We start from the raw sequence: 113,009 nt of genomic DNA on the forward strand, positions 1-113,009 counted from the left end.
AGCACCATCTCGGCGGTCACGTCGGCCTTCGGCAGCTTGTCGAGGGCCGCGAGGAACTCCCGCTTGGCCTGCATGGGTGTCGTGTCTGGACTGATGCGGAGGTCCACCATGAGCGTGCAGGCGGCCGGGGTCACGGCTGCCATGCGCGGCCAGCCGCCGCGTACCGACGACACGATGCCCTGCGGTGCGACCGTGCCGGCGGTGTGGCGGTCGGCGTACTCGACGAACCACTCCTCCAGGTGCTGGGCGACCTCTCCTGCGCGGGCGATGGCGTTGTCGTACGGGAGCCGGTGGCGCGAGCCGACGTAGGTGTGGGTGCCGCGGACGGTGACCTCGAACCAGACGAGGCCGACCTCGTCCCAGGAGATGGTCCAGCCGGGCTTGGCGATGACCGCGTAGTCGGCCCACACGCCCTGCTCCAGCAGGAACGAACAACCCACTCCCTGACCGGTGTTGTACCGGACGCCGACCGGACGCGCGTTGGTGGGCATACCGCCCGCGCCGAACGCGGCGACCAGATCGCCGGTGAGCGGGATCCCGGCCCGGGCGATCGCCTCGGCGGCCATCATCACGCAGGCGGCGTGCCCCTTCGGGTTGGACGCCCCGAGTCCGGTCACCAACTCCCCGTCGACGACGGCCTTCGGGCGCATGTCGTCCCTCAACTCCGGCCCGATCCAGGGGAGATCCTCGCTCTCCTCACCCACGGTCAGGGTGTCGATCGGGGCGTAGAGCATGAGGTCGGGGCCGGTTCCGTCGCCCTCGACGCGTGCCCAGACATTGGCCTGGCGGTCGTCGAGCGGCTGCACCTGGGCCCGGCATCCGGCGTGCGAAAGAGTGGCGGCGATGTGTTGAGCAAGGGGCCCTTCGTCGCCGGTCGGGCTCGGGATGTCGACGAGTCCGACGACGAGTTCGCGCAGCCGATCGGGGGTGACGTGCCGCCAGGCTTCGGTGACCCAGGCGCTTCGTCGGCCGTCCAGCCCGGCCAGGCCAGCCGGTTGACCGCCGGTCACTGGTTGATCCTGTGGACCTGGGTCATGGTGGTGCGCTCGAAGCGCTTCTTGGCCGGCGGGAGCGCGAGGGCGAGCGCGGCTCCGGCCAGCAGGGTGAGCAGGGTGCGGCCCATGGTCAGCCCTTCTTTCCGTTGACGGGTCCGGCGGCGTCGACCGCGGCGAGCTTCTTGGCGTACTCCTCCTCGCTGAGGTTCCGCCAGGCGGTCAGCGAGATGTCGGGGCGATAGAGCTTCTCCGGGGGCGCGTCGGTGACGTCGACCATCCAGGCGTCCTGGCCGGAGAACTGTCCGTGGAACAGCCAGCGGATGGCGCCCAGGTACTTGGTGTAGAAGCCGAGGGTCTTCCAGCCCTCGGTGAAGTTGACCATCACGCCGACGTAGCGGTGGTGGTCGGCGTCGACGGGGACGTAGAACTCGTAGTGGATGAAGTTGGGGTAGGCGATGCGCAGCACGCCCGGCATGGACAGGGACGCGAAGCCCGGAAACTCCTGGGCCTCGATGACCGGGTCGACCTTGTCCGCCTTGCCGGTGTTGCCGAGGTTGAAGGTCTCCTTGGGCGGTTGTTGCTTCCACCAGCGCTTGTTGGACCAACGGCCCACGCCCGGAAAGTCGGCCTCCCAGTGGACCTCGTCCTGCACCCGGAAGATCCAGCGCCCCTGGGGGACGATCCTGGTGATGTTCCAGGTGGGCATCGCCTTGAACAGCCGCCACAGCGCGGTGCGGTGCAGGTACTTGGCGTGGCCCTCGTCGAAGCCGTTCTCGCAGGCGAACCGCCAGTTGCCGCCGCGGGGTTCGATGCGACCGCCCATGACGAAGCCGTTGGAGACGAGTTCTTCGGGAAGCTGCTCGTCGATCGGGTGCGGTTCCTCGTCGGCGACGGGGATGTACACCCACACCATGCCGAGGCGTTCCTCGACCGGGTACGTCTTCACCTCGACCTTGCCGGTCAGCCGGCAGTCGGGGCCGTCGGTGATGACCGCGCAGAGCTTGCCGGTGGGCAGGTCGAACGTCCAGCCGTGGTACGGACAGCTGACCGTGCCGGGGAACTGCTGGTTGCCCTCGGACAGCGGCACACCGCGGTGCGGGCAGCGGTTGTGCAGCGCGTACGCCTTGCCTCCGTCCCGGATCAGCGTGATCTTCTCGCCGCAGAGCGTGAAGGGGAGCGGTTTGCCGGTGATGTGGCTGGACCAGGTGACCGGATACCAGTAGCCGCGGAAGCCGGCCGCCGCCGCGTCGTAGTGGGGCCACGTCGACCAGTCCTGCCGGCCGGGCTGCCGACCTGGCTGCCCGGCCGGTCTGCGGCTGCTTCGGTCGGTGCCCTTGGAGGCGAGCGAGTCCTCACCCGTCGTCATCGTGCGTGACCTCCTGCTGCCGTCGGAACATGGCTTCGAGCATCGGGGGGCGCACGGGATCCGCCTACGGACCCGTTCCGCTGAGCAGACCGCGATCCATGCCCGCCGCCGTGCCGCGTTCTACGGTTTGTCAATCCCCGGGCCGCACCCGATGACCAACCCACCGAGGCACTCATGGAGACACAGGCCGCGCTGCGCGGATGGTTCACCGAACAGACGAAGGGATCGTGATGACGAAGGCCATCGAGGCCGACCGGCCGCCGTCCGGCACGTCAGCCGTCAACGGAAGCCGCGGCGCGGCCGTGTCCGTCGACAAAGTGGACATCCGGTTCGGCTCCTTCCACGCCGTACGCGGCATCTCACTGGACATCGCCGCCGGTGAATTCCTCTGTCTGCTCGGTCCGAGCGGCTGCGGCAAGTCCACTCTGCTGTCCGCGCTGGCCGGCTTCGTACGGCCGCACCAGGGCGGCCTCACCGTCGACGGCGTCACGATCGGCGGCCCCGATCCCGACCTCGGCATGGTCTTCCAGAGCAGCGAGGCGCTCTTCGACTGGCTGACGGTCCGTCAGAACGTGGCGTTCGGTCCTCGGATGCGCGGCAAGTCCCGTGCCGAGCAGGCCAAGTTGGCCGACGAGTACCTCGCCCTGGTCGGGCTGCGGCACTGCGCCGACCGGTTCCCGGACCAACTGTCCGGCGGGATGCGCCAGCGGGTGCAGATCGCCCGCGTGCTGGCGAACGAACCGCGGGTCGTGCTGATGGACGAACCGTTCGGCGCGCTCGACGCACAGACCCGGCAGGTGCTGCAGGAGGAGATGGGCCGTATCTGGCGGGCATCGGGCTGCACCGTCGTCTTCGTCACCCACGACATCGACGAGGCGATCCTGCTGGCCGACCGCGTCGCCGTGATGACGGCGGGACCGGCGGCCTCGATCAAGTCCGTCTACCCCGTCGACCTGCCCAGGCCGCGCGACGAGACCGACCCCGCGGCCCTCGAACTGCGCCGCGCCCTGCGGGACGACATCGGCGAAGAGGTACGCAAGGCCCTGCGCGACCAGGGCCTCGACCCGGAGGTGGACGCATGACGGTCGTCACGGCGAAACCCGTCGCCGAGCCGCGAGTCGAGCGGCGTGCGTTGCGGGACGCCGCGCGAGGACTGCGCGGGATCCTCGTGTCCGTGGTGTCCGTCCTCGTCGGCATCGGCATCTGGCAGCTGCTGGCGATGCAGTACGGTGCCTCCTTGGTCGCCTCCCCGAGCGCGACCCTGGACGCGGCGGGCGAACTCGCGGGCGACGGAACGCTCACCAACTCGATCATCGCCTCCAGCCGCCGCATCCTGATCGGCTGGGGACTCGGTCTCCTGGTGGGCGTACCGGTCGGCCTGCTCATCGGGCAGATCAAGCTCGTACGCCAACTCCTCGACCCGTACATCGAGTTCTTCCGCTTCATCCCGCCGGTCGCGTTCGTGACGCTGGCGGTGGTGTGGCTGGGCATCGGTGAGTCGTCGAAGGTCGTGCTGATCTTCTACACGGCGGTCTTCATCGTCACGCTGAACACGAGCGCCGGCGTGATGGCCGTGAGCGAGTCGAAGCTGCGCGCGGCGGCGAGTCTGGGCGCGAGCCGTCGGCAGATCCTGCAGGGCATCGTGCTGCCGTCGACGGTGCCGTACATCGTCACCGGTGCGCGCCTCGCCATGGGCAACAGCTTCCTGACCATCGTCTCCGCCGAGATCGTCGCCGCCCAGGTCGGGCTCGGCTCGCTGATCTGGACGTCCCGCAACTACGGCCGCATCGACTGGGTCTTCGTCGGGATCATCACCTTGGGCATCCTGGGGTTCGTCTTCGACCGCGTGCTGCGGATCGTCGCCTCCCGGGTCCTGCGTCGATACGGAGTGAAGCTGTGAGTGGCGAGACCTCGCGTGCCCTTGTCCTGGAAGAGTTCGGTACCCTGCCCCGGTTGGTGCAGCGGCCGGTGCCCGTACGGGAGCCCGGCCAGACCCTCGTACGCGTACGGGCGGCGCAGGTGGGCCACCTCGATCTGAACGTCGTGGACGGCAAGTTCGGCATCCTGCCGGATCTGCCCGCGGTGCCGGGCACCACGGCGTGCGGGGTGGTTCTGGCCTCGGACACGCACGCCGAGGGCAGCCTGGTCAGGGTCAATGGCAAGGGTCTTGGGCTGCGTCGGGACGGGTGCTGGGCCGAGCACGCGGTCGTGCCCGACGCCGCCGCGGTCCCCGTGCCCGATGGCACGGATCCCGCGCTGGCGTGCAGTTTCTTCTCACCGGCGGGCACGGCCTGGGCCGCGGTGCACTCGGTCGCGGCGATACGGCCCGGCGAGCGGGTCATGGTGACCGGCGCGGCGGGCGCGGTCGGCGCGCTGACCGTCCAGGTCGCCGCGCGTGCCGGAGCCGAGGTGATCGGGGTGGTGGGCCGCCCGGCCAAGCTCGGCCATGTGCCGGCGCCCGGGAAGCCGGTCCTGGCGGCCGAGTTGTCGCCTGAGGCGGTGGGCGGGCAGGTGGACGCGCTCATCGACACCGTCGGCGGGCCGGTGCTGCGGGACGCGCTCGGGCTCGTCCGTCCACGCGGGCGCGTCGCACTGGTCGGCTACACCGCCGGACGCGAATTCACCGTGGACCTCGCGGACTTCCTGCTCGCCGACGTGGCACTGCTGCCCGTCAATCTGATGTCACGGGGCAGGGAGGTCGCCGCGGACGCCGAGCGGATGCTGGGCGAACTGGCGTCAGGGGAGCTGACGTTGCCGATCGAACGGTACGGGCTTGATGGGCTGGCGGAGGCCGTGGAGAGGCTGCGTACCGGGGAGGCGGTGGGGAAGGTGGCGCTGGATTTGTCCTGACACCGATCAGGCAGGACTGTCCCACAGCACGTGCAGGGTGGGGGGCTTACGGAAGACCAGACCGTGCGCAGTGGCGGGGCGGTCCGGGTCGAGGCGCAGGGCGGGGAGGCGTTCGAGCAGACGCTGGAGGGCGATGCGGGTCTCCAGGCGGGCGAGGTGCGCGGCAAGGCAGTAGTGCGGGCCGTGTGCGAAGGCCAGTTGGAGCCGCGCGTTCTCGCGTCGGACGTCGAACCGGTCGGGGTCGGCGAAGACGGCAGGGTCGCGGTTGGCACCCGTCAGAGAGACGGTGACCAGGTCACCCCGGCGGATCGCGGCCGGGCCGAGGACGATGTCAGCGGTGGCGTAGCGGTCCACGACCGCCGCACCGGGTTCCAGGCGCAGCGATTCCTCTATCGCGCCGTCCAGCAGGTCGGCGTCGGCCCGGACCAGTGCGAGTTGGTCCGGATGTCGCAGCAGGTGCAGCAGCGCGTTGGTGATCATCGCCTCGGTGGTCTCGATACCTCCGAACATCAGCACCGCGGCATTGGACGCCACCTCGGGCAGCGCCAACTGCCCGGCGGCGGAGACAAGGAGCGAAGAACCTCCGCGGCCGGCGACGGTTGCTTCCACGGCGGCCCGTAGTCGCGCGTACGCCGCGGCACCGGCGGGCTCCGCCTCATGTCCGGCGGTGATGGCCGAGACCGACCGCACTATGGAGTCGTACCAGGAGAGCACCGTGACCGGGGTGGTGCCGACGAGCCCGAGTGCCTCGGTCACGACGGCGACCGCGAGCGGGCCCGCGAAGGCACGTCGCAGTTCGACGGCGCCCGTCGGCTGCAGTGTGGTGATGATCCGGTCGGTCTCCCGCTCGATGAACGAAGCGAACCCGTCACGCACCGTCCGAGGACGGAAAGCAGAGGTGAAGGGCTCACGGTGGCGGGTGTGCTGGTCACCGTCCAGGGACAGCATGCTCGGCCCGACGACCTGTGCGGTGGAGAACCGAGGGTCGTCGACGGTGAATGTCTCGGCATCCCGCATCACGCTCAACGCGAGGTCGCGACGCGTCACCAACCAGCCGTCCAGCTCCGGCAGCCAGGACACGGGCTCATGCGCACGCAGCAACGCCAGTCGCGGGTGCGGATCCCGCGCGAGTTCGGCGAGCGTGGTCGCGGCACCGAGCGGGAAGGAGTCGACGCGGTTCATCGCGAACCTCGGTCGTACAGCGGGAAACCGATCACAGCCAAGGCTAACAACGTCTCTTCGGGCAAGGCGGGTTGGGCTTCGCGGTTCCAGGGCGCGCTACGTGGAGTAAACGTGTCGCCTCCCGCGTTGTGACACCTGTTGCGACGACGACAGCGGGGTGGACTGCGGTCCACCGCTGGGAGGGGACGGAAGCCGATGAGCCTTCGTCAGTACGAGTACGCCCTGGCCGTTGCCGAGGAGGGCTCGGTGACGGCGGCGGCGGAGCTGCTGCACGTCGCTCAACCGTCGGTGTCCCAGCAGATCCGCGGCCTGGAGCGGGAACTCGGCGTGGAACTGTTCGCCCGCACGCCGACCGGGCTGGTGCCCACCGTGGTCGGCCGCGCGTTCCTGCGGGAGGCGGAGGTCGCGGTGAGGGCATCGCGGCGGGCGAGGGCGACGGCGCGGGCCGGTGCCGACGAGCTGGTGGGTGAGCTGGTGGTCGCGGTGCAGATGGGCTTCGGCACACGGCAGCTGCCAGGTGCGCTGGGCGCGCTGCGTCGCCGTTTCCCGCGGCTGGAGGTCACCGTCTTCGAGGAGCCCAGCTCCGCCGAGCTGGAGCGGCTGTGTCGCCGGGGCGTGCTGAACCTCGCGTTGATGGCGGCGTGCGAGCGGAGCCCCGCCAACGCCCACCACCTCGGCGACGAGGAGTTCGTCGTGGTGCTGGGCGCCGGGCACCCGCAGCTCGCCGCGGACCGGGTCGAGCTGCGCGAACTGGACGGGGAGCCGTGGGTGAGGTTCGACCGCGACAGCGCGCTCGACGGCGTACTGCTGAACGTGCTGCGGGACAACGATCTGACCCCGACCACGGCCGCCCGCGTGTCCCAGACGGCGACGGCCGTGCGCTGGGCCGCCCACGGGCTGGGAGTGACACTCGTCCCGGCCTCCGCGGTGCCCCACGGTCACGAGCACCTCGTCCGCCCGGTGTCCCCGGTTGTCCCCCAGCCCGTCATCGCCGTGCTCCGGCAGGGTGCGGGCCCGGCGGAGACGGCCCTGCTCGAATTCCTGCGTCAGGAGAACTGGTCCGGGTCCGCTTTCTTCTCACCGGTGTCCTGACGGCCGGGAAGGAGGCGGGCGCCACTGAATTCTTTTTGTCGAAACCGGCATTCTAGAATTCAGCCGGTGTCACCCCATGGGGAATTCTCCGCCGTCCACGATGAAATTCCTTCCGGTCAGCCAGCTCGCCCTGTCGGAGACGAGGTACAGCACCGCGTGGGCGATGTCGTCGGGCTGACCCTCGCGACCCAGCGGCGGGGTGTCGTTGGCGTTGGTCTCGCCCGGCGCCGCGTTCAGGCGTGCCCACTGCTCCCGCGTTGCTTCGCCGCCGGGGGTGGCCGTTCTGCCAGGGGACACGGTGTTGACCCGGATTCCGAACGGGGCCAGTTCCAGGGCCAGTCCCCGGCTGTAGTTCTCCAGTGCCGCCTTCGCCGCCGTGTAGTGCAGGAACGGTCCCATCGGAGTGAGAACCGCGGCCGACGAGACGTGCAGGATCATCCCCGAACGCCGTTCCCGCATCCCCGGTACCAGCAGCGAATCCAGCCGCACCGACGCCAGGTAGTTCCAGTCCAGCGCGGCCTGCCACTCCTCGTCGGGGATGGCCGAAGTGTCCTTGTACGGTTGCGCCCCACCCGTGTTGTGGACCAGGACGTCCACTCCGCCGAGCACCTCCTGCGCGGCCGCGGCGAGCGTCTCCGCGCCGGCCCGTGTCCGCACGTCGGCCGCCACGAAGGCGGCCCCCTCCGGCACCGTGCTCGTCGCCGACCTGGCGGTCGTGAGCACCTCGGCGCCCGCGTCCAGGAGTTGACGCACGACGGCCGCTCCTATTCCGCGAGAACCACCCGTGACCAGGGCCCGCTTTCCCTTGAGTTCTCGCGTTTCCGATCCGTTTTCGATCGTGGTCATGCCACCGGTCCTCTCGATCGCGTAATTGTCCGCTCGACGGAAAAGGGTCGACGTGCGCAGAGCGCGAATCTTCGGAGAAATCGCGGTGAGCACTTCGTCGAGCTGTTTCACGGTACGTACGGAAAAGAACGAGAGGCAAAGACGAAATGTCAGCACGTGCTATAGGGAACTCCTATGGCGCCCCGGCCCCTGCGCCCGTGACCGACACAGGAAGCGGATCGAGGCGACCCCGTCCACCACGTCATGGAAGATGCTGGTGTCAGGCGAGCACGACCACGGCATGGCCCCGGCAGCAGATGGTGCCGGGATCTTCGCCGTCCGGGGCTCCACACCGCTCCACGAGGTCGAGCGTGACCTCACCGCGTGCGGGATCGACCTCTCGTACCGTGCCGGTGACCACGAGCCGGTCCCCCGCGTGCGCGGGCGCCCGGTTCTGCCAGGCGACCTCGCGTACCCGCCCGGTTTCGCCGGCGAAACCAGCCGCGGCCCGGTGGAAGAGGCAGCCGTGCAACTGGGCCATGACGACCGGGCCGGCCAGCCCTTCGGACTGGGCGAAGGCGGTGTCGTAGTGGATGCGATGGGTGTTGCGCGTGACGGCGCCGAAACGCAGCAGGACGACCGAGTCGGGCGTGAACTCCACGGGCGGCACCGGCTGCCCGGCGATGACCTGACGCTAGCCAGGGCCGCCCCATGCCACCACGGAACCGGCCCGCTCAGCGGACCATTCCGCTTGGGCCGAGCTCCCCTCGCCGGACACCATGCGGGGCATGGAGCTCATGGACATTCAGCCGCCTCCGCCGGGCACCTACGCGGAGGCGGACGGCGTCACGTATCACTACATCGAGTTGGGTGAGGGAAGCCCCACCGTCTTTCTGCACGGTGGCGGCCCGGGGTGCACGGGCTGGTCGGACTTCGGACAGGTGGCACCGCTGTTCGCCGCGGACCGCCGGTGCTTCCTCGTCGACATCCTGCAGTACGGGAAGTCCGCGAAGCCGGTCATCAAGGGCCCCATGTGGGACTACCACGCCGCCAAGACCGTGGCACTGCTCGACTCGCTGGGCGTGGAACGCGCCGACTTCATCTGCAACTCGTGGGGCGGGACCATCGCCCTCAACCTGGCCGCCAAGTACCCCGAGCGGGTGCGCTCCCTCGTCGTCACCGGCAGCATGCCGGTCTTCTACGGGCCCCTCGCGCCGCTTCCCGAGGGCGCCCGCCGCGGTCGCAACGCCCGGGATGTGTACTACGGCGGCGACGGCCCCTCGCCGGAGAAGATGCGCGAGCTGATGGCCCGCCTGGAGTGGTACGACGCGGACGCCGTCCCCGAGGGCACGGTGAGGCTGCGCCACGAACAGAGCCTCGACCCCGAGGAGATGGCGCTCGCCGCCGCCTCGGACAACCCGCGCGGCGACTGGCAGGACCTCACCGGAGAACTGGGCCGGATCGAGGCGCCGTCACTCTTCATGTGGGGCATGTACGACGCGTTCCTGACCCCGGACTACCCGCTGATGCTTGCCCGGATGGTGCCCCGGGGCAACCTCCACGTGATGAGCCGGACGTCGCATCACCTCCAGGAGGAGCGACCGTACGACTACTACACCGTCGTCACCGGTTTCCTGAACCAGCAGCACGACTGACTCCCCACCGACACTCACCGGAGGAAACGTGAGCGAGGCGGCTCCGCGCGTCGTCGAACTGTCCAGTCCCTTCGCCCGTTTCGCGGGCAGGCTCCTGGTGGGCCTCGGTCACGAGGTGGTGCTGGTCGAACCGCCGGGAGGCGATGCGACCCGGCACGAACTCGACGGCGCCGCCTTCGCGCACTGGCACGCCGGGAAGCGCTCGGTGACGCTCGATACGGGCACGCCCGAAGGTGCTGCTGAGCTGCGCCGGCTCCTTGAGGGCGCGGACGCGCTGCTCGACGGGAGCACCGCGGGTGCCGAGCCGGTCGCCGCCGGTCTCGGCCATCTCGTACATGTACGGGTCACCCCGTTCGGCTGCGTCGGCCCGCGCAGCTACTGGCAGGGCACCGATCTGGTGGTGGCCGCGCTCGGCGGCATGCTGGCGCAGGTCGGCGATCCGGACGGTCCGCCGCTGCGGCTGCCGGAGAACCAGGCGGAGCAACTCGCGGGTGTCAACGCGGCGATCGGCGTCCTGCTCGGCCTGCGGGCGCGGCGTAAGGGCCCGGGGCAGCTCATCGATGTGTCCGCGCAGGCGTGCGTGGCCGCCGCACTGGAGGCGGGCGCCCTCGCCTACCTGCACGAGGACCGGGTCCCGTCGCGTCCCGGGCGGGTGCATCCGCTGGTCCCGCACGGGTTGTTCCGGGCCGCGGACGGTCATCTGGGCGGAGGGCTCGGCGGCAGCCCCCGCATGTGGGACGCGCTGCTCGCCTGGCTGCGCGAGGAGGGCGCGGAGGCCGATCTGGCGGAGCCCCGGTGGCAGGATCCCGTCGAGCGCAAGAAGCACCAGGAGCATGTGTTCAAGGTCGTGCAGGACTTCGTGGGTACGTGGCCGAAGGCCGAGTTCGCGGAGCGGGCGCAGGCCAGGAAACTGCCGTGGGCCGCCGTCGACCTGCCCGACGAACTGCCGGACAACCCGCAGCTCGCCGCGCGCGGCTTCTTCACCCAGGTGCGGACGGAGCAGGGAGACCGGACCGACCTCGGCTTCCCCTTCGCGTTCCCCGAAGGCCGCCGCGTCACGTCGCTCACCGTGCCCCTGCCCGGTGCCGACCAAGCGCTGCTCGACGCACCTCGTCCGCCGCGCCCGGCCGACGGTGGCTCCCCCGGCCTTCCCGCGCTGGACGGCGTACGCGTCCTGGACCTGACCTGGGTGCTCGCGGGCCCGTACTGCACAAAGATCCTGGCCGACCACGGCGCCGACGTCATCAAGGTCGAATCCGTCCGGCGCCCCGATCCGACCCGCTTCGCGCCCTTCATGCACCTCTCCCGGAACGACCGCACGGACCCGAACACGAACGGCTACTTCAACGAGGTCAACCGGAACAAGCGCAGCATCGCCCTCGACACGCGGACCGAGGAGGGCGTCGCGGTGCTCCGCGAACTCATCGCCTCCTGCGACGTCCTCGTGGAGAACTTCAGCGCCACCGTCATGACCGGGCTCGGCCTCGGCTACGAGGCGCTGCGCGAGATCAACCCGGGCCTCGTCTACGTGAGCATGTCGGGCATGGGCCACACCGGCCCGCGGTCCGGCTGGGTGTCGTACGCGGACACCGTCTCGGCCAGTGGCGGGCTGACCGGGCTCACCGGCTGGGGCCCGGACGACGTGGTGGGCGTGATCTACGGACACGGCGACATCGTCGCGGGACTTCAGGCCGCACTGGCCACGGTCGCCGCGCTGGAGCACCGCGCGGAGACGGGCCGCGGACAGCACGTCGACCTCTCCCAACTCGAGGCGATCGCCGCCCACATGGGAACGAGCCTCCTCACGTCGGCACGGTCGCCGATGGGCAACGCACACCCGCGGTGGAGCCCTCAGGGTGTGTACCGGTGCCTGGGCGCCGACCGCTGGCTGGCCGTCAGCGTCCGCTCGGACGAGGAGTGGACGGCTCTCTGCCATGCGATCGGGCATCCTGAACTGGCCGATGATGAACGGCTGTTGAGCGCTGAGGGCCGCAGGCTGGAGAGCGCGCTGATCGATGGCGTACTCGCCGACTGGGCACGAGGGATGCCCGCCGATGCCGCTGCCGAGCTGTTGCAGGAGCGCGGGATTCCGGCTGGTGCGGTGCAGGACGGTCGTGAACTTGTCGAGCACGACCCTCAGTTGAGGGCCCGTGGCTTCTACGTCCGTCTTGAGCACCCGGCTGCGGGCGCCTTCCTCCACGAGGGTGTGCCCATCCGCCTCACCGGCACACCGGGCGGCATACGCAAGCCGGCGCCCCTGCTCGGTGCCGACACCGACGAGGTGCTGAGCGAGGTGGCAGGCATCGGTCCCGAGCGGCTTCGACGACTTCACGAGGCCGGAGTTCTGCGGTGAGTGGCATCGCGGATGCGCTGACCGTGCCGCAACTCGTCGACGCGGCGGCCGAAAGGTACGGCGACCGGACCTTCCTGCGTATGGGCGACACGACGCGGACGTACACGGAGACCCGCGAGGCGGCCGCCACCATGGCCGGGGCACTCGCGGCACGGGGCTGCGGACCGGGCGACCGGGTCTCGGCCCTGTTGCCCAACCGGATCGAACTCGTCGACCTGATCCTGGGCTGCGCCTGGCTCGGCGCGGTCGTGGTGCCGTTGAACACCGCTCTGCGCGGCCGGTCGCTGCGGCATGTGCTGCACGAAGCTCAGCCGCGATTTCTGTACGCCGAGGCCGAGTTGGCGGAACGTGCCGTCGAGGCGGGCCATCAGGGCACGGTGTGGGTGGCGGGCGAGGAGGACGCCCCTGTGCCCGGCACGACCGGAGCGCTCCCGCCCGCACCGGTACGTCCGCAGGACACCACCGCCATTCTCTTCACCTCGGGCACCACGGGCGCGTCGCGCGGTGTCCGCTGTCCGCAGGCCCAGTTCGTGTGGTGGGGCCGCAACGTCGCGGACTCCCTGCGTCTCACCTCCGACGACGTGCTCTTCACCTGTCTGCCGCTGTTCCACACCAACGCCCTCAACACGCTCGCACACGCCATGACGGTGGGCGCGAGCTGCGTCGTCGGCGGGCGGTTCTCCGCCACGCGGTACTGGGCGCAGGTCGCCGAGTCCGGTGCGACCGCGGTGTACCTGCTCGGTGCGATGGTGCCCATGCTGCTGGCGCAGCCGCCGGGCCCTCAGGACCGGGCGCACCGGGCGTGGCGCGGGCTGTCGCCGGCGACCCCGGCCGCCGCGTGGGAGCCGTTCCGCGAGCGCTTCGGCATCCGTCTCGTCGACGGGTTCGGCTCCACCGAGACGAACCTCGTCATCGGCTCCACACCCAAGGAGGCCCGCCCCGGCTGCCTCGGCACCGTACGCGCGGGCTTCTCCGCCCGGGTGGTCGACGAAGGCCTCGCTCCTGTTGCGGACGGGACGCCCGGTGAACTCGTCGTCCGCAGCCACCGGGAGCACGCCTTCTCGACCGGCTATGCAGGCGACGCGGTGGAGCCCTCCGACTCCTGGCGCCGGACCGGCGACCGCGTGATCCGCGAGCCGGACGGCTGGTTCCGTTTCGTCGACCGGATCAAGGACGTCATCCGGCGCCGCGGCGAGAACATCTCCTCGTCCGAGGTGGAGTCGGCGGTCCGCACCCATCCGGCGGTCGCCGAGGCCGCCGCGTTCCCGGTCTCCTCCGAACTGGCCGAGGACGAGGTGATGGTCGCGATCGTCGTCCGCTCGGGCACGGTGCTGGACCTGGAGGACCTGACCCGGCACTGCGCGCTGGAGCTGCCCGCGTTCGCCGTGCCCCGCTACATCGAGACGGTCCCGTCCCTGCCACTGACCGAGACCGGCAAGGTCCGCAAAGCGGCCCTGCGGGAACGTGGCGTCACCGCCGGCACCTGGGACCGGGCACGCACCGCAGGACGCGCCGCCCAGGCCTGACGTCGACGGCCATCTGCTGGGAGTTCAGCCGCCGGTCAGGCCAAGGCATCCGTCAGTGCGACCGGTTGTCCGGTGCGCAGCGACTCGTAGGCGGCCAGCACGATCCGGAGGGTGCGCAGGCCCGTCTCGCCGTCGGGAGACGGCCGCCGTCCGGTGCGTACGGTGTCGAGGAACTCCTCGAGCATGGCGGCGTCCAGGTCGGTCCCGCCCGCCTCCCAGCGGTCGCGACCGGTGGCGGAGTCGAACCCGCCGAGCAGCGGGGGAAAGGCGTCGAACTCCACGATCGCCTTTTCTCCGACGCAGGTCATGGCGAGCCCGCCCCACGTCGGGTGGTCCGGCGGATGGCTCCAACTGGCGTCCACGGCGGCGACCAACCCTCCGGGGTAGCGGATGGTGACCAGGCCCGCGGTCTCGACGGCCGGTGCGGGACCGTCGTCGTCCAGGATGCCGTTCGCCTGGGCGTACACCTCCACCGCCTGCTCGCCGTCCAGCAACGCGTCCACGAGGTCGGCGATATGGACGGTGTGGTCGGCCAGCGCTCCGCCGCCGGCCAGTTCCGGGTCGGCGAACCAGGGGCGCGAACGGGCCGGGTTGGAGCCGTTGTTGGCTCCGTGGACGCTGATCAGCCCGCCGAGTTGGCCGTCGGCCAGCGCGCGGCGCAGGGCGGTGAACGCGGGGCTGAACCGTACAGGATAGGCGGTCATCAGTCCGACCCCGGCGCGCTCACAGGCGTCGATCATGGCTCGTGCGTCCGCCTCCGTCGTCGCGAGGGGCTTCTCGCAGAGCACATGTGCCCCGGTCGCGGCGGCCCGCTCGACCAGGTGCCGGTGCCGGGCGTTCTCGCTGGTGACCACCACGGCGTCGGGACGGAGGGCGAACACCTCGTCCCAGGTGTCGGCGTAGGCGGCACCCAGGCTTTCGGCGAGTTGACGGCCCCGGGTGGGATCGCCCGGCGGGGCGTCGGGGTCCGCGGTGATCAGTTCGATGCCGTCGCGGTCGCGCAGCAGCCCGATGTAGGTCGCGGCGTGCACATGGGCGAAGGACAGTACGGCGACTCTCACTGGTCAATTCCCCCTGTGGGTACGGTGGTTGGCTGTGGGACGAGCGGGGCCAGCGGGGCGAGTTCAACGGTCCGTCCGGTACGCGCGGACTGAGCCGCGGCCTCGGCGATGCGGACGGCCGCCACGCCGTCCCGGCCGCTCACCCGTGGTTCCGGACCACCCGCGAACGCCTCGGCAAACTCGCGGATCTGGGTGAAGTACGGCGACTCCCCGAAGTCTCCGACGGGTATGCCGGCCGCCGGGCCGCCGGTCGCGCGACCGGTGATCCGCAGGTCGAGGTGGGCCTGCGAGTCGTGCTGGACGGTACCGCCGGTGCCCGACACATGGAACGTGGTGCGGAACGGCGTTGCCGGCGGCCCCCACACCCCTACGACCTGTGTGATGGCGCCTCCCGCGTGGGTGAGTACGGCGGTACCGGTGGCGACCGCCCCTTCCGGGGCCGGGGCGGTGAGATGCCCTTGGTGCCGGGCGTGGACCCGTACGACCTCGCCGAAGAGCCAGCGGGCGACGTCCATGTCGTGGATCATCTGGTCCGTCAGAATCCCGCCGGAGCGGGCCGGGTCGGCGAACCAGCCGCTCCAGGTGGGATAGCGGCCGGTGCGGGTGAACCGGGCGACCGCCACCCGGCCCAGGCCGCCTCCGGCGACCAGGTCGCGAAGCCGGGCGTAGGCGGGGAAGAAGCGCACGACATGTCCCGGGTACAGCCTCACCCCGGCCTCCTCCGCCGCGTCGGCCATCTCCCCCGCCTCGGCCGCGCTGAGCGCCAGCGGCTTCTCGCACAGGACATGGGCCCCGGCCGCGACGGCGGCCAGCGTGATCTCCCGGTGGGTGTCGGTCGGCGTGCACACATCCACCACGGCGGCCCCGGCGATCGCCTCACGCAGGGAGTTCACGGATGTCGCGCCGAACTCGCCGGCCAGGGCGGGGGCGCGGCCGTCGGGTGCGTACAGGCGCACCCGCGCGCCGAGGGCGGCCCACGCGGGCAGATGCGTGCGGGCGATGCCGCCCGCACCGATCAGCGCGACTTCGAGTTCTGCCATTGAATTCTCCGACCTCCTGTGGGTTCAGGCCTTGTGTGGTCAGCCCTTTAGGGCGCCGCTGAGTACGCCACTGATGAAGTGCCGCTGGAAGAACAGGTAGACGAGCACCACCGGGGCGATCACAATCAGGGTGGCCGCGGCGAGCAGCGGCACGTCGACGCCGAACTGCCCGGTGAAGAAACCCAGTCCGGCCGGGGCCGTACGGCGGGCCGGGTCCTGGATCAGGATGAGCGGGAGCAGGAACTGGTTCCAGCTCCAGACGAAGTACAGAACGCCCAACGTGGTCACCGCCGGGCGGGAGTTGGGCAGCAGGATCCGCCAGAGCGTCGCCCACGACGAGGCGCCGTCCAGCCGCGCGGCTTCCATCAGGCTGCGTGGCATGGTCGCGAAGTGGGCGCGCATCCAGAAGACCCCGAACGGCATGAACGCGGCGATCTCCGCAAGTGCCAGCCCCGGCACGGTGTTGGTCAGCCCGATGGCGCGCAGGTCGTAGTAGAGCGGGATGATGGTGCCCTCGGTGGGGATGGACAGGCCGAGCAGCAGATACGCGTAGAGCCTTCCCCGGCCGGGAACGTCCAGGGTCGCGAGCGCGTACCCGGCGAGGGTCGCGCACACCACCGCGGCCGGCACCACGCACAGCGCGATGACCACGCTCGACCGCAGCAGTGTGCCGAAGCCGGCCGCGGACCAGGCGCGTGAGAAGTTCTCGAAGTGCAGGCCGTCCGGCAGGGCGAAGCCGGTCAGCGGTGCGCCCGCGGGCTGGAGTGATGCCAGCAGCAGGGAGGCGAACGGTATGAGCACGGCGGCCATGAACAGCGCGAGCACGACGGGTGCCGCCAGCCGCCCGGTGACCGCTCTGGCCGACGAGGTCGGTGAGGTCGACGAGGTCACGGCGCCTCCCTGGACAGCCGGTTGATCACCAGGACGGCGAGGGAGATGACCACCGTCAGCACGATCGCCAGCGCACTGGCGACACCGACCGCGCCGCCCCCGAAGGCCAGGCGGTAGATGAGGATTCCGGGGACGACGGTGCTGTTGCCCGGGCCTCCTCCGGTGGTGATGTAGATGAGGTCGAAGCTGGACAGGGCGGCGATCACGGTGATGGACAGCGCGACCGCGAACTCCGGCCGCAGCAGCGGAACGGTGATCGCCGTGAATTCGCGTACGGGGCCTGCCCCGTCCATCCGTGCCGCCTCGTAGATCTCGGGGTCGATGCGCTGGGTCCCGGACAGGAACAGCACCATGCACAGGCCGGAGACGACCCAGCTGCCGATCAATCCGACGGCCGGCAGGGCCCAGGTGAAGCTGCCCAGCCAGGCGTCGGTGAGGCCGTCCAGGCCGATCGCCCTCAGCGCCTGGTTGAGGGTGCCGTCCTCGGCGTACACCCAGCGCCAGAGGATGCCGACCGCGACCAGCGGGATGACCTGGGGCAGGAACAGCACCGTGCGGACCAGGGTGGTGCCCCGGCGCCCGGCACGCCGGGACACGATCGCCGCCGAGACCAGCCCCAGACAGATGGGCAGGACGGAGAAGAACAGGATCAGCGCACCGGCATGCCAGGCGGCGGCGCGCAGTTGCGGGTCGGTGACGATACGGCCGTAGTTGTCGAGGCCGACGAAGGACGGGAGGGTCACCCCGTCCCAGTCGAACAGTGAGAGGTAAGCGGTGTGCAGCAGCGGTAGTACGGCGAAGAGCGTGTAGGGCAGCAGAGCCGGCAGCAGGTACAGCAACGCCACGGCCCGGCGTCGGCGGCGGCCGGACCGCGCCGGGCGGGGGTGCCTGCGCACGGTGCCGCCCGCCGCGCGCTCCACCCGGCTCTGGGCTCCGGGGGCAGGGGCGGGGCCGGTCAGTCGGTCGGCAGTGGTCATTTGTGGTAGTTCTCGAAGTCCGTCTGGAGACCGGCCAGGAACTTCTCGGCGGTGACCTTGTCTCCGGCGAGCAGCTGCAGCTGGGTGGTGAGGGTGTCGCCCATCGTCGGGCTGGAGGAGTTCTGGATGAACGGCTGCAGACCGGCGTCCTTGACGACCGTCTGCCAGCCCTGCTGGACATCGCCCAGCAGCCCGCTCTGGCTCGGCATGGCGCCCGCGTCGGGAGCCATGAAGCCCGCCTTGGCGGTGATGGCGGCGGCCTCCGCACTGGCGGTGAAGTCGAGGAAGGCGGCGGCCGCGGCAGCGTTCTTCGACTTGCTGGACACGCAGTAGTACACCCCGGCGCCGGTGGTGCGTACCTTCCCGCCGGAGGTGACGGGCGGCATGTTGAAGTAGCCGGCCCCCTCCCCCAGCCCCTCGGCCACCGCCGCCGCGGCCCAGTTGCCGCTGATCCGGAAGACGCCCTCGCCCTTGGCGAACGCGGCGGTGGCGTCGTTGTCGCTGACGCCGTTGACCTTGGGGGTGACATACCCCTCGTCCACCCACCGCTTGAGCGTCTCGGCCGCCTTCTCGGCCTCCGGCAGCACGATGGTGGCGCTCTGGTGGCCATAGGCCCACGCCTCGCGGTCCTTCGGCGTCAGATAGGCCGAGAGCAGCACGTTGAAGGGGTGGTTGAGGCCGCCGTCGAGGTTGCCGGCGACCAGTGCGGTCTCACCGGCCGCCTTGGCCTTGGCGAACAGGGCCTCCAGCTCGTCCAGGGTGGCCGGAGGGACGGTCAGGCCCAGCTTCTGCGCCTTGGCCTTGTTGTAGTAGACGCCTTCGAACGACAGGCCCGCGCCCACCCCGTACAGGTCGCCGGTGCCGACGGTCTTGCCGTCCGGGGTGAGGGTGATCTGGTCCAGACCGGGGAACTTCTCCGCCCAGCCGTACGCCTTGCCGTACTCGCCGACCTTGAGCAGCAGCCGTCCCGGGACGAGGTTCTGCATGCCGGAGGTGAACTGGGCGATGTCGGGGGCGCTGTCGGCCGACATGGTGGTGTTGATGCTCTTGAGGTAGTCGTCCCAGCCGGTGTAGTTGCGCTTGACGGTGATGTTCGGGTGCTTCTTGCGGAAGGCCGCGATGAGGCCCGGGGTCATGGTGGTGTCGTCGGCGTCGGCGACCACCAGCGTGATCTTCTCGTCGGCCGGTATCGCCGTGGAGACGGGGCCGGAACTGCTCTTCTCCGACGACGATGCGCCTGGGGTCAGATCGCTGCACGCGGTGAGCGCCGCGGCGCCGACGGCGCCGGTGGCCGTGAGGAACGTACGTCTGGACAGGGACGACGGGCTGGGGCTCATGGGGTCTCCTGGGCGTGACGGGACAGGGAGAGCTGACGGCAAGGCCGAGCGGCGGTGGAGACGTGATGCATGAGGCCGCGATGGTGTGCGGCGGAGGCGGCGCGAGGAGGGTGGGAAGACGCCGTGGACGGGCCGGGATCGCGGTGGGTCCCGCAAGCGCCGGGTTTCGACAGCTCTATGAGCTCGATTGGTGAGCTCGACTAGTTCGATAACGCAGTTGCGTTTTATAATCGGAGCGAGCCTGGCGTGCGTCAAGGACTCATGGCTGGATTGTTATCGTCAGGGCGGTCCGTACCGGTCCCCGCCGGGCCGCTCCACAGGAGGTTGATCATTGGCCACGTCCAGGGACCGCTCCCCGTCCACGGCCCCCGCCGCGCGGGCGCTGTGGCCGCTCGGCGGGCTGCCGGAGCCGCACTCCCCCGGGCGCGAACTGCCCGCGGTGGTGGGCGTCGCGGACCTGCGTGCCACGAACGCCGCGGCCATCCTCGCCGCCGTCCGCTCGACCGACCCGCACCCCCGGCTCTCCACCCTGGCCGAGGCAACCAAGCTCTCCCGTCCCACCGTTGAGGCGATCGTCGAGGAACTCATGGACTGCGGCCTCATCGAGGTCGCCCCGGCCGTCTCCGCCCGTGGCCAGCGTTCGCCCGGCCGCCCGGCCCGCCGGTTCCGCTTCTGCCCGCACGCGGGCTTCGTCATCGGCGTGGATGTACGGGCACGCTCGGTGAGCGCCTGCCTGGCCGACCTCGACGGCCGGCCGGTGGCCGTCGAACGCAAGGCGGTACGCGCCGACTTGGGCGGCCGGGCCCGCGCCCGCGCCGTGACCGGGGTGGTGCAGCGCGCGATCGACCGCTCCGGAGCCGACGCCCGGCGGGTGTGGGCCGCGACGGTGGGCACCCCCGGCCTGGTGGACCGGAGCAACACCCGTATCCGGCAGGCCGACAACCTCAAGGGCTGGGCCGAGGCGGACATCGTCACCACCCTCCGCGACACCTTCGGCTGCCCGGTCGCCGTGGAGAACGACGCCAACCTCGCCGCGCTCGGCGAGCAGTGGCGCGGGGTCGGCGGCGCAGCCGACGAGATGGTCTTCGTCCTGCTCGGTGAACGCCTCGGCGCCGGTGTCATCACCGGGGGGCGCCTGCTGCGCGGACACCGCGGTGCGGCCGGCGAGATCGGCTTCATCCGCTTCCCCGGCAGCCCTTCGTCGCAACCCGGCCTCGAACCCCTGGTCCCGGACGCCGTTGCCCCGGATCCCGCGGACCCTGCGCGTCGCACCGGTACCGACATCGTCCATGGCGCCGCATCAGGGGATCCCGAAGCAGTCGCGGCCATCACGTCGTACGGGCGGAGGCTGGCCGCCGGGATCGCTCCCGTGCTGCTGGCGCTCGACCCGGCGCTGGTCGTGCTCGGCACCAGCCTCTTCCCTGTCCCCGGCCTGCTTCCGGCGGGGGAACTCCTCCTGAACGCCGCCGAGGATGAAGCCCGCAGCCTCCTCGTCGACCTGCCGCAGTGGCGGCTGTCCGCCCTGGGCGACGAGGCCGTGATCACCGGCGCGGTCCGCTTCGCCCTCTCCTCCGTCGAAGAGGTACTACGCACCCGGCCCACCAGCCTTCCGGCTCAGGACGCGCTCGGCCGGCCCACGGGCCTGGAGACAGGGGCAGAAGCCCCCTAGTGACCTGAGCTGGCGCATCCCCGTTTCCACCTGCACTTCACTCCGACGGGATCGTCCTGGCTGAACCTGGTGGAGCGGTGGTTCGCCGAGCTGACCGCCAAGAAGCTCCGGCGGGGCATCCACCGCTCCGTCCAGGCCCTCGAACGCGACATCCGGGGCTGCCCGTTCAGCGTCCTTCGACGGTCACGCAACAGCGCCCGGAGGCTCGGCGCGACCGACAAGCCATCAGGTCATCTGTCCCGGACTCTTGACTCCGTTGACCACAGTCGCGATTCTCATGACATCTGCTTGTGCGAGTCATGACAACCATGCGCGTGACCTCGTCGCGCCCATGACCGTCTGTCTGGCTCATCGACGGCGCCATCCGCCGACCGGAGACGTGAGTGATGACCATGACTCGACAGCAACACCGCAGGCGTACCCCCATCACGGTTCTCTCGCTGCTCTTCATCGTGATGACCATGACGCTCGGCCCCACGTCCAGTTCCGCGGCCGAGACGGACTGGTGGACCCCGGTCGCGCGGCCCGCGCCGGACTCCCAGATCAATGTCACGGGCGAGCCCTTCAAGGGAACCGACTCCCAGGGGGAGGTACGGGGCCTCGTCGACGCGCACAACCACCTGATGTCCAACGAAGCGTTCGGCGGCCGGCTCATCTGCGGCAAGCCCTTCTCCGCGGCGGGCGTCGCGGACGCGCTCAAGGACTGTCCCGAGCACTATCCCGACGGCTCGCTCGCGATCTTCGACTACATCACCCACGGCGGTGACGGCAAGCACGACCCGGTCGGCTGGCCGACGTTCAAGGACTGGCCGGCGTACGACTCGATGACCCATCAGGCGAACTACTACGCCTGGATCGAGCGCGCCTGGCGCGGCGGTCAGCGGGTCCTCGTCAACGACCTCGTCACCAACGGCATGATCTGCTCGGTCTACCCCTTCAAGGACCGCAGTTGCGACGAGATGACCTCGATCCGGCTACAGGCGAAGCTGACGTACGACATGCAGGACCACATCGACAAGATGTACGGCGGCACCGGCAAGGGCTGGTTCCGGATCGTCACCGACAGCGCGCAGGCCCGCGAGGTCATCAAGCAGGGCAAGCTCGCCGTCATCCTGGGCGTCGAGACCTCCGAGCCGTTCGGCTGCAAGCAGGTCCTCGACATCGCGCAGTGCGACAAGGAGGACATCGACAAGGGCCTCGACGAGCTGTACGACCTGGGCGTGCGCAGCATGTTCCTGTGCCACAAGTTCGACAACGCGCTGTGCGGGGTCCGCTTCGACGAGCACGGGCTCGGTACGGCCATCAACGTCGGCCAGTTCCTGTCGACGGGCACCTTCTGGCAGACGGAGAAGTGCACCGGCCCGCAGAAGGACAACCCGATCGGCGAGGCGCCGTCCGAGGCCGAGGAGGACCTGCCGGCGGGCACCGAGGTCCCGGAGTACGACGAGGACGCACAGTGCAACGTCCGCGGTCTCACCGATCTCGGCGAGTACGCCGCGCGCGGCATGATGAAACGCAAGATGATGCTCGAGATCGACCACATGAGCGTCAAGGCCACCGGCCGGGTGCTCGACATCTTCGAGGCCGAGCAGTACCCGGGTGTCCTGTCCTCGCACAGCTGGATGGACCTCAACTGGACCGAGCGGGTCTACTCCCTCGGCGGCTTCGTCGCCCAGTACATGCACGGCTCCGAGGAGTTCAGCGCGGAGGCGAAGCGCACGGACGCGCTGCGTGAGAAGTACGGCGTGGGCTACGGCTACGGCACCGACTTCAACGGCATCGGAGAGCACCCCGCCCCGCGCGGCGCGGGCACCTCGAACCCGGTCACGTACCCCTTCAAGAGCGTCGACGGCGGCTCCGTCATCGCCAGACAGACCACCGGCGAACGCACTTGGGACTACAACACCGACGGCGCCGCCCACGCCGGCATGATCCCGGACTGGATCGAGGACATCCGGCGGGTCGGCGGCCAGGACGTCGTGGACGACCTCCTGCGGGGCGCCGAGTCCTATCTCGGCACCTGGGGAGCGTCCGAGGACCACAAGGCCGGGGTCAACCTCGCCTCGGGCTCGACCGCCTCGGCCAGTTCCTCGGAGTCGAACCCGTTCACGAGTTACGCACCCTCCAGGGCCGTGGACGGCAAGCCGGACACCCGCTGGGCGAGCGACTGGAGCGGCGACCAGTGGCTCCGGCTCGACCTCGGGTCCGCGAGCCTCGTCAAGCGCGTCACCCTCGACTGGGAGCGTGCCTACGGGAAGGCGTACCGCATCCAGCTCTCCACCGACGGCACGAACTGGCAGTCCGTATGGTCCACCACCACCGGCGACGGCGGCCTGGACACGGCCCGGTTCAGCGGCGTGCCGGCCCGCTATGTGCGCGTCCAGGGGCTCGAGCGGGGCACCGAATGGGGATACTCCCTCCGCGAAGTCGGCGTCTACAGCAAGTGACGGCACCGAGTCGGTGTCCAGGGCCGCGGCCGGCCGGATCAGCTCGCCTGATCCGGCCGGCCGCGGGCCGCCTTCCCCGGCGGAACACAAGAGCCGAGACACGAGAGCCGAGACACGAGAGCAAAGGGAATCCACATGGCACGGATGCCGTCGGCCGAGCGGCGCCGACAGCTCACCGAGGCGGCGATCCGTGCGATGACCCGAGACGGTGTCCCCCGGACGACGACCAGGTCCATCGCCGCCGAGGCAGGCGTGTCACTGAGCGTCTTCCACTACTGCTTCGACTCCAAGCAGGCCTTGATCGAGTCCGTCATCGAGACGATCACCGGTCATTACGTCACGGTGGTGAAGGAAGCGATCCGGCCGAAGGCCACCCTGCGTGAGACCATCGGGGCCGGTTTCCAGGCCTACTGGGACCATGTGTCCGCCAATCCGGGCGAGCACATGCTCACGTATGAACTGACTCAGTACGCCCTGCGCCAACCCGGGTTCGAGCATCTGGCACGACGGCAGTACGAGCTGTACTCCGACACCTACGCCGAACTCATCGAACAGCTCCGGCACAGCATGAACTTCGAACTCCGCGTACCCGTCCCCGTGTTGGCCCGCTATCTGGCCGCCATGACCGACGGCCTGACTCTGAACTTCCTCGTCCTCGGCGATGACGCGGCCTGGGCGGACATTCTCGACACGATCACCGACCACGTCGCCGGTCTCGTCCGGGACGAGGCACCCGCGGCGACCTGAACGCAAGGCTCCGCCCCTGGCTGGTAGAGCCGCGGAGCCGATCGGGGGGCGGGCACCCCTGATCCTCCCCTGATCAGGCGTAGTACCAGTTGTTGCAGCCGACCACCGGCTGCTCGCCGCCTCTCTCAGCCCTTCACCGCGCCGGACGTGAGGCCTTGGACGATGTGACGGCTGGCGAAGGCGAACAGCAGCATCGTGGGCAGGATGGTGAGGACCGCCGCCGCGGACATGGAGCCCCAGTCGATGTTGAAGCTGGAGATGAATCCGTTCAGGGCCGTGGGGACCGTCTTTTTGGTGTCGCTGTTCATCAGCGTCACGGACAGGAAGAGTTCGTTCCAGCAGTTGACGAAGTTGAAGATGAACGCGGCCACGATCCCGGGACGCATCACCGGCAGCAGCACCCGGAACAGCGCCCCGAACCGGGACAGGCCGTCGATCATGGCGGCCTCCTCCAGCGCGTCCGGGATGTTCTCGAAGAAGCCGCGGAGCATCACCGTGCAGAACGGGATGCAGACGGCGATGTAGACGAGGATCAGCCCGAGCCGGTTGTCGACCAGCTTGAGGTCGGTCATCAGCAGGTACAGCGGTCCCAGCGCGATGAAGGTCGGGATCATCTGGGTGACCAGGGCGGCCATCAGCAGCGCGGACTTGGTACGGAACTCGAAGCGTGCCAGTACGTACGCCGACAGCATCGAGATCGCCGTGGCGACCGCACCCGCGACGGTCGCCACGATGAGGCTGTTGGTGAGGTAGACGCCGAAGTCGGCCTTGCCGAACAGCCCGCTGTAGTTCTCCAGCGAGAAGCGCTCGGGCCAGTAGGCGATCGGGAAGGTGAAGATGTCGCCGGGTGCCTTCAGCGACGTGATGGTGATCCAGTAGAGCGGGAAGACGGTGAAGACCAGCCACAGCCCCAGGAAGGTGAACTTGGTGGCCCGGCCGGCCGTGGACTCCTTGCCGATCACGGCTTCACCTCTCGCTTCTCGCGCGTGGCCAGAAGGAAGAAGACCGCGAACACCAGCAGCGTGGCGACCACGATGAGGCCGAGCGCGGAGGCCCTGCCGTAGTCGCCCTGCTGGGTGATCTTGATCATCCAGGTGGTCACGATGTGCGTCTCGTTGTTGGGTCCGCCGCCGGTCATTCCGAAGATCAGGTCGGGGAAGTTGAAGATCCAGATGACCCGCAGCAGCACGGTCAGCGCGAGGGTGACCCTGATGTACGGGATCGTGATCTGGAACAGCGTGCGCACCTTGCCGGCTCCGTCGAGCGCCGCCGCCTCGTACAGCTCCTCGGGGACGGACTGCAGGGCGGCCAGGATCATGATCGTGAAGAAGGTGACCCCGTACCAGACGTTGGCGACCACGACGGCGAACATCGCGGTCTTCGGGTCGGCCAGCCAGGCGACCGGCTCGTCGATCAGCCCGGCCTTCTGGAGCAGGTCGTTGACGACACCGAACTCGCTGTTGAACAGCCAGCGGAACAGGATGCCGATGAGGAATCCGGAGATCGCCCAGGGGAAGAAGACCAGCGCCTGGTAGAGGCCGCGGAAGCGGAACTTCCGGCGCAGCCACAGGGCGAGGGCGAAGCCGATCACCAACTGGGGCACGATCGAACCGAACACCCAGACGGCGGTGTTGGTAAGGACGGTGCCCCAGGCGGGGTCGGCGAAGACGTCACGGAAGTTCTTCAGGCCCACCCAGGAGGTGTCGCTCAGGTCCGTCAGATTCCAGTTGCGGAAGGCCATCTGACTGCCGGCGATCATCGGGTAGTACGTGAAGACCGCCACGAAGATCGCGGCCGGGGCCATGAAGGCGGCGATGAGCAGCCCGCGCCGGGAGGTGAACTCCGGCTTGCGGCGGCCCTGTTCGGTGCCTCGGGCGGGCGGGTCTCCCCCCTTCCGGTTCCGGGAGGAGCCCGCCGACGCCGTTTTCATCGTTTCCGTCGCACTTGTACTCGTACTCGAACTCGTCGTTTCGGACGCGGACGGCATTTTGCCTAGCCCTCCTGCTGCCACTTCTCGGTCCAGTACGCGTCCCAGCCGGCCAGCAGCGCCTTGGGCTTCAGCTTGCCGAGCACCATCTTCTGCACATCGGCGTCGGCCTTCTGCTGCCACTCGGTCCACCATGCGACGCCGCGCGGCTGGCTGACGTTGAGGTACTTCTCCGGCTGCTCCGTCATGGTGACGTAACTGGACCAGGGGCCGGTCTTGTAGAACGGGTCCTCGGTGGCCGACTTGAGGATCGGCACCAGGCTGTTCTTCTTGGTGAAGGTCGTCGACGCCTCGCCCTCGGAGAGGAACTCGACCAGCTTGACGGCCTCGGCCTTGTTCTTGCTGCCGTCCGCGACGCCCCATCCCGCGGTGGCCAGCGGCTGGACGGTCTTGCCGCTGGGGCCTGCCACCAGCGGGGCGGTGTCCCACTGGTCCTTCGCGATCGCCTTGGACTCCGAGACGGTGGCGATCACTTCGGGATCCTGGAGCAGGAAGGCCGTGGAGCCGTTGGAGAAGCCCTCGACCATCTCGGGATAGCCCCAGGACACGGACGACTTCGGGGACGCCTGCTTGAAGAGCTTGAGGTAGGTCTCCATGGCGTCGAGGGCTTCGGGCACGGAGAAGATCGTGCTGCCGTCCTTCAGCTTGAAGCCGTTGGCGGGGTCGATCTCGTCGGCGACGTACGCCTCGATGACGGCGGTGGCGTTGCCGTTGGCGTTGGCCCCGCCGCGGAAGGCGTACCCGTAGCGGCGCTTCGCCGGGTCGTGGATGGCGGAGGCCTGCGTCAGCAGCTCATCCCAGGTGGCCGGCGGCGCACTGAAGCCGGCCTCCTTGATCAGGTCGGTGCGGTAGAAGACGCTCAGGCCGTAGAAGCCGTACGGGACGAAGTAGGTCTCGCCGTCGGCGTCCTGGGAGGCCTTGACGGCGTTCTCCGTCATGGCATCCCAGCCCTTCCAGCCGGTGAGGTCCTTCTTCATGTCGTAGAGCCAGCCGTTGTTCGACCACGGGCCCACGGTGGTGTCCCGCACCTCGAGGGTGTCCACGCCACTGCCGGACTGGAGCATCTGCTGGATCTTCTGGTCGGCCTGCTCGGTGGGCGGCGAGACCAGATTGACCTTGATCTTGGGGTTCTGCTGTTCGAAGTCCGCTATGAGGTCCTTCAGCAGATCCGTGCGGGCGGGGTTCGTCAGGCTCTCGACCATGTTGAGGGTGACCGTTCCGCCACCACCACCGCCGCTCATGGCGGAGCAGCCGGTCAGTACCATCGTGGCGGCTGTGCCGAGGGCGAGAGCTGCCGTCCTTCTTCTCATCGTGCCGACCTCTTCCTGGGATACGGCCGCGCTGGCAGCGGCATCGGGGACGGGGGTTGGAGGGGTCGCGCCGCCTACGACGCGCCGGGCTGTTCGCGGGCCGCGCGGGCCCACTCGCAAAGGACGGGGACGCAGCCCTCGGCGAAGTACTCGTAGTCGGCGGCGGTGTTGTAGACGTGCGCGGACAGCCGCAGATAACCGGTGCCGCCGAAGCTGGTGAAGGCCGTCTCCACGCCCAGGTCCCGGGCGGCCCGGTCGCGCAGCGCGTCGGCCTCGACGCGGCTGGTGCCCAGCCCCGTCGGCAGCCGCACCAGCCGCATTCCGGGCACCGGCATGCCCACGTCGACGGCGCTGGGTTCGCCGGTGAGCTCGGCGAAGGCGGCGCCGACGACGCGCTCGGCGTAGCCGACCAGGTCGTCCATGTACTGGCGGGCGGTCCCCCAGCCCCAGGTGCGCTCGATGAGGTCCAGCGCCGTCGGCGCCGCCAGATAGCTGGTGAGGTCCACCGTGCCCTGCTGGTCGAAGCGGTCGGGATACGGATCGGCGGCGCCCCACGAGTCGATCAGGGGGTAGAGCTGCTCGCGCCGCGGGCCGCGGGCGACCAGCGCGGCGGTGCCGCGCGGTGCGCAGCCCCACTTGTGCAGGTTTCCGGCCCAGAAGTCGCACGTCACACCGTCGAGGGGGGCGGCGATCAGACCGGGGGCGTGGGCGCCGTCGACGAGCAGCGGGATGTCGCGCCGCCGGGCCTCCGCGCCGATCCGCTCCACCGGCATCCGGCGTGCGGTCGCCGAGGTGATGTGGTCGAGGACGATGAGATCTGTGGCCTCGCCGATCTCGGCGGCCACGGCCTCGTACGCCTGCTCCTCGTCCGCGTCCAGCGGCACCCGGGCGGTGCGGACCCGGCCGCCCCAGCGGCGTGCCAACCGTTCGGCGCCCATGGTCACAGCCCCGTAGCCGTGATCGGTGACGACGATCTCGCCACCGCGGCGGCGGGAGAGGCCGGCGAACACGACGCTGGTACCGGCACTCGCGTTCGGCACCAAGGCGAGGTCGTCCAGGGCGACCCGCAGGAAGGCGGCGAGTTCGACCCGGGTGGCGGCGATCCGCTGCGGCAGCGCCGGGAACCACACCACCGGGGAGCGGTCCATTTCCGCACGCAGCTGGTTCTGCCGCTCCTGCGCCACCGAGGGGACCGCCCCGAACGAGCCATGGTTCAGGTGCTTCATCGCGGGGTCCAGCGACCACGCCCGGGCGGCGGGCCGGCCGTCGGCCAGCAGGAGGGGGCGCGGGGCGGTGGTGACCTCGGTCTCGCTCACATCACTCCATATCTGCCCGGCCCGAGTGCCCGAGACATCAGACAGTGTCTGAATTTTTTCCAGAGACATATGATGACTCGGCATCCTGGCATGGCCTTTTCACGCCTGCAAGGCTCATGCAAGGGAAAGTCATCAGATGAATCCTGGCCGATACATACAAGACATCTGATGACTCGAGATGACTCGGTACAGTGCACGGGGGCTTCGGCGATGCCGCCGGTCCGTCAGGGAGGAGTCGAATGTCCGCAGTCGACAAGGCGTTCCACGGCCTACGACACATGATCGCGACGGGACGTCTCGGTGCGGGCGAGCGCATTCCGCCCGAGGCCGAGCTCGGCGAGGAACTCGGCGTCTCGCGGGGATCGTTGCGTGAGGCCGTGCGGATGCTCGCGGCCCTGGGAGTGGTCGAGCCGCGGCACGGCTCGGGTACCTACGTCTCCCAGCTCAGGCCGGAGGACATCATCGGCAGCCTCTCGCTGACCCTCGAACTCCTCCCGCTGCCCGGCCTGTTGGAGGTGTACGAGATCCGGCGGGTCCTGGAGGCTCATGTCGCGGCCAAGGCCGCCGCGCGCCGAACCCCCGAGACCGTGCGGACGCTCTTCTCACTCATCGAGGCCATGGAGGCCACCGACGACCCCGCCGAGGCCTCGGAGCTCGACCACCGCTTCCACGCGGAGATCGCCCGGGCCGCCGAAAACCCCACCCTCGCCTCCCTGCTCGCGGTCTTCCGCGCCCGCTCCCGCAAGTACCAGGTCTTCACCCTCCCCGAGGGCCCCGAGCTGCGGCGCAAGAGCGACGCGGACCACCGCGTACTGGCCACCGCGATCGCCGACCGCGACCCTGGCTCCGCCGCGGGCGCGGCCGAGGCACACGTCACCCAGACGGAGCGGTGGCTGCGTGCCTTCATGCCTCCGGTGGAGGAGGGCGCCCAGGGCCGGGAGAAGAGCGGCGAGGCTGACGGCGCCCTGAGCTGATGGCACTCGGCCGTCGGCAGGCGGTACCCCGCGGCGCCCGTCACGGGGCGGGCCGGCCGGCCCGAGGGAATCGACGCGACAACCAATTGGGGTCCTGGTCGTCAAACTCCCTCATTCCAAGCAGCTCTCACCCTCTCGGGGTGGCCCTCCGATCCCGTCCCCGGATCGGCCGCCCGACGCCAGTGCTCCGCCACATGCCGGCCGGTCGCGAACCAGACGTCCCCCTGTGCGCGGACGTGGTCCAGCAGTTCCTCGAGCATCAGTACCCGTCCCGGCTTGCCGATGGACTGCGGGTCGAGGGCCAGGACCCAGCACAGGCCGTAGTCGCGGTAGGCGTCGAAGGAGTCCTTCCAGTCGTTCAGGACATCCTGGTAGGCGGCGATGCGGGACTCGGCGGGAGGGAAGGCGACCGGGGCGCCGTTGAAGAGGAAGTAGGGGTGATCGGCGTACTCCCACTGCCAGGGCAACTCCACGACGGGCGTGGGCCGTCCGGCGGACCACAGCAGGTGGGGGCGGTCGTCGCCGTGCGTGGACGAGGACCAGCCGAAGCCCAGTTCGTCGAGGAGCGCGGTGTGACCGTCGCCCATCGGGCCCGGGGCGGCACGCAACCCGGTCGGCCGGGCGCCGGTCACCGTCGTCAGCAGGTCGGCGGTGCGGGACCAGGTCTCCCGGATGTCCGGGGTGGGCGTTCCGCCGGGGACGGGGGGCGCGGCCGCGGCGATCTCGTGTCCCGCCGCCGCGACTTGGCGGACCGCATCGGCGTGGCGCAGCGCGGTGTGCTCGGGAACGAACCAGGTGGCTGGGAGCCCGTACGCGTCCAGAAGGTCCAGGAGGCGCGGGACGCCGCGGGTTGTGGCGTACGTCCCCAGCGAGAGGGTCTTGGGCCGGTGCCGGGCGGAGGGGTGCTGCCTGAGCCAGAACATTTCGGCGTCCAGGTTGAAGGTGAGCACCACCGCGCACCTGGCACCTCCCGGCCACTGCGGGCGCGGCTGCCTGCGCCGCCGGATGCCGCTGTCACCGCCGAGCGGAGGCATGGCCGTATCAGAGATGCTCATATCGCCCTCCCCGAAGCGGTCTCGCCGTGCGACCGCCACCAGTCGGCGATCTCGGCACCCGTGGCGAACCAGACGTCACCAGGTCGGCTCATGTGGTCCAGCAGTCGCTCCAGGGCACGCACCCGTTGGGGTTTGCCGATGACCTGCGGGTGCAGCATCAGGACGTAACACAGGCCCCATCGGTGGTAGCCGTCGAACTCGCGGCGCCAGTTGTCGAAGGTGGTGAGCGTGGACGCGATCCGGTCCAGGCCGCGCGGCTCCGGCGGGGACTCGTTGTAGACGAACTGCTGGTAGTCGTCCAGCTCCCAGTGCGCCGGGATCTCGATCAGGTCCAGGGCGTGGCCGTCGGCCTGCCAGCGGTAGGGCCGGTCGTCGCCGCGCATGGAACTGGAGTAGGAGAAGCCCAGCTCCGCGAGGACGGTGGGGGTGTCGGCTGCGATGTCGCCGCTGGGGCTGCGGAAGCCCACCGCGCGTACTCCGGTGGTACGTTCCAGCAGGTCCTGGCTCCGCTGGATGATGTCGCGCTGTGCCGCCCGGGAGTGGTCGAAGAAGGTCTCGTGCATCCAGCCGTGATGGCCGATCTCATGGCCGGACGCGGCGATGTCCTTCACCACGGCGGGCCATTGTTCGACGATCTTGCCCGGCACGAAGAAGGTGGCGGGCAGTGAGCGGTCCTCCAGCAGGTCCAGCAGGCGCGGGGTGCCTCGCCAGGGGCCGTACGCGCCGATGGAGAAGCCCCTTGCGTCGTCCCACTGCCCGGTGGCGCGGTCGAGCCACAGGGTGGGGCCGTCCAGGTCGAAGCTGAGCATGACGGCGCAGCGTGCCCCGCCCGGCCAGTGGGGCGGCGGTTGTCGGTGCATGGGCGGTTCCGGTTCGCGTGCGTTCGGATGCGGGGTGGGCTTCAGCTCTTGCGTGGCCGTGGCTCGGTGGGATCCAGCAACTGGCCGCGCAGGACGGTGAGTTGGTGGGAGGTCTCGACGGCGCGGTGCTCGTCCAGTGAGGCGAGGGCCAGGACGAGGGTGTCCATGACGACGGTGCCGGTCAGGGACTCGGCGGTGATGCCGGTGGGGGTGTGGGGGGCGCTGATCACCACGTCGGCGCGTGCGGCGAGCGGGCTGGTGGGTTCGTCGGTCACGAGCAGGACGCTCGCGCCGACCGCCCGTGCCCGCTCGGTGAGGACGGTGAACTCCCGTAGCAGTCTTCCGGGTTGGAGGATCACCACGGCGTCGCCACGGCCGAGGTCCAGCAGTTCGTCGGCCATGGTGAAGCCGGTGGCGCCGACGAAGCGGGCCCGGCGGCCGGCCCGGCGCAGCTTCAACACCAGGTGGCGGGCGGCGAGTTCGGAGGCGCCGACGCCGTACGCGACCACTTCGCGCGCGTCGGCCAGGATCTGGACCGCCTGCTTGAGTACGTCCGTCTCCAGCAGCCTGCGGCACTGTTCGAGACGCTCCGCTGCCTCGTCGAAGACGCGGTCCTTGATCTGCTCCAGGTCGTGGCCGACATGGGCGATGCGCTGCTTGAGCCGCTCCTCGGGAGCGGTCGCGGAGGTGAAGTCGGCGGCGAGTTCCCGCTTGAGCGCGGGCAGTCCGGTGTAGCCGAGGCGCTGCAGGGCGCGTACGACCGTGGCGTTGCTGGTTCCGCTCGCCGTGCCCAGTTCCTGCGCGCTGGCGAAGAGCAGGTGCTCCGGCGGAGTGCTCGCCAGGTACTGGGCCACCACGCGCTCTGATGCAGACAACTCCCCCCACAGGTCGCGAATCGTGGCGTGGAGTCGTGTCGCTCCGGTTACGTCTTCTGTTTCGCTCATTACAGCTATTGACTTCCTCGTAGCGTCCATTACTAACCTGGTGCCATCATTCCAGAAGCTCCGGATCCTGAAACGCACATTACAGGCCGCTGTGGCTCCGGGCCTTGGATCACATGCGTCGCAGAGCACAGTCCCAGAGCGTCAGTCGCAGAACACAGGAGAGGCATGACAGCCAGCGCCATCCCGATCGTCGAGATCTCCGGTACGCCCGTCGAGCGCGGCCGTCAGTACGGCGAAGCCGTGCGCGGCAGACTCGGCGCCGCGCTCGCCTACTACCAGGAAGCCTTCGGCCAGTCGTCGGGGCTCACCTGGGAGCAGGTCACCGCGCGGGCCGAGCGCTGGCTGGAGCCGGTGCGCGCGTACGCCCCCGATCTCGTCGAGGAGATGAGCGGGATCGCCGAGGGCGCCGGGGTCGGGCTGCTGGACGTGCTCGCGCTGAACGCCCGGGGCGAGATCATCTACGACGAGACCTTCGCCAGGATGCGCGGCCGGGACGACTCCACGGAGGACGCCGTGGAGGAGAAGGGAACGGCCGACGGCTGCACCTCCTTCGCCGTCATGGGCGAGGCCAGCGGCGACGGGCACGTGTACTGCGGACAGAACTGGGACTGGCGGGCGGGCACCGCGGACACCCTCGTGATGCTGCGGATCGTCCAGCCCCCGCGCCCCACGGTGATCATGCAGGTCGAGGCGGGCCAGATCGGCCGCCAGGGTGCCAACTCCGCGGGCATCGCCCTCAACGCCAACGGTCTCGGCGGCCGTTTCGACGACGCCGTGGGCCTCCCCCAGACCGTGATCCGCCGCCGCGTCCTGGACAGCGAGTCGATCAGCGAGGCGGTCGAGGTGCTGTGCCGCACCCGCGGCCATATCGCCAGCAACGCCCTGCTGACCTGCCGCGAAGGCTTCGCCATCGACCTGGAGACCACCCCCGGCGCGCACGGCTGGCTGTATCCGGCCGACGGCCTGCTCGTACACGGCAACCACTACCAGGCCGGCGTGCCCGTCCAGCTCGCCGCCAACTACCGCCCCGCGTCCTCCGATTCACTCATCCGCGTACCCCGCGCCGAGGCCGGACTGCGCCAGCTGCGTACGGCCACCGCGCCCGACGACTCCCGCAAGCTGATCCGCCAGGCCATGTCCGACCACCTCGGTCACCCCGAGGGCCTGTGCACCCACCCCGATCCGCGGCAGGCGGAGGTCAAGCGGTGGACGACGCTGCTGTCCTCCTGCGTGGACCTGACCACCGGTGACTACTACGTGACCCCGGGCACCCCCTGCGACCACGAGTACCAACACCTGCCCTGGAACCTCTACGACGGCCCGCACGCCCCGAACTGACGCGCCCTCGGCCCGCGACGCAAACGCCCCCCACCGCGCTGACGCCTCCTCACCTCTCGAACCACCAGGAAGAGCCTGCTATGAGAACCAAGCTCTGTACCACCGCAGCCGGCCTCGCGGGAGCACTGCTGTTCACCGCGGGGTGCTCCGGGGCCTCCACCGGGTCGGGTGGCGCGACCGCCGACGCCGCCGAGCTCAAGCTCACCAACACCACCGCCAAGGCGTCCGGCGAGGCCGCCTCCGTGAACTGGCTGGTGGAGCAGGAGCCCGGTTCCCTGGACCTGGACCGGCAGGGCAACACCAGCGGACGGACCGTGCTGGCCAACGTCTGCGAGCGGCTGCTCCAGCTCCAGCCCGACCTCACCACCGAGCCGCAGCTCGCGGCGAAGGCCGAGTACACCGACGACAGGACGCTCGTCCTCACCCTCCGCGACGGCGTCACCTTCCACGACGGCTCCCCCATGACGGCCGACGACGTGGTGTGGAGCCTGAAGCGGCACGCGCAGCCGGAAATGTCGGAGTCGGACGAGTACGAGGACGTCGACGAGATCACCAAGACCGGCGCTTCCGAGGTCACCGTCACCTTCAAGGAGCCGAGTGCCCTGTTCATGAAGGCGCTGGCGGGCGACGCCGGGATCATCATGGACCGCGAGACGGTGGAGAAGCAGGGCGACGACTACGGCACCCCTGGCCGGCCGGACGCCTGCACGGGGCCGTACCGGCTGAAGAGCTGGGATTCCGGATCGTCGATCAACATCGAGCGTTACGCGGACTACTGGGACGACAGCAGCCCGGCGCTGACGAAGAACGTCGTCTTCCGCTGGGCGACCGGCAGCGCGCTGGTCAACGCCGTCTCCACCGGCGCGGCGGACGGCGCGTATCTGACCGCCACGGGCCCGGCCGCCGTACTGGCCGAGAAGAAGGGCGTACGCGCCTACTACGGGCAGAGCACCACCGCCTGGTCGCTCAGCCCCACCGACAGCGGCGCGCTGAAGGACACCCGGCTGCGCAAGGCGCTGTCGCTGGCGCTGGATCGTGAGGGCATCGCCAAGTCCGGGTTCAGCGGGCTCGCCACGCCCTGGGCGACGCCCGTCGGGCCCGGCGCGTGGGGCTACGAGAAGGCCACGTTCCAGAAGGCTCAGACGGACCTGGAGAAGTCGACCGCCTACACGGCGTCGCCGTCGTCCGACGACATCGACGAGGCCAAGAAGCTGGTCGAGGAGGCCGGGGCGCCCGCGCAGCCGATCGTCGTGGCCAGTGACGGCGGTGAGAGCCAGACGGTCATCACCAACGCGGTGCGCGGCGCGGCCCAGAAGATCGGTCTCGAAGTGAATGTGAAGACGGTGCCGCCGAGTCAGTACGACGAGTTCTTCGCCGACCCGAAGGCGCGGGAGGGCTTCGATCTGATCGCGGTCGACTGGTACATCTCCAAGGCCGACCCGGTGGGCTTCTACGACAACGCCATGTCCGGCAACGCCAACAACTGGCTCGGATACTCGGACAGCGGCTACGACGCCCTCGTCAAGAAGGCCCAGCAGACGATCGACGACAAGGAGCGGGCGAAGCTCGTCATCGAGGCGCAGTCGAAGTTCGCCGACGCCGCCGTGTGGATTCCGCTGGTGCAGGTGCCGTCGGTGCTGGTGCTCGGCGAGAAGTACACCGGCCCGCCCGCGTCCATGGTGTCGCTGTACTACCCCTGGGCCGCCGACCTCGGAACGAAGGGCTGAAGCCATGCTGCGCGGACTGCCGCGGCGCATCGCCGGCCTGCTCGCGACGCTGCTCGCCGCCTCGTTCGTCATCTTCTCCGCCGTCTACGCGGCACCGGGCGACCCCGCCGTCCTCCTCTCCGGCAGCAGGCAGGAGCTCACTCCTGAGAAGCTCGCTGCGGTCCGCGCCGAGTACCACCTCGACGAGCCGCTCGTCGTCCAGTACGGGCGGTGGCTTTGGGAGAGCGCGCAGGGCGACCTGGGCCGGTCGTTCCAGTACCGCGACCAGGTGGCTGACCTGATCGGGGCGCGACTGCCGACCACCCTCGAACTCGTCGCCTACGCCACGGTGTTCTTCGTGGTCCTGGGCATCGGGTCCGGGGTGCTGGCGGCGCTGCGCCGCGGCTGGATGGACTCGGCCGTCGTCGGGGGCACCACGCTCGCCGCGTCCATCCCCTCGTTCGTCGCCGCGATCGCGCTGGTGTCGCTGTTCGGGGTGCAGCTCGGCTGGTTCCCGGTGACCGGCCAGGGCGAGGGATTCGCCGGCCGGCTGCACCATCTGACACTCCCGGCGTTCGCGCTGGCGCTCGGCGCACTAGCGGTGATCAGCCGGGTGACCCGGCAGGCGATGGCCGAGGCGTACGCCTCCGATCATGTGGAGGCCGCCCGCGCCGCCGGTCTGACGGAGCGTGAGATCGTCGTACGGCATGTGCTGCGCAACGCGCTCGGCCCGATCGTCACCATGTGCGGTCTCGTCATGGCAGGCATGCTCGCCGGGACGGTGGTCGTCGAGACCGCCTTCGGCCTCAGCGGCGTCGGCTCGCTGCTGGTGAGCGCGATCACCACGCACGACTTCCCCGTCACGCAGGCGGTGCTGCTGCTGATGGTCATCGGCTATGTCGTCGTCACGACACTGGTCGACCTCGTACATCCGCTGATCGACCCCCGGGTCTCGCTCGGAGGGAGGACCGCATGACGACTCTGACAGCCGGGGCACTGCTCCCGGTCAAGGCGCGGGCCCGGCGGCCGGTACCGGTGATGGTGGCGGGCGGCTTCCTCGCCCTGGTCGTGGTGGCGGCCGTCTTCGCGCCCCTGCTCTCACCGTACGCGCCCGACGCCGTCGACCTGTCCGCCTCACTCGCCGGGACGAGCCCCGAGCACCTGCTGGGCACCGACGCCTCAGGACAGGACCTGCTCTCCCGCGTGCTGTACGGAGCCCGGTCGAGCCTGCTCGCTCCCCTGGCGCTGCTCGCGCTGGCCGCACTGCTCGGCATCACCATGGGCACGGTCGCGGCCTGGTACGGCGGCTGGGTGGACACCCTGCTCTCGCGCGTGACCGACGTGATGTACGCCTTCCCGGGCCTGCTGTTCGTCGTCCTGGTGATCGCGGTGTTCGGCGACGGCCTCACCACCTCCGTCGTCGCCATGGGGCTCGCGTACGCGCCCACCATCGCCCGGTACACACGCAGTCTCGCCCTGTCCGAGCGGTCCAAGCCCTACATCGACGCCTATCGGGTCCAGGGCATGGGCGGGGCGCGGATCTGCGTACGTCATCTCGTGCCCAATCTGTCCGGTGCGCTCGTCGGCTATCTCGTGGTGCTGTTCGGCGAGGGACTGATGAGCCTGGCCACGCTCAGCTATCTGGGCTTCGGCGCCGGATCGCCCAGTATCGACTGGGGATTGATGGTGCAGGAGGGCCAGGACGCGGTGGTGCAGGGAGCGCTGCTGCCGGCTCTCGTACCGGGCACGGCCATCGCCGCCGTGGTGGTGGCCTTCAACATCGTCGGGGTCTGGGTCTCGGACCGGCTGGGCCAAGGAAGGTAACCGTCCATGCTGCTGGACATCGAGAATCTCACCCTCCGGCTGCCCTCCGGGGCCGCTGCCCGACCCCTGCTCGCCGAGGTGTCGCTGACCGTCGGCCGGGACGAAGTGGTCGGCCTGGTCGGCGAGTCGGGCTCCGGGAAGTCGACCACGGCACGGGCCGTGCTGGGCATGCTGCCCGAGAGGGCGTCGGTCTCTGGCGCCGTGCGGGTGGACGGCGAGGACGTACTCGCCATGGAACCCGGCCGCCTGCGCGCCCACCGGTCCCGTACCGTCTCCATGGTCTTCCAGGACCCCCGCTCGGCGATGAACCCGGTCCGCCGGATCGGCGACTTCCTCACCGAACCGCTCGTACGCGTCCTGGGGCTGCCCAAGCGCAAGGCGGCAGCGAAGGCCGTGGAACTGCTGGCCGCCGTGGGGCTGCCCGATCCGGAGCGCCGGATGCGGCAGCGCCCGCACGAGCTGTCCGGCGGCATGCTGCAACGGGTCGTGATCGCCGCCGCGCTCGCCACGGACCCCGGCCTCCTGCTCGCCGACGAGGCGACGAGCGCGCTGGACGCGACCACCCAGGCGGAGGTGCTGGCCCTGCTGCGCGGCATCCAGGAGGAGCGGCGACAGGCCGGCAGCGGCCTCGGCACGCTGTTCATCACCCACGATCTGCCGCTCGCCGCCGCCTACTGCGACCGCGTGTACGTGATGTACGCGGGCCGCGTGGTGGAACACCAGCCCGCCCGCGGCCTGTTCGCCGACCCACGGCATCCCTACACCCGCGGCCTGCTGGACTGCTCGCCCGCACTGGGCGACGAGCGCGAACTGCGCCCCATCCCCGGCCGCCCGCCGTCACTGTCCGACACCTTCACCGGCTGCCCGTTCGCCCCGCGCTGCCCGCGCGCCGAGGAGGAGTGCGAGAGCTGGACGCCGGTGACGGTTCCGTTCGGCGACGACAGCGGATCGGCGGACGGCGGATCCGTGGACGGCGGATCCGCCGCCTGCCGCCGTCTGGAACTCGTAGCGAGGAGCAACGCATGACCAAGGCCGAACCCGCACTCGTCGTACAGGGCCTGTGCAAGAGCTATCCGCTCCCGGGCGGCGGCCGTACGACGGCCGTGGACGATGTCTCGTTCTCCGTGGCGGCCGGCGGCTCGCTGGGCGTCGTCGGCGAGTCCGGCTCCGGAAAGACCACGGTGGCCCGGATGCTGGTGGGCCTGGTACGGCCGGACGCGGGAACGATCGCTGTGAACGGGCGGGAACGGACGCCCGGGGAACGCGGCGGAAAGCTGCCCGGCCTGAGGCGGCCGGGCGGGGGCAGAGCGGCACGTCTGCGCCGCGCCCGCGAGATCCAGATCGTCTTCCAGGATCCGTATGTCTCCCTGGACCCCCGCCTGACGGCGCGTCAGTGTCTGCACGGCGCATTGCGGCTGCACGGCCGGTACGAGGGTGGGGCCGCCGCGACGCGGGTCGGCGAACTGCTCGATCAGGTGGGCCTGGGCAAGCGGGAGGCCGATGCCCGGCCACGTGGGCTGTCGGGCGGGCAGCGTCAGCGGCTGGCCATCGCCCGTGCGCTGGCCGTGGATCCTCAGGTGCTGGTTCTGGACGAGGCGGTGGCGGCGCTGGACGTGTCCATCCAGGCGCAGATCCTCCAGCTTCTCGCCGATATCCGCCGGGAGACAGGGGTGGCCCTGGTCTTCGTCAGCCACGACCTGGCCGTCGTACGGCACATCACCGACGACACGCTGGTGATGCGACGCGGCCGCACGGTCGAGACCGGCCCGACGGCCCGCGTCCTGGACGCCCCGGCGGACCCGTACACCCGGCTCCTGCTCTCCTCCGTGCCACGTGAGGGCTGGGACCCGGCCGAGACGGTACGGCTGCGCGGCGAACTCGCCGGAGCGACGCTGGCGGACTGATTGTCCCGTCGAATGCATCGAACGCGCCATCAGGGGCGTGGAAGTGGGCGCGGAAGTGGCGCAATCGACCGTTGCGGCCCTGGCGCCCGAGGAAGAATCTGGAGGATGCGGGAGCGCTCCCATACCGGAATTCACCGTCTCGGAAAGAAGGAGACCCGTGTCTGATTGTCATGATCGCATCAAGCTGACCCGGCCTCGGGTGACACTCGCCCTGAGCCTGCTCACCGCGGCCCTGCTCTGCCTGATCCCCTGGAGCGGCACCGCCGCCGCCCACGGTTCCGTCATCGACCCCGCGTCCCGCAACTACGGCTGCTGGGACCGCTGGGGAGACGACTTCCAGAACCCCGACATGGCACAGGAAGACCCGATGTGCTGGCAGGCCTGGCAGGACGATCCGAACGCCATGTGGAACTGGAACGGCCTGTACCGTAACGGCTCCGCCGGCGGCTTCCAGGCGCACGTCCCCGACGGGCAGCTGTGCAGCGGCGGCCAGGCCGAAGGCGGCCGTTACAACTCCCTCGACACGGTGGGCGCCTGGCAGACGACGGACATCGCCGGCGACTTCACCATCGAGCTGTACGACCAGGCCAGTCATGGCGCGGACTATTTCCTGGTCTACGTCACCCGCCAGGGCTTCGACCCGACCACCCAGCCACTGACCTGGAACGACCTCCAACTGGTCGCCCGGACCGGCGAGTACGCACCGAGCCAGAACTACTCGATCGACGTGAGCACGTCGGGCCTGACCGGCCGCCACGTCGTGTACACGATCTGGCAGGCCTCGCACATGGACCAGACGTACTTCCTGTGCAGCGACGTGAACTTCCGCTGACACGCTGACACACCGCCGTCCCGCCGGACGCACCGCGTCCGGCGGGACACCAGCCCTGCGCGAGCTTCGCCGGACAAGCGCATAAGCTCGGCAGATGGCCAAGTACTTCGACGTGCACCCCGACAATCCCCAGCAGCGCACCATCGGCCAGGTGGCCGAGAGCATCCGCTCAGGTGCCCTGGTCGTCTACCCGACGGACTCCTGTTTCGCGCTGGGCTGCCAGCTGGGCAGCCGTGACGGCATCGACCGGATCCGGTCCATCCGGCAACTCGACGACCGGCACCACTTCACGCTCGTATGCCAGAACTTCGCGCAGCTCGGCCAGTTCGTGCACATCGACAAGGACGTGTTCCGCGCCATCAAGGCCTCCACGCCCGGCAGTTACACCTTCATCCTCCCCGCGACGAAGGACGTGCCGCGCAGGATGCTGCACCCGAAGAAGAAGACGGTCGGAGTCCGCATCCCCGATCACACCGTCGCCCAGGCCCTGCTCGCCGAGCTGGGTGAGCCGCTGCTCTCCAGCACCTTGCTGCTGCCGGACGAGGAGGAGCCCATGACCGTGGGCTGGGAGATCAAGGAGCGCCTCGACCACGTCGTGGACGCGGTGGTCGACTCCGGGGACTGCGGCACCGAACCGACCACCGTCATCGACTTCTCGGGCGGCGAGGCCGAGATCGTACGCAAGGGAGCGGGCGACACCGCGCGCTTCGAGTGACGCGTCCGACGACGGCCGCGCGGGAGTTCCACGAAGAATGACGGCACGAGGGATGCGCGGGTCGAGCTGGGACGTGCGGCGGCGCGGGCCGGCTTCCGGACCGTGTCCGCCGTGACCACGCCGGGTGCGCCCGTCACGACGGCTGCGTTCTTCGTGACCGAGGCGGGCGATCCGGGACTCGAGCCCGCGTGAAGCCGATGCCGGAGCGTACGAGTGCGGCCCGTAATCCCGCTCCCTGTTCGGCTGAAGAGGCGCGGAGCTGGACATCTTTTGCGCCGGTTGCGGCAAAACCTACGGATTCGATGCCCTTTCACCGTCGAACCCGAGGAGACACCCTGATGGTCCTTCGATCCGCCGGAGCAGTCTGTGCCGCCCTGACCGTGTTCGGCGCGCTCGTGCTGACGGGGCCGCCCGCGGCCGTGGCGGCCGAGCCCCCCGTACCGACGACCGCGACGTCCGCCGCCGAGACGCTGGGCGCGCACAAGCCGTCGGCCGAAGTGCTGCGCGCGCTGCGGCGCGATCTGGGCCTGACCGAGACGCAGGCCAGGACGCGGCTGGTGAACGAGGCGGAGGCCGGCACGCGCGCCGGCCGTCTCCAGAACGCTCTGGGCGAGCGCTTCGCGGGCGCCTGGCTGCACGGCTCGACTTCCGCCGGCCTCACTGTCGCCACCACCGACGTCGCGGACGTCCCCGTCATCGAGGCCGGCGGCGCCAAAGCCGCGGTCGCCAAGGTCGCTCTGGAGGACCTCAGGGCCGCCAAGGTGAGGCTGGACGCCGCCGCGGCCCGTACCAAGAAGCCGCTCGACACACCGGTCCGGTACGTCGACATCCAGGCAAACCAGGTGACGGTGCAGGCGACCAACCGATCCGCCGCGAACGCGCTCGTCGCGGCTGCCGGGGTCGACCGGAAGCTCGTGGGCGTCAAGGTGTCGGCGGACCGGCCTCGTGCGCTGCACGACATCCGGGGCGGCGACGCGTTTCACAACATCGAGGAGCGGGCCCGCTGTTCCGTCGGGTTCTCCGTCACCATGGACGAGCAGCGGGGCTTCGCCACCGCGGGCCACTGCGGGAGACCGGGCGACAGGACCACCGGCTACAACGGGGTCGGCCAGGGAAGCTTCCGAGCCTCCACGTTCCCCGGCCGTGACATGGCCTGGGTGCGCGTCAACAACGACTGGACCGCGACTCCCGACGTCAAGGCCGACGGAGGAAGGAACGTCCAGGTCACCGGCTCGGCACAGGCTCTGGTGGGCGCCGCGATCTGCCGGTCCGGCTCCACCAGCGGCTGGCACTGCGGACGGATCGAGCAGCACGACACGAGCGTCAGCTATGCCGAGGGCACCGTCGACGGCGTGACCGAGACGACAGTGTGCGCCGAGGCGGGCGACTCCGGCGGCTCCTTCGTCTCGGGCACCCAGGCGCAGGGTGTCCTCTCGGGCGGCTCCGGCGACTGCACGAGCGGCGGGACGACCTACTACCAGCCGATCAACCCGCTGCTCGCCACGTACAGACTCGTCCTCACGACCAGCACGAGCGCCACGGGCACTCCCGGCGGCGTCCCGGCCGAGCCGGCGGGTACCTGGGCCGCGGGCCAAGTCTACGGCGTCGGGAGCGAGGCGACCTACGGCGGCGTCACCTACAAGTGCCTTCAGGCACATCAGGCGCAGACGGCGTGGCAGCCCGCGAGCACTCCGGCTCTGTGGCAACGAATCTGACGAACCTGACAGTTGATCAGGTCTGTGCGGCGCGAGGCTCCGGACCCCGGCTCTCGCGCCGCGCCCGGTCCTACCCCCGCCGGGAGCCGCGTGCGACGCCCCTCGCCCACAGCACGAGGGGGATCTGGAGGGGCAGGCGGCCGAAGGCCGCGGTCTTGATGGCGGTGGGGCGGTGTCGCCAGTCGAGGGCCATCTGCACATTGGCCGGGAACACCCCGACGAAGAACGCCGCCGTCGCGTGGGCTGCTGCGCGGCGTGTGCGGGGATGCGCGAGTCCGGCCGCCAGGGCGAGTTCGGCGGCGCCGCTGACGTAGGTCCATGTCCGGGGAGAGCCCGGCAGCATGCGGGGGATGGTCGCGTCGTACGGCTTCGGCGCGACGAAGTGCGTCACGCCGGCGGTGGCGAGGAGACCGGCGAGCATGAGCGGGGAGCGTCGGGAAGGGGCCATCGTGCCTCCGTAGTCGTGGATACGGCGTAACGCTACGGGAGGGCAGGCGCTGCCGCGCAACGCCTGTGGCGCCAAATCCCTTGTCCTGTCAGGTGGTTGAGTCCCGACACCGCGCCTCCGCCGACCCGGGAAGTCGAGTCGGCGGAGGTCGCCGCGGCCCTTGTTGTCCGTCGTCGGCTGGGAACTAGGCGACGACGCCGGACTTCGCGATCTTGATCGGCACCCTGGTCGCGCCGGAGCGGGACCCCTGGGCCTCGACGGCCTTGACGACGTCCATGCCCTCGACGACCTCGCCGAAGACGACGTGCTTGCCGTCCAGCCAGTCCGTGATGATCGTCGTGATGAAGAACTGCGAGCCGTTGGAGTTCGGACCGGCGTTGGCCATGGACAGCAGTCCCGGCTTGGTGTGCTTCAGCTGGAAGTTCTCGTCGGCGAACTTCTCGCCGTAGATGCTCTTGCCGCCGGTGCCGTCGCCGCGGGTGAAGTCGCCGCCCTGGAGCATGAAGTCGGGGATGACCCGGTGGAAGCCGGAGCCCTCGTATCCGTAGCCGTGCTCGCCCGTGGCCAGCTCACGGAAGTTGCGCGCGGTCTTGGGGACCACGTCGTCGTACAGCTTGAAGACGATCCGACCGGCGGGCTGGTCGTTGATGGTGATGTCGAAGTACACGTTGCTCATGGCTTCATCCAAACACCTTCACCCCCCGCCGCACACTTCGGGCCCCGTTCCCGGGGCCCGGCCGTGTCGCGTCAGGAGGTGCCGAGGGCCGTACGGAGGGTGCTGACGGCCTGGGCGATGGCGGCCCCCGCCGCGTGGGTCTCGCGCAGGGCGTTGAGCATCACGAAGTCGTGGATGATGCCCTGGTAGCGGACCGCGGTGACCGGGACGCCGGCCTTGCGGAGCTTGCCCGCGTAGGCCTCGCCCTCGTCGCGCAGGACGTCGGCCTCGGCGGTGATGACCAACGCCGGGGGCAGATCGGCGAGTTGCTCGGTGGTGGCGCGCAGCGGGGAGGCCGTGATCTCGGCACGCTGGGCTTCGTCGGTCGTGTACTGGTCCCAGAACCACTGCATGCCGTCGCGGCGCAGGAAGTAGCCCTCGGCGAACTGACGGTAGGAGCCGGTGTCGAAGGCGGCATCGGTGACCGGGTAGAAGAGGACCTGCTGGACCAGGGGCACGTCACCGCGCTCCTTGGCCATCAGAGTCAGCGCGGCGGCCATGTTGCCGCCCACCGAGTCGCCGGCGACCGCGATGCGGGTGGCGTCGAGGGAGTGGTCGGCGCCGTCGCTGACGATCCACTGGGCGACGGTGTAGTTCTGCTCGATGGCGACGGGGTAGCGGGCCTCGGGCGAGAGGTCGTACTCGGGGAAGACCACCGCTGCGCCGGTGCCGACGGCGAGTTCGCGCACCAGGCGGTCGTGGGTGTGGGCGTTGCCGAAGACCCAGCCGGCGCCGTGGATGTACACGATCACCGGGAGGACGCCCCCCGCTCCCGCGGGTCGCACGATGCGTACGCGGACCTGGCCGGTGGGACCGCCCGGCACGACGACCCACTCCTCGTCGACGGCGGGCTTGGTGACGTCGCCGGACTGCACCTCGTCGACGAGCTTGCGGCCGTCGGCCGGGCCGAGGTCGAACAGGTACGGCGGGTTCGCGGTCGCCTCGGCGAAGGACAGGGCGGCGGGCTCCAGGACCGGGCGGGGGCCGGCGTTCTCGGTCATGGCGGTCTCCTCGGATCGAATGCCGCGCACACTCCGGAGGCGGTTTGCGCTGGGGAGCGGCGGCACAACATGAGAGTAGCGCGCTATTTAGTCGTGCACAACTTATTAGCTCTCGATACAATCGAGGGGACGTGAAAGATAGGGTGGACGTCCTCGTGCAGAGCGCAGGTACCTCATGCAGGGCACAGGACCGGAACAAGGGAGCGAGACCATGACCGCAACCGGGGCAGAACCGAGGCAGGAGGGCTCCCTGCTCCTGGACGACCAGCTCTGCTTCGCCCTCTACGCGGCCTCACGGGCGGTCACGGCGCGCTACCGTCCCCTGCTGGACGAGCTCGGGCTCACCTACCCGCAGTACCTCGTCATGCTCGTGCTGTGGGAGCGTGACGCCGGACACGCGGTCTCCGTACGCGACCTGGGGACCGCGCTCCAGCTGGAATCCAGCACCCTCTCCCCCCTCCTCAAGCGCCTGGAGGCGCACGACCTGATCCGCCGCGAGCGCCGTGCGGAGGACGAGCGTTCCGTCGCCATTCGTCTCACCGAGACCGGCGTGCGCCTTCGCGAACGGGCCCACGCCGTGCCCGTGGCCATCGGTGACGCCATGGGCCTGACCCGCGAACAGGACGCCATGGCCAAGCAGTTGCTCCGCCTGCTCACCGCGAACGTCTCCGAGGACTGACATCCACAGGGGCATCCTCGCCGGTCCCTCAAATGGCGGCCCCCGGTTGACAGGCAGACGATGTAGTGGAGGCCCGCGAGAGTGCTGGGCATGGCCGCGATGGAGGGAAGCACGATGATCGAGGTCAAGACGGTCGAAAAGCCGGATGAGCGACGCGATTTCCCCAGGGGCCACCTCGAAGCCGTCCACCTCACCGGGCTGGACTTCGCCGTGGCAACCTTCGAGCCCGGCTGGCGCTGGTCCGAGTCCGTGGCTCCGATCGCGGGGACCGAGAGCTGCCAGGTCCATCACAACGGCTATGTCGTCCAGGGACGGATGCGCGTCCGCATGGACGACGGCGCCGAGAGCGAGGTCGGACCCGGCGATGTCTTCGTGGTCCCGCCCGGGCATGACGCCTGGGTCGTGGGTGACGAAGCAGTGATCGCGTACGACTTCGCGGGCGGCATGGCCCAGGAGTACGCGAAGGCCAAGGAGGGATAGCCGGGCGTCGGTCCCGGTCGGATACGCAATCAGTTACGTCAGTCGCGTACGGGCCTGGTCGTCGCGTTGCGCAGGCGGATGCCGCTGAATCCCAGTGTGCTGGTGATCACGGCGTCCCAGAAATCCCAGAGGTTGTCGAGTACGCGCAGCTGGATTCCGGCGTCCCGGTGGAGCTGGAGCAGGTCGCCGACCGGCTCGGGTGGGCCGAGCGGTTCGACGGGCTCGCTCGCGACGAAAGCGTGCGGTGCCGGTTCGCCGAACGGCCGGAAGGCGTCGGCGGAGAACCGGTAGGCGAACAGTCGGCCGTTCAGGAACCGTTCCACCCAGCCGTACTCGATCGCATGGACGCGCTCGCCGCCGCCCGGACCGAGGATGCGTTCCCGGTCGGACGGCGATGTGCTCGGCACGGTCCAGGCCATGGCCCGCGGGCACTGCCGGGGAAACCAGTAGTCCGGCGCTCGGTCATGGTCGACGGCCCATACGTAGGCCTCCGTCTGCTGGGCGGTGGCGGCGACGTGCGGTCGGAACTCGGTGATCGTGGGGTCTTCCGAGAAGTGCAGTACCTCGCCGGGTCGTGGGCGCATGTACTGGTTCTACCGCAGCACCCCACCGCCCAGGGGCGGTCGCGCGTCACTCGTTGGGGCGGGCCGCGCTGATGTCGCCGAGCGCGGACTCGGGGTCACGTTCCATGGCGAGGTCGCCCAGGGCGACGATCCCCACGGGGTGCTTGCCCTCGACGACCGGGAGCCGGCGCAGCGAGTGTTCGCGCATCAACTGCACGGCGCGACCCACCTCGTCGTCAGGGGTGACGGTGACGAGTTCCGGGCTGCAGGCGGACTGCACGGTCGTGTCGGCGGGGTTCTTGTCCTCGGCGAGTACGCGCACCACGAGGTCCCGGTCGGTGACCAGTCCGCGCAGTTCGTCGCCCTCGGCGACCAGCACCGCGCCTATGTTCTCGTCACGCATCCGGTGCGCGACCTCGCTGACCGCGGTGCGCGTGCCCACCGCGACGGGGGCACTCGTCATGATCTCGCGGACTTTCTGAGCCATCGCTGTCCTCCGGTGAACGGGCGGCGACATCCCCAGCCGCCGCTGGACCGACCAAGTACCCGCAGGATCCGTCTCCAAGCACGCTCCCGTGCCAGGTCATCCGGACCGTGTCATCGGCCGGTGGGCTCATCGGAACGGGCGCGCCAACCGTGCCACCGTCGTACGGAGATGACGATCACCGGTCCGTCGGGGGGCCGTTGACGATACTGGGCGTACTTCTGGCGCAGCAGCTCCACCGCGGTGGCGTACTCGTCCCGCGCGTCTCTTTCCGGAGCGCCCGGCGGCACGACCCGGGCGGTGCCGTCCGCCCGTACCCACCACAGCCGGTCCCAGTCGTCGTCGTACTCGTCCACCAGCAGACACACCTCCGGGCGGACGGCGATGTTGTCCAGCCGCTTCACACGGCCCGGCCGCTTCGGCTTCCAGTCGATGGCGGTGACGATCTCGTCGCCGCGCTGGGCGAACACGAGCGGTACCAGATACGGACGCCCCTCGGCGTCCGAGGTCGCCAGGCGTGCCACCGGGGCCTCGGCGAACCGCCGCCGCGCCTCAGCCTCGTCCATGACCGGCATGAGGAGCCTCCGTCCGCCTTTGTTCGGCTCGGTGTCCGTCCATGGTCGCGCGGCTTCTGGTTCTGGCCGAGCCGGGGGTACCTCCGACGCCGGGGCGGGGCGGCCTTACGGTTGGGGTGACGTACCGACCTGAGGAGATGCACCGCTCGTGCACGACGCACCGATCTACGACCAACTGATCTCCGAACGCGGCGACATTCCGCTCCAGGTCCGCAGCGAGGCCCGCCGGCTCCAGAGCGAACTCGGCTGGATCGCCGACGGGGGCCCCTCGCCCGCCGGCCGGCCGCCCCTCTCCCCCACTGCTCCCGCCCCCGTCCCCGCTCCCGACTCCCGTGCCCAGCAGCCCGGTTCACAGCCAGGTTCGCAGGGCTGGTTCGCCTGACGGGAATGACCGGAATGCGGCACCAGCACCTGAGCACGACGCCGGATTCAGACGCGCAGCCACTCCGTCACCACGACCTCCTCGTCGGTCCGCAGCCGTAGGGCGAACGGGCCGGTGAGGAGCAGATCGCAGAGGAAGCGGCCCATCTCGTCGGCCGTGACCGTACCGGTCGCCGTCGACTGCACGGTGCCCAGGATCTCGATCCGGGCGGGCTGCGGCGGCAGCACCTGGCCCGTCAGCCCCTCGGCGGTCACCTCTATGTCGACGGTGAGGTCCCCCGTGCTGAAGGTCAGCATCCTGGGCACGTCCGCACCCCGGACCGGGATGGCGTCGACGAGCGAGTCGAACGTCAACTCGGCGAGCCGCGCGTCTAAATCGCGAAGCGCATGCAGGGCATAGGCCTCGACGGCGAGGTGCCGCAGCTCGGCGGGCACCGGGTCCAGAATGGCGGCGGCCTGGCGCAACGCCTCCTCGAGGGCGTCGTCCTGAGCGGCCTCGTCGAAGCCGTCGTTGCCAACGTCGTCGTTCACCGCACCCCCCGGGCGACCAGACGCGCACGCAGCCGACGCAGGCAGCGCTGACGCAGGGGTCCGATGCTGCCCACGGCGATACCCAGCGCGCCGGACACCTCCTGGTAGCTGGGCGGCGGGGAGGCCATCAGCACGCGGAGCAACTCCCGGCAGCGGTCGCCCAGTTCCTCGAACTCCTGCCACATCCGGCGAATGCGTTCCGCCTCCGCGGCGGCCTCCTCGGATTCGATCAGCGACTCCTCGGGCGTACGGTCCTCGCTGATCCCGTCGAGTACCTGGGGATCGTCCGTGGGAGTCAGCCGTCTGGTGCTCTTGATGACCTTCAGGCACTCGTGACGCGCGGTGCTCGCGAGCCAGGAGCCGGCCTTGTGCGGTTCGCGGATCCGGTCGAGGTGCTGGGCGAAGCGGAACCAGGCGGTCTGGTACACCTCGTGCGCGTCGGCGTCGGAGAGCCGGTGCGCGCGTACGACGGACCACACCAGCGGGCTCAGCCCGTCCACCAGCGCTTTCCAGGCCGCCGCGTCCCCGTCGGCGGCGGACTGGACGAGCGCACCGACAGCGTCACGGTCCACGGCCCCACCCCTCGTGTACGGCAAGTCATCGTACGCCGCGGAGTGAGGGATTCCGACCGTGATCCGGGACAAGAGCACCGTGCCCGAGCAGGAGGTCATGCCGTCGCGGAGGGCGTGGCGACCGGGACGGGGGCCCAGGTCGGCGGGCGCAGCGCGGGCACAACGACGCCACGTACCTCCGCGTGGTCGCGGTTCGCCGACAGCAGCTGCCGCCGAGCGGCCCGGGGATCGCTCTCCTTGTGCGCCGTCATATGGGCGGCGATCATCGCGGCGGTCACCGGGGTCGCGAACGAGGTTCCGCTCCACTGCGCGAGCCCCTCGAACATCACCTGCTCCGGCTTGGCGGGCTTGGGCTGCTGCTCCTCGCTCAACACGCCGATGTGCTGGGGGTGTTGGCAGGTGCAGACGTAGGCGAAGCCGTGCCGGCAGGCGTCGTACGTGGAGTGCTGGTACACGTACGGAACGGGGACGTCGAAACCGGTGAGCGAACTGGTCAGCCGCTCCCCCGGCGCATAGATCTTCACCCAGGGGCCGTGATTGCTGAAGCAGGCGCCGAACTCGCCGTCGCCGCGCAGCGCTCCGACCGACAGCACCACGTCCTCGTAGCCGGGGACGTCGGCGTAGGCGGCGGGCCAGAAGGGGGTGGCGCTGGCGTTGTTGCCGGCCGCCGCGACCAGCAACGTACGGGGCTGGTCGCGCAGTTCCTCCATGAAGCGCTCCAGGCCGAGCAGGCCGTCGGTGCCGCCGTTCGACGTGCCGGCGGAGAGGCTGATGAGGTCGGGCCAGCCGTCCTGGTCGACGGCCTCGAAGAGCTTGTCGCCGAACTCGGACTCCAGGATGGCGCCGACGTCGCCGAGGGTCCCCCGTACGGTGATGTCGGTGTTGGGGGCGACCGCCGCGACGAGGCCCGCGATGAACGTGCCGTGGCCGACGTACTGCTTGAGGAAGCCCTGGTCGTCGGTCTCGGCGAGCGCGCCGTCGCCCTGAACGTGCGCCAGCAGCGGGTACGACCGGTAGTCGTGCATGAGTCCGGTGTCGATGACCAGGACGCCGACGGCGGTCTCGGGGACGTACGCCGTTTCCGCCGGCGCCGGGTTGGCAGTGACGGTGGGCCGGCCGGGCACGGGTTCGTCGCCGGGGCAGGCGTTGACCGCGATCGTCACGACGTGGTTGCGGCTCACCAGGCGGCGTTCGGCCCGGCCCTCCACCTCGCGCATGGCCCGCAGCGCCCCCGCGACGGTACGGTCGCCCGATCCCGATCGGATGCCTGCCGCCGGGTCGCCCACCTGGATACGGGTGATGCCCGACCGGTTCGTCTCCGGTCCTGCCCTGCGGACGCTGTCCGTGCTGAGGCCCGGGATGTCGGCGGACCGTGCCCGCAGGGTGTCCTCGACGATCCGTGCGTCCTCGCCGTCACGGGCCAGGACGACGCCCTGCTCGTAGAAGAACTCGGCGGAGTCGTCCGGCCCCATCGCCAGGGGGACGTCCGGCATCGCGCGCCGGACCTGGTCGAACTGCTCCTGGAATCGCTGTGGTGCCATGGCGTGTCCCTCCCCTTCGGCCGACGGGTCGTCAATCAGAGCCGGATGACAGCTGATTGATACAGCGGCGCTGGTTGACCGATTCGGCAGCGGTGACGGCCGATTCGGCGTCACACCTGTCTGCCGCACTGCCCGCGGCCCTAGCATCCTTTGAGTGACAGGCGGAAGCGACACGATTTTCGAGCTGCTCCCGATGGTGTTCGCCCGCCCGGGCGAGGCGCTGGCGCGGGCGGAGGCGGTGCTCGACGGCGATCCTTCGCCGCTGCACGCCTCTGTCGCCCACCATGTGATCGGTATGTGGCAGCGGGACTTCGGTGATCTGCGGGTCGCGCTGCGGCATCTGCGGCGCGCCCGTGATCTCGCGGCACGGTCGGGTTCGGCCGACCGGGAGGCGGACGTCCTCGGCACGCTGGGGGTGGCGCTGGTCCACGCCGGTCGTACGCGGCAGGGTCTTGCCGCGCTCGAGCGGGGCGTCGCGCGGGGCACGGGGCACACCCGCGCCCGTGTCCTGTACCGGCGGGCGTACGTGTGGTGGGTGCTGGGGCACCATCGTGAGGCGCTGGACGATGTGCGCCGGGCGACGCCCGTGCTGAGGCAGGCGGGCGATGTGATCTGGACGGCGCGCGCCCTGACGCTGCGTGCCACCGTGCATCTGGCGCTCGGCGCGGTGGAGCGGGCCGAGGCCGACTTCACGGCGGCTCAGCGGCTGTGGGACACCACCGGCCAGGAGCACGACAAGGCCGATGTCGTGGAGAGCCGGGCGCTGGCCGCCTTCCGCTCTGGCGATATCCCCGCAGCGCTGCGCCTGTTCGACGAGGCCGAGGAGCGGTACGCGAAGCTGGGCACCCCGGTGTTCGTGTTCTACATCCGTCGTTGCGAGGTCCTGATGGCTGCCGGTCTCGCGCCCGAGGCGCTGGCCGAGGCCGACGCGGCGATCGCTGTGCTCGACCGCATCGGCGGCCAGACCACCCGCAAGGCGGAGTTGCTGCTGGCCGCCGCCCGTGCCGCCCGCCTCGCGGGCGATCCGGACACCGCGACCGCGCGGGCGGCCGATGCCGTACGCCTCTTCGCGGGCCAGCAGCGCGCCTGGTGGGAGACGCATGCCCAACTGGTGCTGCTCGAGGCGCGGTTGGCAGCCGGGCGTACATCGGGGCGGCTGGTCGCCGATGCCGCGGCCGTGGCCGGGCGGCTGACGGAATGCGGCTCGCCGGCCGCGCCCGAGGCGTCGCTGCTCGCGGGGCGAATCGCGCTGCGCCTGGGCCGGCGGGCCGAGGCCGAGCGGCATCTGGACGTGGCCGCGCGCAGCCGACGGAGCGGGCCGCCGCTGGCGCGGATGACGGGCTGGGCCGCGCAGGCGCTGCGGGCCGAGGCGGCCGGTTCCAGCCGGGGTGTACTGGAGGCCTGCCGGCGTGGACTCGATGTGCTCGACGACCACCGGATGACGCTCGGTGCCTCCGAGTTGCGCGCCCGGGCGACCGCGCAGGGCGCGGAGCTCGCCGCGCTGGCTCAGCGGGCCAGCCTGGTCTCCGGCGGGCCGCGGCGGTTACTGGTGTGGAGCGAACGCTGGCGGGCCACGGTGCTCTCGGCTCCGCCCACCCGGCCGCCCGCCGATCCGGCCCTGTCGCGGAATCTCACCGCCTTCCGGGAGATCGCCGCCCGGGCGGAGGCGGCCCGCGTCGACGGGCGGCCGGTGCCGGCGCTGGAACGTGAACAGCGGCGTCTTGAGCGGGAGATACGGTCCTGGACGCTGCGTATGCGCGGTGCGGTGCCGGGCGACGGGCATCGGTTCGATCCCGGCAGGCTGCTGGAGCGGCTGGGCGGGGGGCGGCTGGTCGAGATCGCCGAGCTCGGCGGGCGGGTACAGGTGCTGCTCTGTGGCGAGGGCCGCGTACGGCGGTTTGAGGGCGGGCCGCTCACGGACGCGCTGGCCGAGGTAGAGCATGTGCAGGCCGGCCTTCGACGCCTTGCCCATCCCGGGGCGGAGGGCAGGCTCCCGGTGCTCGAGGCCGCGGGGCGGCGGCTGGAGGAGCTGTTGCTGGGCCCGGCCGTCTCCCACCTGGGCCCGGGCCCGCTCGTGGTGGTGCCGCCGGCCAGGCTGCACCGCGTGCCGTGGGCGCTGCTGCCCTCGCTGCGCGAGCGTGTGGTGAGCGTCTCGCCGTCGGCGAGCAGCTGGCTGCGGGCTGTTGAGACCGAGCCGCCGCCGGACGGAGGGCATGTACTGGTTCGCGGCCCCGGCCTGGCGACCGGCGGCGCGGAGGTGCCCGAACTCGCCGACCGCTACGGCACAGCGACCGTACTGGAAGGTGACGAGGCCCGGGTGCCCCGCGTACTGGACTCGCTCGACGGCGCCGTGCTCGCCCATATCGCCGCGCACGGTACGTTCCGCGCGGACAGCCCCCTCTTCTCCTCCCTGCGGATGGCCGACGGCCCGCTGATCGTGCACGACTTCGAACGCCTCAACCGCAGCCCGTATCGCATCATCCTGTCCAGCTGCGACACCGGCCGCCTCGCGTCGGTCGGGGCCGATGAGGTACTCGGCCTGGTCTCGGCCCTGCTTCCGCTGGGCACAGCGGGCGTCGTGGCGAGCAGCGTTCCCGTCAACGACGCCACGGTGGTGCCGTTGATGCTTGCCCTGCACAAGGGGCTGAGTTCCGGTCTGTCCCTGGCCGAGTCCCTCCGGGACGCGCGTGCGGCGCTGCCGGGGGATGCGGTGCATCAGGGGACGGGGTGGGCGTTTACGGCGTTCGGCGCCGCTTGAGCCTCCGGCGGTTGGGCGGGGCGCCTACGGAGGTGGTGGGTTCGGTGCATTGGCGAGTGCGGGCCGTCTGTGGCTGGTCGCGCCCACGCGGCGGAGCCGCACATTGATACAGCCCCGCGCCCCTGAAAAGCCTGCGACTGCCCATACCCCGAAGAGCACACGTCCCGCGCGAGCCCGCACCCCCGACTCCCCGCGGCTTCCCTCCGGCGGGAGGGGGCGTGGGCCGGTGCGTCGTATGCCCGTCGCGTAGCTTCGGTCTCGGAGAACCAGGACCTTGTACCAGGCCAGGGCCGTATGCCCTGTCGGCGACGGGCTGACGCACCGGCCCACGGCCCCGACCCACGCACGGACCTAAGGGGCGCGGGGAACTGCGCGAGCAACCACCCACCAACCCGCAGTCGCCAACGAACCGAACCCACCCACCCGGTAGGCGCCCTGCTCAACCGCCGGAGGCAGCCGTCACGCCGACCAGGCGTCCGCTCCCTCCGGGTCGTGTACGAGCCGGGGCAGGGAGCCGCGGTCGGTCGCGCCGAGTCGGGTGTAGGCGCTGTGGAGGTGGTTGCCGACGGTGCGGATCGACAAGGTCAGCCGGTCCGCGATCTCGCGGTTGCTCAGGCCGGCGGCGGCGAGGGTGACGACCTGCCGCTGGCGGACGGTGAGTTCGCCCAGGACCAGGCCGGAGAGTGCCGGGGTGCGGGCTCCCTGGCAGCGCCGGGCCAGGGTGACGGCGCGCGTACGCGACATGCGGGCGGCACGCGGGTCGCGGTGCGCCGACGCGGCCTGCGTATGTGCTTCGGCTGCGAAGAGCAGGAAGCCGCGCTGTTCCAGGCGTTCGGCGGCTCGGTCCAGGGCCGGGCCGTCACCCCGGGTGAGTGCGTCCGCGTGCTGGGCCAGCAGGGCGGCGGGTTCGCCGGGAAGCCGGGCCAACCTGTCTGTGACCAGGGCGGGTTCGCCGAGGCGCACCGCGTTGTACAGGGCGTAGGCGTCGTCCCCCGTGATCGACTCCAGTACTCCGGCGGTGTCACCTCGGGCAGCCATCAGCCAGGTGTTCGCCCCGCCTGGCGACGGATCTGCCGCGAGCATCTCGAGAGCGGCCGTCGTGTTACCTGACTGGGCGTCGGCCAGGGCCAGTTCGGCACGGCAGCCCAGGTCCTCCGGAGCCGCCCGCAGGCCTTCGCGCGCCCATACCATGGCCTCGCGCAGCTCTCCGCGCAGCCGTGCGTACCGGGCACGCACCGCCGCGTACCCGGCCGGGACCGAGCTGTCCGGGCCCGCGCCCTCTCCGGTCAACCAGTCCCCGATCGGCGTCGGCACGTCCCGTACGTCTGCCTGCTCGATCCGCTGCGCCAAAGTGGCGGCCTCCGCGTCGAGGGCCGGGCCGCACCGGGACGGCGTACGGGCCAGCCGCCTGGCCCGCAGTTGTCCGGCCTCGGAGCGGAGCACCGGGCCATGGAGAGGGTGTGCGAGGCGGACCGAGGAGTGGCCGTCGATGGCCACCAGTCCCTGCGCTTCGAGGAGTTCGAGGATCCGTAGGTCCAGCTCGGCGACATCGAGGGGCAAGGGTTCGCTGAACGCGAGCCTTTCGAGGACCGCCCGTTCGTCCGGGTGGGGCCGGTCCAGGGCCTTCGCGGTACGTTCGCGCAGGGTCGCGGTCACCGGCACCGGACCCCGCCAGGCCCACGCGTCGGACCCCCGGGTCGGCAGTCCGCGCTCGCGCAGCGCGCCGAGCAAGGCGCGCAGCAGCCGCAGGTCCCCCTGGCACAGCCGGTGCAGCCGGTTCACGGTGAGCGGCTCCGCCGCACCGCCGGCGCCCGCGGCCACGAGCTGTGTCAGGTCCTCACGCGGCAGCGGCTCCAGGCCGAGGCGCGGCAGCAGCTCTCCGGTCCACAGCCGGGAGACCGCGCCGGGGACCGGCTCGCCGTCCGTCACGACGACGAGCAGGCGAGTACGTCCGTGCACGGCCAGCTGGTGGACCAGCGCGGCCGAGGCATCGTCCAGCAGATGTGCGTCGTCCACGAGCAACAGCCGTACGTCCGCCAGCAGTTGGACGGCGCGGTGCAGGGAGGCCGTCTCCGGCAGCAGGTGCGCGAACGCCGCGAAGGGCAGCTGCCGGGTCTGCGGTGTCCCCGTCACCTTCGCGCAGCCGGTGTCGCGGACGGCCTGAGTGACGAGCCGGGTCTTGCCGCAGCCCGCGGGGCCCGTCACCACGATGCCGTGCCGTCCGGCGGACAGCGAGCTGCGGATCAGGTCCAGTTCGCCTTCGCGTCCGGTGAACGGCCAGGGCAGTTCCAGGGTCTTCGCGTCCCGTTCGTAAGTCATCACGTACAAGAAGAGCCGGGCTACTCATCCCTGATACAGGGTGACTTGAGTACCCCTCGACTCAGGCGCCCGGCAGGTGGCAGGCGGCATCCTGTGCGCAGACCGCAGGCCATGTTCCGGCACCCGGGGGAGCGGTCGAGGACGTCGCCTTCATGGGGGAGGGCGACGTCCTCGACCACGCCCGGAGGCTCCGACGCGAAGCCGCACGCCACAGCGTGTCAGCGGATCAGCCGGTCGAAACGGAAGGGCGCAAGTGCCTCGGGCCGCCGACCGGTGCGGATGTACTCGGCGAGCTGGTGCCCGGTGGCCGGGCCGAGCGTGACGCCGAGCATGCCGTGGCCGGTGGCCGCGAAGGCGTTGTGGTGGCCGGGTACGCGGTCGATCACCGGGAGCCCGTCGGGAAGGAACGGCCGCCCGCCGACCCAGGGGTCGCGGATCAGGCCGACCAGGTCGTCCGGGTCGTCGAACCAACGGCCCAGGTAGTGCCGGCTGGCGAGGGCGACGGCGACGATACGGCGCCAGTCGAGCCGGTTGTTGTTGCCGCTCAGCTCCATCGTGCCGCCGATCCGCGTGGTGCCGCCGATCGGTGAGGCGACGGCCCTGCGCTCGCCGAAGTACAGCGTGTGCCGGGGCGCCCGGTCCAGCTCCACCGAGAAGCTGTAGCCCTTGCCCGCCTGGAGCGGCAGCGGCTGTCCCAGTGAGCGCAGCAGGTGCGGCGAGTGCATCCCGGCCGCGACGACGACGGCCGCACAGGGAATCTCGCCCTGGGTGGTCCGCAGCGCGGCGATGCGCCCCGCGCTCGACCGGAACCCGGTGGCCTCCGCGTTCTCGTGGACCTTCACCCCCGCGTCGGCCAGCGCCTCCCCCAGCCCCTGGGCGAACGCCTCCGGATCGACCACGCCCTCCCCCTCGACGAGGTAGGCCGCGCGCACCCCGGGCGACAGCGCGTCGTCCAGCAGATGTGCCTCGGGGCCGGTGGTGACGTCGTCGGGCATCGGGTAACGGCCGTCCGCCATCTGCCGCTGGATCGCGAGATGGTGGCGGGCCTCGGTCGGCGACAGGAAGGCGTGCACCATGCCGGGGCGGGTCAGCGTCGTGGCGACACCGTTCTCGCGCAGGCCGTCGAAGAGGTCGAAGGTGTCGCGGTTCAGCTCGGCGATCGCCGCGTAACCGCGCCGGAAGGCGGCCGGTGTGCTGCTGCGCCAGAACCGCCACAGCCACCGTACGAACGCCGGATCCGGCAGGGGCCGCAGATAGAGCGGCGAGTCCGGCTGGCCCAGCGAGCGGAGGGCGTAGCGCACCACTCCGGGCGCCGGGACGGGCGTGGAATGGCTGAGGCAGACCCATCCCGCGTTGCCCCGGGAGGCCCCGGAGCCCAGCCCGCGCCGCTCGACGACCTCCACCGGAAGACCGGCCGCGGCCAGGTAGTACGCCGTGCACAGTCCCACGACGCCGCCCCCGACGACCACGACGGGGCCCTCGCCGAGCGAGCCCGCCGCACCGGATGCACCGGTCATGACGTGGGTCCGTACGAGGCGAGGAACTCCCGGGTCCGAGCCCCGGCGGGGTGGTCGATGACGTCCTCGGGCCTGCCCTCCTCCACGATCCGGCCGCCGTCGACGAAGACGACGTGGTCGGACACCTCGCGGGCGAACGGCAGTTCATGGGTGACCAGCAGCATCGTCATTCCGTCCGCGGCGAGTTCCCGCATCACGCTCAGTACCTCCCGGGTGGCCTCGGGGTCCAGGGAGGAGGTGGGTTCGTCGAAGAGCAGCACCTCGGGCTTGAGGGCGAGGGCCCTCGCGATGGCGACGCGCTGCTGCTCACCGCCGGAGAGCTGCTCGGGCTGGGCGAGTCCGCGGTGGGCCACCCCGACGCGGCGCAGCAGCGTGACGGCCCGCTCCAGCGCCTCCTGTTCGGGGACGCCCGCCTTGCGCTGCGCCAGAACGACGTTCTCGACGGCGGTGAGATGCGGGAACAGGTTGAACCGCTGGAAGACCATGCCGACCGTACGACGCAGCCGGGGCAGGTCGCGGCAGACCATCCGGCCGCCGTTGTGCACCACTTCACCGGCGACCTCGACCGTGCCGCTGTCCGGCCGTTCCAGCAGGTTGACGCAGCGCATCAGGGTCGTCTTGCCGCCGCCGCTCTGTCCGATGACGCTGACGATCCGGCCGCGGTCGACCTCCAGGTTCACGTTGTCGAGGACGAGACGGCCGTCGAAGGACTTGCTGAGGCCCTGGATTCGTACGACGGCGTCGGTGGTGGCGGCCGGTGCGACGGTCTTCTCTGTGGTGACGGGCTCGGTCATACCGCCGCCTTCTTCCGGTCGGTCTTGCGGTCGGTGCCGGCCGAGAGGTCGGCCGCGAGCAGTGCGCGTGCGGCCCGCATCCGGCGCCGTCGCCACGGGGACAGGGGGACGCCCGCGCGTACCTTTCGCTCCAGCAGCAGGAGGAGCTGGGAGAGCGGGTAGCAGAGGGCGAAGTAGATGGCCGAGATGACCAGGTACACCTCCAGCGCGCGGAAGGTCGACGAGGTGATCAGTCGCCCCTCTGACATCAGCTCGGCGGCGGAGATGGTGACCAGCAGTGATGTGGACTTCAGCAGGTCGACGAGGAAGGTGTTCGTGCCGGGCAGTGCCTGCCGCACGGCCTGCGGCAGGATCACCTGGCCGAAGATGCCTGCCCTGCCCAGTCCCAGAGCCTCCCCCGCCTCCGTCTGTCCGGCGTGCACCCCGCTGATCGCGGAGCGGAAGATCTCGGACAGGTAGGCGGCGTAGAAGACGATGAGACTGACGCAGCCGGCCGTGAACACGTCCAGCTTGAGCCCGGTCGAGGCCAGTCCGAAGTAGGCCAGGAAGATGATGGCCAGGAGCGGAATGTTCTTGAAGACCTCGGTGTAGACGGCGGCGACGGCGCGCGCGGCCCACACCTTGCTCAGCCTGAGCAGGGCCACGGCCAGGCCGAGGAGTACGGCGCCGACGAAGCTCACGACGGTGTAGGAGATGGTGCGCCAGAGTGCGTCGACGAGGTCGGACTGGTAGTCGGACCAAGGGACTTGGAAGAGACCGGACATGTCAGCCCCTCACTTCGCGATGGACGGGGGCGTCCAGTCGGCGGGCCGGTCCACGCCTTGGCGCGCGGGGGCGACAGCGGCGTCGGGCGTGAGGAACTGCTCCGGGTCACCGCCGTACTTCTCGACGAGCTTGGCCATCTCGCCGTTCTCGTACATGGCGTCGATCTGCTCGGAGATCGCCTTCTCCAGCTTGGTGGCCTTCTTGGGGAGGTAGAAGCCGGTCTGGTACGGCTGGAAGTACTCGTACGCGGGCTTCGCCTTCACCTGCTCGGCGGTCGGCGGCGTCATGTACTGGGTCTCGATCTTCAACTCCGGGCGTTCCTTCTGCGCCGCGATGATGATCAGCGGGTCGAGGAAGCCGACGTCGACGCGGCCCGCGCCGAGGTCGTCGAAGACGCCGTTGGCGTCGGGGTAGGCGTGCAGCTTGGCGTCGGGCACGGCCTGGATCGACTTGACCCAGACATAGCCCTCGACGGTGCCCAGTTCCAGGCCCTTCAGGTCGTCGACCGTCTTGTACGTCTTGCCGTTCCTGACGGCCATCGCCGGGGGCGAGTAGTACGGCGGATCGGTGAACAGCCCCTGCTTCTGCCGCTCCTCGGACCAGGCGACACCGCCGATGGTGATGTCCACGCGGCGGGACTGCACTCCGGCGAGCATGCCGGCGAAGTCCGTGACCTCGGGCTCGACCTTCAACCCCAGCTTGTCCGCCGCGTAGTTGAGGATGTCGCCGTCCAGCCCGACGATCTTGTCGCCCTGGACACTGGTGTACGGGGCGTACGGCTGGACGGCCACCTTGAGCACGCCCGGCGTGAGGGTGCCGAGCCCGGCGGCCTTCGCGGACACGTTGGTCGGTTCGTCGTCGCTGTCCGAGCCGCAGGCGGCGGTGGCCGAAAGCAGGAGTGTCGCGGACAAAGCGGCGACAAGTGAGCGCACACGGGTCATCGGCGTGGCCTTCCGTTTTGGCACTGAAGGAGTCCGCCGTTCACCTCGCTGTGCCCCGGCGGGGGATGTGACAGAGCCCATACGCTATGGACCGGCTCGCGGTACGTCACCGGTCACTTCGTCTGAACTTATGGCCGAAATCGCTCGATGCACTGTACGGTGCGTCCAATCCGGGCAGCGGCCTGGCGGCGGGAGGAGCCTTGATGCTGAGCCCGTCTCTCGCGCAGGAGATCGCCGGGGACACCTCCGCGGTCATCGGCTTCAACGTGCTGATCACGGATGCGGAGGGCACGGTCATCGGCAGCGGCGACAGCAGCCGGGTCGGCACTTTTCACGAGGCGTCCGTCGAGGTGATCCGTACGAAGGAGCCCGCCACGCACAACACCTCGCAGGCTCTCCAACTGCGGGGAGTACGCCCCGGAGTCACCCTGCCGCTGGTCACGGACGGGCAGGCGGTGGGCACGGTCGGGATCACGGGCACGCCCGCCCAGGTACGCCGCTTCGGACTCCTGGTGAAGCGCCAGACGGAGATTCTGCTGCGGGAGTCGGTGATGCTGCGCTCCCGGCTGCTCGCCGAGCGGGCGGCCGAGAAACTGCTCGCCGACATCGCCTCGTACGACCCTCATGTCGTGGAAGGCGAGTTCCTGCTGTTCCGGGCCGCCGAGCTGGGTTTCGACCTGCGGCTTCGGCGGGTGGCGGTGGCGTTCGAAGTGACCGTGCCCGATGCGGGCGCCCGCCGTCAGGGGGCGCCGACCCGGGACATGGCGCTGATCCGCTCGGAACTGCTCCGCACGGTGCGCGAGGTCTTCGCCGATCCCCAGGACATCGTCGCCACCACGGCGCCCGGCTGGATCGGCGTACTGCACCGGCTACCGGCCAGACGTCCGGTGACGTCGCTGGTCGGCGACTGCCGCCGGGTCACCGACGTCATCGCCGCCCAGGACGGCCTCGCCGCCCGCGCCGGCATCGGCGAACCCGCCTCCTCGGTCGGCGACCTGCACGACTCCTACCAGGACGCCTGCGACGCGCTCCGCCTCGGCGCCCGGGTGACGGGAGGCTCCCCCGTCCACCTGATCACCGACCTCCGCGTCCACCAGGTCCTGGCGGCGGTGGGCCAGCCCGCCCGCAACCGCCTGCTGGCACTCACCGCCGCGGACCTGCGCACCCAGCCGGACTGGCCGGTACTCCGCGACACGATCACCGCCTGGTGCGAGAGCGGCTTCAACCTCGTACGGGCCTCCGCGGCCCTGCACATCCACCGCAACACCGTCGTCTACCGCATGAACAAGATCGAGCAGATCACCGGCCGTCCGCTGCGTGAGCACCGGACCACCATGGCTCTGTATCTGGCCTGTCTGGCCGACCAGTTGGGTAGCGGCGTACCCCGTGCCGGCGATTCCTAGGCCCGCAGCTCCGCGAGGCGCTCGAGGTCGTCCTGGACCGACTCCCGCTCCTGAGCGCTGAGTTGAACCGCGGCAGCCTCAGCGAGTGCGGATGTCGCAGTCTCTCCGTCACCCAGGCGCCCGGCGACATCCGCACGCAGTACGAGGAGGCGCAGCAGCTGCACGGGCGTGGGGCGCTCGTCCTCGAGACACAGCACCCGGTCGATGACCTTCGCGGCGGCAGCCGGATCCTCCTTCGAGTCCGCGAGGAGTGACGCGTGATGCAGGGCCCGCGCGAAGGTCTCCTTGGGCGCGGGCCGGTGGTGCTGGTCCTCACTTGTCGGCTGCCCGATCCGGATGCAGTTGCCGCCCGGATCGGTCACCAGGAACTGCCGCATGCCGTACGACATGTCCTTCAGCGCCCCGATGCGCGGCAGCCCGCGGGTCGGGATCTTCCCGTACGCCTCCTTGAGTCCGGTCCGGAAGGACTCATGCAGCCCGTCGACGTCATCGGTCAGTACGTAGCACGTGCTGTACGACTCGGTCGGCTCGTAGCGCTTCAGGCCGAAGAACTGCAGCTCGATGTCGCCACGCTCGACGACCGCGTACGGATTGGGGCTCGTCTGTTGGAAGGTCACCTCGAACCCGAGGGCGGTGTAGAAGTCGAGAACGGGCTGGATGGTCCGGCACGGCAGGATCGGAATGGTCTTCTCAGCCATACCCACCACTCTAGTCAAAGTTGAATAGGAGTGGGGAGATTATCTCGGTGCATTGATGACGCAGTTGACCGCGGAGGCGACGTCTTCAGCGACATGGGTGGGCCGGTACGAGTCCTGGGTCCACGGTCGGCCGCCCGGCACCCACACGCTGCGCAGACCGAGCGCGTTCGCGCCCGCGATGTCGGCGTGCGGTGAATCTCCGATCATCCAAGCGCCGACGAGGGATCCTTCGACGCCGGCCGCTGCCGCTCTGAAGATCTCCGGCCCGGGCTTTTTGTACCCGACTTCCTCGGAGACGGCCCAGCCGTGGACGAGTTGGTCGAGTCCGGTGTTGCGGATCTTCGCTTCTTGCTGCCTGGTACGGCCGTTTGTGACGATGACACAGGTCCAGCCGTCGGCCAGCGCCATACCCAGGGCCTCGCGTGAGGACTCCGTCAGCACGACGCGGTCGGCCGCGCCGTTGTCGAGCAGGGCGCGGATGGCGGTGCTGGGTGCCAAGGTCCCGTACCGGTCGGTCATGGCCGCCGCGACGTCCTGACGGGCGGTATAGCCGCTGGCGTCGAGGGTCATCACCCACGTGAGATCGGAATCAGGCAGGTCGTGATCGGCCAGGAACGCCTGGACAGCGAGACGGAAGGCCGCATCGCGGTCGACCAGAGTGTTGTCGAGGTCGAACATCAGCAGCGGCATGATCGGCAGTAGATCACGAGAGCGCCCGTCATTCATGATCTCCGGCCGGTCGGCTCCCCTGATCCTTCTGGACCAGGGCCGACGCGACGAGGCCGCGGCGGTGCTGCGCTCGATCCCGGACTCGCCGCGCGATCTGCTCCTCGAAGCACTGTGGTGCCTGATCGGGTGAGCAGCCGTCACGGTCCGCGACCGGGGCATGATGCACGTGCCCATGCTGAACTTACGCCCGCAGCACTAGGGTCTGTTGGGAAGTGCTGGTCATAGCTACTCGTTGAGGACTACGACCAGCATGGTCGTCTCGTAGCGGATGGCGAGCTTGTCGCGTCTCGGTCCGTCACGGATCGCCGCCGCTCGTGACGGCGCCGCTGGTGATCGCGCGACGGATGTCGCCCGTGGGTCAGATCTGGTTCTCGCCGCCGTCGACGTACAGGTTGGCTCCGAGGAGGAAGCTGCTCTGCTCGGAAGCGAGGAAAGCCACCACGTCGGCGACCTCGTTCGGGTGTCCGATCCGGCCCAGTGGGACAGCTGCGGCGAACTGTGACTTGGTGAGGGGCGTGTCTCCCGCGGCCACGGCGTCGAGTCCAGGAGTGTCGATGGTGCCCGGGGAGATCGCGTTGACCCGGATACCGCGGTCCTTGAGCTCGTTGGCCCAGGTCCGGGCGAAGGACCGTATCGCTGCCTTGGAGGCCGCATACGTGCCGAACGCCGCGACACCGTCATCGGCGCGCACCGAGGAGTTCAGGATCACCGACGCGCCGTCGTTGAGCAGCGGCAGCGCCTTCTGCACCGTGAACAACGTGCCCCGGACGTTGACGCCGAAAGTCTCCTCGAAGTGGTCCTCGGTGACCTGCTGCAGCGTCGCGAACGACGCGGTGCCGGCATTGGCGAACAACACGTCCAGGCCCCGGCCCCGGGCGCGGACCGTGTCGTAGAGCCGGTCCAGGTCGGCCAGGTCGGAGATATCACCCATCACCGCGGTGGCCCCTGCCGGGCCGATGGTCTCGACGGCCGCGTCCAGCACGTCCTTGCGCCGACCTGTGATGAACACGTGCGCGCCCTCGGCCGCCAGCCGAACGGCGGTGGCCAGGCCGATCCCGGTGCCGCCGCCGGTGACGACGGCAGTCTTGCCTTCCAGCTGTCCCATAACGATGACCTCCACAAAATTCAGTACCGATCGATACCGAAAAGGACCGTAGCACATCTGCACCGACCGGTACGGAAGAGGTATGATCGACCGCATGGAGACGCGACGGAAGGCACCGATCGGCCGACCGAGAGGCTTCGACACCGACCAAGCCCTTGAACAGGCCATGCGGGTCTTCTGGGAACAGGGCTACGAAGGCGCCAGCCTCACCGACCTGACCAGCGCCATGGGCATCACCCGCACCAGCATGTACGCGGCCTTCGGCAACAAGGAGGACCTGTTCCGCAAGGCCCTGGAGCGCTACACCGAAGGCCCCGCCTCGTACGGAGCGCGTGCCTTGCAGGAACCGACCGCCCGGCAGGTGGCCACCGCGTTCCTGAACGGCTCCGTCCGGGCCACCACCCGCCCCGGCTGCCCCACCGGATGCCTCGGCGTCCAGGGATCCCTCGCCGCCGGCGACCCGGGACGCAACGCCCGCGACGACCTCATCGCCTGGCGCAACGAGCACACCTCCCTCCTCCGCGACCGGTTCAAGCAAGCCGTCGACGAAGGCGACCTGCCCCCCGGCACCGATCCCGAACTACTCGCCCGCTACCTCATGACCGTGGCCAACGGCATCGCCGTCCAGGCCGCCAGCGGCACCACCCGCGACGACCTCCAGCAGGTGGCCGACATGGCCCTGCGAAGTTGGCCACCTGCCTGACGGCCCTGACGACCGAGTGCGCCGTCGATCAGCTGCCGCCGCGTCCACACCGGCGGACGGCCCGGTCCTGCGCCTCCGGAGCTAGTGCACACTCGCGGCAGGCCGCACCACGATCTCGTTCACGTCGACCTCGGCGGGTCGGCTGATGGCGAAGGCAATGGCGTCCGCGATCGCGGAGGCGGGGATGGCCACCGCGCGGTAGGCCTTCATGTCGTCACGGGCCCGCGGGTCGGAGATGGAGTCGGCGAGTTCGGACTCGGTGACGCCCGGGGAGACGACGCTGACCCGGATGTCACCGGGCGACTCCTGGCGCAGCCCTTCGGAGATCGCGCGTACGGCGAACTTGGTGGCGCAGTACACCGCGGCGGTGGGCACCACCTCGTACGCGCCGACCGACGCGACGTTCACGAACTGCCCGCCGCCCTGCTCCCGCATCACCGGCAGCGCAGCGGCGATGCCGTGGAGCACGCCACGGACGTTCACGTCGATCATCCGGTCCCACTCGTCGACCTTCAGTGCCGCGAGCGGGGAGAGCGGCATCACCCCGGCGTTGTTGACCATCACGTCCACCCGGCCCCAGCGATCGCGGGCGGCGGACACGAAGGCGCGTACATCGGCGGCGTCCGTGACATCCAGGGGCCGGTACGCCGCGCTGCCGCCCTCGGTGGTGATCTTCGAGACCAGCTCCTCCAGCCGGTCGGTGCGCCGCGCACCCAGGAGGAGACGGTGACCGTCGGCGGCCAGCCGCAGGGCCGTCGCCTCACCGATGCCGCTGCTCGCGCCGGTGACCAGTACCACCTTGGCCGTGTTCGTCATGCCTGCTTCTTCGTTCGTCATGCCTGCTTCTCCTGCCGGTGGAGGACGAGGTGCTCGTGGTAGAGCACGCCGTCGCGGATGTCGCCCGTCGCGGTGAACCCGGTGTCGTCGACGTAGTCCAGGTGACTGCCGGTCACCGTGTACCGGCCGGTGTACGCGCTGCGCCGGTCGCCGCGGGCTTCGTCGTAGCGGCCGTCGGGGCGCAGCTCCTGGCGTATGTAGCCGTCTGCGGTCACCCACATTCCGACCACGTCGACGTTGTCGTCGTCGGCGGTCCTGGCCATGGGGAACTCCTCTCGTCCGTCGTGCGGTTCTGCCCTGCGCCACCGAGTCTGGGCAGGTCGGAGACCGTCAACCAGGACGTGTGCTGCCTGGGTGCGGCACACCCAGGCAGCGCGCCGATCGGCCGCCTAGCCTGAGGTCATGGCTATGGCTGACAACCACTTGGGAGACTTCCTTCGCGCGCGGCGGGCGGGCCTGCGGCCGGAGGACGTCGGCATGACGAGCTACGGGGTCCGACGCGTCGCCGGGCTACGCCGTGAGGAGGTCGCCGTTCTCGCCGGGGTGAACGCCGACTACTACACCCGCCTGGAACAGGGCCGCGAACGCCACCCCTCCCCCCAAGTGCTGGATGCCCTCAGCCGCGCGCTGCGCCTCGATGCGGACGCCCGCACCCACCTGTTCCGGCTGGCCGGGACCATTCCGAGCGACCAGCCGTCCGTCCACGCCCCTGACAGGGTCGGTCCGGCGCTGCGCCAGCTGATGGACGGATACCCCAACACCCCGGCGTTCGTGATCAACCCGACGCTGGACATCATCGCCGCCAACGCCCTGACCGATGCCCTGTACTCCCCCTTCGAACCGGCGGACAACCTGGCCCGGATGGCGTTCCTCGATCCCGCCCATCGCACCTTCTACCCGGACTGGAACGGGACGGCCCAGGCCACCGTGGCCAATCTGCGTCAAGCAGCAGGACTCGACCCGGACAATCCCCGGCTACGCGAGCTCGTCCGCACCCTCACCGAGCACAGCGCGGACTTCACCCGCCTGTGGAACGCCCACACCGTGCGCGGCAAGACGCAGGACGCCAAGCGTTTCCTCCACCCGGACGTCGGTCAACTCGCCCTCACGTACCAGGCTTTCGACGTACGCGACGCTCCCGGCCAGCAACTCGTCATCTACCACGCCGAGCCAGGCAGCCCCAGCGCCCACGCCCTGGGCCTCCTCGGCTCCCTCCACGCCACCCGGCACCAGGCGGAGCACCGTCCCCACAGCTAGGCGCGGCGGCGCTGATGAGCTGTCATGGCCGAGTTACGGCGCGGTCTTCTGCCGAAGGCACGACCGTGTAGAAGAGCCGCTTCCAGGCCCCGGACCTGGTCAGGGCCAGTCCCAGGGGCTCCAGAACAGAATGGAGCCTGTCGAGCCGGGCGCGCAGGGCCGCACGGTTCAGGGGCTGTTCGGCGGTGCCGAGCAGTTGGCTCAGATCGTGGCAGCACCACGGTCGCCGGTCGCTGAGCAGCAGACGCAGGAGCAGTCTTTGCGAGCCGTGGTGGGGAAGCATCGAGGCGGGCGGGGAACACTGCTCGTGCGGCACGGGCCCGGCCGAGGCCAGCGAGCGCCGCTCCGTGGCCAGCCGTACGGCCAGTTCCTCGACCGGCATGTTTCGCGTCAGGACGTTGTCGGCTCCGGCGTCGAGGAGGTCGGCGGCATCGGTGCCTTCGGGCACGAGCGCTATGACGGGCGCCAGTCGGCGCAGCAGTCCGACGCGACGCTCGAGGCCTGGGCTCCACCGCTCGTCCGGTACGTCGAGAATCGCGAGCGACCGCGGCTGCGTCAGCAGCTCTTCGTAGGCGTGGTGCGATCCCCACGGGTGGACGAGCGGAGGGAGTAATCGTGCCCCGCGCAGGGCGCGCAGAAGGGGTCCGCTGCGGGATCGGTCGAGAGAAACGATGACGTAGGTCATGTCGCTGTTCACTCAGCGGGCGAGGGGGTCTCGGAGTGCCTTGGTGATGTCGGTGGCGCCACCGAAGGCAACGTTGTCAGAAGGCAGGCGCGCTGGTGGTCCAAGTTCAGGGTGGTCAGTGTCATGGTGTGCCGCTTCGGTCGACTGCGGGGCGCGTCCGCCGGTCCACGGACACGCAGAGCCTGCCATGTCCGAGTCAATATCCGGTCAACATTCGATCGACGCGTCCGGAAGTGGCGCACTTGTTACGAGGCCCTGCGGACTCCACGGCCGACTGGCCCGTACGGAAGGGGTGTTCGCTGCTGACCGGGGTGGGACCCCGGTCAGCAGCGAACACCGGTCAGGGTCGCTGTGTTCCCGCGTTACTCCCCGGGGCACTCCTTCCAGGCCAGGTGGTAGACGGTGCTGATGTCGCCGTCGGTGGAGTCCATGGTCATGAAGCTGGTGCTGCCGGGCGCGGAGGTTCCCGCGTTGACGCGCAGTTCGGTGTTGATGTTGAAGTTGCGCTGCACTCCGCAGGGCGCCCAGACCAGCTGTGCCCAGTCGGTGGTGTCGGTGGCCTGCCAGTTGTCGTTGTAGGGGCCGCGGAACGGATGGGTTCTGGACTCCGTGTTCGGCGATCCCTGGAAGTAGTACGAGGCCTTCTGGGTACTGCTCGCGCCCGGCTGGAGCGAGGCGAAGCCTCTGTAGTCGGCGCTGGCGACCGCGTAGGTGAAGCCCTGCGGTACGTGGACGATGAGGTTGAGCTGGCAGTTCTTGCGGAACGCGGTGGGACTGGCGCCGCCGCCCACCTGGGCGAGGTAGTCGCTGTACGTCACCGTGAAGGCGGTGTTGTCCTGCGAGACGGCCACGGCGGCCGTCCCCTGGGGGCAACCCGACCCGTTGACCGTGGCGACCTCGATCACGATCTTGTCCGGGGGCGGGTCGGTGATCGCGGAGGAGCTCTGCGGCGCGGGGAGCGCCGAGGCGAACAGCGCTGTGACCGCGCCGCTCAGAAGCAGTCCACCAGTCATCTTCTTCCAATCCGGTGCTTCGGTGGTCCGGGCGGTGCGGGCAGGTGCCGGCGCCGCCGGGGTTGGGGGGTGCGGTGTCCGCCTGCGCGGAGACCGTCGCTGACCAGGTGCGTCGGATGGAGCAGGGCGTGCGCATGCACACGTCTGGGCTCGTAGGTCATGGGCATGCCAAACACTGAAGCGCACTCACGACCTTGTGGAGGAGATGTGAAGGCCGTGAGCCATCGCGCATCGTATGGGGCCGCATGCCGGCCGCCTAGGGCGATCTCCGGCCATTCACGCCGGAGCGGCCAGGCGGGCCGGTTGCTCCCGCTCAGGTCCTGAGATCCCGGAGGCCCCCGCTCAAGCCCTGAGATCCGCGCGAGCCGCCGCGCTGACCACCCGGTCGCGTTCGCTCCGGGTGAGCAAGCCCTCGGAGAGCCATTCCCCGGCCAGGGCACGTACCGCACGGACGAACCGGCCGGACGTCGCGAACGGTGCCGGGTTCCACACCAGGTCGAGGAAGGTCGTACCGTCGCCGCGGTCACGGTTGGGCACGCCGGAGTCGGCCGAGCCGAACACGATGACGGGTTCGGACCGTTTGAAGTACGCGTGGTACTGGCTGTCGTCCCCGATGTGGAACGGTGCGAGGACCAGGCCGTGGGTCGTGAAGTGCATCGGCCTGCCCTCGGGCCGGACCGCGTCCGCCAGGTCACCGCGGAGCGTGAAGTCCTTGTAGAACGAGAACGAGCGGAACGTCGGCTCCGCGCTCCGGGCCACCAGCAGGACCGGCCCGTAGAACAGGGACTGCACGGCGGGATCGTCGGGAGCCTTCTCGATCCGCAGACCGAACGGCGCCGACACCCGGACGCGGTCCCCGCGCGTCCACCTCCGGCTCACCGTGAGATAGCTTCCCGGCACCGCGCGACCGGGCTGCCGTACGCCGTTGACGGTGACCGTGAAGCCCCGGGTGGCCCAGTCCGGGACGCGCAGCTTGAGATCGAGGCGCCCGCTTCCCTCCACCACGGTCAGCGTGCTCGCTCCCTCGTCCGGGAAGTCGCTCGTCTGCGAGACGACGAAGCCCTTCTCCGGCCACTCCAGGGTGGCGGCCAGGTACAGGTTGACGTACAGCGCCCTCCCGTCGGCGGAGCGGAAGTAGACCGAGTCCTGGTACTTGGTGTGGTTCTCCATTCCGGTACCGCCGCAGCAGGTTCCCGTGTTGCCGTAGTCGCGCCGTACTCCCGGCCCCATCCCGACGAAGTACGTGACCTCGGGGCTGCCGGTACTGCGGCTGTCCCGGCGGGAGGCGAGGATCTGGTTGGTCAGGGCCCGCTCGTAGTAATCCATGTAGGCCGGGTTCTGATCGTGGAAGAACAGATGCCGGCTCAGCTTGAGCATGTTGTACGTCGCGCAGGTCTCGGCGTTCTTGTCGTCGAGGGTGGCCGCGATCGCATCCCTGGCGCGGAACATCTCTCCCTGCCCGGTGCCGCCGAGGCTGTACGTACGCGGGCCGACGACCATCCCCCAGAAGTTGCGGGCCGCTTCGGCGTAGGTGTCCTCCCCGGTGTGGTCGAACAGCCGCAGGTAGCCGGTGAACTGGGGGATGTGCTGGTTGGCGTGTTTGCCCTCCAGGATGTCCCGGTCCTGCGAACAGGCCTCCAGCAGTGCCGTGTTGTCGAAGCAGCGGGCGGCGGCGAGATGCTCCGCGCGGCCGGTGAGGGCGTACAGGTCGGCCATCACCTCGTTCATCCCGCCGTACTCGCCGGCGATGTAGATGGACCACATCCGCTCCAGCTGCGCCTTCGGAAGGCGGCCGAGTCTGCTGTGCACCCAGTCGCCCATCTTCGAGGCGATCTCCAGGGCGCGTTCGTCGCCGGCCAGGGTGTGGGCGTCGAGAAGGCCCCTCATGATCTTGTGGCAGGTGTAGTACGGCGCCCAGATGGTCGGGTAGGTCGTGTAGCTCTCCAGCAGGATGAACTGCGTCTCCGGGTACGCGGCGAGATAGCCGGGGTGGCTCGGCCGCGGCGAGCCGTGCTCCGCCAGCGCCTCCTGGCACTCCCCGAGCGCCGTGACCAAGTAGTCCAGCTTGGCCTTGAGTTCGGCCTCGCGTGTGTCGGCGTAAGCCTGGGCGAGCAGGGTGAGGAAGTGGCCCCCGTAGTGGCCGCGCAGGTTGCCGTCGGAGGTCTCCCAGCCTCCTGGCGGCTGGGCACCGCGCGTGTCCAGCCCGGCGTTGGCCCGGAAGACGGCGAGGATCCGGTCCGCCGGATAGGCCCGCGCGTACTCCAGCATGAGGTCGCGCTTGCTGCGGAAGGTGCCTTCGCCCAGTCGCACGGCGTCCAGCGGGAACGGCCGCACCGTCCAGGTTTCCGGGACAGGCAGTGCGGAGCCGGTGGTACCCGTGGGGCCCCCGGGGTACGCGGCGGGTGCCGCGAGAGGGCCGGGCGCGGGAACGGCGGCGGTGGCGGTAGTGGCCGGTTCGAGCAGCGGAACGGCGGCCGCCGCGGCGGTGAGCCTCAGCAGGCGGCGGCGGGAAGGGAGCTGGGGCATGCTCGGTCTCCGATCGTCGACGGGCAGGGACAGTTCGGTGGCTGCGGATGGTCAGGGTGACGCACGCCCGGCCGAGCCGGGCGGCGGCGCCGTGACGGTGACCGTGGCCGTGGCACGGCGGTCGGTGCCCGCCACCGTTCCGCCGACCTCGAAGGTTCCCGGCTCGGCGTACTGGCCCGGTTCGACCGGATCCCAGGTGACGGGGACGCGGCTGTCCTTCGAGCCGTCGTTGTACGTCGCGACGACGGTCCCCGGCAGCCGGGGTGCCACCTCGGGCCGGGTCACCACCCGCTCACCGGCGATGCTGGTGATCTCGACCGCGTCGGTGAGCCGTACCCAGACGGTCGCCGTGACCGGCCTTGCGGACCGGTCCGCAAGGCCGGTGATCCGTACGCTCGTGCCGCCCTCCGCGACCTGGTCCTCCGCCAGGGCGGGCCAGGCGACGGGCGAACGGGCCGTGGACCCGTCGGCGTAGACCATCGTCACCTCGTCGGGCAGGTCGGGGATCGTCCCTCGTGGCGTCGGGACGTGCACCTCGCGGACGGACTCCGGGGTTTCGGCGTACACCTTCCATTCCTGTACGCCGACGGAGAGCCCGGGGTGTCCGGTCAGCCGGGCCCGCAGACCCGTCGTCGTGACCGGGGCGAAGGTGGTCCGGTTGTAGCTGTTCTCGGCGGTGCCGTAGCCGCTCGGCTGCCGGACCTCGCGCCACTCGTCGCCGTCCAGGTACTCGATCACCCATGAGGCCGGGACACCGACGCCGTCTCCCGCTCCGGGCTGCGCGTCCCGGAAGAAGTACAGGTCCGAGCCGTCGACGCGCACCGGGTCGTCCCAGGTGTACCGGACCCACTGGGTGCCCTCCTCCGGCCAGCTGCCCCAGCGCGGTGTGTCCGAGGACGAGGCCGGTTCCTTGCCGTCGTTGATCGCGGCGGCCGACTCCCAGCCGGAGGTGTAGGAGGCCGTGGGCGTCGCGAACGGAGCCACGTTGGCCTGCGTGCCGCCGGAAGGGCCCTCCGCCTTCACGACGACCTGCTTCACCGTCTGCTTCGCACCGTCCGTGGCGGTCAGTTGGAGGGTATAGGTGCCCGCCTCGGTGAACCGGGCGACGGTCGTCGGGGCCCCCGGGTCGTCGAGGATGACCGTGCCGCCCTCCGGGCCGTCGACCGTCTTCCACACGGAGGTGAGTTTCCGTGCGGGAAGTCCGTCGTCCTCGACGATCCCCGTCAGCCGGACCTGGCCGGGCCGGTGGTACGAGGTGTCCTGCCAGGCCTCGACGTACGGGGCCCGGTTCACCGAGGCGGGGACTCTCTCACCGGTGTCGAATGCCTGGATCTCCTTGAGGCCACTGCTGTGACCGTCCCTGTGGGTCAGCAGAACGCGCAGTCTCTGCGTCGTCACCTGCTCGAAGCGGACGTGATTGCGGTTGGCTCTCGGGTAGACCGGCGACTTGGCCGGCCCTGCCACGTCCTTCCATTCCGTACCGTTCCAGAACTGGACGGTGTACATGGCCGGTTCGGAGTATCCGCCCGGCTTTTTGTCGCTGTAGAAGTAGAGTTTGACGTCGTCGACTTTCCTCGGTCCGGCGAATTCGATCTCGTACCAGTCCTCTTCGGCTCCCGAGCCTCGCGCACCCCAGAAGGGTTCGTTGATGGTGAAGCCGTCGACGGCACCGGAGACTCCGCGCCCCTCGGCCTCGTGCGAGGCTCGCGCGGTCGCCCCGGAGGCGAGATTCTCCGCGTTCTTCTCAGGACCACTCAGGTCTCGTCCGGCCTTGGCGAAGAGATCGGTGACCCTTTCCTTCGAGCCGTACTCGACGTCCTGGGGCGCCTGGATGCGGGCCTTGTTGCTGGTACGCACCTTGGCGTCACCGCCGTCGGGGAATGTCACCTTGCCGGTGGCGGGGTCGTAGAGGAGGTGGGTGAGGGAGTCGACCGTGAAGGCGAGCCTGCCGTCGAGGTAGACGGAATAGCCCTCGGGCACCTGCTTCCCGTACGGCCTTTTCCCGTCGCCCGGTTCATCCCAGAGGACGGCCAGATTGCTGCCCCGGTAATTGATGTCCGTCACCGCGAAATGCGGCCAGTCGATGTCGATCGGCGAGAGCTCGATCTTCTTGTCGGAACGCGGCCTGAATCCCATTGCGTCCTCGATCACCGTCCAGTTGGTGGTGCCGAGGATGGTGTGGTGTATCCATGACCGGTACCCGATCTTCTGCGGGTCGGCGCTGCCGTCCGCCCAGAATTCGTTCTGGTCGGGCCAGCGGTTGTCACCGTCCACGTAGTGCGCCCAGGCGTTCCAGGAGAGCAGTTTCTTGTACCACTCGTTGTCGATGTACTTGTTCGGGTACTTCCGCAGCACCGAGGAGAGGAAGCGGAAGGCGACCGTGGAGTTGATGACCGAGAAGTTGTTGCTGCCCGGGTGTCCCTGTTCCGCGGCCTCAGCCTTGTCGGCCTGGTTGGCGGTGAAGAACGGGAAGACGGGGTACTGCTTCGCGTCGGCCCACAGCCGCAGGGCTTCGAGGTACTGGGGATCCTCGTCCGAGGTGGGCATCAACCCGACGCTGTACGGATAGTAGTTGTTGATCTCTTTCCACGGCACGAGGGAGTCCGAGGCCACGTGCCGGTGCTTGAGGAGTTTGTCCTTCGGGTCCCAGAGGTGCTCCAGAACCGCCTTCTTCACCCGGTCCGCGATTCCCCGCATCCCGTCGGCCTTTTCGGTCTCACCGAGCAGGTCGTAGGCGCGGGCGGCCGCCGAGGCGTTGCTGAACACATATGCCGATTCAGCGCGGTCCAGATTTCCGGGCTTCCAGTCGAACGACACCGCGTCGGCGTCGTTCCCGGTCATGGCGCCCCAGTCGTACTCGATCAGTCCGTTGCCGTCGTTGTCGTAGTCGGCCAGTTGACCGCGGACGTCCTTCTCGGCGTACCGGGCCAGATTGCGCACGATGCCGTCCGGCCCGCCGTGCACCTGGTAGGAACGCCAGGCGGCCTCGGAGATGTACTGGGTGTAGCTGTTCGACCAGTTCTCGGGATCACCGGGGTTGTCGGTGTACTTGCTGTTCTTCGACACCTCTCCCGCCGATACCCAGGGCCCGTACGAATAGCTCGGGTCGCGCAGGTATTTGAGGTCGTCGACGAACATGCCGACGGTGAGGGCGATCGCGTTGTTGTAGCCGAGGACGCCTTCCATGGAGGTGGGGAACTGGTAGTCGTTGCCCGGGATGTCGGCATCGAGGAAGTTGTAACGCAGCAGCCACCAGCGGTAGTAGAGCGTCTTCTCGATGTTGTCGTCCGGGACGTCCATATAGGGCAGGTTCTCAGCCCACCAGCGGTTGTATTCTCTGACGTGGTCGCGGAAGGCGTTTTTTGGGGAAGCGGCCCGCACGGAGTCGTACGCGGTCCGTGAATCGCCGATCTCCTCGGTGACGAAGCCCAGTTGGACCTTGACCGTGACGGTGCCGCCGGCCGGTACGGTCACCGAGCGCGTCAGTGCCTCGCCCTTGCCCTCTCCCTCGCTCTCGGGTTTCATCCCGTCGCCCGAGAGCCGCGGAAAGACCGTCGTGAGGTTGTTCTTCGCCGCGACCGTGCCGGTGAGTTCGGCGCCGTCGGGGGTGGTGGTGTATGGGGACATGGCGCGCAGCGTGAAGGTGCGGGACTGCGAACCGGAGTTGGTGAGCGCCAGGTTCGTCACGGCGGCATTGGCGTCGGTGATGAACTTCGTCTGGGTCAGTTTCAGACCGGTGGTCTCGTGGGCGAATGCGCTGCGCCAGTAACTCGGCGTCTGTTTCCTGGCGTCCACGTTCTCTCGGAGGGCGATGTTCTCGCCGTCCGCCGCCACGGTGACGGTGTACGCGGAGCGGTTGTCGATGCTCTCCCAGTACGCGGCGTTGCCCGCGAAACCGAGCTTCGTGGGGTCGTGTTCCTTCATGAACACGGCTCGGCCCCGGGTGAACAGCCATGTGCCCGCGGGATCCTGGCCTTCGCGGGCCAGCATCCGGTCCATCCAGAAGTCGGTGCCGTCGCCGCGCCGCAGATCGGCTCGGTACTGGGCACGCATGGTCTCGTTGACGATGAAGCCCGCGGGTAATTCGGGGACGGGGTTCTCCGCTCCGGAGAACACGGGGTAGCCGATGGCGTCGTTGTCTGCGTGGGCAGGGACGACGGCGGCCGGCGTGGCCACCAATGCCAGGGCGAGCGTCAGGGCTCCGGCGAGGAAACCTCGGCCGCGCTGTCTTAAACGGCTGTGCGGTCTGTGCTCTCTTCGAGGTTCGTGCACGACTGCCTCCCTGTGGGGGTGGTGCTGTCGGGGTCCGCCGTGGGCAGCCACACCCGCATGGTCGAAGGTCCTCTGTTCCCCCAGGAGTGGTAGGGAACGAGGACGATCTCCGTACGGTCGGCTGCGGTCGTACGACGTGGGGGGTGACTGTGCGGCTCGTACGGCCATGACGCGTCGCGCTGTTCATTCCGGTCGTCCGTCCCGGTCAGCTCACCGGCGACCAGCACCGTGGCGGGTCTGTAGCCGCCGCGCCCTCCGTCCAACCGTTCCCGTGGCTGTGAGCGCGGATCCACCCGTACCGCGTCCACGTCCCGCCCGCCGGGCAGATCCGTGGACTCCACGCAGTACACCAGCGGCCCGCGCTGGACCGCCAGCGTGCCGCGGACCGCGTCGATCCGTGGATCGGCACGGATCCAGCGGGGCGCGAGGGGCAGTTCCAGCCGGACCTGGTCGCCCGCCCGGAAAGCCCGGGTGACCTCGACCGACCCTGGGGCGGCCGGGCGGCGTACCCCGTCGGGGTCCGTCAGCCAGGCCGTGGCGCCCGCCGTCCACGCGGGGACGCGTAACGACAGCGTCCAAGGGCGATGGTCCGGGGAACGGGTGACCCGTACGGTGACCACTCCCCCGGCCGGGTAGTCGGTGCGGACACGGAGCCCGATCACGCGGCCGTCGTCGAGCGTGGTGGCGATCTCGGCGTCGGCGTACTGGTGCAGTTGGACGCCGTGTTCGTCGGCCGTGGCCAGATACCCGGACAGCTGGGCGAGGGTACGTGCCACATTGGTCGGGCAGCACGAGACCGCGAACCAGGGGGCGCGCAGGCCGGAGTCGGCGCGCGGACTGTCGGTGTCGGTTCTGGATACTGTGCCCCGACCGCGCCGGTGGAGGGTGTTGGTGTAGAAGAAGGCGCGGCCGTCCTCGGACGGGGAGGCCGCGATCACGTTGAACAGGGTGCGCTCGGCCAGGTCGGCGAAGCGTGGCTCGCCGGTGGCGAGAAGCAGCCGCCAGCAGAGCATCACCGAGGCGACGCCCGCGCACGTCTCGGAGTACGCGCGGTCCGGGGGCAGGACGAAGTCCTCGCCGAAGGACTCGTCCCGGTGGTGCGACCCCATGCCGCCGGTCAGATACGTCCGCCGCGCGACCGTCGTCTCCCACTGCCGTACGACCGCGGCGAGCAGTTCCTCGTCGCCGGTCTCGACGGCCACGTCGACGGCACCGGCGGCGAGGTAGAGGGCGCGGACGGCGTGGCCGCGCAGCACCTTCGCCTCTCGTACCGGTAAGTCGTCCTGGTAGTACGCGCGGCCGAACTCGATGTCGGCGAGCGTGCCGTGGCCGCGCCGCGCGACGAAGAGCGCGGCCTGGTCGAGATAGCGCTGCTCGCCGGTGAGCCGGGCCAGTTCCACCAGTGCCGTCTCGATCTCCGGGTGGCCGCAGACCCGTTCGATGCCGCCCGTGCCGAAGGTGGCGCAGACGTGGTCGGCGGCGCGTCGCGCGGTCTTGGTCAGCTCGCCCTCGCCGCGTGCTCTGCTCTGCGCCACGCCGGCCTGGATGAGATGGCCGTAGCAGTACAGTTCGTGGCCCCATTCGAGGTCGCTGTACCGGGGTGGCTGTCCCGGGCGGCCGTAGGCGGTGTTGAGGTAGCCGTCCGGTTCCTGGGCGGGGGCGATGGCGTCGGTGAGTTCGGCGATCGCCGCGTCCAGGGTGGGATCGGCGCGGCGCCCGGTCTCCCAGGCCATCGCTTCGAGCAGCTTGTAGACGTCGGAGTCGGCGAACTCCCGGCCCCGCCGGTCGCGGTCGATCCGGCCGTGCACGGCGGTCCGGAAGTTGCCGGTCCAGCCGACGCGTTCCATCCAGTCGCGGCAGTGGTGCAGCGTGGCCTCGGCGTTGACCTGCTGCCGCCGGCCCCAGAAGCCGCCGATGATCCTCACCTCGTCGAGGCCGAGCGGCCGTAACCGGCTCCGGCCGCGGCCCGGCGCCACCGGCACGATGGGTGACCGTGTCATGTTGGCCTGTTCCCCCTCACCTGTTCATGCCTTCGGGTCATCCCTTCAGTGCGCCGGACATGAAGCCGCGCATGTAGTGCCGTTGCAGGAGCAGGAAGAGGAGGAGGCAGGGGACGGCCAGGACGACCACTCCCGCCTCGGTCGCCCCGTAGTCGACGGCCCCCATGCTCTGCTGCCTCAGATTGGCGATGGCCAGTGGCAGTGGTGCCTTCTCGCTGTCCGAGATGAGGATCAGCGGGGCGATGAAGTCGTTCCACGCCGCGAGGAAGGCGAAGAGTCCCACGGTGATCAGTCCTGGCCGGACCGCGGGGAGCAGGATCCGCCGGAGCGCGCCCGATGTTCCGCAGCCGTCGACGAGGGCTGACTCCTCCAGTTCTCGGGGCACGGCCTCGAAGGAGATCCGCATCATGAAGGTGGCGAACGGCAGTTGGAACATGGCGAGCACCAGGCTGAGCCCGATGAGCGAGTTCTGCAGGTGGAGTCTGCCGAGCAGCACATAGAGCGGGATGAGCAGCGTGGCGTACGGGACCATGAGGATGGCCAGGGTCAGCAGGAAGAGGAGGTTCTTGCCGGGGAAGTCGAAGCGGGCGAAGGCGTAGCCGCCCAGCAGTGACACCCCCAGCGTGAGCGCGACCGTGAGTGCCGAGACGATCGTGCTGTTGAGCAGGTAGCGCCACAGGCCTGCGTCGTAGTCGAGCAGGGTGCGGTAGTTGCCGAATCCGTAGCCGGACTCCTGTGCGGTGCCGGGCTGTCCGCTGACCGAGGCCCAGGCGTTCCACACCAGCGGGAAGAGGAAGATGACGGCCAGGCCGCCGGCGAGGACGTAGTACGGGGTGCGGCTGAGGGTGTTCTTGAGTCCCATGGTCTCCGTTCTCATGGCTTCTCCGGTGGCTCCGCTCATGACTCGTCCGCGCGGCGCAGGCCGCGGAACTGCAGGACGTTGAGCAGGAGCAGCACGGCCAGCACGATGATCGAGAGCGCCGCGGCGGTGCCGAGGTCCAGCCGCTGGAACGCCTCGCGGTAGATGAGCTGGACGATGGTGACGGTGCTGTTGTCCGGTCCGCCCTTGGTGAGGATGAAGAACTGGTCGAAGGCGAGTAGCGAGCCGGTCGCGCACAGCAGCAGCGTCAGCGCGAGGGAGGGCCGCAGCAGGGGCAGGGTGATACGGCGGAATATCTGCCACCGGTCCGCGCCGTCCATCCGCGCCGCCTCGTACACCTCGTGCGGGATGCGCTGGAGGCCGACGAGCAGGATCAGCATGTAGAACCCGGCGAACTTCCAGACGACGAGGAACACCGTCGACAGCAGGGCCGAGGTCGGTGCGCCCAGGAAGGAGACCGGTTCGTCGACCAGGCCGAGTCCTTCGAGGAGGGGACTGAGCGGGCCGGTGGTGGGACTGTAGAGACCCCAGAACAACAGGGACGCGGAGGCCAGTCCGAGGGCGCCGGGCAGGAAGTAGACCGTACGGAAGAAGCCGACGCCCGGCCGGTGTTCCTGGACCAGGAGGGCCAGCAGGAGTGCCAGGCCGAGGAGGATGACGGTGACGATCACGGTGTAGAGCAGGGTGAAGCGGACCGCCGGCCAGAACAGAGTGCTGTCGGTGATGTCCGTGTAGTTCTCGGGGGCGTTGCCGCCCCGGTTCCCGGCGAGGAGCGGCCAGTCGCTGACCGACATCTGTCCGACGAGCAGCAGGGGCAGCAGGAAGAACACCGTGACGAACGCGGCGGTGGGGGCGGCGTAACCGAGGCCCTTGACCTTGCGGGACCGCCACCACGGGCCTCCGGCCTGGTGGGGTGGGTGGGGGCGGGCGGCGCGCCGCGTGCGGCTGGTGGACGCCGCGTGGCGTCCGGCCGCCGCCTCGTCTGCCACCTGTGGCTGCATGGCTCTCCTCTGCCGTCGTCCGCGGGGGGGCGCTCGTACGGAAACTGCGGGTGCTTTGTGGCTGGGCGCTCCCCCACTCTCGAATTCGCTCGAGCGGGGGGACCCCCATCGCGGCGGAGCCGCAAATTGACACCGCCCCGCGCCCCTTACGGGGCGCGGTAGTTGGACTTGCTCAGGTGATGGACTGGGTCAGTCCGCCAGGGAGGCTGTGACCGCCTCGTTGTCCTTGTCCAGTGACGAGCCGTCCTTGAAGACGGCGTTGCGCATCAGGGTCAGCCAGGGGCCGTTGGGGTCGTTGAAGGTCTGGCCGAACTTCAGGGCGTAGGGGGTTCGGCCGTCCTTGACGAGCTCGTTGATCGTCACGAGCCGCGGGTCGGCGTCCGAGTGCTTGTTGGACGCCAGGTCCGTGCGTGCCACGACGTCCTTGTTCGCGGCGACGACATCGACCTGGGCCTTCTCGCCCAGGGACCAGGCGAGGAAGTTCCAGGACTGGTCGGCCGACTTGCTGGTGGCGGAGATGCCGATGGCGTCGCCGCCCACGAACGTCGACTTGCCGCCGTCGGGGCCGGGGATCGGGGCGACACCGAGGTCGAGGTCCTTGGGCATCAGGCCCAGGGTCGTCGACGGCATGGGCATCACGCCGGTCTTCCCCTTCGGGAAGACGCCGGTCCAGGTGGTGCCGGTCTCGTCGCGTGCGCCCGGGGCCACGATGTCGTCGTTCACCCAGCCGCGATAGGTCTCGTACACCTTCTTGGCGGTGTCGGAGGCGAGAGTCGCCTTCGTCCCGTCCTCGTTCAGGACGTCGTCTCCCGCCGCCCAGATCGACGGCCACCAGGTGAAGACCCCGCAGCCGCCGCAGTTGCCGCCGAAGAAGGTGCCGTTGACGCCTCCTCCGAGCGCGTCGACAGCTCGCGCGTGTTTGTCCCACTCGGCGAGGGTGGTGGGTGGCTTCTCCGGATCGAGTTCGGCCCGCCTGTAGAGATCCTTGTTGTAGAAGAGGACCGACAGATCGAGGGTGTGCGGGACGACGTACTTCTTGTCCTCGTACGTACCGGCCTTGATGTGCGACTGGGCGAGCTGATCGGCGAAGGGCAGGGCGTCGACGCGTTCGGTGAGATCGGCGAAGAGGCCGCTGGACGTGTAGTTGGGCACGAACACGACGTCCGAGGCGAAGAGGTCCGGCAGGTCACGCGATCCCGCCGCGGCACCGACCTTGGCCTGGTAGTCGTCGGTGGGGATGACGGTCAGTTCGATCCGGTTCTTGTGACTGGCGTTGTAGGCCTTCACCAGGGCCTCGCTCTGTGGCCGGGTGGCGGCGCGGGTCCACATCGTCAGTGTCGTCCCGTCGTCGACACCGGTGGCGGTCGCCGCGCCGCCGCCCTCTCCCCCTCCCCCGTCGTCCCCCGACCCGCAGGCCGTGACCAGACCCGTCGCGACGAGCAGTGCGAGCGCGGTGACGCCGAGACGAGCGGCGTTCCGACGCGGTCCGGCTGTTCTCCCCATGGTCGATCCCCCTTGTATGGCGGCCGACGGGCGGGCCGGCCGGTCCTCCGGGACGGTGAATGTGGGACTGGCTGCGCTACTGACTCCGCGACGAAAAGGGCCGAAAAGGTTTTCTGGAACGCTATGACCGCCCTGATGGCTCGTCAATCCCCTTGCAACACATGGACTGAGTCCTTTGCGCCACCGCTTGAAGACCACGTCCGAAATCGATCGAGTACTGTTTTCCGCACGGCATACGACCTCGGACGCGTCGGCACCCGGCGGTGTGGTCGCCCTCGGGACGAGTACGGCCCGTGCGGCGCGTACCGCACGCGACGGGACAGGAGAACCTCACATGGCGCAGGCCACCGGCCCCTCTCGTCCGCAACCGGCCACCCTCGGCGATGTCGCCCGGCTCGCGGGGGTGTCCATCGCGACCGCGTCCAAGGCACTCAACGGCCGCAGCCAGGTGCGCGCCGAGACGCGGGAGCGGGTGATCGAGGCGGCCGAGCGGCTGTCGTTCCGGCCGAACCAGCTCGCCCGGAGCCTGCTCGCCGGCCGCACCGGCACGGTCGGCCTGCTGACCAGCGACCTCGAAGGCCGGTTCAGCATTCCGATCCTCATGGGTGCCGAGGACGCCTTCGGCGCGGGCGAGGTCGCGGTGTTCCTGTGCGACGCCCGCGGTGACGCGATCCGGGAGCGGCACCACGTACGCGCGCTGCTCAGCCGCCGGGTCGACGGCCTGATCGTGGTGGGCAGCCGTACCGACCCGCGTCCGTCACTGGGCCGCGATCTGCCCGTGCCGGTGGTCTACGCCTACGCTCCTTCAGAGGACCCGTCGGATCTCTCGATCGTCCCGGACAGCGTGGGCGCGGGCCGTATCGCGGTGGAACACCTCCTCGCCTGCGGGCGTACCCGGATCGCCCACATCACGGGGGATCCCGGTTACTGCGCGGCGCGCGAGCGCGCCGAGGGGGCCCTGGCGGCGCTCGCCGAGGCGGGGCTCGAGCCCGTGGGCGAGCCGCGTTTCGGTTCCTGGTCGGAGGGCTGGGGACGGACGGCCACCGCGATGCTGCTCGACCGGCGCCACGAGGTGGACGCCGTCCTGTGCGGCAGTGACCAGATCGCCCGCGGGGTGATGGACGTGCTGCGTGAGCGCGGGCACCGGGTGCCGGAGGACGTCGCGGTCATGGGATTCGACAACTGGAAGATTCTTACTTCTGCGGCGCGTCCCCCGCTGACCAGTGTCGACATGAATCTCGAAGAGGTCGGTCGGGCGGCCGCGCAGGCGGTGTTCGCCGCGCTCGCCGGATCGCCGCGCTCCGGGATCGAACAGCAGGGCGGTCGGGTCATCATCAGGGGCTCCACGGCGCCGCTCTCCTGACTGAGGGCCTCACCCCTCCCGCGTACGCGAAGTGTCGGTGACCGTAAGGGTGTTCAGTCTCTTGCTGCACGCATCTTGACGCGTTCAGCATGGTCGATCTCATAATGTCGCGTCCACATATCTAAACTTCGTTTCTTCTTGTGGACGAAGCTCGAACAGCCCGGAGGATCAGTGGCCGGTCCACGCTTATCGCACACCCGCTCCATCGCCCGTCCTCGCCGGGGGCGAGCGGTGGGCGCGTTCATGTCCGTAAGCGTTCTGCTCGCCGTCTCCGGATGTTCGGTGGCCGGCGCCGACCCCATCGGTGAGGGTCCGGACACCCTGCGCGTCGTCCTGCCCGAGGAGCCGCCGACGCTTGAGCCCTGCGATGCCTCGCTCACCGCGACGGGCCGGGTGACGCGGGCCAACATCACGGAGGCGCTGACCGAGCGCGAGCCGTCCACGGGGCGGCTGGAACAGGCGCTGGCCACCAAGTGGACCCGTACGTCGCCCACTTCGTGGACCTTCACGCTCCGCGAGGGCGTCACGTTCCATGACGGCACGCCGTTCACGGCGGAGGCGGCGGCGTTCTCGATCAAGCGCGCCACGGACTCGGACATCGACTGCAATGTCGACGGCTATATCTTCACGGACAGCGAGGTCACCGCAACTCCCGTCAATGACACGACACTTGAGGTCAAGACGGCGAAGCCGGACCCGATCCTCCCGCTGCGCCTGTCCTTCGTCGAGATGGTGCCGACCACCACCAACCCCGGTGCCAGGGTGCGCGAGCCGGTCGGCACGGGCCCGTACCGGATCGACGAATGGAGCCAGGGCCGCTTCCTTCGCCTGAAGCGCTACCCCGGCTACTGGGGCAAGGCCCCCGAGTACGCCGCGGCGAAGTACGTATGGCGGGCGGAGGGCAGCGTGCGCGCGGCCATGGTGACCAATGACGAGGCGGATGTCGCGATCGGGCTCGCTCCCGAGGACGGGGCGGGCGACCGTGCGGTGGAGTTCACCACCAACGAGGTCTCGTTCCTGCGGATGGACGCCGGCAAGGCGCCCCTCGACGACATCCGGATCCGCCGGGCCATCAACTACGCCATCGACCGGGAAGGCCTGGTCACGGCGGTCTTCGCGGGCCGGCCGAGCGGCCAGCTCGTCGCGAAGGGCGTCACGGGACACAATCCGCGCGTACGGCCCTGGCCGTACGACCCTGAACGCGCGAAGAAACTCGTGGACGAGGCACGCGCCGACGGAGTACCGACCAACAGGACCATCACGATCATCGGCCGCAACGCCATCTACCCGAAGGCCGCCGAGGCGATGGAGGTCGTCCAGGACGGCCTGCTCAAGGCCGGGCTGAAGGTCGAGATCAAGATGCTCGACGTCAACGCCTGGCTGGAGTACCTGCTGCGGCCCTTCCCCAAGGGCATCGGCCCCACCCTCCTCCAGGCGCAGCACGGCAACCAGGCGGGGGACGCCGCGTTCACGATGGGGCAGATCTACGGCAGTAAGGGCGCGCAGAGCAGTTACGGCACTCCCGAACTGGACGCGTTGATCGACGAGGCCCAGCTCGCCGGGGGCAAGGCGCGGCAGAAGGCGTTCGCGGACACCTTCGCGTACCAGAACGACGAGGTCGTACGGGACGCCGTCATGGCCAACATGACCGGGATCATGGCCCTTTCCTCGAACGTCCGTTACCGGCCGGACTCGGCCACCAATGACGAGATGCGGCTCGCCGACATGCACCGTACGGACTGAGGGAGGAGCGGACCGATGTTCACCATGCTGCGCCGTCGCGCGGTCTCCAGCGTGATCCCCCTGCTGGTCGTGGTTCTCGGGGTGTTCTTCCTGGCCCGGCTCACCGGCGACCCCGCCAACCTGTACCTGCCGCTCAGCGCGACGCCCGAGATGCGGGCCGAGTTCGCCGCCCGCAACGGTCTCGACGACCCGCTGCTCGCCCAGTTCGGTGACTACCTCGGCCAGGTCGTCCACCTGGACTTCGGTGAATCACTGCGCACCGCCCAGCCGGCGGGTGAGGCGGTGCTGCGGGCCTTTCCCGCCACCCTCCAGCTCGCCGGGTGGACGATGCTGCTCGCCATCCTGGGCGCCGTCGTGATCGGCAGCCTGGCGGCGTACCGTCCCAACTCGGCCACCGACCGGGTCGCGAGCTTTCTGTCCTCGACGGCCGCGAGCGTTCCCGACTTCTGGTTCGCCATCATGGGCGTGCTGGTGTTCGCGGTGACGCTCGGCTGGCTGCCCACCTCCGGCACGAGCGGCGCTGCGGCGTGGGTGCTGCCCGTGGTGACGCTGCTCATCCGTCCGTTCGGTGTGCTGGTGCAGGTGGTACGCGGCGCCATGGTCTCCGCGCTGTCCGCCCCGTACGTCAAGGTGGCGCGCAGCAAAGGGGCGAACGAGTCGCGGGTGGTCTTCGGGCATGCCCTGCGCAATGCGGCGGCACCGGCGCTCACCGTCGCGGGTGACCTCGCTGTCGGGCTGGTCAACGGGGCCGTCGTCGTCGAGACGATCTTCGGCTGGCCCGGCATCGGCAAGCTCATGATCGACTCGGTTCTGCAGCGTGATTTCGCGGTCCTGCAGGCCGCGGTGCTACTCACCGCTCTGGTGATCTTCGCGCTCAACATCCTGGTGGACATCTGTCACGCGCTCCTCGACCCGCGGGTCCGGCAGCAGGCGGCGGCGTGAGTCAAGGAGGTGACATGCTCCCGAAGGGCGACGTGCTCCGGCAGGACGCGGAAAAGGGTCAGGACGGGGACAAGGGTGCGGAGAGCGGCCTGGGTTCCGGGACCAACGGGGCGGCGGTACGGGCGAAGTGGCCTGCTCTGCTGCTCCAGGACCGGTTCGCCTTCGCGGCGGCTCTGGTCCTGTTGCTGGTCGCGCTGTGCGCCGTACTGGGCCCGCTTCTCATCGGGGACCTGGCGACGCGTCAGAACCTGCGCGATCCCAGCCGGCCGCCCTTCAGTCTCGACGACGGCTGGGCGTACGTACTCGGCAGCGACTCCCTCGGCCGCCCCGTCGCCGCCCGGCTGATAACCGCGGCCGGGACGACCCTGTCCGTCGCCGTACCCGCTGTCCTGGTTTCCCTCGTCGTCGGCTCGGTGTGGGGCATGTGGGCGGGCTATCACGGGGGTTGGCGCGAGAACGTGTCCCTGCGGATCGCCGATGTGATCCTCAGCTTCCCCTCGCTGCTGCTGGCCGTGGTCGTGCTGTACGTGTTCTCGCCGAGCGCCGCGAACATCGTGCTGGTACTGGCCGTCGCCCGGATCCCCGTATACCTGCGCACCGCCCGCGCCGAGGCCGCCGAACTGCGCAGCCGACTGTTCATCGACGCGGCCCGCACCTTCGGCACCAGCGGCTGGTCGACCATCCGACGCCACGTCGCGCCCACGGTGCTGCCCACCCTGCTCACCGTCGCCGCCCTCGACTTCTGCTTCGTGATGCTGACCGAGTCCTCACTCAGCTTCCTCGGCATCGGCATCCAACCGCCGGACGTGAGCTGGGGTCTGATGGTGGCCCAAGGCCGCCAGGAGTTGCAGAGCGCCTGGTGGATAGCGCTGTTCCCCGGTCTCGCCATCGTCATCACGACGGTGTCGGCGACCGTGCTCGCCGCCTGGGCCCGGCTCTCGACGGACCCGGGTCAGCGGTGGCGCCGGGGGCTGCGGCGTGGGGGGCGACGCCCCGAACCCACTCCTACCACCGTCCAGCAGTCGGAAGTTGAGCCGACCCAGGCCGTCCCGGCGGAGAGGACGGCCGAAGCCACTCCCTCCGAGCTGTCCCCAACACCTCCCGACACCCTGGCCGTTGACGGTCTCTCGGTCTCTGTACGCACCCCCGCCGGGCCCCTCCCCGTCGTACGCGGGGTGAGCTTCGGCGTGCGTTCCGGCGAGACCCTCGCCCTGCTGGGCGAGTCCGGATGCGGCAAGAGCATGACCGCGCACGCGGTCGCGGGGCTGCTCGATCCCGCTGCCGAAGTCGTGGGTGGGCAGGCGCGGTTGGAGGGTGAGGACCTGCTCGCGCTGGGCGCGCGGGCGCGGCGTCGGCTGGCCGGGCCCGGTCTCGCCATCGTCTTTCAGGATGCGCTGAGCGCGCTCAATCCCGTTCACACGGTCGGGGCGCAGCTCGCGGAGCCGTTCCGTATCCACGAGCGGATGTCGCGGCGTGCCGCGCGGGCCAAGGCCGTTGAGCTGATGGAACGCGTGGGCATCCCGGAGGCGCGGTCGCGCGCGGACGCGTATCCGCATCAGTTCTCCGGAGGCATGCGTCAGCGGCTGCTGATCGCCATGGCGGTCGCGCTGCGGCCGAAGGTGCTGCTCGCCGACGAGCCCACGACGGCGCTGGACGTCACCGTGCAGGCTCAGATCATGGACCTGCTACGGGAGTTGCGGAGCGAGCAGCAGATGGCGCTGGTCCTCATCACGCACGACCTCGGTCTTGTGGCCGAGCACGCGGACCGGGTCGCCGTCATGTACGCGGGTACGGTCGTGGAGACGGGGCCGGTGGCCGAGGTGTTCGGCAAGCCCAACCACCCTTACACACGAGGCCTGTTGGACTCCGTACCGGCCGAACAGCACAAGGGATCCCGGCTCAGCTCCATCCCCGGAGGCCCGCCCGACCCCCGCTCCGTACCCTCCGGCTGCGCCTTCCGTACACGCTGCCCGATGGCCCGCGACCTGTGCGCCACCCACCGGCCGCAGCTCGCCGAAACCGGAACCGACCGCGCCGCCGCCTGCCACTTCGGGAAGGAACTGGCCGATGCCTGAGCCCGGGACCCTGCTGGAAGCCACCGGCCTGGCCAAGAGCTTCACCGTGCCGCGCACCGCGAAGGGCAGCACGAAACTGCGCGCGGTCGACGGCGTGGACCTGAACCTGGGGCGCGGCGAAACCCTCGGCCTCGTCGGCGAGTCCGGCTGCGGGAAGTCCACGCTGGCCAGGATTCTGCTGCGGCTGGAACGTCCCGACGAGGGCACCGTGCGCTTCGACGGAGTGGACCCGTTCTCGTTGTCGGGCGCAAGGCTGCTCGCCTGGCGACGCAAGGTACAGATGATCTTCCAGGACCCGTTCGGCTCGCTCAACCCCCGCCTGAACGCGGCGGATCTGATCAGCGAGCCGTGGCGCACCCACCGCGACCTCGTGCCCGCCCCGAAGCGGGCGGCGCGCGTCGCCGAGCTGCTGGAGATGGTCGGGCTGCGCGCCTCCGACGCCCGCCGCTACCCGCAGGAGTTCTCCGGAGGACAACGGCAGCGCATCGGCATCGCCCGCGCGCTGGCCCTGGAGCCCGAGGTCATCGTCTGCGACGAACCCGTCTCCGCGCTGGACCTGTCGGTTCAGGCCCAGGTGCTCAACCTCCTGTGCGATCTACGGGACGAGCTGGGGCTGTCGTACGTGTTCATCTCGCACGACCTGTCCGTCGTACGGCACGTCGCCGACCGCGTCGCCGTGATGTACCTGGGGAAGATCGCGGAAACCGGCCCGGCGGAGGAGGTCTTCGAGCAGCCGCGCCACCCGTACACGGCGGCGCTGCTGTCGGCGGCCCCGTCCCTGGCGGCCGGCGGCAGGGCGAAGCGGCAACGCATCCTGCTCACCGGCGAGATCCCCTCACCGGCCGACCCTCCGTCCGGCTGCCGCTTCCGGACCCGGTGCCGGCACGCGGAGGACGTATGCGCCGAAGCCGTCCCGGCGCCGGCGCTCGCGGCACCGGGGCATACGGCTGCATGCCACTTCCCGCTGGAGGAGGCGTCCGCGCTCACGGGAGATCACCGGGCAGGCGCCTCCTGAGACGGGATGCCGGTCCGGCCCGCCGAGGACCGGTCCGGAGTCCGGCCCGCTGAAGCCCCCTCCGGGCGACTGGCAGGGCCGCCAACTCGCCCCGGATGCCCACTCGTTCACTCATCATGTCATTGGTATGGACCTGCCCATGATCACCGGTTAGGCTCTGCCCGGCACGCACCGAGAGCGCTCTCACCGTTCTGCTGTTCCACCCCCACCTTGCTGGAACAACGAAGGGCTACTGCCTTGAGACGCACCACAGCCATGCGTACCGGCCTGGCCACACTCCTCCTTCTCGGCACCTGGGCCGGCGCGGGCACTCTGCCCGCTTCCGCCACCGATGCCCCCGACACCTCTCGATCCGTCCGCTCCTCCGAAACCCCGGCCTCCCCCGCCCTCCTCGCCGCCATGCAACGTGACCTGGGCCTGACCAGGTCCCAGGCCGAGGCGCGGCTGGCCGACGAGAAGGCGGCGGCAGCCGTCGAAACGAAGGCACGGCGGATCGCCGGAGCGGCATACGGAGGCTCCTGGTTCGACGCGGAGAGCGGCAAGTTGACCGTCGCCGTGACGGCCGCCGCCCCCGACGCCACCGTCGACGCCGTACGAGAGAGCGGCGCGAACGTCCGTACCGTCACCGTCAAGCACAGCGCCCGACAGCTCGACGCGGTCAAGGCGCGTATCGACAAGCTGCCCGCGCCGGACGGCGTCAGCGGCTGGCACGTCGATCCCAGGACCAGCGCGGTCGTCGTGAGCGTCATCGGCGCGCAGCGCGCTGACAACGATGTCCAGAAGTTCGTCGAGCGGGCCCGCGCCGCAGGTCCCGTCACCGTCGAAGAGTCCGCCGAGGCGCCAGAGACCTTCGCCGCCGGCACGGTCGGCGGCGACCCCTACTACACCGGCAACGTCCGCTGCTCCATAGGCTTTTCGGTGCACGGCGGCTTCGTCACCGCCGGGCACTGCGGCCAGGCCGGAGCCGGCGTCAGCGGCTGGGACCGGTCGCACATCGGCAACTTCCAGGGGTCGTCGTTCCCGGAGAACGACTACGCCTGGGTCAACGTCGGCAGCGGCTGGTGGACGGTGCCCGTCGTGCTCGGCTGGGGCACCGTCCCCGACCAGCTCGTCCGTGGCTCCGCCGAGGCACCCGTCGGCGCCTCCATCTGCCGGTCGGGGTCGACCACGCACTGGCACTGCGGCACCGTGCTCGGCAAGAACGAAACCGTCAACTACAGCCAGGGCGCGGTCCACCAGATGACCAGGACCAGCGTCTGCGCCGAACCGGGCGACTCCGGCGGCTCGTACATCAGCGGCGACCAGGCCCAGGGGGTCACCTCCGGCGGTTCGGGCAACTGCACCAGCGGCGGCCGGACCTGGTACCAGCCGGTGAACGAGATCCTCAACCGCTACGGCCTCACCCTGCACACAGCCTGATCGCACGCCCTGGTCCAGCGCACCACGGTCAACGGGCTCCGTCACCGAACCGGTGGCGGAGCCCGGAGTCGGGCGGTACACACGATTCCGGAGCGAAGCGGGCCGATCACATAAGATGGGCATTCGCTGGCCAGCCCTGCGGTGAGGCCGCGCCAGGACGCAGACCGCTCGGGGTGGGAGACGTATGGCACAGGGCACCGACGCAAGCCGGACCGTCATCCTGACCGTGGACGACGACCCAGGGGTCTCGCGTGCGGTGGCCCGCGACCTGCGGCGCCGTTACGGCGAGTCGTACCGGATCGTGCGCGCGGAGTCCGGCGAGAGCGCTCTGGACGCACTGCGTGAGCTGAAGCTGCGCGGTGATCTCGTGGCGGTGATCCTCGCGGACTACCGCATGCCGCAGATGAACGGGATCGAGTTCCTGGAGCAGGCGCTGGACGTGTACCCGGGCGCGCGCCGGGTGCTGCTGACCGCGTACGCGGACACGAACGCGGCCATCGACGCGATCAACGTCGTCGACCTCGACCACTATCTCCTCAAGCCCTGGGATCCGCCGGAGGAGAAGCTCTATCCCGTCCTGGACGACCTGCTGGAGGCCTGGCGGTCCACCGATCACCGGGCGGTTCCGATCGCAAAGGTGGTCGGACACCGCTGGTCGGCGCGGTCGTCGGACGTACGGGAGTTCCTGGCCCGCAACCAGGTGCCGTACCGCTGGTACTCGTCGGACGAGCCCGAAGGCCGACGGCTGCTGGCCTGCGCGGGGGCGGACGGGCAGCGGCTGCCGCTCGTGGTCACCGCCGACGGGACGGCGCTCGTCGAGCCCGAGGATCCGGAGCTGGCCGCCCAGGTGGGTCTGGCCACGACACCGGCGGAGGACTTCTACGACCTCGTCGTCATCGGCGGCGGCCCCGCGGGGCTCGGCGCCGCCGTCTACGGCGCTTCGGAGGGGCTGCGGACCGTGCTCGTCGAGCGTTCCGCCACGGGTGGGCAGGCGGGGCAGAGCTCGCGGATCGAGAACTACCTCGGCTTCCCGGACGGCGTCTCCGGGGGCCAGCTCACCGACCGGGCCCGGCGTCAGGCGTCCAAGTTCGGCGCGGAGATCCTGACCGCTCGTGAGGTGACCGGTCTCGAGGTCAACGGCGCGGCGCGTACCGTGCGGTTCTCGGACGGCTCCGCGATCGCCGCGCACTGCGTGATCCTGGCGACCGGCGTGTCGTACCGGCAGCTGGAGGCACCCGGCGCGGACGACCTGACCGGACGCGGGGTGTTCTACGGGTCGGCGCTGACCGAGGCGGCCGGCTGCCAGGGGCACGATGTGTACATCGTCGGCGGCGCGAACTCCGCCGGGCAGGCCGCGATGTATCTGGCCAGGGGCGCCAAATCGGTCACCCTCCTGGTGCGCGGCTCGTCCCTCTCCGCGTCGATGTCGCACTACCTGATCGAGCAGATCATGGACGCGCCCAACATCTCGGTGCGTACGGGGACGGTCGTCGAGGCGACGCACGGCTCCGACCACCTGGAGCAGCTCACCCTGCGCGACATCGAGAGCGGCCACACCGAACTCGTCGACGCACAATGGATGTTCGTCTTCATCGGCGCGGCCCCGCTGACCGACTGGCTGGACGGCACGGTGCTCAGGGACAAGCGCGGATTCATCATCGCCGGACCCGACCTGACCGCCGACGGGCAGCCGCCGCCGGACTGGGAGCTGGACCGTCCGCCGTACCACCTGGAGACCAATGTGCCCGGGGTGTTCGTGGCGGGCGACGCCCGCGCCGAGTCCGCCAAGCGTGTCGCCTCCGCCGTCGGAGAGGGAGCCATGGCCGTGATGCTCGTACACCGGTATCTGGAGCAGTCGTGAGCGGCCAGCCGATGCCGTGCGACGCGGCGGAGCTCGGCACGCTTTTCCTGTTCGAGAAGCTGGACGCGGATCAGCTGGCGCGACTGTGCCGCGAGGGCCGGGTGGAGAAGTTCGAGCCCGGCTATGTGTACCAGGAGGGCGAGCCGGCCACCTGCTTCTTCGTACTCCTCGAGGGCACGCTGGTGATGTCGCGCCGGGTCGGCGCCGACGACGTGGAGATCAGCCGCACCTCCCAGCGCGGGGTGTACGCGGGAGCCATGCAGGCCTATCTCGCCGCATCGGATCAGGCACGCTACAAGGGTTCGGTACGGGTCACCGAGCCTTCGCGGTTCTTCGTCCTGCCTGCCGAGACGTTCGCCGCGGTCCTGTGGGACTGGTTCCCCATGGCCGTACATCTGCTGGAAGGGATGTTCTTCGGCAGCCAGAACACCCAGCGGACGATCAACCAGCGCGAGCGCCTGCTGGCGCTCGGCTCGCTGTCCGCGGGGCTGACGCATGAGCTCAACAATCCGGCGGCAGCCGCGGTGCGGGCCACCTCTTCGCTGCGGGACCGGGTCGCGCACATGCGGCACAAGCTCGGTGTCATCGCCGCGGGTCCGTACCACCGTGAGGCGTTGAAGACGCTGATAGACATCCAGGAGAGCACGGCCGAACGGGTCGCCAAGGCACCATCCCTGAGCCCCCTCGAAGCCTCCGACCGCGAGGACACGCTCTCCGACTGGCTCGACGATCACGGCATCGAGGGCGGCTGGCAGATCGCCCCGACGTTCGTGCAGGCCGGGCTCGACATCGACTGGCTGGAGCGGGTCGCGGCAGCCGTGGACCCGGAGATGCTGCCGGGGGCCGTGGGCTGGCTCAACTACACCGTCGAGACCGAGCTCCTCATGCGCGAGATCGAGGACTCCACGACCCGTGTCTCGAACCTTGTGAACGCGGCCAAGCAGTACTCCCAGCTCGACCGGGCGCCCTACCAGGTCTGCGACGTGCACGAACTCCTCGACAGCACGCTGCTGATGCTGTCCGGGAAGATCGGCTCAGGCATCAAGGTCGTCAAGGAGTACGACCGTACGCTGCCGAGGGTTCCCACGTACCCCGGTGAGCTCAACCAGGTGTGGACGAACATCATCGACAACGCGGTCTCCGCGATGAACGGCGCGGGTGGCGAGGGCACATTGACCGTGCGGACGGCCCTGGAGCGGGAGCAGTTGCTCGTCGAGTTCCGCGATACGGGGCCCGGGGTGCCGGAGGAGATCCGCGGCCGTATCTTCGATCCGTTCTTCACGACGAAGCCCGTGGGTGAGGGCACCGGTCTGGGTCTGGACATCTCCTGGCGCATCGTGGTGAACAAGCACCACGGGCATCTGGAGGTGCACTCCGTGCCCGGCGACACCCGCTTCCGGGTCTTCCTCCCGCTCACGGCCGCGGATTCCGAGACCCCTGCCGTGGATTCCGAGGCCTCTGCCGCGGATTTCGATAACCCTCAGGAGGCGTCATGACCACACCCGCCGGAATCGACCCAGGCGTTCCGCCGAGCGGCACCGGATGCGTCGAGTGCGGTGAGGTCGGCGGCTGGTGGCTCCATCTGCGGCGGTGCGCCCAGTGCGGCCACATCGGCTGCTGCGACAGCTCCCCCGCGAAGCACGCCACGGCCCACTACCGGAGTGCGGGCCATCCCATCGTCCGCAGTTTCGAACCGGGTGAGAGCTGGTTCTGGAACTACGAGACCTCCGAGCTGTACGAGTCCGGCCCCGAACTCGCTCCCCCGGTCAGCCGCCCTCCGGACCAGCCAACGCCCGGGCCGGCGGGTCGGGTTCCGGCGAACTGGGCGGACACGCTGAGCTGACGCGGCCTGGTGTGCTGGTCACTTGGACAACCAGGAGGAAGGCCGCAGCGATGATCGAGCCACCACAGACACCGACGGACCCGGGCTCAGCCGGATCCGCCCCTTACCTGCCCATAGCCGAGCACGGCCTGATCGGCGACCTGCGCACCGTCGCGCTGGTGGGCACCGACGGTACGATCGACTGGTACTGCTGTCCGTCCTTCGACGCTCCGAGTGTCTTCGGCTCGATTCTCGACGTGGAACGCGGCGGGTCCTTCGAGCTGGCTGCCGCGGTGCCGGCGACGACGAAGCAGTTCTACTTCCCGGACACCAACGTGCTCATCACCCGCTTCCTCACCGAGGACGGGGTCGGCGAGGTGCAGGACTTCATGCCGGTCGCCGACGAGACGACCGCGGCGGCCGAGGCCGACCGGCACCGGCTGATCCGGCGGGTGGTCTGCGTACGGGGATCCATCCCGTTCCGCGCCCGGATCGCGCCCAGGTTCGGCTACGGAGCTCAGCCGCACACCCTGCGGCAGCTCGACGACGGGGCGCTGTTCGAGTCCGCCGACCTCTCGCTCGCGCTGACCGCCACCGTTCCGGTCGAGTGCGACGACCTCGACGTGACCTCGGAGTTCAAGCTCAGCCAGGGCGAGAGCGCGGTCTTCGCGCTCGACCGGGTCAACGGCGGCATCGAGGCGCGCGGCTGCCCGCACTTCGAGGCGGAGGAGCAGTTCGCCGCCACGGTGGCGTTCTGGCGGAAATGGCTGTCGGCCTCTCAGTACCGCGGCCGGTGGCGGGAGATGGTGCACCGTTCCGCACTGACCCTCAAGCTGCTCACCTACGCCCCGACCGGCGCGATGGTGGCCGCCCCGACGACCAGCCTGCCCGAGCAGATCGGCGGCGAGCGCAACTGGGACTACCGCTATCTGTGGGTCCGGGACGCCGCCTTCTGCGTCTACGCACTGCTGCGGCTCGGCTTCAGCAGCGAGGCCAAGGCGTTCATGGACTTCCTGTCCGAGCGCGTCGACCGGAACGGCGGCGGGCCCTCGGGACCCCTGCAGATCATGTACGGCATCGACGGGCGCACCGAGCTGCCCGAGCGCGAACTGGACCACCTGGAGGGACACCGGGGTTCCGCTCCGGTACGTGTCGGCAACGCCGCCGTCGACCAGTTGCAGCTCGACATCTACGGGGCTCTCATCGACTCGATCTACCTCTACGACAAGTGGGGGCAGCCCATCTCCAGCGACCACTGGGACGCGGTGTGTGCCCTGGTCGACTGGGTCTGCGAGCACTGGGACCAGCCTGACGAGGGCGTCTGGGAGACGCGTGGCGGGCGCAAGAACTTCCTGTACTCCCGGCTGATGTGCTGGGTGGCCATCGAACGCGCCATACGCATCGCCCGGCGCCGTGGCCTGCCCGCCGAGCTGGGCCGTTGGGAGCAGATCCGCGACACGATCTACCGGCGGATCATGGACAAGGGCTGGTCCACGACCCGGGAGGCGTTCGTCCAGCACGAGAACGACCACGTGCTCGACGCCTCGGTACTGATGATGCCGCTGGCGAAGTTCATCTCCCCCCACGACCCGAAGTGGCTCTCCACCCTGGACGCGCTCACCGCCGACCTGGTGTCCGACTCGCTCGTCTACCGCTACGACCCCCTGGTCAGCCCGGACGGTCTGCGCGGGGAGGAGGGCACCTTCTCCATCTGCTCCTTCTGGTACGTCGAGGCACTCACCCGCTCCGGCCGGCTCGACGAGGCCCGGCTGACCTTCGAGAAGATGCTCACCTACGCCAACCACCTCGGCCTGTACGCGGAGGAGATCAGCCACACCGGCGAGCAGCAGGGCAACTTCCCGCAGGCCTTCACCCACCTGGCCCTGATCAGCGCCGCGTTCAACCTCGACCGGGCCCTTGGCTGAGCAGTTGGCGGGCGGTCTCCGTGTCAGTGGTGCGTGCCAGGATGGTTCCGTGCCGACCACCGCATTCACCACGCCGTTCATCGGCCGCGAGGACGAACTCGCCCGTCTGACCCGGGTATTGGAGCGTGCCCGGGCGGGTGAGGCGCGTGCCGTGCTGGTGGCCGGGGACGCCGGTGTGGGCAAGACGCGCGTGCTGGCCGAGGCCGCCGGGCACGCCGTGGAGAGCGGCATGACCGTTCTCACGGGGCACTGCGTCGACCTCGGTGACGTCGGCCTGCCGTATCTGCCGTTCACCGAGGTCCTCGGCGTGCTCGCCGCCGACGACCGGTTCTCCGCCACCCTGGCGGAGCATCCCGTGGTCGGCCGGCTGCTCGGCGACGGAGGCGGTGCCGTACGGGACGCGGGCAGCCGGTTGCAGCTGTTCGAGGACATGGCCGCTCTGCTGGCCGACCTCTCCGAGGTCACGGCCCTGCTGCTGGTCCTTGAGGACCTGCACTGGGCCGATCAGTCCTCTCGCGACCTGCTGCGCTTCCTGCTCAGCCGGGGCATTCTCCAGCGGCCTGCGGGCGGCGCGCCCGCCCACCGCCTGGCGCTCTTCGCGTCGTACCGGGCCGACGATCTGCACCGCCGCCACCCGCTGCGCCCCCTACTGGCCGAGCTGGTGCGGCTGCCCGCCGTCGACCGCCTCGAGCTGAGGCCGATGCCCGATACCGAGGTGGCCCGGCTGGTACGCGCCCAGCGGGCCGCTCCGCTGCCGGAGGCCACCGTCCGCCGTATCGTCGAGCGCGCCGAGGGCAACGCCTTCTACGCGGAGGAACTGCTCGCCGCCACCGCCGACACCGTGCCCGGCGGATCCACTCCGGCGTCCGCCGTGCCCAGTGGCCTCGCCGATGTCCTCCTGATCCGTTTCGAGCAGCTGTCCGCCACCGCCCAGCAGGTGCTGCGCACGGCGGCCGTCGCCGGGCGTCGCGTCGAGCACGAGCTGCTGCGCGACGCCGTCGGCCTGCCCGAGCCGGACCTGGAGTCGGCGCTGCGCGAGGCCGTCGGCCGACAGCTCCTCGTCCCCGGCGAGGAGGACACGTACTCCTTCCGGCACGCCCTCATCCGTGAAGCCGTCTACGCCGATCTGCTGCCCGGTGAGCGGGTGCGGCTGCACCGCGTGTTCGCCCGGCTGCTGGCCGGTCGGGGCCACAAGGCCGAGAGCGCGGCGGAGCGCGCCCACCACTCCCGCGAGAGCCACGACCTGGCCGACGCCCTCGCGGCCTCACTCGAGGCCGCCGACCACGCCGGGCGGATCGGCGCACCCGCTGAGGAACTCCGCCATCTCGAAGCCGCCCTCGACCTGTGGTCGGCGGTGCCCCGTTCCGCTCTGCCGGACGGCGTCCCCGACACGGTGACGCTCACCCTGCGTGCCTCGGCCGCGGCCGCGCACGCCGGCGAAACCCACCGGGCGGTCGCGCTCACCCGTGCCGCGCTCGCCCGGGTCGGCTCGGACACGGACTCCGAACTGGCCGCGCGCGTCCGGTACACCCTCGCGGGCAATCTGATTCGGGTCGACAGCCTGACGGCGGCATTCACCTACAGCAGCGAGGCGCTCGCCATGATCTCCGCGGAGCCTCCGTCGCGTACGTGGGTGTGGGCCGCGGCCACCCACGTCATGGCGGCGAGATACGTGGGCGAGGACGAGACCGCCCGCCGCGTCGCCCTGCAGGCCCTGCGCGTCGCCGAGCAACTCGACGTGGGCGACGCCCGGGCCGATCTGCTGATCTCCCTGATCGGTCTCGAAGCGCACAACCGCAGCACCCCGGAAGGCCGGGCCCGGCTGCGCGAGGCCCGCGAGCTGGCCCGTCGCGCCGGCAACGTCCCCGTCGAAATACGCGCACTGTTCAATCTCGCCATCGGCTCATACGAGGCCGGCGCCCTGGACGAGTGCCTCAGCTGGCTCTCCGACGGCCTGGAGCGCGCGGACCACGCCGGGCTGCTTTCCTCGCCGTATCCCCTGGAGATGCGCTACCTGCACTCCATGGTGCTCTACACCCTGGGCCGCTGGGACGAATGCGTCGAGGCAGCGGCCGCCGATGCCGAACGGCTGCCCGCGGCAGGCGCGTTCGCGATCGGTCCCGCGCTGTACGTGGCTCTGGCCCGCGGCGATCACACGGCAGTCGAGCGGGCCCGCGCCCTCCTCGACGGACCGTTCGACTGGATGGCCACACTCGTCGCGGGCATCGTGCTCACCGACGCCGCAGCCCTGCGGGGCGAGCCCGAGGCGGCCGTCGAGCAGATGCGTACGACGCTCGCGGCGCTGACCGACGAATCCGTTGTGGAGCGCCCCGATGTCGCCGTACGGCTCGCGGCCCTCGCCCTGTCCGCCGTCGCGGACGCTGCCGTGGAGTCACGGCTGACCGGCGACGAAGCGGGAGCTCTCCGCTGGACGGACACAGCCACGGAACTGGTGGAGCTGGCCCGGGCCACCGCCACCAAGGGCGAGGACGGCGCCCAGCAGGGCCCCGAGGGACTGGCATGGCTGGCGCGCGCGGAGGCGGAATGGGCGCGCGCCACCAGTGGGCCGGATGCCGCAGCCTGCGAGAAGGCCGTCGCCGCGTTCGGCTACGGGGACGTCTATGAGCAGGCTCGCTGCCAACTCCGCCTGACGGAGGCCTTGGTGAGGGCGGAGCGCCGCGACGAGGCGGCCGAGCACGCCCGTGAGGTGCGCGACACGGCCGTACGGCTCGGTGCGGTGCCGTTGCGCGACAGCGTGGACCGACTGGTCCGCCGAGCCCGCCTCGCGGACATCTCACCCGCGGCGGGTGGCGTCCCGGTGCTGACCTCGCGTGAGAACGACGTTCTGCGGCTCCTCGCCCGGGGCCGCACCAACCGCCAGATCGGCGAGGAGCTGTTCATCAGCGGCAAGACGGCGAGCGTCCATGTCTCCAACATCCTCGCCAAGCTGGGCGCCGCCAGCCGCACCGAGGCCGTGGCTCTCGCCTACCGCGAAGGCCTGATCGAGCCTGGGACGATCACGTCCGGCTGACGGCTCGGACGGTCGCGATGCGGGAACGGGCCGCCGTCCCATCCCGGCTCATGCCCCGTGACGCAGCATCCGCATCTGTTCCTCCAGCGGGGCCAGACCGACGTCGCGGCGGCGTTCGTCGAGGGTGTCGGGGCAGCGGGTGGGGTACGGACGGAACGTCGCCGGGTCGATGCGCGTGCCGTAGTACTGCGGCTGGCCCAGTTCGACGGCGCAGTGGTCGGCGATGTAGGCGTGGTGCAGGGCGGGGCAGCGGCCGTCCGCCGTGGCCTGGGCGATCAGGTCGCGGCAGCTGAGCTGGAAGTCGAGTTCCGGGGCGTGCAGCAGGATCATCAGGGCCGCCGTCGACGCCTGCGCGCCCACCAGGTCGGCGGTCGGCCAGGCGTGCCGGCGGACGATCGCCTTGAGCGCCTCGGCGTTGTCCTTGCGGCAGTCGAGGATGCGGCGGCGCAGGCCCGGCGTGCGGTTGCGCTGCGCCTGCCGCATGAGCCGCTGTTCCTCCTCGGCCCTGCGGACGAGTTCGTGGGCGAGGGCGGAGGCCAGCGCGGGAAGCACCGCTGTGCCGGTGTCCCGGGGTGCGTCGTGCGCCGTGTCCGGGAGTTCCTCGGGGGGCGCGTCCTGGGTCAAGTGCCTTGAAGCACCGATGCCGTTCATGAGGGCTCCCGAAGCGTCAGCGTGAACCACACGCTCTTGCCCGTGCTGCCGGGGGCAGGCAGTGCGATGCCCCAGTCGTCGGACAGTGCGGCCACGAGGGTGAGTCCGCGTCCGGACTCCTCGGCCACGTCCGCCGCACAGAGCCGCGGCATGGCCGGCGAGTGGTCGGCGACCGTCACGCGTACGTCGTGGTCAGTGCGCTCGACGGTGACGGTGATGGTGTCGCCGGAATCGGAACTCCCGTGTCTGACGGCGTTGGCGAACAGCTCGCCCGTCGCGAGGACGGCGTTGTCGAGCTGCTCCGGCGTCAGTGGCAGGGAGGTGAGGTGTGCGGCGACGGCACGCCGCACGGCGGAGGCGTGGGACGGCTGGGCGGGGACTTCGGTGCGCAGGAGGCCGGGAGGTTCGCTGACCACGACCGGGACGACCTCAGTGGGGGCGATGCCCTGACGGCGGACCGGTTCACCGACCTGGAACGCGAGTGACGCGTACAAATAGCCGGCGTCCTGCAGGGCGACGGCCAGCACCTTGTCGGCCCCGGCGGGGCCCTGGGCCGGACTCCTTGATTGTCCGTCGGTCACGATGGCCATCCAGGTCTCGCATCACGGTGCGCGGCATCCCTGTACCTGCCGGGCGATCAACTCCCGTGCGATCGAGCACGGTTGACCGCCGTCGCCGCTGACTGTGCGACAGGTCACTCGATCACTATGACGGTCTGCACATGCAGCCCGCAACACGCGTTCTGATAATTTCAGAACTATCCGCATCACCCTGTCTCTGTCTGCGCCGTCGTGGCACACTGCTCGCTGTGACGGCCGTTCCGGGAGGGTGGACGTGAGCGACAACCGCTCTGGCGGCAACGCGCCGACGGTCCTGCGGATGGTTCTCGGCAAGCGGCTTCGGCAGCTGCGGGAACAGGCCGGGGTGTCGTTCGAGGACACGGCACGGGCCATCGAGGTGACCCCTCTGACGGTCCGGCGGATCGAGAAGGCCGAGGTCGGTCTTCGTATCCCGTACGTAAAGGAGTTGCTGCTCACCTACGGAGTTCCGGCGGCGGAGATCGATGACTTCCTCGCCCTGGCCAGGGAGGCCAACCGGCCCGGCTGGTGGTACAAGTACCGCGACGTACTGCCCGAGTGGTTCAGCGCCTACGTGAGCCTGGAGAGCGAAGCCAGCGTCATCCGTCTCTACGAACCCCACTACGTACCGGGCCTGTTGCAGACCCACGACTACGCCACCGCACTGATGCGGGTGGGGTTTCCCAACGAGTCGAAGGAGGACATAGAGCGCCGGGTCACGCTGCGCCTCAAGCGCCAGGACCTGCTCGCCAAGCCGGAGTCGCCCGCCATCTGGGCCGTCCTGGAGGAGTCGGTGCTGCGCCGCCCGGTGGGCGGACGCGAGGTGATGCGGGCTCAGATCGACCGGCTGGACGAGGCGTTGGACCTGCCGAAGGTCCGGATCCAGATCATCAGCCTCGACACAGGAGCGCATCCCGGCGCCTACGGCCCGTTCCACTACTTCCGTTTCGGTTTCTCCGAGCTTCCCGACGTCGTCTACACCGAAAGCCTCGCCGGCGCGGTCTATGTCGATCAGCCCGCCGACGTCGTCTCGTATCTCGAGGTAATGGACCGGATGTCCGTGCAGGCGGAACCGGTCGCTAGGACCAGGGCCATCCTGGGTGAACTGCGCAAGGAGTTGGACGAATGAATTCCAAGGGCCCCATCTACAGCGGCATGCCGGCCACCGACCTGGGCACCGAGGGCTGGCACAAGCCCTGGAGCGGTACGAACGGCGGGAGCTGCGTCGAGGCCAAGCGGCTGCCCGACGGCAGCGTCGCCGTCCGCCAGTCCACGGACCCGGAGGGTCCCGCGCTGGTCTACACCCGGGACGAGATGCTGACGTTCCTGGAGGGCGCGAAGTCCGGCAAGGCGGACTTCCTGGTCGCCTGAGGCCCCGAACCCGTCGCCTCGGACCACATCGCGTGTCCGCTTCGGACCGCACCCCGTTACGTCCGTGCCACCGGAAAACCCGCACGCGGACTCCCCTCGTGCGGGTTGCCCGGCCACACTGAGGAAGTCGGTCGTCCGGAGGGAGTGGTATGCACACGCTCCATCAGGCCGTCGCCCAGTGCCGAACGCTGGTCCTCGAAGGCCCTGACGACATCGGCAGGAGCGGTCTGCTCGGCGAACTCGCCCGCCACGGGTTCCTCATCAGACGCGCACGGGAACAGCTGCAGCAGGTGGACCCGACCCGACCGTACCGTGAACTGCTCGCCGCACCGGGCCTGTTGGCCGTCGACGGCAGCATCATCCACGAACTCGTCTACGGGCCGCTGCGCCGGGGACACTCCCGGGTGACCTGGATCCAGGCCCTCGACTTCGCCGAGGCGGTCGCCGAACGCGACGGCGCCCTCGTACACCTGACGTCGCCTCAAATCCGGGACGCGGAAAACGCCGAGGCGACCAGCGCGTACGAACGGGCCTTCCGCACCCTCACCCGGCACGTCCCCGTCGTCACCGTGGACGTCAGCGGCCTCAGCCCTCCCGTCCGTGGGCCCGCCTCGTCGTCCCCTTTTCAACTGGGGCGTTGCACAGGGAAGTTGACGGTAGGTTGAGTACAGACCCGTGACGCACGGCAGGAGAATTCTGATGGCAGAAGCCCAGTCCACCCCCGACCAGGACCCTCTGTCCAAGATCGACACCACGGTGCCTCATTCGGCCCGTATCTGGAACTACTGGATGGGCGGCAAGGACAACTACGACATCGACCGGGTGGCGGGCGACGCCTACCGCGAGACCGCGCCGAACATCGAGACGATGGCCCGCGCCTCCCGTGACTATCTGATCCGCACGGTGACCTTCGTGACCGGTGAACTCGGCATCCGCCAGTTCCTGGACATCGGCACGGGCCTGCCCTCGTACGACAACACCCACGAGGTCGCCCAGCGCGTGGCGCCCGAGTCCCGCATCGTCTACGTGGACAACGACCCGCTGGTCCTCCGGCACGCCCAGGCCCTGCTGACCAGCACCCCCGAGGGCGTCACCAACTACATCGACGCGGACCTGCACGAGCCCGAGAAGATCCTCGCGCAGGCGGGCGAGATCCTGGACTTCAGCAAGCCCGTCGCGCTGATGCTCATGGGCATCCTCGGCCACATCCAGGACTACGAAGAAGCCAAGTCGATCGTCCGCCGCCTCCAGGCCGCCCTCCCGTCGGGCAGCTACTTCGTGCACTACGACAGCACGGACACCGACACGGCACTCAAGGAGGCCCAGCAGGGCTACGACGACACGGGCGCCATTCCGTACGTACTGCGCAGCCCCGAGCAGATCTCCGCGTACTACGAGGGACTTGAACTCCTGGAGCCCGGCATCGTGTCCTGCCCCCTGTGGCGCCCGGAGCCCGGGACGTCTCCCGAGCCCACGGACGTCTACGGCGGTGTGGCCCGCAAACCGTGACGCCACACCGATCAGCTGGTCAGGAGCCTGTGGCCGGCTGGATGTTCTGGTTGAGCCGGAACAGGTTCCGCGGATCACGGTCGGCCTTCACGCGGGCCAGGCGGGCGTAGTTGTCGCGGTAGCTCGCGCGTACGCGCTCCTGGCCCTCGTCCATCATCATGTTGACGTAGGCGCCGCCCGCCGAGAACGGGTGCAGGGCATCGAAGTAGTCGACGGTCCATTGTTTGATGCCCTCGGCATTGGCCGGGTCGGAGTCCACGCCCGCATAGACGGACGCCCAGCGCGCGTCGCGGTAGCTCCAGGCGGTGTCCGTCGGCGCGAGGTCGTGGACGGCGCCGTCGATCGGGTACAGGTGCATCGTCGACTTCCAGGTCGGCAGTTCGGCACCGAACTTGGCGTGCAGGCCGATCGCGTCGCCGGGGATGTCGTTGACGAAATCCGCGCGCCAGTACCACTGGTCGCCGGGCGGGTAGAGGCCGTCGAACGCGGACTGGATCGCGGGGTGCGGCATCGGCGCGGGGGCGTGCAGCAGGGGCGTGGGCAGTGCGTCGAGCAACGGTGCCATGACCCGTGCCGCCGCGTCCGTGTCCTCGCCCGCGTAGTACCAGACGACGCCGGCGATCTTCCGCAGGTGCAGTTCCTCGGGGAACGGCGGGGCCGGCGGGACGGAGCCGAAGAGGAAGAAGGCGTTGAGGTCGCGGGGCGCGTGCGGGATGAAGTCCCGGTAGGCGGTGAGGACTTCAGCGCCGAGTTCGACGGGCCAGAAGGTGGGCCCGGCGACGATCGTGCTCACCTCGTGCAGGCGGAACAGGAACGAGGTGACGACGCCGAAGTTTCCGCCGCCGCCGCGGATCGCCCAGTACAGATCGGTGTTCTCGTCCGCGCTCGCGCGCACGTGCGCGCCGTCGGCCAGGACGAGTTCGGCCTCCAGGAGATTGTCGACGGTCAGCCCGCACTTACGGCTGAGATGGCCGAGGCCGCCGCCCAGGGTGAGACCGCCGACGCCGGTCGTGGAGATGATGCCGCTCGGGGTGGCGAGACCGTGCTCGTGGGTGGCGCGGTCCACTTCGCCCCAGACGCAGCCGCCGCCGACGCGGACGGTGCGCGCCCGCGGGTCGACCTCGATGTCCTTGAGCGGGGACAGATCGACGACCACACCGTCGTCGCAGGTCCCCAGGCCCGCTCCATGGTGCCCGCCGCCGCGCACCGCGAGCGGCAGGCCGTGGTCACGGGCGAAGCCGACGGCGTGGGAGACGTCCTTGGCATCGCCGCAGCGCGCCACGAGGGCGGGCCGCCGGTCGATCATCGCGTTGTAGACGGCGCGGGCCTCGTCGTAGCCGGAGTCGTCCGGTCCTACCAACTGGCCGGTGAATCCAGCGAGTTCCTGACGGGCTGCTTGTGCCGGAGTCATGGACATGCGTGTCCCCCGTTCCGGGTCCGGGGCCCTTCGACGGGCCCGATCCGCATGTTCTAGTCCGATGCCCGGGACGCGGATATCCGTGACCGCCACCCAGCTCGGCGACGGCGGCTACCTACGTCTCGGCGCTTCCGGGCAGCAGGCCCAGTTCCGTGGCATGGACGGAGACCTCGCGCCGGGTGCGGGCCCCCAGTTTTTCCAGTACGGCGGAGACATGGTTGTCGACGGTACGGACCGACAGCACGAGCCGCTCGGCGATCTCGTGGTTGGTGAGCCCCTGGGCGAGCAACCGCATCACCTGGAGCTGGCGCTCGGTGAGACCGGCGGGATTGTCTCGGGTCACGGCGAGCGGACCGCGCGGGATGTGCCGTACGCCGATCCGGCGCAGCTCGCCGCGGATCAGACGGGCGAGCGGCTGCGCGCCAAGGACGTCCAGGGCGGAGAGTGCGGCCAGCTTGTCCTCGGGGGCCGCGCTCTCGGCGAGCGCGGCGGCGTGTTCGTACGGGCATCCGGCCGCCAGCCAGGCCCGCGCCGCCTCCCGCCATCGGCCGGCGCTCTGGAGGGCGTACGGATGGTCCGAGCTGTCGGGCGGGATGGGATGTCCGGCCTTGGTGAGCCAGTATCCGAGCTCTGCCCGGTACGGTACGGCGGCCAGTCCCCGCGCCTGTTCGAAGGCTTCACCGGCGGCGTCCACCACTGCGGGCCGGTCACCACGCAGCCAGGCGGCCTCGGCCTGGGCTGCCGCGACCGGTCCGATGCGCTGTAGCTCACGGGTGTGCACGGCGATCTCCCGGGCCTGGTCCAGCAGTTCGCCGGCGCCGCTCCTGCCGCGCCGGACGCGCACCCGCGCGAGCACGGTCAGCGCGGGGCAGCGGGCGGGTACGAAGTCATGGGCGCCGAGTTCGGCGTGCTGCTCGGCGTCGTCCCAGGCTCCGGCCGCGAACCGGCGCAGCGCCAGCTCGACGTGGAAGTAGCTGAGGAAGCCGAGGTGTTCGGCCCGGTCCGCCAGTTCCATGGCCGGGGCCAGGAAGCGGTCAGCCTCGGCGTACTGGAGGTTCTCCAGGAGGGACCAGATGAGATTGGCGTACGAGCGGCAGGCGTGGTCGATCTCGCCGGCCGCCAGCGCCACCTTCAGGCTCTCCTCCACCTGGGCGCGGCCGAGGGGGTCGCCGGAGCGCCAGCGTGCGGAGCCCACGTTGTTGAGGGCGTGCGCGAGGATCGCCGGGTCGTCGGTGCGGTGGGCCAGGGCGATGGCGCGTTCGCCGAAGTCGATGGCCTCGGTGTGGCGGTCGGAGAGCATGTGCAGCTGCGAGGTGTTGCTGAGAGCGAGGGCGAGCAGCCGGTCGTCGCCCGCGTCCTCACCTACGGCGATGGCCTCCCGCGCGGCACGCTGCGCCTCGTCGGCGTCGCCGGCCCACCAGTGGATCCGGGACAGCCAGCGCAGGTCGGCGCCGAGCGCCCGGGTGTCGCCGAGGGACCGGCGCAGCGCGACCGCGTCCCGCTCGGCGCCGACGGCCGCCGCGGAGTCCGCGATGGTGTAGCTCTCGACGGCGTACCGCTCCAGCAGGCCTGCCAGTTCGGCCGAGCCGAAACGGTCACGCTGCCGCAGTACGAGCCGCAGGTGGGCCGCGGCTTCCCGGTGCGCTCCCGCCTCGGCGGCGTCGCGTGCCGCGTCGGGCCCGTACCGCACGATCGCCTCCTGGTCGCCCGCTTCCGCCGCATGGTGGACGACACGGGAGGGGTCGGAGTCGGGAGCTGCGACGAGCGCGGCGAGCACGGCCCGGTTGAGTTCGATACGGCGCGCGGCGGGCAGCGAGTCGGCGATGGCGCGGCGGATCAACTCGTGGCGGAAACCTGCCCGTTCGGGGGTCACGGTCAGCATTCCGCGCCGCTCTGCCGCCGCCAGCTCGGCCACGCCGTCCGTGAGCAGTGCGTCGACCAGTGGGCGCTCGACCGCGGAGGGCACCACGGCGAGCTGCTCCAGGACGTCCCGGGTGCGGTCGTCGAGGCCGCGCAACCGGGCCAGTACGGCGTCGACCACGGTCGGCGGTACGCCACCCGTGCCGCCGGCGGCCAGCACCTCGGCGACGAAGAACGGGTTGCCCGAAGTCACCGCGTACACCTCCGCCGGGTCCAGCCGGCTGGCCGCGCTGAGCCGGTGTACGGCCTGGACGGAGAGCCGGGACAGCGGGAGGCGGTGCACTCGCTCGGCTCTGGACACCTGGCCGAGGAGGTGGCGCAGGGGGTGGGCGCGGTCCAGTTCGTCGTCCCGGTACGTCAGCACCAGGACGGCCGGGAGCCGTTCCACCCGGTGCACGAGGAACCGCAGCACATCGAGCGAGGCCTCGTCGGCCCAGTGCACGTCCTCGACGACGAGGACCGCGGGGTGCGGGGCCGCGGTCAGCTCCGCGCGCAGGGCGTCGTACACCCGGGCCCGGTCGCCGCCCTGTGTGAGCGCCCGCGCCAGCTCCGTACCGACGCTTCCGACGAGGTCGCGGAAAGGGCCCAGTGGCCGCCGGGTCGCGAGGTCGTCGCACTCCCCCACCAGGATGCGCGCCTCGGCGGGCAGCACGCACGGCATGGCCTTCACCAGGCTCGACTTGCCGATTCCGGCCTCTCCTAAGACAAGCGCCACCGAACCGGCTCCATCCGCCGCGTCCCGCGCGGCGGCGGCCAGTCGCTCCAGCTCGTGGTCACGCTCGAGGACCCCCCGATCCACGGTGCGATTCTGGCACGTACGGGGCGTTCCGGGACCGCGCTCGTTCGTATCTCCTGGCCTGCTCACGCCGGAGCGGCCGTACGAAGCGCCGTGCGGGGACGCTTCGTACGGCCGCCTTCACCGTGGGAGGACCGCCTGCGGGCAGGGCCTACCTGTAGGTGATGTCCGAGGTGCTGTACTTGCAGTTCGTGCTGTCGGGGCCCGTACCCACGGCGGTGTTGTTGTTGTACTTCTGGCAGGGGATGACCTTGCGACTGGCGTCGTTGAGGATCGTGATGCCCCGCAGCGTCGCCACGTCATTGCGGTTGACGTTGATGCCGACGAGCCGCGCGGTGGAGCCCGTTCCGGTCACCTCGATGTTGCTGAGGTTCACCTTGCGCGTGTACGACGTGGAGCAGTCGCCGCAGGAGCGGTACAGCGTCTTGAACTCGCTGACGGCGAAGTTGGAGATGTTCACCGTGCCGGGGCCGTTGTGCTGGAAGACCTTGTCGGCGGCCTTCTTGGCGCCACCGCCGATCACGTTGTAGGTGGAGCCGCCACGGAAGGTCGCGGCGTCCTCGCCGACGTCCGCCCACCACACGTTCTGCAGCGTGCAGTCGCCTTCGCAGTGGATGCCGTCGGCGCCGGGCGCGCCGATGATGACGTTCTTCAGCGTCGCGCCGGCCGCGAGCTTGAAGATCGGATCCTGGCCCTCCTCCTGGCCGTCGCCGGCCAGGTCCCCGGTGCCGTAGAACTGCTTCATGCCGTAGTCCTTGGTGCCGGACACGGAGATGGTGGAGGAGGTCCCCTGGCTGCCGTTGGGGGTCGGCCAGGTGGCGGCATTCGCCGGGGAGGCGCCGCTGGTCATGATCATGCCAACCGCTAAGCCGAATGCGGCCAGCGAGCCGGTCAGTGCGCGCCCGTGGGCACGCGGTCGTGTCGCAGAAGTCATGTCCCGATTCCTTCTGTCGTGGTGAGGGGTTGACGTGGTGCCTGGGTTGATGTGGTGCGGAGTTGCTACGGTGCCGGGCTGCCGTGGTGCGGGGCGTCAGAGCTTCCCCGCGCCCGCTCCGGACGTCACCGAGGTGACGACGGACGAGGCGGGCTCGGCGGTGTAGCTGTAGGGCGGGTTGGTGAAGCTGCCGACCCGCGAGACCTCGGTGGCGGCTCCACCCAGGTCGTTGCCGCGCAGGTTGGCGTATCCGTCGACGTCGCTGCTGCGGTTCGTGGTGACCGCGATCTTCGTCGAACGGAAGACGTTGTTCTCGACGAGCATCTGGGCGCCCATGCGCGAGTGGCAGGCGGTGTCGGCGCCGGACACGTAGTTGTTGTAGAAGTGGCCGGTGCCGAAGCGCAGGCTGGGGATGCGCGAGTAGACGTTGCTGAAGTGGTTGTGGTGGTACGTCACCTTCAAGTGGCCGGTGTCTTCGGAGGCGTTGTTGTCGCTGTGGCCGACGAGTGAGCCCTTGAAGTGGTCCTTGAAGGTGTTCCAGGAGACCGTCACGTGGTCGGAGCCGTGATTGATGTCGAGCAGACCGTCGTAGTAGTCCTTGTCGTGTTCGCGGTCCGCCGAGAAGGAGTTGTGGTCGATCCACACCTTCGTCGACTCCTGGACGGTGATCCCGTCCGAGGGCTTGAGCGGCTTGCTGATGTTGAGGTTCCGGACGACGACGTTGGTCGCCTCCTTGATCCGCAGACCGCCACCGGTGAACCCGGATGACGAACCGACGCCCAGCACCGTGGTGTTGGAGCCGATGTCGACCTGACCGCTCAGCGAGATCAGGCCGTTGACCCGGACCACCTTCGCCGACGCGCCCGTGACGGCCGTCTTGAAGGCGGCCAGGTTCGACACGGTCACCGCGGTCGTGTTGCCGCCGCCGGTGGTGCCGGCGCCGAAGCCGATGGGGGCGGTCTCGGCGGCGCCGGCCGACTGGGGAAGGACGAGCACGGTGACGGTCGCGAGGGTGGCCGCGGCTGCCACGGCCAGGGTGGATCTGTGTGCTCGTGCGAGCGGGGGACGAGTACGCATGCGGGGTGCGTCCCTTCAGGAGAACCTGAGGATCCTGTATGTGACTGAAGTTCACTGATCTGATCGCTGTGCGCAGACCGAGGTACCCAATGCGAGGCGCATAGGGCTCTGACGAGTGCAGTTCCGCAGGTGGTACGAACCAAGGCGCAGCTATCTCATATACGAGATACCTGATACCAGGTCACTGTTCTGAACGGACCGTAGAGGGTAAGCGCTTTCTGGTCAACGGTTCACGCAGAACGAAAACGCTCCGCTGGGTTGGCCGTTTGGAGCTGCGGGTCCGTTGTGGCTGGTCGCTCCCCCACCCTCGGCTGCTCCCCCAGTGCCTTAAGGGCCTGGGGGGACCCCCAGAGCGGAGGGACCCCCATCGCGGCGGAGCCGCACATTGATACCGCCCCGCGCCTCTGAAGGGGCTGCGCCCTTCAGAGGCGCGGTACACGCCAGACTTTCCAAGGCCGCTCAGGAAGCGGTGCGGGACTCCAGGTCGCGGCGGGTGTCGTTGCCGTACACGCCCGTCTCGTCGCCCCTGATGCCGTACCAGAGCTGGAACCGCGCAACGGCCTCGGTGAGCGTGGCGTCGTACTCGCCGTTGGTCGCGCCGTCCTGGTACACGTCCGGGATCTTCAGCAGCCGTTCCTGGAGTTCGCTCACCTCGGGGCCGCTGTCGCCCTGGCGAAGGGTGCCGGGGCCGTCCGGGTCGGCCGCCGCAGGCGGCGGGGCGGCGGGCGCGGAAGGGGCGGCCGGCGCGGAAGGGGCCGCGGGGGGCTTCGCCTGCGTTTCACCGGCACCCCTGTCCCAGGTGAGCAGCAGCGCGGCGGCGAATCCCGCCAGGGCGATCGCCACCGCGGCGGCGGCGAACGCCGCGCGACGCAACCATGGCGTACGTCCGTGCGCCGCCGGAGATTCGAGCGGGCCCGGGCGCCCCTCGTCCGCGACGGGCGGCAGTTCCTGCGTGTCGTCCTCTGCCGTCCAGGGAAGCGCGTTGGCTCCGGGCGTCCAGGCCGCCGGGGTGGCCTCGGCAGTCGAAGGAGGCGGGGTGGCCTCGGCCGCCGGTGCCGCGGCGGCTTCGTACTCCTTGTTCCGGTTCCGCCGCTCGCGCTCCACAGCGTCGACCAGCCGCACGAGTTCCGACAGGGCCCCGGGTGGGCGGCGGCGCAGGACGTTGGTGGGCTCGAGCGCCGGGCGGCTCGGCCGCGGTTCGGGGTCGTACGGTGTCGACACGCTGCTCTCCCTACCGGTCGTACTGGAGATTGATACGCGTCACCGCGCCCGGGAGTTCAACGCGACGGAATCCCGCCTCCGCGGCAGCGCCCGTCACCGCCGTACGAGGCGCCCGTGCGACGAGAGCCACCAACTCCCGTCAGGGCGCCGGGTGGCTCCGTCGGCGGAAACATGTCGACATGACGACGATGCATGCCTGGATGGTGGCCGAGCCGTGACTGCGGGCGGATGGGCGGGGGCGCGGCCCTACCCGCGCTCCGGGCCCTCGACCGAGGCGGTTCAGAGGCCCACGCGAGTGAACGTCACATGCGTGACCCCGCTGGGCGAGGAGGCGGACTCGACCTCGTAGTCCTTCTCGAGGCCCTCCAGTCCGTCCCAGAGGCGTACGCCGCGGCCGAGCAGGACCGGGACCACCACGATGTGCATGTGGTCGATGAGCCCGGCGGCAAAGAAGTCGCGGATCACGGTGGGGCCCCCGCCGATGCGTACGTCCTGGCCGCCCGCGGCCTCGCGGGCCGTCTCGAGCGCCTTGGCGGGCGAAGCGTCGAGGAAGTGGAACGTCGTGCCGCCCTCCATCTCGATCGACGGGCGCGGGTGGTGGGTGAGGATGAAGGTCGGTGTGTGGAACGGCGGGTTGGGCCCCCACCACCCCTTCCACTCCGGGTCCTCGTGCCATCCGGGCGGGCCGAACTTCCCGGTTCCCATGATCTCGGCGCCGATCCCGGGCGTGATCTGCCGGGCGAAGGCGTCGTCGAGGCCGCGGGTCCCGCCGGATTCGCCGACCAGCCGACGCCAGAACCGGGTGGTGAACATCCACTCGTGCAGCCCCTCGCCGGCGTGGCCGAACGGCGCGTCACGGCTCTGACCTTCACCGGTGCCGAAGCCGTCGAGCGAGATGGAGAAGTTGTGGACGCGGGCGAGTGACATGGCCGGCGACTCCTTTCCTTTGCTGGTCGAGTTCTGCTGGTCGAGCAACGAGTGGGCCGCGGTATCCGGCTCACCCCCGGAGGGGAACTCCTGGCGACCGTGAAAGGCCCTAGGGCGCGCCGAAGTCGGGGAGGGTGAGCGAGCCGTCCTCGGCGAGGGTGAAGCCGGGGTTGTGCGCGATCTCCCAGGCGTGGCCGTCCGGGTCGGTGAAGGCGCCGGAGTAGAAGCCGACGGCGTTGGTGGCCGCGGGCTTGGTGATGGTGGCCCCGGCTTGTTCCGCGGCGGTGAGCAGGTCGTCGACCTCGGTGTCGGAGCGTACGTTGTGTGCCAGGGCGATCCCGCCGAAGCCGGTCGCGGCCCCGTCCGTCAGCCCGCAGTCGGCCGCGAGCTTCTCGCGGCTCCACAGGACGAGGGCCAGGCCGCCCGCCTGGAAGAAGACGGTCTCTTCGACCTCCTGTCCACGCCAGCCGAGGGCTTCGTAGAAGGTCCGGGAGCGCGTCACATCGGAAACTCCCAGCGTGACCAGACTGATGCGCTGTTCCATGTCAGGACAGTAAAGGCCGTCGGAAGGGACGACAACGCAACAGTCGGGCTCACTCGGCCGGTGCCAGGGAGATCCGTATCCCGACCGTCCCCGTCGTCCCGCGCCGCAGTCGGCTGCCGAGCAGGACGAGTCGGCCGGTGATGCCGTATTTGCGGGCGATGAGTGTGCGGTAGCGAGCGGTGACGTCCGGGTCGCAGATCTCGGCGGTGGCGGGGATCTGTTCGCCGGTGGGGTTGCCGCGTGCGTCGCACGGCCCCACGAGGACGTCGGCGCGGTTGCGGATCCGCTTGACCTTCCAGGCGTCCGCGGCCGACCAGGCACCGAGCGCCTCGCCGTCCCGCACGACCCATACGGGGGTCGCGACCGCCGTACCGTTCTTCCGATAGCTCGTGATCAGCAGGTACTTGGCGGCACCGAGCCGCTCGAGCGCAGTGTTCTCCACGCCGGGAGTCTAGGCCGTACGTGCGTACCGGCTCCCTCCGCTGTGCCGACGCCTTCCGCCGTACGCGCCCACGGCCCGGAGGCCCCGTGTCAGACTCCCGCGAGGGGGATCAATGGCTGACAACACTTTGTGGGTGGCTGCGCTGACCGCGGGCACCGCCGTGCTCGCGAGTTGGGTGACCAGCCGCGGTACCGCCCGGGCCGCGCGCATCCAGGCCGACGCGGCTGCCGCCACGGTGCAGGCGGACCGGTTGCGGGCGGCGCGGCGGGCGGCGTACGTGGACGTCATCGAGCAGGCGCAGCGCATGGGCGACCTGTACTGGAAGGTGACCGACGCGCACGGGATCACGGACGCCGGTGAGCGCCTTGCCGCACTCGAGGATCTTCGGCTACGGCTTCGCGGCGAGTACGCCGTGCTGCGGCAGCGTGTGTGGGTGGTGGATCTGGAAGGCCCGGCGGAGGTGGCATCGGCCGCGGACCGGCTCCGGAGTTCGACCAGCGACAACTGGCGGGCACTTGGCGCGATGATCGCCGGTGAGGCGGACGCGGCCCAGCGGTTCAACGAGTGCTACGCGCCCTTCTGGCAGTCGGTCGTGACCTTCGTCGAGGCCGCTCGCCGCGCCCTCCATGAGACGCGTACGGACTGATTCCTCGGACGCGTGAGGCGCGTACGGGCTGACTGCCCGGGGACTACTCGGGCCCGTTCGGGCTGATTCCCCTCCGCGCCGCGGGTACTCGCTCAGCGACACACAAAAGCCTCGGACAACGGGCTCTTCACCTCGGCTGGATACCCCCCTGGGTATTTCTGCTACGGTGAGAGCCAGATACCCCCCGGGGTAACACCGTCCTGTGAGGAGTCGCAGTCGTGTTCTTCGTCGACACCCTGGAATTCGAAGGGCTGGGCAACCGCAGTTACCTGGCCGGAGGCCCTCAGGCCGCCGTGGTGGTGGACCCGCCCCGCGACATCGATCAGGTCATCGCCGCTGCCGCCCGGCGCGGGGTGCGGATCTCCTACGTGGCGGAGACCCACGTACACAACGACTACGTCAGCGGCGGCCTGGAGCTGGCCGGTGTCAGCGGCGCCCGTTACCTGGTGCCGGACGGGGCGTCCGTGTCCTTCGCCCGTACACCTGTCGCCGATGGCGACACGGTCACCGTGGACGACGGCCTGGTGCTGCGCGCCGTGGCCACCCCCGGCCACACCCCGCACCACACTTCGTACGTACTGGAGGAGGACGGCCGGCCGGTGGCGGCGTTCACCGGCGGCTCGCTGCTGATCGGCACGGTGGGCCGGCCGGATCTCGTCGAGCCGCGGCTGACCGAGCGGTTGGCCCGTGCCCAGCACGCTTCGGCGCATCGTCTGGCGGACGAGCTGGACGACGAGGTCGCGGTACTGCCCACCCATGGCTTCGGCAGCTTCTGCTCCAGTGCGCAGGCCGAGGGGGACGCGACCACGATCGGCGCGGAGCGCAAGAGCAATGACGCGCTGACGCAGGACGTGGACACCTTCGTCGCATCGATGCTCGCCGGACTGGACGACATACCCGCGTACTACGCGCACATGGGCCCGGTGAACGCCGCAGGACCGGCACCGGTCGACCTCACTCCGCCGCGGCTGGCGGACGCCGGGGAGATCGCCTCCCGGCTGGCGGCCGGGGAGTGGGTGGTGGACCTGCGCGGCCGCGTCGCGTTCGCCGAGGGCCATGTCGCCGGATCGTTCAACTTCGAGGGCGAGGGCAAACTCGCCACCTATCTGGCCTGGCTGATCCCCTGGGGCAAGCCCGTCACGCTGCTCGCCGACACCGCCGAGCGGATCGCCGACGCGCAGCGCGAGCTGGCCAGGGTGGGCATCGACCGCCCGGCCACCGCCGCGAGCGGCGATCCCTCCGCGTGGATACGGGACGGGGAGCGGCTCGCCTCCTTCCGGCGCGCCCGTTTCGCCGAACTCGCCGATGTACGCGACGACGTGGTGGTCCTGGATGTACGGCGGGACTCCGAGCGGGCGGGCGGTTTCATCGAAGGTTCGGTGCACATTCCGATCCATCAACTTCCGGGCCGCGTCGGGGAGTTGCCGCCCGGCGTGGTCTGGGTGCACTGCGCGGGTGGGATGCGCGCGGCGATCGCCGCCTCATTGCTCGATGCCGCCGGGCGGGAGGTGGTGGCTGTCGATGACGGTTTCGGGGCCGCCGCCGATGCGGGTCTCACCCTGGGGAGCCGCTGATGGACCTCCGCGGCGTTGCGACGCCTGACACACACTC

Annotated in this window: 99 protein-coding genes and 1 pseudogene (1 of these 100 running past the window's edge); 46 read left to right on the top strand and 54 right to left on the bottom strand. The window is 70.0% G+C overall.

Annotated elements, in window-relative coordinates:
- Both OP79_RS07530 and OP79_RS07535 read right to left on the bottom strand, forming a co-directional pair.
- Positions 1–1,010, bottom strand: partial view of a M20 family metallopeptidase gene (locus OP79_RS07530; RefSeq protein WP_033319222.1) — the 5' portion only. The gene continues 316 nt to the left of window position 1, outside the view; 1,010 of the gene's 1,326 nt are visible here — the first part of the coding sequence; its start codon is at positions 1,008–1,010; its stop codon lies beyond the left edge, outside the window.
- A gap of 115 nt (positions 1,011–1,125) precedes the next feature.
- On the bottom strand, positions 1,126–2,361 hold the full coding sequence (locus tag OP79_RS07535) for a Rieske 2Fe-2S domain-containing protein (protein WP_033319223.1): 1,236 nt from the start codon (positions 2,359–2,361) through the stop codon (positions 1,126–1,128).
- A 230-nt stretch (positions 2,362–2,591) separates the two neighbouring features.
- On the opposite strand from OP79_RS07535, the gene OP79_RS07540 reads away from it, so the two are divergent.
- From OP79_RS07540 to OP79_RS07550, 3 genes are read left to right on the top strand one after another with little or no spacing between them, the layout of a single operon-like run.
- Positions 2,592–3,443, top strand: a complete 852-nt coding sequence (locus OP79_RS07540) for an ABC transporter ATP-binding protein (RefSeq protein ID WP_051744480.1) — start codon at positions 2,592–2,594, stop codon at positions 3,441–3,443.
- Complete coding sequence (locus tag OP79_RS07545; RefSeq protein ID WP_033319224.1) at positions 3,440–4,261, top strand: ABC transporter permease; 822 nt, start codon at positions 3,440–3,442, stop codon at positions 4,259–4,261. The genes OP79_RS07540 and OP79_RS07545 overlap by 4 nt, the downstream gene beginning before the upstream one ends.
- Complete coding sequence (locus OP79_RS07550; RefSeq protein WP_051744481.1) at positions 4,258–5,211, top strand: quinone oxidoreductase family protein; 954 nt, start codon at positions 4,258–4,260, stop codon at positions 5,209–5,211. Before OP79_RS07545 ends, OP79_RS07550 begins: the two co-directional genes overlap by 4 nt.
- A gap of 6 nt (positions 5,212–5,217) precedes the next feature.
- On the opposite strand, the gene OP79_RS07555 is transcribed toward OP79_RS07550, so the two are convergent.
- A complete protein-coding gene (locus tag OP79_RS07555) occupies positions 5,218–6,393 on the bottom strand; it encodes a cytochrome P450 (RefSeq protein WP_033319225.1) in 1,176 nt (391 codons plus the stop codon).
- A 195-nt stretch (positions 6,394–6,588) separates the two neighbouring features.
- Between OP79_RS07555 and OP79_RS07560 the strand changes: the two genes are divergently transcribed.
- Positions 6,589–7,485 (top strand): LysR family transcriptional regulator, encoded by an 897-nt coding sequence (locus tag OP79_RS07560; protein WP_033319226.1) that lies wholly within the window; start codon positions 6,589–6,591, stop codon positions 7,483–7,485.
- A gap of 69 nt (positions 7,486–7,554) precedes the next feature.
- On the opposite strand, the gene OP79_RS07565 is transcribed toward OP79_RS07560, so the two are convergent.
- Both OP79_RS07565 and OP79_RS07570 read right to left on the bottom strand, forming a co-directional pair.
- Complete coding sequence (locus tag OP79_RS07565) at positions 7,555–8,331, bottom strand: SDR family oxidoreductase (RefSeq protein WP_033319227.1); 777 nt, start codon at positions 8,329–8,331, stop codon at positions 7,555–7,557.
- A gap of 259 nt (positions 8,332–8,590) precedes the next feature.
- Positions 8,591–8,971, bottom strand: coding sequence for a hotdog family protein (locus OP79_RS07570; protein ID WP_245685240.1), 381 nt, complete (start codon positions 8,969–8,971; stop codon positions 8,591–8,593).
- Between the two features lie 127 nt (positions 8,972–9,098).
- On the opposite strand from OP79_RS07570, the gene OP79_RS07575 reads away from it, so the two are divergent.
- The 3 genes from OP79_RS07575 to OP79_RS07585 are packed head-to-tail and all read left to right on the top strand — an operon-like array spanning position 9,099 to position 13,844.
- Positions 9,099–9,965, top strand: coding sequence for an alpha/beta fold hydrolase (locus OP79_RS07575; protein WP_106972318.1), 867 nt, complete (start codon positions 9,099–9,101; stop codon positions 9,963–9,965).
- Positions 9,966–9,993: 28 nt separating this feature from the next.
- Positions 9,994–12,318 carry a CaiB/BaiF CoA-transferase family protein gene (locus tag OP79_RS07580; RefSeq protein WP_033319229.1) on the top strand — a complete coding sequence of 775 codons (2,325 nt, stop codon included), beginning with the start codon at positions 9,994–9,996 and terminating at the stop codon, positions 12,316–12,318.
- Positions 12,315–13,844 (top strand): crotonobetainyl-CoA--carnitine CoA-transferase, encoded by a 1,530-nt coding sequence (locus OP79_RS07585; RefSeq protein WP_033319230.1) that lies wholly within the window; start codon positions 12,315–12,317, stop codon positions 13,842–13,844. The genes OP79_RS07580 and OP79_RS07585 overlap by 4 nt, the downstream gene beginning before the upstream one ends.
- Before the next feature lie 35 nt (positions 13,845–13,879).
- Here the strand turns inward: OP79_RS07585 and OP79_RS07590 are convergent, their stop codons facing one another.
- From OP79_RS07590 to OP79_RS50370, 5 genes are read right to left on the bottom strand one after another with little or no spacing between them, the layout of a single operon-like run.
- Positions 13,880–14,905 carry a Gfo/Idh/MocA family protein gene (locus tag OP79_RS07590; RefSeq protein WP_033319231.1) on the bottom strand — a complete coding sequence of 342 codons (1,026 nt, stop codon included), beginning with the start codon at positions 14,903–14,905 and terminating at the stop codon, positions 13,880–13,882.
- Positions 14,902–15,945, bottom strand: coding sequence for a Gfo/Idh/MocA family protein (locus OP79_RS07595; RefSeq protein ID WP_051744483.1), 1,044 nt, complete (start codon positions 15,943–15,945; stop codon positions 14,902–14,904). The genes OP79_RS07590 and OP79_RS07595 overlap by 4 nt, the downstream gene beginning before the upstream one ends.
- A 39-nt stretch (positions 15,946–15,984) precedes the next feature.
- The gene (locus OP79_RS07600) at positions 15,985–16,836 is read right to left on the bottom strand and encodes a carbohydrate ABC transporter permease (RefSeq protein ID WP_245685241.1); all 852 of its coding nucleotides are present in this window, start codon (positions 16,834–16,836) and stop codon (positions 15,985–15,987) included.
- A complete protein-coding gene (locus OP79_RS07605; RefSeq protein WP_033319232.1) occupies positions 16,833–17,813 on the bottom strand; it encodes a carbohydrate ABC transporter permease in 981 nt (326 codons plus the stop codon). Before OP79_RS07605 ends, OP79_RS07600 begins: the two co-directional genes overlap by 4 nt.
- Positions 17,810–19,150, bottom strand: coding sequence for an ABC transporter substrate-binding protein (locus OP79_RS50370; protein WP_051744484.1), 1,341 nt, complete (start codon positions 19,148–19,150; stop codon positions 17,810–17,812). The genes OP79_RS07605 and OP79_RS50370 overlap by 4 nt, the downstream gene beginning before the upstream one ends.
- A 331-nt stretch (positions 19,151–19,481) precedes the next feature.
- Here OP79_RS50370 and OP79_RS07615 point away from each other — a divergent pair, with 331 nt between their 5' ends.
- The 4 genes and pseudogenes from OP79_RS07615 to OP79_RS07625 all read left to right on the top strand — a co-directional run bounded on the left by OP79_RS07615 (position 19,482) and on the right by OP79_RS07625 (position 24,013).
- Positions 19,482–20,819, top strand: coding sequence for an ROK family transcriptional regulator (locus OP79_RS07615; protein WP_051744485.1), 1,338 nt, complete (start codon positions 19,482–19,484; stop codon positions 20,817–20,819).
- Between the two features lie 15 nt (positions 20,820–20,834).
- A pseudogene (locus OP79_RS53735) lies at positions 20,835–20,963 on the top strand (IS630 family transposase); the annotation flags it as partial.
- 242 nt (positions 20,964–21,205) lie between these two features.
- Positions 21,206–23,266 carry a discoidin domain-containing protein gene (locus OP79_RS07620; RefSeq protein ID WP_051744486.1) on the top strand — a complete coding sequence of 687 codons (2,061 nt, stop codon included), beginning with the start codon at positions 21,206–21,208 and terminating at the stop codon, positions 23,264–23,266.
- Between the two features lie 135 nt (positions 23,267–23,401).
- Positions 23,402–24,013 (top strand): TetR/AcrR family transcriptional regulator, encoded by a 612-nt coding sequence (locus OP79_RS07625; RefSeq protein ID WP_033319233.1) that lies wholly within the window; start codon positions 23,402–23,404, stop codon positions 24,011–24,013.
- Positions 24,014–24,138: 125 nt separating this feature from the next.
- Here the strand turns inward: OP79_RS07625 and OP79_RS07630 are convergent, their stop codons facing one another.
- From OP79_RS07630 to OP79_RS07645, 4 genes are all read right to left on the bottom strand, one after another.
- Complete coding sequence (locus tag OP79_RS07630) at positions 24,139–24,975, bottom strand: carbohydrate ABC transporter permease (protein ID WP_033319234.1); 837 nt, start codon at positions 24,973–24,975, stop codon at positions 24,139–24,141.
- Positions 24,972–25,943 carry a carbohydrate ABC transporter permease gene (locus OP79_RS07635; protein ID WP_033319235.1) on the bottom strand — a complete coding sequence of 324 codons (972 nt, stop codon included), beginning with the start codon at positions 25,941–25,943 and terminating at the stop codon, positions 24,972–24,974. The genes OP79_RS07630 and OP79_RS07635 overlap by 4 nt, the downstream gene beginning before the upstream one ends.
- Positions 25,944–26,005: 62 nt before the next feature.
- Complete coding sequence (locus tag OP79_RS07640) at positions 26,006–27,310, bottom strand: ABC transporter substrate-binding protein (protein WP_033319236.1); 1,305 nt, start codon at positions 27,308–27,310, stop codon at positions 26,006–26,008.
- Positions 27,311–27,384: 74 nt separating this feature from the next.
- Positions 27,385–28,626 carry an aminotransferase class V-fold PLP-dependent enzyme gene (locus OP79_RS07645; RefSeq protein ID WP_033319237.1) on the bottom strand — a complete coding sequence of 414 codons (1,242 nt, stop codon included), beginning with the start codon at positions 28,624–28,626 and terminating at the stop codon, positions 27,385–27,387.
- A gap of 239 nt (positions 28,627–28,865) precedes the next feature.
- Between OP79_RS07645 and OP79_RS07650 the strand changes: the two genes are divergently transcribed.
- On the top strand, positions 28,866–29,600 hold the full coding sequence (locus OP79_RS07650; RefSeq protein WP_051744487.1) for a FadR/GntR family transcriptional regulator: 735 nt from the start codon (positions 28,866–28,868) through the stop codon (positions 29,598–29,600).
- Between the two features lie 101 nt (positions 29,601–29,701).
- Here OP79_RS07650 and OP79_RS07655 read toward each other — a convergent pair whose 3' ends face one another.
- The 3 genes from OP79_RS07655 to OP79_RS07665 all read right to left on the bottom strand — a co-directional run bounded on the left by OP79_RS07655 (position 29,702) and on the right by OP79_RS07665 (position 32,459).
- On the bottom strand, positions 29,702–30,655 hold the full coding sequence (locus OP79_RS07655) for a polysaccharide deacetylase family protein (protein WP_078491665.1): 954 nt from the start codon (positions 30,653–30,655) through the stop codon (positions 29,702–29,704).
- Entirely contained in the window at positions 30,652–31,464 is an 813-nt protein-coding gene (locus tag OP79_RS07660; protein ID WP_245685242.1) for a polysaccharide deacetylase family protein, read from the bottom strand. The genes OP79_RS07655 and OP79_RS07660 overlap by 4 nt, the downstream gene beginning before the upstream one ends.
- Before the next feature lie 92 nt (positions 31,465–31,556).
- Positions 31,557–32,459 carry a MurR/RpiR family transcriptional regulator gene (locus tag OP79_RS07665; RefSeq protein WP_033319239.1) on the bottom strand — a complete coding sequence of 301 codons (903 nt, stop codon included), beginning with the start codon at positions 32,457–32,459 and terminating at the stop codon, positions 31,557–31,559.
- A gap of 165 nt (positions 32,460–32,624) precedes the next feature.
- On the opposite strand from OP79_RS07665, the gene OP79_RS07670 reads away from it, so the two are divergent.
- The 9 genes from OP79_RS07670 to OP79_RS07710 all read left to right on the top strand — a co-directional run bounded on the left by OP79_RS07670 (position 32,625) and on the right by OP79_RS07710 (position 42,493).
- Positions 32,625–33,797: an acyl-CoA--6-aminopenicillanic acid acyltransferase gene (locus OP79_RS07670; protein WP_033319240.1), complete on the top strand. Its 1,173-nt coding sequence runs from the start codon at positions 32,625–32,627 to the stop codon at positions 33,795–33,797.
- Positions 33,798–33,877: 80 nt separating this feature from the next.
- A complete protein-coding gene (locus tag OP79_RS07675; RefSeq protein ID WP_033319241.1) occupies positions 33,878–35,524 on the top strand; it encodes an ABC transporter substrate-binding protein in 1,647 nt (548 codons plus the stop codon).
- Between the two features lie 4 nt (positions 35,525–35,528).
- Entirely contained in the window at positions 35,529–36,479 is a 951-nt protein-coding gene (locus OP79_RS07680; protein ID WP_033319242.1) for an ABC transporter permease, read from the top strand.
- Positions 36,476–37,327, top strand: a complete 852-nt coding sequence (locus OP79_RS07685; RefSeq protein ID WP_033319243.1) for an ABC transporter permease — start codon at positions 36,476–36,478, stop codon at positions 37,325–37,327. Before OP79_RS07680 ends, OP79_RS07685 begins: the two co-directional genes overlap by 4 nt.
- A 6-nt stretch (positions 37,328–37,333) precedes the next feature.
- Entirely contained in the window at positions 37,334–38,353 is a 1,020-nt protein-coding gene (locus OP79_RS07690; RefSeq protein WP_033319244.1) for an ABC transporter ATP-binding protein, read from the top strand.
- Positions 38,350–39,231 (top strand): ABC transporter ATP-binding protein, encoded by an 882-nt coding sequence (locus OP79_RS07695; protein WP_033319245.1) that lies wholly within the window; start codon positions 38,350–38,352, stop codon positions 39,229–39,231. Before OP79_RS07690 ends, OP79_RS07695 begins: the two co-directional genes overlap by 4 nt.
- A gap of 157 nt (positions 39,232–39,388) precedes the next feature.
- The gene (locus OP79_RS07700) at positions 39,389–40,063 is read left to right on the top strand and encodes a lytic polysaccharide monooxygenase auxiliary activity family 9 protein (RefSeq protein ID WP_033319246.1); all 675 of its coding nucleotides are present in this window, start codon (positions 39,389–39,391) and stop codon (positions 40,061–40,063) included.
- Positions 40,064–40,157: 94 nt separating this feature from the next.
- Complete coding sequence (locus OP79_RS07705) at positions 40,158–40,778, top strand: L-threonylcarbamoyladenylate synthase (protein ID WP_033319247.1); 621 nt, start codon at positions 40,158–40,160, stop codon at positions 40,776–40,778.
- Between the two features lie 338 nt (positions 40,779–41,116).
- Positions 41,117–42,493: a carbohydrate-binding protein gene (locus OP79_RS07710; protein WP_033319248.1), complete on the top strand. Its 1,377-nt coding sequence runs from the start codon at positions 41,117–41,119 to the stop codon at positions 42,491–42,493.
- A 70-nt stretch (positions 42,494–42,563) separates the two neighbouring features.
- Here the strand turns inward: OP79_RS07710 and OP79_RS07715 are convergent, their stop codons facing one another.
- The 3 genes from OP79_RS07715 to OP79_RS07725 all read right to left on the bottom strand — a co-directional run bounded on the left by OP79_RS07715 (position 42,564) and on the right by OP79_RS07725 (position 44,657).
- A complete protein-coding gene (locus tag OP79_RS07715; protein WP_033319249.1) occupies positions 42,564–42,941 on the bottom strand; it encodes a DoxX family protein in 378 nt (125 codons plus the stop codon).
- 184 nt (positions 42,942–43,125) lie between these two features.
- Positions 43,126–43,617, bottom strand: a complete 492-nt coding sequence (locus OP79_RS07720; protein ID WP_033319250.1) for a peptidylprolyl isomerase — start codon at positions 43,615–43,617, stop codon at positions 43,126–43,128.
- A 71-nt stretch (positions 43,618–43,688) separates the two neighbouring features.
- Positions 43,689–44,657, bottom strand: a complete 969-nt coding sequence (locus OP79_RS07725) for an alpha/beta hydrolase (protein WP_033319251.1) — start codon at positions 44,655–44,657, stop codon at positions 43,689–43,691.
- A 211-nt stretch (positions 44,658–44,868) separates the two neighbouring features.
- Here OP79_RS07725 and OP79_RS07730 point away from each other — a divergent pair, with 211 nt between their 5' ends.
- Both OP79_RS07730 and OP79_RS07735 read left to right on the top strand, forming a co-directional pair.
- The gene (locus tag OP79_RS07730) at positions 44,869–45,336 is read left to right on the top strand and encodes a MarR family winged helix-turn-helix transcriptional regulator (RefSeq protein ID WP_211270756.1); all 468 of its coding nucleotides are present in this window, start codon (positions 44,869–44,871) and stop codon (positions 45,334–45,336) included.
- Between the two features lie 114 nt (positions 45,337–45,450).
- The gene (locus OP79_RS07735; RefSeq protein ID WP_033319392.1) at positions 45,451–45,816 is read left to right on the top strand and encodes a cupin domain-containing protein; all 366 of its coding nucleotides are present in this window, start codon (positions 45,451–45,453) and stop codon (positions 45,814–45,816) included.
- A gap of 38 nt (positions 45,817–45,854) precedes the next feature.
- On the opposite strand, the gene OP79_RS07740 is transcribed toward OP79_RS07735, so the two are convergent.
- From OP79_RS07740 to OP79_RS07750, 3 genes are all read right to left on the bottom strand, one after another.
- Positions 45,855–46,400, bottom strand: coding sequence for a DUF6886 family protein (locus OP79_RS07740; protein WP_033319252.1), 546 nt, complete (start codon positions 46,398–46,400; stop codon positions 45,855–45,857).
- Between the two features lie 46 nt (positions 46,401–46,446).
- Positions 46,447–46,866: a CBS domain-containing protein gene (locus OP79_RS07745; RefSeq protein ID WP_033319253.1), complete on the bottom strand. Its 420-nt coding sequence runs from the start codon at positions 46,864–46,866 to the stop codon at positions 46,447–46,449.
- Positions 46,867–46,976: 110 nt separating this feature from the next.
- On the bottom strand, positions 46,977–47,438 hold the full coding sequence (locus tag OP79_RS07750) for a TIGR03668 family PPOX class F420-dependent oxidoreductase (protein ID WP_033319254.1): 462 nt from the start codon (positions 47,436–47,438) through the stop codon (positions 46,977–46,979).
- Between the two features lie 148 nt (positions 47,439–47,586).
- On the opposite strand from OP79_RS07750, the gene OP79_RS07755 reads away from it, so the two are divergent.
- Positions 47,587–47,820: a hypothetical protein gene (locus OP79_RS07755; protein ID WP_033319255.1), complete on the top strand. Its 234-nt coding sequence runs from the start codon at positions 47,587–47,589 to the stop codon at positions 47,818–47,820.
- Positions 47,821–47,867: 47 nt separating this feature from the next.
- Here the strand turns inward: OP79_RS07755 and OP79_RS07760 are convergent, their stop codons facing one another.
- From OP79_RS07760 to OP79_RS07770, 3 genes are read right to left on the bottom strand one after another with little or no spacing between them, the layout of a single operon-like run.
- Positions 47,868–48,350, bottom strand: coding sequence for a hypothetical protein (locus tag OP79_RS07760; protein WP_033319256.1), 483 nt, complete (start codon positions 48,348–48,350; stop codon positions 47,868–47,870).
- Positions 48,347–49,021, bottom strand: coding sequence for an RNA polymerase sigma factor (locus tag OP79_RS07765; protein ID WP_078491666.1), 675 nt, complete (start codon positions 49,019–49,021; stop codon positions 48,347–48,349). The genes OP79_RS07760 and OP79_RS07765 overlap by 4 nt, the downstream gene beginning before the upstream one ends.
- The gene (locus OP79_RS07770; protein WP_033319257.1) at positions 49,018–50,463 is read right to left on the bottom strand and encodes a S8/S53 family peptidase; all 1,446 of its coding nucleotides are present in this window, start codon (positions 50,461–50,463) and stop codon (positions 49,018–49,020) included. The genes OP79_RS07765 and OP79_RS07770 overlap by 4 nt, the downstream gene beginning before the upstream one ends.
- 193 nt (positions 50,464–50,656) lie before the next feature.
- Between OP79_RS07770 and OP79_RS07775 the strand changes: the two genes are divergently transcribed.
- The gene (locus OP79_RS07775; protein ID WP_425428554.1) at positions 50,657–53,221 is read left to right on the top strand and encodes a CHAT domain-containing protein; all 2,565 of its coding nucleotides are present in this window, start codon (positions 50,657–50,659) and stop codon (positions 53,219–53,221) included.
- A gap of 459 nt (positions 53,222–53,680) precedes the next feature.
- On the opposite strand, the gene OP79_RS07780 is transcribed toward OP79_RS07775, so the two are convergent.
- From OP79_RS07780 to OP79_RS07800, 5 genes are all read right to left on the bottom strand, one after another.
- Positions 53,681–55,540: a LuxR family transcriptional regulator AbsR2 gene (locus OP79_RS07780; protein WP_033319259.1), complete on the bottom strand. Its 1,860-nt coding sequence runs from the start codon at positions 55,538–55,540 to the stop codon at positions 53,681–53,683.
- A 218-nt stretch (positions 55,541–55,758) separates the two neighbouring features.
- On the bottom strand, positions 55,759–57,057 hold the full coding sequence (locus OP79_RS07785; protein ID WP_078491667.1) for an NAD(P)/FAD-dependent oxidoreductase: 1,299 nt from the start codon (positions 57,055–57,057) through the stop codon (positions 55,759–55,761).
- Positions 57,054–57,851 (bottom strand): amino acid ABC transporter ATP-binding protein, encoded by a 798-nt coding sequence (locus OP79_RS07790; RefSeq protein ID WP_033319260.1) that lies wholly within the window; start codon positions 57,849–57,851, stop codon positions 57,054–57,056. Before OP79_RS07790 ends, OP79_RS07785 begins: the two co-directional genes overlap by 4 nt.
- Positions 57,848–58,615, bottom strand: coding sequence for an amino acid ABC transporter permease (locus OP79_RS07795; protein ID WP_051744489.1), 768 nt, complete (start codon positions 58,613–58,615; stop codon positions 57,848–57,850). Before OP79_RS07795 ends, OP79_RS07790 begins: the two co-directional genes overlap by 4 nt.
- A gap of 9 nt (positions 58,616–58,624) precedes the next feature.
- A complete protein-coding gene (locus OP79_RS07800; protein ID WP_033319261.1) occupies positions 58,625–59,557 on the bottom strand; it encodes a substrate-binding periplasmic protein in 933 nt (310 codons plus the stop codon).
- 203 nt (positions 59,558–59,760) lie between these two features.
- Here OP79_RS07800 and OP79_RS07805 point away from each other — a divergent pair, with 203 nt between their 5' ends.
- Positions 59,761–60,960 (top strand): CdaR family transcriptional regulator, encoded by a 1,200-nt coding sequence (locus OP79_RS07805; RefSeq protein ID WP_033319262.1) that lies wholly within the window; start codon positions 59,761–59,763, stop codon positions 60,958–60,960.
- Here the strand turns inward: OP79_RS07805 and OP79_RS07810 are convergent.
- Complete coding sequence (locus OP79_RS07810) at positions 60,957–61,658, bottom strand: bleomycin resistance protein (RefSeq protein ID WP_033319263.1); 702 nt, start codon at positions 61,656–61,658, stop codon at positions 60,957–60,959. The genes OP79_RS07805 and OP79_RS07810 overlap by 4 nt on opposite strands.
- Before the next feature lie 39 nt (positions 61,659–61,697).
- Positions 61,698–62,348, bottom strand: coding sequence for an HAD family hydrolase (locus tag OP79_RS07815; RefSeq protein ID WP_033319264.1), 651 nt, complete (start codon positions 62,346–62,348; stop codon positions 61,698–61,700).
- Here OP79_RS07815 and OP79_RS55205 point away from each other — a divergent pair.
- Positions 62,347–62,517: a hypothetical protein gene (locus tag OP79_RS55205; RefSeq protein ID WP_157857287.1), complete on the top strand. Its 171-nt coding sequence runs from the start codon at positions 62,347–62,349 to the stop codon at positions 62,515–62,517. The genes OP79_RS07815 and OP79_RS55205 overlap by 2 nt on opposite strands.
- 228 nt (positions 62,518–62,745) lie before the next feature.
- On the opposite strand, the gene OP79_RS07820 is transcribed toward OP79_RS55205, so the two are convergent.
- Positions 62,746–63,492 (bottom strand): SDR family NAD(P)-dependent oxidoreductase, encoded by a 747-nt coding sequence (locus OP79_RS07820; RefSeq protein WP_033319265.1) that lies wholly within the window; start codon positions 63,490–63,492, stop codon positions 62,746–62,748.
- Positions 63,493–63,586: 94 nt separating this feature from the next.
- Here OP79_RS07820 and OP79_RS07825 point away from each other — a divergent pair, with 94 nt between their 5' ends.
- Positions 63,587–64,195, top strand: coding sequence for a TetR/AcrR family transcriptional regulator (locus OP79_RS07825; RefSeq protein ID WP_033319396.1), 609 nt, complete (start codon positions 63,587–63,589; stop codon positions 64,193–64,195).
- A gap of 81 nt (positions 64,196–64,276) precedes the next feature.
- On the opposite strand, the gene OP79_RS07830 is transcribed toward OP79_RS07825, so the two are convergent.
- Both OP79_RS07830 and OP79_RS07835 read right to left on the bottom strand, forming a co-directional pair.
- On the bottom strand, positions 64,277–65,011 hold the full coding sequence (locus OP79_RS07830; protein WP_033319397.1) for an SDR family oxidoreductase: 735 nt from the start codon (positions 65,009–65,011) through the stop codon (positions 64,277–64,279).
- Positions 65,012–65,028: 17 nt separating this feature from the next.
- On the bottom strand, positions 65,029–65,295 hold the full coding sequence (locus tag OP79_RS07835; protein ID WP_033319266.1) for an Atu4866 domain-containing protein: 267 nt from the start codon (positions 65,293–65,295) through the stop codon (positions 65,029–65,031).
- 145 nt (positions 65,296–65,440) lie between these two features.
- On the opposite strand from OP79_RS07835, the gene OP79_RS07840 reads away from it, so the two are divergent.
- A complete protein-coding gene (locus OP79_RS07840; protein ID WP_033319267.1) occupies positions 65,441–66,289 on the top strand; it encodes a helix-turn-helix transcriptional regulator in 849 nt (282 codons plus the stop codon).
- Positions 66,290–66,311: 22 nt separating this feature from the next.
- On the opposite strand, the gene OP79_RS07845 is transcribed toward OP79_RS07840, so the two are convergent.
- The 8 genes from OP79_RS07845 to OP79_RS07880 all read right to left on the bottom strand — a co-directional run bounded on the left by OP79_RS07845 (position 66,312) and on the right by OP79_RS07880 (position 80,169).
- Complete coding sequence (locus tag OP79_RS07845) at positions 66,312–66,974, bottom strand: response regulator (RefSeq protein WP_033319268.1); 663 nt, start codon at positions 66,972–66,974, stop codon at positions 66,312–66,314.
- 362 nt (positions 66,975–67,336) lie between these two features.
- A complete protein-coding gene (locus tag OP79_RS07850) occupies positions 67,337–67,987 on the bottom strand; it encodes a DUF4360 domain-containing protein (RefSeq protein WP_033319269.1) in 651 nt (216 codons plus the stop codon).
- A 342-nt stretch (positions 67,988–68,329) separates the two neighbouring features.
- On the bottom strand, positions 68,330–70,513 hold the full coding sequence (locus tag OP79_RS07855; RefSeq protein WP_106972319.1) for a glycoside hydrolase family 127 protein: 2,184 nt from the start codon (positions 70,511–70,513) through the stop codon (positions 68,330–68,332).
- A 51-nt stretch (positions 70,514–70,564) separates the two neighbouring features.
- Positions 70,565–74,689: an Ig-like domain-containing protein gene (locus OP79_RS07860; protein ID WP_051744491.1), complete on the bottom strand. Its 4,125-nt coding sequence runs from the start codon at positions 74,687–74,689 to the stop codon at positions 70,565–70,567.
- A gap of 53 nt (positions 74,690–74,742) precedes the next feature.
- Positions 74,743–76,785 carry a glycoside hydrolase family 127 protein gene (locus tag OP79_RS07865; RefSeq protein WP_051744492.1) on the bottom strand — a complete coding sequence of 681 codons (2,043 nt, stop codon included), beginning with the start codon at positions 76,783–76,785 and terminating at the stop codon, positions 74,743–74,745.
- Between the two features lie 37 nt (positions 76,786–76,822).
- Positions 76,823–77,662 carry a carbohydrate ABC transporter permease gene (locus OP79_RS07870; RefSeq protein ID WP_245685243.1) on the bottom strand — a complete coding sequence of 280 codons (840 nt, stop codon included), beginning with the start codon at positions 77,660–77,662 and terminating at the stop codon, positions 76,823–76,825.
- A gap of 20 nt (positions 77,663–77,682) precedes the next feature.
- Complete coding sequence (locus OP79_RS07875; RefSeq protein ID WP_033319271.1) at positions 77,683–78,666, bottom strand: carbohydrate ABC transporter permease; 984 nt, start codon at positions 78,664–78,666, stop codon at positions 77,683–77,685.
- Positions 78,667–78,855: 189 nt separating this feature from the next.
- Positions 78,856–80,169, bottom strand: coding sequence for an ABC transporter substrate-binding protein (locus OP79_RS07880; protein ID WP_033319272.1), 1,314 nt, complete (start codon positions 80,167–80,169; stop codon positions 78,856–78,858).
- Positions 80,170–80,503: 334 nt separating this feature from the next.
- Here OP79_RS07880 and OP79_RS07885 point away from each other — a divergent pair, with 334 nt between their 5' ends.
- The 11 genes from OP79_RS07885 to OP79_RS07940 all read left to right on the top strand — a co-directional run bounded on the left by OP79_RS07885 (position 80,504) and on the right by OP79_RS07940 (position 97,365).
- Complete coding sequence (locus OP79_RS07885) at positions 80,504–81,532, top strand: LacI family DNA-binding transcriptional regulator (protein ID WP_033319273.1); 1,029 nt, start codon at positions 80,504–80,506, stop codon at positions 81,530–81,532.
- Positions 81,533–81,775: 243 nt separating this feature from the next.
- Positions 81,776–83,275: an ABC transporter substrate-binding protein gene (locus OP79_RS07890; protein ID WP_051744512.1), complete on the top strand. Its 1,500-nt coding sequence runs from the start codon at positions 81,776–81,778 to the stop codon at positions 83,273–83,275.
- 15 nt (positions 83,276–83,290) lie between these two features.
- Positions 83,291–84,217 carry an ABC transporter permease gene (locus tag OP79_RS07895; protein ID WP_033319274.1) on the top strand — a complete coding sequence of 309 codons (927 nt, stop codon included), beginning with the start codon at positions 83,291–83,293 and terminating at the stop codon, positions 84,215–84,217.
- A gap of 14 nt (positions 84,218–84,231) precedes the next feature.
- Positions 84,232–86,292, top strand: coding sequence for a dipeptide/oligopeptide/nickel ABC transporter permease/ATP-binding protein (locus OP79_RS56830; protein WP_245685244.1), 2,061 nt, complete (start codon positions 84,232–84,234; stop codon positions 86,290–86,292).
- Complete coding sequence (locus OP79_RS07910) at positions 86,285–87,307, top strand: ABC transporter ATP-binding protein (RefSeq protein ID WP_033319275.1); 1,023 nt, start codon at positions 86,285–86,287, stop codon at positions 87,305–87,307. The genes OP79_RS56830 and OP79_RS07910 overlap by 8 nt, the downstream gene beginning before the upstream one ends.
- A 255-nt stretch (positions 87,308–87,562) precedes the next feature.
- The gene (locus OP79_RS07915; protein ID WP_033319276.1) at positions 87,563–88,726 is read left to right on the top strand and encodes a S1 family peptidase; all 1,164 of its coding nucleotides are present in this window, start codon (positions 87,563–87,565) and stop codon (positions 88,724–88,726) included.
- A gap of 184 nt (positions 88,727–88,910) precedes the next feature.
- Positions 88,911–90,587: an NAD(P)/FAD-dependent oxidoreductase gene (locus OP79_RS07920; protein ID WP_033319277.1), complete on the top strand. Its 1,677-nt coding sequence runs from the start codon at positions 88,911–88,913 to the stop codon at positions 90,585–90,587.
- Positions 90,584–92,083, top strand: coding sequence for an ATP-binding protein (locus OP79_RS07925; protein ID WP_033319278.1), 1,500 nt, complete (start codon positions 90,584–90,586; stop codon positions 92,081–92,083). The genes OP79_RS07920 and OP79_RS07925 overlap by 4 nt, the downstream gene beginning before the upstream one ends.
- Positions 92,080–92,430 carry a UBP-type zinc finger domain-containing protein gene (locus OP79_RS07930; protein ID WP_033319279.1) on the top strand — a complete coding sequence of 117 codons (351 nt, stop codon included), beginning with the start codon at positions 92,080–92,082 and terminating at the stop codon, positions 92,428–92,430. The genes OP79_RS07925 and OP79_RS07930 overlap by 4 nt, the downstream gene beginning before the upstream one ends.
- 50 nt (positions 92,431–92,480) lie before the next feature.
- A complete protein-coding gene (locus OP79_RS07935) occupies positions 92,481–94,334 on the top strand; it encodes a glycoside hydrolase family 15 protein (RefSeq protein ID WP_051744493.1) in 1,854 nt (617 codons plus the stop codon).
- Between the two features lie 49 nt (positions 94,335–94,383).
- Complete coding sequence (locus OP79_RS07940) at positions 94,384–97,365, top strand: helix-turn-helix transcriptional regulator (protein ID WP_033319280.1); 2,982 nt, start codon at positions 94,384–94,386, stop codon at positions 97,363–97,365.
- A 48-nt stretch (positions 97,366–97,413) separates the two neighbouring features.
- Here the strand turns inward: OP79_RS07940 and OP79_RS07945 are convergent, their stop codons facing one another.
- Complete coding sequence (locus OP79_RS07945) at positions 97,414–98,016, bottom strand: DUF6624 domain-containing protein (RefSeq protein WP_245685245.1); 603 nt, start codon at positions 98,014–98,016, stop codon at positions 97,414–97,416.
- Positions 98,013–98,597 carry an ATP-binding protein gene (locus OP79_RS07950; RefSeq protein WP_245685246.1) on the bottom strand — a complete coding sequence of 195 codons (585 nt, stop codon included), beginning with the start codon at positions 98,595–98,597 and terminating at the stop codon, positions 98,013–98,015. Before OP79_RS07950 ends, OP79_RS07945 begins: the two co-directional genes overlap by 4 nt.
- A gap of 298 nt (positions 98,598–98,895) precedes the next feature.
- Here OP79_RS07950 and OP79_RS07955 point away from each other — a divergent pair, with 298 nt between their 5' ends.
- From OP79_RS07955 to OP79_RS07970, 4 genes are all read left to right on the top strand, one after another.
- The gene (locus tag OP79_RS07955; RefSeq protein ID WP_033319407.1) at positions 98,896–99,723 is read left to right on the top strand and encodes a helix-turn-helix domain-containing protein; all 828 of its coding nucleotides are present in this window, start codon (positions 98,896–98,898) and stop codon (positions 99,721–99,723) included.
- Positions 99,720–99,965, top strand: a complete 246-nt coding sequence (locus OP79_RS07960) for a DUF397 domain-containing protein (protein ID WP_033319281.1) — start codon at positions 99,720–99,722, stop codon at positions 99,963–99,965. The genes OP79_RS07955 and OP79_RS07960 overlap by 4 nt, the downstream gene beginning before the upstream one ends.
- 149 nt (positions 99,966–100,114) lie before the next feature.
- Positions 100,115–100,630 (top strand): hypothetical protein, encoded by a 516-nt coding sequence (locus OP79_RS07965; RefSeq protein WP_033319282.1) that lies wholly within the window; start codon positions 100,115–100,117, stop codon positions 100,628–100,630.
- 34 nt (positions 100,631–100,664) lie between these two features.
- Positions 100,665–101,474: an SAM-dependent methyltransferase gene (locus tag OP79_RS07970; protein ID WP_033319283.1), complete on the top strand. Its 810-nt coding sequence runs from the start codon at positions 100,665–100,667 to the stop codon at positions 101,472–101,474.
- Between the two features lie 19 nt (positions 101,475–101,493).
- Here the strand turns inward: OP79_RS07970 and OP79_RS07975 are convergent, their stop codons facing one another.
- The 8 genes from OP79_RS07975 to OP79_RS08010 all read right to left on the bottom strand — a co-directional run bounded on the left by OP79_RS07975 (position 101,494) and on the right by OP79_RS08010 (position 110,752).
- The gene (locus tag OP79_RS07975) at positions 101,494–102,891 is read right to left on the bottom strand and encodes an FAD-binding oxidoreductase (protein ID WP_033319284.1); all 1,398 of its coding nucleotides are present in this window, start codon (positions 102,889–102,891) and stop codon (positions 101,494–101,496) included.
- A gap of 115 nt (positions 102,892–103,006) precedes the next feature.
- Positions 103,007–105,610, bottom strand: a complete 2,604-nt coding sequence (locus OP79_RS07980) for an ATP-binding protein (protein ID WP_033319285.1) — start codon at positions 105,608–105,610, stop codon at positions 103,007–103,009.
- A 148-nt stretch (positions 105,611–105,758) separates the two neighbouring features.
- On the bottom strand, positions 105,759–106,541 hold the full coding sequence (locus tag OP79_RS07985) for a pectate lyase (RefSeq protein ID WP_033319286.1): 783 nt from the start codon (positions 106,539–106,541) through the stop codon (positions 105,759–105,761).
- A 96-nt stretch (positions 106,542–106,637) separates the two neighbouring features.
- A complete protein-coding gene (locus OP79_RS07990) occupies positions 106,638–107,618 on the bottom strand; it encodes a pectate lyase family protein (RefSeq protein ID WP_033319287.1) in 981 nt (326 codons plus the stop codon).
- Between the two features lie 459 nt (positions 107,619–108,077).
- Positions 108,078–108,839: a peptidoglycan-binding domain-containing protein gene (locus OP79_RS07995; RefSeq protein WP_033319288.1), complete on the bottom strand. Its 762-nt coding sequence runs from the start codon at positions 108,837–108,839 to the stop codon at positions 108,078–108,080.
- A 279-nt stretch (positions 108,840–109,118) separates the two neighbouring features.
- Positions 109,119–109,766 (bottom strand): dihydrofolate reductase family protein, encoded by a 648-nt coding sequence (locus tag OP79_RS08000; protein WP_033319289.1) that lies wholly within the window; start codon positions 109,764–109,766, stop codon positions 109,119–109,121.
- A gap of 109 nt (positions 109,767–109,875) precedes the next feature.
- Positions 109,876–110,310, bottom strand: a complete 435-nt coding sequence (locus tag OP79_RS08005) for a VOC family protein (protein WP_033319290.1) — start codon at positions 110,308–110,310, stop codon at positions 109,876–109,878.
- A gap of 49 nt (positions 110,311–110,359) precedes the next feature.
- The gene (locus OP79_RS08010) at positions 110,360–110,752 is read right to left on the bottom strand and encodes a PPOX class F420-dependent oxidoreductase (RefSeq protein ID WP_033319291.1); all 393 of its coding nucleotides are present in this window, start codon (positions 110,750–110,752) and stop codon (positions 110,360–110,362) included.
- A gap of 112 nt (positions 110,753–110,864) precedes the next feature.
- On the opposite strand from OP79_RS08010, the gene OP79_RS08015 reads away from it, so the two are divergent.
- Positions 110,865–111,398 (top strand): hypothetical protein, encoded by a 534-nt coding sequence (locus OP79_RS08015; protein WP_033319292.1) that lies wholly within the window; start codon positions 110,865–110,867, stop codon positions 111,396–111,398.
- 218 nt (positions 111,399–111,616) lie between these two features.
- On the top strand, positions 111,617–112,972 hold the full coding sequence (locus OP79_RS08020) for an MBL fold metallo-hydrolase (RefSeq protein WP_033319293.1): 1,356 nt from the start codon (positions 111,617–111,619) through the stop codon (positions 112,970–112,972).
- Positions 112,973–113,009: the final 37 nt, after the last annotated feature.

It is taken from the genome of Streptomyces yerevanensis, from assembly GCF_000716805.1.
GTDB lineage: Bacteria > Actinomycetota > Actinomycetes > Streptomycetales > Streptomycetaceae > Streptomyces > Streptomyces flaveus.

Excerpts from the sequence above, each read along its gene's own strand:
- OP79_RS07780 (WP_033319259.1), bottom strand. The coding sequence starts at position 55,540 with ATGACTTACGAACGGGACGCGAAGACCCTGGAACTGCCCTGGCCGTTC.
- OP79_RS07725 (WP_033319251.1), bottom strand. The coding sequence starts at position 44,657 with ATGACCGAGAACGCCGGCCCCCGCCCGGTCCTGGAGCCCGCCGCCCTG.
- OP79_RS07745 (WP_033319253.1), bottom strand. The coding sequence starts at position 46,866 with ATGGCTCAGAAAGTCCGCGAGATCATGACGAGTGCCCCCGTCGCGGTG.
- OP79_RS07935 (WP_051744493.1), top strand. The coding sequence starts at position 92,481 with ATGATCGAGCCACCACAGACACCGACGGACCCGGGCTCAGCCGGATCC.
- OP79_RS07895 (WP_033319274.1), top strand. The coding sequence starts at position 83,291 with ATGTTCACCATGCTGCGCCGTCGCGCGGTCTCCAGCGTGATCCCCCTG.
- OP79_RS07535 (WP_033319223.1), bottom strand. The coding sequence starts at position 2,361 with ATGACGACGGGTGAGGACTCGCTCGCCTCCAAGGGCACCGACCGAAGC.
- OP79_RS07765 (WP_078491666.1), bottom strand. The coding sequence starts at position 49,021 with ATGACCTCCTGCTCGGGCACGGTGCTCTTGTCCCGGATCACGGTCGGA.
- OP79_RS07970 (WP_033319283.1), top strand. The coding sequence starts at position 100,665 with ATGGCAGAAGCCCAGTCCACCCCCGACCAGGACCCTCTGTCCAAGATC.
- OP79_RS07975 (WP_033319284.1), bottom strand. The coding sequence starts at position 102,891 with ATGTCCATGACTCCGGCACAAGCAGCCCGTCAGGAACTCGCTGGATTC.
- OP79_RS07555 (WP_033319225.1), bottom strand. The coding sequence starts at position 6,393 with ATGAACCGCGTCGACTCCTTCCCGCTCGGTGCCGCGACCACGCTCGCC.
- OP79_RS07830 (WP_033319397.1), bottom strand. The coding sequence starts at position 65,011 with ATGACGAACACGGCCAAGGTGGTACTGGTCACCGGCGCGAGCAGCGGC.
- OP79_RS07710 (WP_033319248.1), top strand. The coding sequence starts at position 41,117 with ATGGTCCTTCGATCCGCCGGAGCAGTCTGTGCCGCCCTGACCGTGTTC.
- OP79_RS07720 (WP_033319250.1), bottom strand. The coding sequence starts at position 43,617 with ATGAGCAACGTGTACTTCGACATCACCATCAACGACCAGCCCGCCGGT.
- OP79_RS07785 (WP_078491667.1), bottom strand. The coding sequence starts at position 57,057 with ATGACCGGTGCATCCGGTGCGGCGGGCTCGCTCGGCGAGGGCCCCGTC.
- OP79_RS07690 (WP_033319244.1), top strand. The coding sequence starts at position 37,334 with ATGCTGCTGGACATCGAGAATCTCACCCTCCGGCTGCCCTCCGGGGCC.
- OP79_RS07705 (WP_033319247.1), top strand. The coding sequence starts at position 40,158 with ATGGCCAAGTACTTCGACGTGCACCCCGACAATCCCCAGCAGCGCACC.
- OP79_RS07990 (WP_033319287.1), bottom strand. The coding sequence starts at position 107,618 with ATGCGTACTCGTCCCCCGCTCGCACGAGCACACAGATCCACCCTGGCC.
- OP79_RS07575 (WP_106972318.1), top strand. The coding sequence starts at position 9,099 with ATGGAGCTCATGGACATTCAGCCGCCTCCGCCGGGCACCTACGCGGAG.
- OP79_RS07625 (WP_033319233.1), top strand. The coding sequence starts at position 23,402 with ATGGCACGGATGCCGTCGGCCGAGCGGCGCCGACAGCTCACCGAGGCG.
- OP79_RS07800 (WP_033319261.1), bottom strand. The coding sequence starts at position 59,557 with ATGACCCGTGTGCGCTCACTTGTCGCCGCTTTGTCCGCGACACTCCTG.
- OP79_RS07845 (WP_033319268.1), bottom strand. The coding sequence starts at position 66,974 with ATGACCTACGTCATCGTTTCTCTCGACCGATCCCGCAGCGGACCCCTT.
- OP79_RS07715 (WP_033319249.1), bottom strand. The coding sequence starts at position 42,941 with ATGGCCCCTTCCCGACGCTCCCCGCTCATGCTCGCCGGTCTCCTCGCC.
- OP79_RS07665 (WP_033319239.1), bottom strand. The coding sequence starts at position 32,459 with ATGAGCGAAACAGAAGACGTAACCGGAGCGACACGACTCCACGCCACG.
- OP79_RS07965 (WP_033319282.1), top strand. The coding sequence starts at position 100,115 with ATGCACACGCTCCATCAGGCCGTCGCCCAGTGCCGAACGCTGGTCCTC.
- OP79_RS07795 (WP_051744489.1), bottom strand. The coding sequence starts at position 58,615 with ATGTCCGGTCTCTTCCAAGTCCCTTGGTCCGACTACCAGTCCGACCTC.
- OP79_RS07870 (WP_245685243.1), bottom strand. The coding sequence starts at position 77,662 with ATGAGAACGGAGACCATGGGACTCAAGAACACCCTCAGCCGCACCCCG.
- OP79_RS07930 (WP_033319279.1), top strand. The coding sequence starts at position 92,080 with ATGACCACACCCGCCGGAATCGACCCAGGCGTTCCGCCGAGCGGCACC.
- OP79_RS07840 (WP_033319267.1), top strand. The coding sequence starts at position 65,441 with ATGGCTGACAACCACTTGGGAGACTTCCTTCGCGCGCGGCGGGCGGGC.
- OP79_RS07790 (WP_033319260.1), bottom strand. The coding sequence starts at position 57,851 with ATGACCGAGCCCGTCACCACAGAGAAGACCGTCGCACCGGCCGCCACC.
- OP79_RS07945 (WP_245685245.1), bottom strand. The coding sequence starts at position 98,016 with ATGAACGGCATCGGTGCTTCAAGGCACTTGACCCAGGACGCGCCCCCC.
- OP79_RS07865 (WP_051744492.1), bottom strand. The coding sequence starts at position 76,785 with ATGACACGGTCACCCATCGTGCCGGTGGCGCCGGGCCGCGGCCGGAGC.
- OP79_RS07540 (WP_051744480.1), top strand. The coding sequence starts at position 2,592 with ATGACGAAGGCCATCGAGGCCGACCGGCCGCCGTCCGGCACGTCAGCC.
- OP79_RS07735 (WP_033319392.1), top strand. The coding sequence starts at position 45,451 with ATGATCGAGGTCAAGACGGTCGAAAAGCCGGATGAGCGACGCGATTTC.
- OP79_RS07850 (WP_033319269.1), bottom strand. The coding sequence starts at position 67,987 with ATGACTGGTGGACTGCTTCTGAGCGGCGCGGTCACAGCGCTGTTCGCC.
- OP79_RS07775 (WP_425428554.1), top strand. The coding sequence starts at position 50,657 with ATGGTGTTCGCCCGCCCGGGCGAGGCGCTGGCGCGGGCGGAGGCGGTG.
- OP79_RS07820 (WP_033319265.1), bottom strand. The coding sequence starts at position 63,492 with ATGGGACAGCTGGAAGGCAAGACTGCCGTCGTCACCGGCGGCGGCACC.
- OP79_RS07685 (WP_033319243.1), top strand. The coding sequence starts at position 36,476 with ATGACGACTCTGACAGCCGGGGCACTGCTCCCGGTCAAGGCGCGGGCC.
- OP79_RS07920 (WP_033319277.1), top strand. The coding sequence starts at position 88,911 with ATGGCACAGGGCACCGACGCAAGCCGGACCGTCATCCTGACCGTGGAC.
- OP79_RS07545 (WP_033319224.1), top strand. The coding sequence starts at position 3,440 with ATGACGGTCGTCACGGCGAAACCCGTCGCCGAGCCGCGAGTCGAGCGG.
- OP79_RS07825 (WP_033319396.1), top strand. The coding sequence starts at position 63,587 with ATGGAGACGCGACGGAAGGCACCGATCGGCCGACCGAGAGGCTTCGAC.
- OP79_RS07635 (WP_033319235.1), bottom strand. The coding sequence starts at position 25,943 with ATGAAAACGGCGTCGGCGGGCTCCTCCCGGAACCGGAAGGGGGGAGAC.
- OP79_RS07660 (WP_245685242.1), bottom strand. The coding sequence starts at position 31,464 with ATGCTCAGCTTCGACCTGGACGGCCCCACCCTGTGGCTCGACCGCGCC.
- OP79_RS07955 (WP_033319407.1), top strand. The coding sequence starts at position 98,896 with ATGGTTCTCGGCAAGCGGCTTCGGCAGCTGCGGGAACAGGCCGGGGTG.
- OP79_RS07605 (WP_033319232.1), bottom strand. The coding sequence starts at position 17,813 with ATGACCACTGCCGACCGACTGACCGGCCCCGCCCCTGCCCCCGGAGCC.
- OP79_RS50370 (WP_051744484.1), bottom strand. The coding sequence starts at position 19,150 with ATGAGCCCCAGCCCGTCGTCCCTGTCCAGACGTACGTTCCTCACGGCC.
- OP79_RS07985 (WP_033319286.1), bottom strand. The coding sequence starts at position 106,541 with ATGACTTCTGCGACACGACCGCGTGCCCACGGGCGCGCACTGACCGGC.
- OP79_RS07560 (WP_033319226.1), top strand. The coding sequence starts at position 6,589 with ATGAGCCTTCGTCAGTACGAGTACGCCCTGGCCGTTGCCGAGGAGGGC.
- OP79_RS07880 (WP_033319272.1), bottom strand. The coding sequence starts at position 80,169 with ATGGGGAGAACAGCCGGACCGCGTCGGAACGCCGCTCGTCTCGGCGTC.
- OP79_RS07770 (WP_033319257.1), bottom strand. The coding sequence starts at position 50,463 with ATGGCACCACAGCGATTCCAGGAGCAGTTCGACCAGGTCCGGCGCGCG.
- OP79_RS07680 (WP_033319242.1), top strand. The coding sequence starts at position 35,529 with ATGCTGCGCGGACTGCCGCGGCGCATCGCCGGCCTGCTCGCGACGCTG.
- OP79_RS07655 (WP_078491665.1), bottom strand. The coding sequence starts at position 30,655 with ATGAGCATCTCTGATACGGCCATGCCTCCGCTCGGCGGTGACAGCGGC.
- OP79_RS08000 (WP_033319289.1), bottom strand. The coding sequence starts at position 109,766 with ATGTCACTCGCCCGCGTCCACAACTTCTCCATCTCGCTCGACGGCTTC.
- OP79_RS08015 (WP_033319292.1), top strand. The coding sequence starts at position 110,865 with ATGGCTGACAACACTTTGTGGGTGGCTGCGCTGACCGCGGGCACCGCC.
- OP79_RS07890 (WP_051744512.1), top strand. The coding sequence starts at position 81,776 with ATGTCCGTAAGCGTTCTGCTCGCCGTCTCCGGATGTTCGGTGGCCGGC.
- OP79_RS07815 (WP_033319264.1), bottom strand. The coding sequence starts at position 62,348 with ATGCCGCTGCTGATGTTCGACCTCGACAACACTCTGGTCGACCGCGAT.
- OP79_RS07595 (WP_051744483.1), bottom strand. The coding sequence starts at position 15,945 with ATGGCAGAACTCGAAGTCGCGCTGATCGGTGCGGGCGGCATCGCCCGC.
- OP79_RS08005 (WP_033319290.1), bottom strand. The coding sequence starts at position 110,310 with ATGGAACAGCGCATCAGTCTGGTCACGCTGGGAGTTTCCGATGTGACG.
- OP79_RS07565 (WP_033319227.1), bottom strand. The coding sequence starts at position 8,331 with ATGACCACGATCGAAAACGGATCGGAAACGCGAGAACTCAAGGGAAAG.
- OP79_RS07650 (WP_051744487.1), top strand. The coding sequence starts at position 28,866 with ATGTCCGCAGTCGACAAGGCGTTCCACGGCCTACGACACATGATCGCG.
- OP79_RS07640 (WP_033319236.1), bottom strand. The coding sequence starts at position 27,310 with ATGAGAAGAAGGACGGCAGCTCTCGCCCTCGGCACAGCCGCCACGATG.
- OP79_RS07855 (WP_106972319.1), bottom strand. The coding sequence starts at position 70,513 with ATGCCCCAGCTCCCTTCCCGCCGCCGCCTGCTGAGGCTCACCGCCGCG.
- OP79_RS07875 (WP_033319271.1), bottom strand. The coding sequence starts at position 78,666 with ATGCAGCCACAGGTGGCAGACGAGGCGGCGGCCGGACGCCACGCGGCG.
- OP79_RS07960 (WP_033319281.1), top strand. The coding sequence starts at position 99,720 with ATGAATTCCAAGGGCCCCATCTACAGCGGCATGCCGGCCACCGACCTG.
- OP79_RS07740 (WP_033319252.1), bottom strand. The coding sequence starts at position 46,400 with ATGCGCCCACGACCCGGCGAGGTACTGCACTTCTCGGAAGACCCCACG.
- OP79_RS56830 (WP_245685244.1), top strand. The coding sequence starts at position 84,232 with ATGCTCCCGAAGGGCGACGTGCTCCGGCAGGACGCGGAAAAGGGTCAG.
- OP79_RS07810 (WP_033319263.1), bottom strand. The coding sequence starts at position 61,658 with ATGGCTGAGAAGACCATTCCGATCCTGCCGTGCCGGACCATCCAGCCC.
- OP79_RS55205 (WP_157857287.1), top strand. The coding sequence starts at position 62,347 with ATGATCGGCAGTAGATCACGAGAGCGCCCGTCATTCATGATCTCCGGC.
- OP79_RS07885 (WP_033319273.1), top strand. The coding sequence starts at position 80,504 with ATGGCGCAGGCCACCGGCCCCTCTCGTCCGCAACCGGCCACCCTCGGC.
- OP79_RS07805 (WP_033319262.1), top strand. The coding sequence starts at position 59,761 with ATGCTGAGCCCGTCTCTCGCGCAGGAGATCGCCGGGGACACCTCCGCG.
- OP79_RS07620 (WP_051744486.1), top strand. The coding sequence starts at position 21,206 with ATGACCATGACTCGACAGCAACACCGCAGGCGTACCCCCATCACGGTT.
- OP79_RS07730 (WP_211270756.1), top strand. The coding sequence starts at position 44,869 with ATGACCGCAACCGGGGCAGAACCGAGGCAGGAGGGCTCCCTGCTCCTG.
- OP79_RS07915 (WP_033319276.1), top strand. The coding sequence starts at position 87,563 with ATGCGTACCGGCCTGGCCACACTCCTCCTTCTCGGCACCTGGGCCGGC.
- OP79_RS07910 (WP_033319275.1), top strand. The coding sequence starts at position 86,285 with ATGCCTGAGCCCGGGACCCTGCTGGAAGCCACCGGCCTGGCCAAGAGC.
- OP79_RS07695 (WP_033319245.1), top strand. The coding sequence starts at position 38,350 with ATGACCAAGGCCGAACCCGCACTCGTCGTACAGGGCCTGTGCAAGAGC.
- OP79_RS07750 (WP_033319254.1), bottom strand. The coding sequence starts at position 47,438 with ATGCCGGTCATGGACGAGGCTGAGGCGCGGCGGCGGTTCGCCGAGGCC.
- OP79_RS07675 (WP_033319241.1), top strand. The coding sequence starts at position 33,878 with ATGAGAACCAAGCTCTGTACCACCGCAGCCGGCCTCGCGGGAGCACTG.
- OP79_RS07670 (WP_033319240.1), top strand. The coding sequence starts at position 32,625 with ATGACAGCCAGCGCCATCCCGATCGTCGAGATCTCCGGTACGCCCGTC.
- OP79_RS07835 (WP_033319266.1), bottom strand. The coding sequence starts at position 65,295 with ATGGCCAGGACCGCCGACGACGACAACGTCGACGTGGTCGGAATGTGG.